We start from the raw sequence: 95,700 nt of genomic DNA, 5'->3' as shown, positions 1-95,700 counted from the left end.
AAGGGCAGTAGGGCAGAGGGCAGTAGGGCAGTAGGGCAGTAGGGCTGTAGGGCAGTAGGGCAGTAGGGCAGTAGGGCAGTAGGGCAGTAGGGCAGTAGGGCAGTAGGGATTGCAGTCGGTGCCGTTTGCCCCCTATTCCCCTACTGCCTTACTGCCCTACTCCGTTCTTGATCAGGTTGCCGCCGGGCCGAACCAGCCGATCACGGCGCCGATGATCAGCAGCACGCCGAGCCAGTGGCCGCCGTCGATGAGGGTCAGATCCCAGCCGAAATTCTCGTAGCGATGGTTGACCGAGAGCGTCGTGGCGACGAAACCCAGCCAGAGCACGAAGCCGAAGACCAGGCCGGCAATCCATGTCGGCTCGCCGCCGGTCATCGCGCCGACGACCAGCGCCAATATGTACGCCATGACCAGTTCGGCGATGAAGCTGATGACGAAGGGCAGCGGCGATTTCTTCATCGTCGCCGGATCGAGCTTGGCGGCTTTCAGCCACGGCTTGCTCAGGCCCATGTACCAAGCGGCGCCGAACAGCCATGCCAGAATTGCGGCGGCGATCACCGCCAGCCAGTTCACTGCTGAAAAATCCATGAGCTTCCCCCTCCAGATGCGAACTTGATGGAACGCCTGTTCGGCGTTGGCGTCAAGCAAACCGCCAGACAGTAGTATGCTTGACGAGCGCATCCTCCAGTGCCCGCGTGACGGCCACCTCATACACAGAAAGCGGCTCCAGCCCTGCCTTCGGCAGATACGACCGTCCGGGATCGCCGACGAGGATCTCGGCGGCGCCGCGGGCCTTCAGCGTTGCGAACCATGGCATCAGCCGGTCCGCGAAAGATTTGTCGTAGAAAACATCACCGGCCAGGACCACGTCCCAACCTGCATCGGTGCCGATGCAATCCGTGCCGAGGAATTCGGTCCCGACACCGTTGATCTCGCTGTTGAGCCGGATCGCGGTGGCACAGAACGGATCGATGTCGGTTGCGATCACCTTGGCGGCACCTGCCTTGGCGGCAGCGATGGCGACGAGGCCGGAGCCGGAAGCGAAGTCGAGCACGCGCTTGCCCCGCACCGTGCCGGGATTGTCCAGGACATAGCGGGCAAGGCCCTGGCCGCCGGCCCAGGCAAAGGCCCAGAAAGGCGGTGGCAGGCCGATCTCGACCAGCTCATCCTCGGTCCGCTGCCACAAATCATGCGCTTCGTCGGCAAGATGAAGCAGGATCTCCGGCACGTGCGGCGGCGCCATCAGCGCCGTGTTGTCGAGAATGAATTGCCTCGCGCTGTTGGGCGTCAGCGCCGTCACGGAGCCGGCGTCAAGCCGCCCATGCGGCAGACTTCCTTCCATTCGGCCGGCGTCACCGGCTGCACGGAAAGCCGGCCGAGCCGCACCAGCGCCATGTCGGCAAGCCTGGGATTGGCCTTGACCTGTTCCAGCGTCGGCGGGTTCGGCACATCCCTTACGGCGCGGATGTCGACGCATTCCCAGCGCGGATCGTCCGAGGTGGTGTCGGGATGGGCAAGCGCGCAGACTTCAGCGATGCCGACGACGTTCAGCCCTTCGTTGGAATGGTAGAAGAAGCCGAGATCGCCGATCCGCATGGCCTTCATGTTGTTGCGCGCGGCGTAGTTGCGCACGCCGTCCCATTGCGTACCGGCCTTGCCCTTGGCCTTCAGCATCTCGAAGGAGAACTTGAATGGCTCGGATTTGAACAGCCAGTAGTTCATGTCTTTCTCCTCCTAGGAGTCGCGCGGCGACCGGGATTAACTAGCCGCCGGCTTGTTGAACGTCCAGTTCCACGGGCGGATTTCGACGCTTTCGAACAGCCCGGCCTTGGCGTAGGGGTCGGCCGCCGACAGAGCCTGCGCACCTGCCAGGTCGGGCGCTTCGACGACCACGAGGCTGCCATTGGGCTTGCCCTCGGCATCAAGGAACGGACCAGCGAAGGCCAGCTTCTTGTCGCCGTTCAACCCTTCGAGAAAGGCAATATGCTCGGGCCGCGTGTCGAGGCGCACCTGCAGGCTTCCGGGCTTGTCCTTGCAAATCACAGCAAACAGCATGGTTCTCTCTCCTGGTCTCGGGTTCAAGGTTGGGGATCAATCGTTGGTTTCGGTCTTCAGCGGCCGGGTCATCAAGGCCGTCACAGCCTGCCGGACGGTGATGGCACCGTCCAGTATGGCGGCGACAGCGGCAATGATCGGCGCGTCGATGTTGCGCTCGGTGGCGATGCGGGCAGCGATCGCCGCCGTCGGCACGCCTTCGGCGAGCGGCAATCCGGCAAGCGGCTTGCCTTGGCCGAGCGCCAGGCCATAGGCGAAATTGCGCGACTGGGTGGACGAGCAGGTCAGCAGCAGGTCGCCAAGGCCGGAAAGCCCCATCAGCGTTTCGGGCCTGGCGCCGAAGGCAGCGCCGATGCGGCGCAGCTCGACAAAGCCGCGCGTCACCATTGCGGCCTGGGCGCTGGCGCCGAGACCCGCGCCAGCGACAGCACCTGCGGCAATGGCGAAGACGTTCTTCAAGGCGCCGCCGATCTCGACGCCGATCAGGTCGTCGTTCGAATAGCAGCGTAGGTTTTCGGCGGAAAAGCGGGCGGCGAGATCGGCGGCCAATGCCTCGTCGCGGGCAGCGACCACAACGGCCGTCGGCAGGCCGCGGGCGACGTCGGTGGCGAAGCTCGGACCCGACAGAGCGGCAACCGGATTTAGCGGCAGGATTTCTTCGACGATCGCCGACAGCAAGGCGCCGGTCTCGCTTTCGATGCCCTTGGCACACAGAACCAGCGGGACACCGGCCGGCATCTGGTCCTTCGCTGCCGCCAGCGTAGTCCGCAGCGACTGGGCCGGCGTCACCGCCAGCACGCAGTCGGCACCGTCGAGCGCGGCCTGGATGTTGCTCGTCGCCACGATGCCGGGCTGGAGCGCAATGCCCGGCAGATAGCGTGGATTTTCGCCGCGGTCGATCGCGGCGACGGTCTCCGGGTCGCGCGCGTAAAGGCGGACGAAATGGCCGGCGCGCAGCATGGCCAAGGCCAAGGCAGTGCCCCAGGCCCCGCCGCCGAGCACGGCAACGCGCCAGCCGGTTGGCGCGGTGTCGTTGCCGCTTGCCAGCTCGTTCATGCCTTGGCTCCGCGCCGGCCGGAGCCGACCATCGGCGCCGAGATGCTGTCCAGCGGCCAGCGCGAGCGCGGCACGAAATCGAAGCCGTTCTCCTGCGCCATGCCGGCGCGCAGCCGCTCGATGCCGGCCCAGGCGATCATCGCCGCATTGTCGGTGCAAAGCTTCAGCGGTGGCGCAATGAAGGTGAAGCCGGTCTCGGCACAGAGCCGCTCCAGCATGATCTTGATCGTGCGGTTGGCGGCGACACCACCGGCAACGACGAGGGCCGGGTTTTTCGTGCCGGGAAATGTCTCGCGAAAGCGCGTCAGCGCGCGGGAGACACGGTCGGCCAGCGCATCGGCCACCGCTGCCTGGAACGAAGCGCAGATGTCGGCGACGTCCTGGTCGCTCAGCGGCGCAATGGCGCTCGCCGCCTGGCGCACGGCGGTCTTGAGGCCGGAGAAGGAGAAGTCGGGCTGGGCCGAGCCCTTCATCGGGCGCGGAAAGGCAAAGCGCGAGGCATTGCCGGCCTGTGCCGCCTTCTCGACATTCGGTCCGCCGGGATAGGCCAGGCCGAGCATCTTGGCCGTCTTGTCGAAGGCTTCGCCGAGCGCGTCGTCGATGGTCGTTGCCCAGCGCTGGTAGTCGCCGACGCCGCGCACGGCGACGATTTGCGTATGGCCGCCGGAGACCAGCAGCAAGAGATAGGGAAAGTCGAGCCCGTCGGTCAGCCTTGCGGTCAGCGCATGGCCTTCGAGGTGGTTGATGGCGATCAGCGGCTTGTTCGCCGCCGCGGCGATTGCCTTGGCGGTCATCAGCCCGACGATCAGCCCGCCGACCAGGCCGGGACCGGCGGTGGCGGCAATCGCGTCGATATCGGCGAGCGCCGTGCCCGAATCGGCAAGCGCTGCCTCGATGATGCCGTCCAGCGCCTCGACATGGGCACGCGCGGCGATTTCCGGCACGACACCGCCGAACGCGGCATGTTCCTCGATCTGGCTGAGCACGATGTTGGACAGGATTTTTGGCGCGGCGTCGCCGTCGATGGCCACCACGCTGGCGGCGGTCTCGTCACAACTCGTCTCTATGCCCAGCACGCGGATCAATTCGTCGCTGTCCCTAAAGATTGTATCATTGGGCTTTCCCCGTTAGGAGAACCCCGGAAAAGCCTCGCTTGCCGGGGGGTTATCACGGACTGCGCGCCATGCAAACAATCTTGAGAATCGGAACACGCGGCAGCCCGCTGGCGCTGGCACAGGCGCATGAAGCACAGGCGCGGCTGATGGCCGCGCATGGCATGCCGGCGGAGGCGTTCGAGGTGGTCGTCATCTCGACCAGCGGCGACCGCATCCAGGACCGGCCGCTGTCGGAAGCCGGCGGCAAGGGCCTGTTCACCAAGGAGATCGAGGAGGCGCTGCTGGCGGGCCGGATCGATATCGCCGTGCATTCGTCGAAGGACATGCCGACGCAACTGCCCGACGGTCTCGAACTCTCGGCCTTCCTGCCGCGCGAGGATGCACGCGACGCCTTTGTCGGCAAGGCGGCGAAGACGATCGCCGAACTGCCGCGCGGGGCGAAAGTCGGCTCGTCGTCGCTGCGGCGGCAAGCGCTGATCCGCCGGATGCGGCCGGATCTCGACGTGGTGATGTTCCGCGGCAATGTGCAGACGCGGCTGCGCAAGCTCGAAGAAGGCGTCGCCGCCGGCACGATCCTGGCCTATGCCGGGCTGAAGCGGCTTGGGCTCGAGCATGTCGTCACCGACCTGATACCGCTCGATGTCTTCCCGCCGGCGCCGGGGCAAGGCGCGATCGGCATCGAAACCCGTATCGGCGACCGCGATGTCGAAAAGATGCTGGCAGCCGTCCATGATGTGCCGACCGGCCAGGCGCTGGCCTGCGAGCGTGCCTTCCTGGCGGCGCTGGATGGCTCCTGCCGCACGCCGATCGCCGGCTATGCGGCGATCGCGGCCGGAAAACTGTCTTTTGCCGGGCTGATCATCTCGCCCGACGGGACGCAGTCGCACACGGTCGAGCTGCAGGGGGCAGCGCAAGACGCCGCCCGCATCGGCGGTGAAGCGGCCCGGAGCGTGCGCGCCAAGGCCGGCGAAAAGTTCTTCGACGGCTGGCTCTGAAATGCTTCGCGTCCTGGTGACCAGGCCGGAACCGGGTGCTTCGCGCACTGCGCGTCGGCTTGAGGAGACGGGCTTTCAGCCGGTTCTTTTGCCCCTGACCGAAACAAAGGCGTTGCCCGCCGCCGGACTGACCCTGGACGATGCCGTCGCGGTGGCCGTCACCAGCGCCAATGCCGTGCGCCATGCGCCGGAAGAAATCATCGCGACGCTCGCCGCCTTACCTTGCCATGCGGTCGGCAAAAGGACGGCGCAAGCGGCGCGTCGAGCGGGGTTTTCGTCGGTCAGTGAAGGCCCGGGCGATGCGGAGGCGTTGGCCGACAGTCTCGCCGCCGATTTTTCTGGAAAGACGATTGTCTATCTCTGCGGGCGCGTGCGTTTTCCGGCGTTCGAACAGAGGCTCGTGACGGCGGGCGTTCGGGTCCACGCCGTCGAGACGTATGACACGCTGACAATGGGCTATCCGGACGAAGTCATCCTCGAACGCCTGTCCGGGCAACCTGCCGACGCGGTGTTGCTTTATTCAGCCAAGGCGGCGGCGGCGATGCAAATCCTGGCAAGACGGCCCGCTCTGCGCGGACTCTTCGAAAAAACATGGGTTTTTGCGCTTTCCACGCGCATCGCGGCAGCCTTCGACGATGTCGCGAGCGAAAGGATCCGCATTGCCGCGCAACCCGACGAGGATGTGCTGCTGGCGCTTTTGCAGGCGCCGCGCTGAGCCGCGTCATCACACCGCCCCTTTTCACCGCTTGGTGATGTGCTAGACCCTTTCTGAACCATCATGCGCCGCAAGGCGTTGAGACGAAGCGAATTGTGCGGAGCCCAGGCATGGTCAAGACGCCGAAGATGCGACACTCGAAAAGCCGCCGCGAGCCGGTGACCATCGATCTCGAACCGGGCGCCGTCTCACGCATCGCCGACGAGGACGCCGCCAGGCAGGGGGCTCAGACAGACGAGGCGAAGGCCGAGGAAGCAGCGAACGCTTCGCAGCCCGAGGTTCCCGAAGAGCCGGTTCATGCCGACCAGACCGATCTCGAGCCCTGGGAGCATACCGACGCCCGGGCCGAACCGGGGCAGCCGCCGGCAGCGGCGACAAAGCCCGCTAGCGAGGCCGAGATCCCTTATCCCGGATCGTCCGACGAGCCCGGATCGTTCGATGCGCCGGCAGGCAAGACCAAAGCCAATGACTACATTTTCGAGGACGCATCGGCGAAGCGCACGCAGACCGACGGCAACAAGGCAAAACCCGAGACACGGGACGAGAAAATGGCGCCAGCCCCTGAAAAGCGCGGCGGCCTCAACGGCGTCGCCGCCGGCATCATCGGCGGCGTCATCGCGCTGGTCGGCGCCGGCGGGCTGCAATTTGCCGGCCTGCTCGGCGCGCCGGGTTCCGGTGCCGGCGTCTCGCTCGATAGCGTCAACGGCGACATCGCCTCGCTGAAGACCGAAATCGCCGGTTTGAAGGACGCCGGCGGCAACGGCGATGGAGCGGCGAAGATGGTCGGGCTGTCCTCGGGCCTTGAACAGGTCAAGGCCGATGTGGCGGCGCTGAAATCGGCTGTCGAGAAAGGTGGAGCAGGCGACGCGGCCGGGGTCGCCGCACTGGGCGACAAGGTCGCGCAGATCGAGACGGCGGTCGCCGCGCTCGGCAAGGCCGGCAGCTCGGCGCCGGTCGATCTCGGTCCGCTCAACGAGAAACTGGCAGGCCTCGACGCGCTGGTGAAGTCGGCCGGCGAGGCGGCGACGGCGCAGGAGGGCCGGCTGACAGCGCTGGAGCAGTCCGTGTCGCAGCTGTCCGGCAAGGTCGAGGCGGCGGCGGGACAGCCGAAGATCGCGCTTGCCATCGCGGCGTCCGCCTTGAAGGCGGCGCTGGAGCGTGGCGGGCCGTTTTCGGCCGAACTCGAAACCCTTGCCGCGATTTCGCCCGATGCGCCGCAGCTTGCGGCCCTGCGCCCCTATGCTGAAAAGGGCGTTCCGACCCGCGCCGAGATCGCATCGCAGGCTGATGCCGCCGCCAATGCCATGGTCACAGCCGCGACGCCCGTCGATGAGAATGCCGGCTTCGTTCAGAGCCTTCTGTCGAGCGCCGAATCGCTGGTCAAGGTCAGGCCGATCGGTGCCGTCGAAGGCGCCGGCGCACCGGAAACCGTCGCGCGCATGGAGGCGGCGGTCAACCAGGGCGATTACGCCAAGGCACTCAGCGAGTATGAAACGCTGCCCGAGGCCGCCAAGGCCGCTGGCGCGGACTTTGCCGGCAAGCTGAAGGCACGCATCGAGGTCGAAACCCAGGTCGATGCGCTGATCTCGGGCGCGATGAAGGCATGAGGGCAACACAATGATCCGCCTGCTCGCCTTCCTCATCGTCGTTTTCGCGCTCGGGCTGGGCTTTGCCTGGCTGGCCGACCGGCCGGGCGACATGGTCGTCACTTTCAACGGCTATCAATACCAGGTCAGCCTGATGGTGGCGGCGGTGGCCGTCGTTGCCGTGGTCGCCGCGGTGATGATCCTGTGGTGGCTGCTCAAGTCGCTGTGGAACAGCCCCTACACCATCTCGCGCTATTTCCGTGTCCGCCGCCGCGACCGTGGCTACCAGGCGCTGTCGACCGGCATGATTGCCGCCGGCGCCGGTGATGGCGCGCTGGCCCGCAAGAAGACCAAGGAAGCCGCCAAGCTGATCCGTTCCGACCAGGAGCCGCTGATCCACCTGCTGGAAGCGCAGGCGTCGCTGCTCGAAGGCGATCATGAAGGCGCGCGGCAGAAATTCGAAAGCATGCTCGACGATCCGGAAATGCGGCTGCTGGGCTTGCGCGGGCTTTATCTGGAAGCCGAACGGCTCGGCGACCGCAACGCCGCCAGGCATTATGCCGGCCGTGCCGCGGTGATGGCGCCGCAACTGGCCTGGGCGGCGGAATCGACGCTGGAAGAGCTGACCGCGCGCGGCGACTGGGACGGCGCCCTGAAACTGGTCGACGCGCAGAAATCGACACGGCAGATCGAACGCGATGCCGCCAACCGCCGCCGCGCCGTGCTGCTGACCGCCAAGGCACAGGCGCTTGCCGACAGCGATCCCGCTGCCGCCAGGACGGCGGCGATCGAGGCCAACAAGCTCAGGCCCGATTTCGCGCCCGCCGCCGTTGCCGCCGCGGCCGCATTGTTCAAGCAGAACGACGTGCGCAAGGGCTCGAAAATCCTCGAGGCGGCGTGGAAGGCGGAGCCGCATCCGGAAGTCGCCGAGCTCTATACCCATGCCAGGCCGGGCGACGCCGTGCTCGACCGCCTCAACCGGGCGAAGAAGCTGCAGGAAATGAAGAAGAACCACGCCGAATCGTCGATGACGGTGGCGCGCGCCGCGCTCGACGCACAGGATTTCTCGACCGCCCGCCGCGAGGCCGAGGCGGCGATCCGGATGGACCGCCGCGAGGGCGCCTACCTGCTGCTCGCAGACATCGAGGAGGCCGAGACCGGCGATCAAGGCAAGGTGCGGCAGCTGCTGTCCAGGGCGGTGCGGGCGCCGCGCGATCCGGCCTGGGTCGCCGACGGCGTGGTGTCGGAACGCTGGGCGCCAGTATCGCCGATCACCGGCCGGCTCGACGCCTTCGAGTGGCGTGCGCCGATGGAGCGTCTCGGCCAGTTGATCGACAGCCATGATGAGATGCCAGCCGGTGCGGCGCCGGTCATCGAAGCATTGGCAAAGCCGACGAGCGAAAAAAAACCGATCGAGGTGATCGATGATGCCGGCCCTGACATGTCGTCGAGCAAGGATGCCGAGGGCCACGAGGATCATGTCAGGCCGATCACCGCGGCGGCCTTTGCTGCGGTGCCAGCCGATGCCGAGGGCGTCGAGCCGGCCGAGGAGCTCGCGCGGCTGCCGGACGATCCCGGCGTCGATCCGGACGAGGAAGCGGAAAAATCGCCGCGCCGGTTTCGGTTGTTTTGAGTTGGGCCGGCCATCGAGCCGTTGGGGAATGGACTTATGTTTGAACGCGTTCTGTCGTTTCTCAGGGATTTGCCGGCCGGTGCCGGCACGCGTGCCAGCACGGACGATCCGCGCATCGCCGCCTCGGCGCTGCTCTACCATGTGATGAATGCCGATGGCGTGCGCCAGGATGTCGAGTGGGAGCGGTTCAAGGCGGTGCTGGCGGAGAGCTATTCGATCAGCGGCGCCGAACTCGAAGCGCTTGCCGCCGCCGGCGAGCGGGCCGACAATGAGGCGATCGATCTCTATGCCTTCACCAGCGTCCTGAAGCGCCATCTCGATGCCGATGCGCGCAAGGCCTTCATCGGCCTGATGTGGGAAATCGTCTATGCCGACGGCGAGTTGCACGAGCTCGAGGACAACACCGTCTGGCGCGTCGCCGAGCTGATCGGCGTCGAACGCCATGATCGCGTCGAGGCGCGCCGCAAGGCGGCGGCGCACGCGCCGGGCGCCACCGGAACATCGAGCGACGAATAGGATCTTCGCTTCCCATGCCGCGCCAAACGAGTTCGAAGCCAAAGATCCTGATCGTGCTGCATCAGGAGAGTTCGAGCCCGGGACGTGTCGGACACATGTTGCTGGAAGAAGGGTTCGATCTCGATATCCGCCGGCCGCCGCTTGGCGACGCCTTGCCCGAAACACTGGACGACCACGCCGGCACGGTGGTGTTCGGCGGCCCGATGAGCGCCAATGACGAGGACGAGTTCGTTCGCCGCGAGACCAACTGGCTGGAAATACCGCTGAGGGAGAACCGGCCATGTCTCGGCATCTGTCTCGGCGCACAGATGCTGGTCAACTACCTCGGCGGCAAGGTCGAAGGACACGGTGAAGGGCTGGTCGAGGTTGGCTGGTATCCCCTGAAGGCGACCGAAGCCGGCAAGCAACTGATGCACTGGCCGGAGATGGTCTACCAGTTCCACCGCGAGGGTTTTTCGCTGCCCAGGGACGCGACGCTGCTGGCGACGGCCGAAACCTATCCCAACCAGGCCTTCCGTTACGGCGACAATGCCTGGGGCATCCAGTTCCATGGCGAACTGACCAGAGTGATGATGCAGCGCTGGGTGGTGCGTGGCGCGCATCGCTTCGAATTGCCCGGTGCCCAGCCCGGTCGCGATCATCTCGGCGGCCGGCTGATCTGGGACATGCATCTCAAGCGCTGGCTGGACGAGTTCCTGCGGATGATTTTCGGCAAGCCGAGCAATGGCTAAAGCGCGTCGCGTTTGAACGGATTCAGGCGCCGCGCTTTAGGTCTTTGTCTTTATGCATGTAGGTCTCCCAAAACCGGGGCCACTTTGCGACATGCATCAAGGTTCGAGCACCGGCCGCAGGAAGCTGCGCTCGTAACTGAGAATGCTGCGATTGCGTTTTTCCATTTCAAACACTTCCTGGCATTCCGGGTCGGCAGCCATCCGTTTGCGATAATCCTCGTAGTCGGCAAGGCTCGGAAAGCTGAACATGGCATAGGCGATATTGCTCGCCCCCTCGCTCGGAAGGAAATAGCCGTGGTGGTTTCCGCCGAGGCGATTGACCAAAGCTATCCAGCGACGGCCATAATCTTCGAACTCGGCAAGCTTGTAGGGGTCAATGACATATTTCAGGTAGCAAGTGATCATGAGAGCTCCTGTGGCATGGGCGAGGCATGTCGGCTGTCAAGCGTAGGAAGATCAGTTGCGTCCGTTGAGGTGGCGCACCTTGCGCAGTTGCGGGAACAGCACCGTCCACAGGCCCGCGACGGCGATTGCGCCGATGCCGCCGATCACCACGGCCGGCACCGTGCCGATCAGTGCGGCCATCGTGCCGGCGCGGAATTCGCCGACCTCGTTGGAGGCGCCGACAAAGACCTGGTTGACGGCGTTGACGCGGCCGCGCACCTCGTCGGGCGTCCACAGCTGGATCAGCGTTTCCCTGATGTAGACGCTGAACATGTCGGTGGCGCCGAGGCCAGCGAGGGCGACGATCGACAGCCAGGTGATGGTCGAAAGGCCGAACAGCACGGTGAAGGCGCCGAAAGCGGCGACGAAGCCGAGCATGATCTTGCCGGCATTGTCCCGCAGCGGATGCCCGGCCAGCCAGATGGCGACGCAAATGGCGCCGATGCTGGGCGCCGATCGCAGCAGGCCGAGACCCCAGGGGCCGAGCTGGAGGATGTCGCGCGCATAGACCGGCAGCAGCGCCGAGGCGCCGGACAGGAGCACGGCAAACAGATCGAGCGAGATGGCGCCGAGCACGATCTTCTCGCTCCAGATGTAGCTGAACCCGCCGAGCAGGTGCTGCATCGTCGGCTTTTCCGACTCGGTGCGCTGCGACGGCTTGGGGATGGTGAAGATCAGCAGCCCGGACACGAGCATCAGGACAGCGGCGGTTCCGTAGGCCGCTTCCGGCGACACGCCGTAGAGCAGGCCGCCGGCCACCGGGCCGACGATGGTCGCCGTCTGCCAGGCCGATGAATTCCAGGCGATGGCGTTGGCGAAATCCTGAGGCGGCACCAGATTGGCGAACAGCGAGGCGGAGGCCGGACCGAAAAAGGCGCGGGCGACGCCGAACATGGCCAGCACGCAGAAGATCGGCAGCGGTCCGCTGATGCCGCGCAGCGTCAGGAACAGCAGCGCCAGCGCGCACATCGCCTCCACCACGACCGCCAGCGCCATGATCAGGCGGCGGCCGAAGCGATCAGCGACGACGCCGGTGACCAGCACCAGAAGCAGCGACGGCAGGAACTGGACGATGCCGACAAGGCCGAGATCGAGCGGGTCGCGGGTCAAATCGTACATCTGCCAGCCGACCGCGACAGACACGATCATGGTGGCGAATGTGGTGAGGAAACGCGCCGCCCAATAGCTCAGGAAGGAGCGATGGCGAAACGCGGCATAGCGCTGGTCCGGCGATATCTGTTCTGCTGTCATGATTTAAGAGGCCCCGTTGCAGTGACGTCAGCTGGCGGGGCACTTCCACGATGGGCGCTGGTCCGGCTGGCGGAACTTTTTAGCTCAGTTCGCAGCGGATATGCGTCAAAATCAGTGCTGGATCAAGGAATTTTCAGCCCGTTTCATCGCCGGCACGTGGTAGTTACTGCCGCAGCGCGGCGGAGATGGCATCAAGGCCGCCGCGCAATTCGGCTTCCGTCGGCCAGCCAAAGCCGACGCGGAAGAAGCGCTTCTCCATCTCGAACCAGTGGCCGGGCCCGACATAGGTGCCATGGTTTTCCAGCAGGTTCACATAGAACCGGTCGAGGTCGAAGCCAGGTTTGACATCGAGGCGCGGGAAGCCGACGACGCCACCTTCGGGCCGCACCCAGTCGACCAGCGGTTCGCGATCGATCCAGGCCTGGACGATGTCGCGGCGCCCCGCCATTTCGGGCAGCAATGTCGCCAGGAAGACGTCCCGGCGTTCGAGCATGCCGCGGGCGATGCCTTCGTCGATGACGCTGCCGCAGATGCCGATCTGCTCCTTGGCGGCGAGGAATTTTTCCTGAAGCTCAGCGTCCCTGGTGATCAGCCAACCGATGCGGATACCGGGAATGCCGAAGGCCTTGGACAATGACGAGACGCTGATCGCCTTCGGGCTCAGCGAGGCAGCCGTCGGCAGCCGCCGGCCGTAGGAAAGGTCGCGATAGGTCTCGTCGACCAGCAGACGGCAGTTGCTGCTTTCGGCAAGCGCCACCAGGGCATCGAGTTCAGCTCGGCTCATCATCGTGCCGGTCGGGTTGTGCGGGCAGGTGACGCTGATCAGCTTCGTGTCCGGCCGCATCGCCGCCTTGACGCGCTCGACATCAATGGCGAAGCCTTCCTCGAAGGCCAGGTCGACAAAGCTGATGGCGCAGCCGATCGCCCTTGGGGTTTCGATGTTGGTGGCGTAGTTGGGCCTGATGACGACGAGATGGTCATTGGCCGACAAAAGCGAGGTCGAGATGATGAACAGCGCACCCGCGGCACCGGCGGTGACCAGGACATCATCCGGCGAAATGCCGGCATCCTGCGCCGATATTAGTGCACGCAACTGCTTGTCGCCGCGATGCTCGCCATAGAAAAGCATGAGATCAGGCAGCGACAGGCCGATGTCGGAGAGCTTCTGGTCGGCGATCGAACTTTCCGAAAGATTGTAGCGGATACGGTCGTAGCCGTATTCTTCCGGCGCTTCTTTCTCGATCACCATCCTGGTGTAGTTCATGGCTCGCTCCCCAAGGCCCCGTCCGTCCATCCAAGCCATAAAAACATCAAGCCTGCCAAGGCGGATTCGCCGGCAGGCTTCTGTTCCAGTCGTCCTAACTGTTGGCTCAGGACTGAACTAGGTCTCTGCTTTAGGCAGGTCGTCGTCCCAAAACCGCTGCGCACTTTTGGGCGACATGCCTCAGGCCGAGGCCTTGGCCTTCCTGCCCTTGGCGGGTGCCTTCACGGGGGCCGCCTTGCGGCCGAGGCCGATCGATTTCGCCAGCAGCGAACGCGAGGCCGCATAGTTGGGAGCGACCATCGGATAGTCCGACGGCAAGCCCCATTTGGCGCGATAGGCGTCCGGCGTCAGGCCGAAATGCACGCCCAGGTGACGCTTCAGCGATTTGAACTTCTTGCCGTCTTCGAGGCAGATGATAAAATCGGGCGTCACCGACTTCTTGGGGTTGACCGCCGGGACCAAGGGGGCAGCCACCGGGACCGCAGGCTTGCCGAGCCCGTTTATCGAGGCGCTGACGCTGGCGATGAGGTCGGCCAGGCCGGAGGCGGGCAAGCGGTTCTTCTCGACGTAAGCGGACACGATGTGAGCGGTCAGCTCGAGCAGATCGATGTCTTTACGGGCACTGTTGCTATCGTCGGTCACTCTATTTCTCCGTCTACAGCGAATGACCTGAAAATCGGATTCGACTTCCGGAAAGGATCATGCGCGAAATCAAAATGCTATGGCGTCCTTCGTGCGTCCACGGGACGAATGGCGTTGGTGTAGCGCGGAATTCCTAGTCGGCAAATCTGCGTATTGCAACGACTTGATGGCATATCACACGTTATTTTGAACAACTATATTAAACAATAACAGTATCAGACTATCAGCGCCTTGTCGCGCCACAAACGAAACCCGCCTTCGAAGGCGCGTGTGTTGTCGCCGCGCCTGGAGTCGGCGGGCAATTCATCGAGCTTGTCGACGTTGCCGCCGCCAATCACGACATAGTCCGGCTGCATGGCGGCACGGAGCCGGTCGACGACGTCGAAGACGTATTTGCGCCATTTCTTCTTGCCGCGCTTTTCCAGGCCGCGTTCGCCGACATAATCCTCGAAACTCCTGCCCTTCTTGTAGGGCAAATGCGCGAGTTCCATCGGTTGGGCGACGTTGTCGGCAATCATCGCCGCACCGAGACCGGTGCCGAGCCCGAGGAACAGCATACGCCCGCCCTCGTAGCTGCCGATGGCCTGCATCAGCGCGTCATTGACCACTTTCACCGGTTTGCCGAACGCGCCCGCAAAGTCGAATCCAGCCCAGCCCGTGCCGAGATTGGCGGGGTCGGCGAGCGGCCTGTTGTGATTGACCGGGCCGGGATAGCCCATCGAGACGACGTCGTAGGACAGGCCTTCGGCGAGCTTGTTGACCGTATCGATCATCTGCCGCGGCGTCAGGCCCGGCCCCGAATCGGCGCGGCGCTCCTCGCCCCCGGCGCTGGTGAGGATCTTGACGTGCGAGCCGCCGATGTCGATCGTGAGCACGATTTTTTCAGTGTCCGGCTTCTCGGTGCCCGATGCTGGTTGCTTCACTTTCTTGGCCATCGTGTGATCCTCTCACTTCACCGGATCGATCCAGCCATTGGGCGGTCCGAACCCGGCCATGACGTCCGCGGGTCCCCATGTGAGCGGCTCGTAGAGGTGCGGCGGCGTGGTGTCGCCAAGCACCGGGCCGACGATGCGCCAGGCCAGTTCGCTGGCGTCCTGGCGGGTGAACAGCTGGCCGTTGCCGTTCATGGCATCACCGATCAGCCGCTCGTAGGGCGGCATGTCGCTTTTGCTGTCGTCGAGCGCCGTCAATTCCACCTGCTCGCCGATCATGTCGTCGCCCGGCGCCTTGCGCTGTGCTCCGATGGCGATCACCACCTGCGGGTCGATGCGGAAGCGGACGTAGTTCTGGTCGGCGGGCTTGATCGGGTCGAAGACATCGAGCGGCGGCCGCTTCAGCCGCACCACCACTTCGGTGACATGCACCGGCATGTTCTTGCCGGCGCGGATGAAAAACGGCACGTCCTGCCAGCGCCAGGTGTCGACGAAGAAACGCACCGCCGCGAAGGTCTCGACGGGCGAGTTCGGCGCTACGCCGGGTTCGGCGAGATAGCCGGTGAACTGGCCACGCACGACATCGTCTTTGGTCAACGTGCGGATGGCGCGCAGCACCTGCACCTTCTCGTCGATCAGGTCATCGGCGGAACGGCCGACAGGCGGCTCCATGGCAAGCAGCAACAGGATGTTGAGCAGATGGTTCTCGATGACGTCCCTGATGCAGCCGACATCGTCATAGAAACGGCCACGTCCCTCGACGCCGAAATCCTCGGCCATGGTGATCTGCACGCTTTCGACGTAGTTGCGGTTCCAGATCGGCTCGAGGAAGGAATTGGCGAAGCGGAAATAGAGCAGGTTCTGGATCGCTTCCTTGCCCAGATAATGGTCGATACGGAAGATCGACTGTTCGTCGAACACCAGATGCAGGACGCGGTTCAGCCAGCGCGCCGATTGCAGATCGTGACCGAAGGGCTTTTCCACCATCAGCCGTGCGCCGTGCGCGGTGCCTGATTGCTCCAGCCCCTGGACGACGGTCTCGAACATGGTCGGCGGCACCGCCATGTAGTGCAGCGGCCGCTGTGCGGTGCCGAGCGCGCTCTTCAGTTTCTCGAACGTCGCTCCATCGCGGTAGTCGCCGCTGACGTAGCGCAGCAGCGAGGCGAATTTGGCGAACGCTTTCTCGTCGATCTTGCCGAGCGCATTGACGATGCCGTCGCGGGCGCGCGCCTGCAACTGCTTGAGATCCCAGGCGTCGAAGGCGACGCCGATCACCGGCTCGGTGAGCGTGCCCTTGGCGACCATCTGGTAAAGGGCTGGAAATATCTTCTTGTGGGCGAGGTCGCCGGTGGCCCCGAAGAGCACCAGCGTGTCGGACCGTTCCTGGCTCATGCGCGTGTCTTTCCCCGTGTCGTCACTTGCCGGCCTTCGGCTTCTCGACATGGCCGCCAAAGGCATACCGCATGGCGGAGAGCAGCTTGTCGGCGAATTCGGATTCGCCCTGCGAGGAGAAGCGGTCGAACAGCGCCGAGGACAGCACCGGAGCCGGCACGCCGGTGTCGATAGCCGCCTTCAGGGTCCAGCGGCCTTCGCCGGAATCCGAGACGCGGCCGCCGAAATTCACCAGGCCCGGATCGCTTTTCAAGGCGCCGGCCGTCAGGTCGAGCAGCCAGGAGCCGATAACGCTGCCATGCCGCCAGACCTCGGCCACCTGGGGAAGGTCGATGTCGAACTGGTAGTATTGCGGGTTTTCCAGCGGACTGGTCTCGGCGTCCGCCGTCCGTTGCCGCTTGCCGGCATTGGCCGACTTCAGGATGTTCATGCCTTCGGCATAGGCGGCCATGACGCCATATTCGATGCCGTTGTGCACCATCTTGACGAAGTGGCCGGCGCCGCTCGGTCCGCAATGCAGATAGCCGAAGGGCGCGGTGCCGGCATCCCCAGGCGGATTGGAGCCGGCATCGGCGCCCGGTGCCAGCGTGGCGAAGATCGAATCGAGGTGCTGCACCGCCACGTCGGGACCGCCGATCATCAGGCAGTAGCCACGCTCCAGGCCCCAGACGCCGCCGCTGGTGCCGACATCGACAAGATGGATACCCTTGCCGGCCAGTTTCGCGGCCTGGTCGACGGCGTCGTGGTAATAGGAATTGCCGCCGTCGATGACGATGTCGCCGGGCTCCATCAGGGCCGCCACCTGGTCGATGATCCTGCCGGTGATCGCCGCCGGCAGCATCAGCCACACACAGCGCGGCTTGGCCAGCTTGCCGACGAATTCTTCCATCGAGGCCGCCCCTGACGCGCCGTCGGTCACCAGGGCGGCGACGCTGGCCGGGTTGATGTCGTAGACGACGCATTCGTGGCCATCGCGCATCAGGCGCCGGACCATGTTGGCGCCCATCCGGCCCAGTCCCATCATTCCGATCTGCATGGTTTCGTCCCTGTTTTCTAGGAGATTTATGGGGTCTATCGAGGGAAGGTCTACTGGCTATGATCTACTGGCCATCTTGGTCGCCCGATATGACGGAGAAGTCGACATTCTCCCAATCGCCGGTCCCGGGCCAGAAAAAAGTGAAGGTCAGCGTGCTTCCCTCGTGGAGGTTTGCCGCGGGCAGCTCGGCAAGATGGATGCCGAAGGCGTTCTCCACCGTCCGGCTGTCATGGGCGGTCGCCCAGTTGTCGGTGCTCCAGTGGACTGTAGCCGGGTCCAACACTTCGACACGCAGTGTCTTGCCCTCCGGCATGGTGCGGATCTTGTTGTTGAACCGCCAGGTTCTGAACGGCGATACGGTCTTGTCCTCGATATAGCGCTGGACGCCTTGCGGCGGCATGTCGAAGACCGCGCCGTCGCGCAGCGAGCGCAACAGCTTGATATGCTCCGAATGCGCCCAGACCAGCGGCATGGCGCTGCCCGAGGGGCGGCCATGCCGCAGTTCGCGTTCCGGCAGATCGGCGCCGTCCCAGACCTGCTCCGGCAACAGGCCGACTGGGCCTGCGGACCTTTCAAGCGTCGCCAGCAGGCTGACCGCGATTTCCTTGCGCCCCGCTGCCAGCTCATAGTGGGCGCGTTCGCCGGCCAACAGCGGCCAGGGGCGACCCTGGCCGGTGCCATCGAAAGCTGCGCCGTCTTCGTGCTCGCCATAGCCATCGCCATTGTAGCGATACCAGAGCGGCCCTTGCGGCAGATCGCAGCGCAATTGCGCGTCGATGACCTTGACCGTGTCTGTCATGCGCGGGTCGTCAGCCGCCCGCAGACCGAAGCGCACCAGCGCCAGCGCATCCGGGCTGACGATCTCCTTGGCGGGCCGATCCGTGTCGCCGGGCGGCCGGTTCTTGATTGGGACATAGCCGTCCTTCGGCGAACCGGCCTCGGCGCTGTCGGGTGATGCTATGCGGACATAGTAGCCTTCGACGCCGACTTGATTGCAGGTCGCCGTGCCGGTGACGTAGGTCCAGCGCTCGACCTGGTCGTTCCAGACGTCTGATGTCTCGCGCAGATAGGTCGCGGCGTCTGTCTTGCCGCAGGCGTCGAGCAGGTCTGCCGCGGCAAGCAGTGCGGCGATTTCGACGGCGAGCGTGAACGGGCTGTAGCCGGCATCCTCTTCCCAGCGGTCTTCGCCGGTGACGGGTCCGTTGCGCACGACATAGCCGGCGGCGCGCTCGATCATCGGCAGGAAGGTCATGAGCCTGGCGCGCGGCAAATGGCCGGTGCGGCGCAAAGCATCGGCCAGCAGCAGCGGAAAGGCGCATTCGTCCATCTGGATGCCGGGCCAATAGGCCGATCCGTCGAGCCAGGCGTTCTGCGGCCAATGGCCGTCCGGCTGCTGGATGGAACTGAGGTAATCGAGGATTTGCAGGGCCGAGGCAGCATCGCCGGCAGCAAGAAAGCCGCCCGCCGTCTCGACCAGATCGCGCGGCCAGACCAGATGGTAGCCGCCGAGGTCGTCGTCACCCTTGTTGAAGCCCCACGGGATCGACAGGCTGGCGACCGCGGCGCCCGATGTCGCGATCGATCGGTGCGTCGCCAGTACCGCCGTCGAGACACGATAGAAGTTGATCCCGGGCACCGCGTGCCGGTCGTCGAGCGGCAGCAAACCCTTTTGCCAATTGCGCCAGTTCTGGAGGTAGGATTTCGCCGCGGGTTCAAAACCCTGCTTCAGGCTGGCGAAAGCATGTTCCGCGGCCTCGTCTGATGTCGCGCCAAACCCAAGCGCCAGCAAGGCCTTGGTCTCTGTAGCGGAAAAGCCGATCTCGCCCGTCAGCGCGACATTGCCGTCCTCGGCCCGCTGGCAAGCCGGATCGAGTTCTCCGGTGTTGTGGAGTTGCTGCCAGCCGTCGGAAAAGCCGACATAGCCGGCCGAACCGGTTTTCCAGGGCAGCGACGAAGCCAGCGCCAGGCAAGAGCCGCGCCCCGAGGCGAACAGCACGGGCTTTCCCTTGTGCTCGCCGACCCATGCGGTGTTGCCCATGCCGGCATTGACCAGATGCGGCGCCAGAAGCGCGTAGACGCGGTAGTCACCGGGCACTCCTTTCAGCGCCGTGTAGGTGATTTCCTGCAGCAGCGCCGGGCGCTCCGGGTCGGCGAGGATGCGCTTTTCGATCCGCCAGGCGCCGTCGCTCGCCGTATTGACCAGCCGGTAGGCGGGCACGCCGTCCTCGAACGGTTCGATCGTATGCACGGCATCGCGTTTCTCTTCCGAAAAATAGCCGCCGGGGCCGGTGACGATCAAGCCGAGGTCGCGGGTGCAGGCGCTGTCGACGCGCGGATAGTAGACTTCGTTGAGGATGCCGTGGCTGATCGTGAACCAGATCCGGCCGGCCGGCGAAAGCGACGTTCCGACGCCACTCTTGGCGCTTGATGTCCAGCGCGCCGGGATTCCCGGGGCGCCCGGAGCAACGTTTTGCGTCACTGGCATTCTGTTTCGGTCTCCTGGCCTCCTCCCTAGACCAGGACGCGAACCCTTTACAATCATTGCACCGCAAGTTGATCGGGCGGGCCAACGGCAGGGCAACGAACTCGGGCTGACGGGTTTCTTCGGAGCCTTCGCCCGCGCGTAGCTGACGAAGCATCAAACGAAAAACCCGCCTGTGCGGCGGGTCACTGGCGCAAATCAGCACCATGGACAAAAATGTACCATAGCTGAGGGCACGCAGTCAAGAAAAAATTCCTATACCGCCACAAGGCTGCCGACACCGCCGAGCTGTCGTCAGCTCTTTTGTCAAGCTGAGTGCGGGGCCCTATCGCCAACGGCGCCGTCGTTGACAGCGGCGGCGGCATGCGTCCACTATTTCGCGGCACGGGAGGATCGTGAAAACAATGGCGGAAGTGTCCCTGGTCCTGATCGACCGGCTGCTGGCGATATCGCGGGCGCTTGCCGGCCATATCGATCCCGGCACGGCGTTCCGCGCGACCGCCATCGAGATCGGCTCGCTCATTCCGCACGACCACATGGATCTGGCGGTGCTGTCGCATGACGGGCGCCGGCACGCCTGTTACGAAGCCGGCTTCCACACCAGCTGGAGCGAGCTTGCCCAGCATCCGCTGCCGACCGAAGTCAGCCCGATCCGCTCGGTGCTGTGGGGCGAAGTCCCCTATCTGCTCGCCGACGACGCGTTGAGCGACGAGCGGTTCCATTTCGCCACCGCTATCGACGGCCCGATCTTCGCCGCCAGGCTGCGCAGCCGCATCGTCGTGCCGCTCAGGGCGCGGGGCGGCATCATCGGCGCGCTCAACATCAGCCGGCACGAGGTCGACTGCTACACGCTTGCCGATGTCGCGGTCGCCCAGCAATGCGCCGACCTGATCGCGCCCTACATCTTCGCGCTGATCCAGACCGAGGAGGCGCGCCGCGCCATGCTGGCCGAGAGCGAGGCGCGCAACCGCGTCGAGCTGCTGCGCGTCGGCGCCTCGCAATTGACCGAAGGCATGGAGCGCGAACGCCGGCGCATGGCCATGGACCTGCATGACCAGACGCTTGCCGATCTCGCCCGCATCGCGCGCCAGCTTTCGGCGCTTCGCGGCCAGGGCGTGGCGCGGGCGGCACAGCTTGCCGATCTCGAAAAGGAGGTCGCCGGCTGCCTGACGGAACTGCGCCACATCGTCGACGACATGCGGCCGAGTGTGCTCGAACTGTTCGGCCTGCGCGACGCGGTCGAGGCGCATCTCAACCGCAGCGTCGCCAGGGCCAAGCCGCCGATCGCCGTGCGCATCGCCGACACCAGCGACGGTGGCGCCGACAGCCTGTCCGAGCCAGTGCGGACCGCGCTCTACCGGATCGTGCAGGAAGCGATCAACAATGCCGTGCGCCATGCCGCGCCGCACCGCATCGACGTGCTGCTGGCGTCGACCGCGAGCGTGCTGCGGGTGATCGTGACGGATGACGGCCAGGGCTGCGGCGCTGTTGATCCGGCCGCGTATGGCGGCATCGGCCATATGCACACGCGGGCAGCCCTTATCGGGGCGCGGCTGCGTATCGGCCAGGCCGGCCGCAAGAACGGCGGCACCCGTGTCGTCGTCGAGATCGACCGCCAGCCGTCGCGAGAATTGGCGGCGGCTGCAGCGGTGCCTGGCGAGTTCGCCGTATCGGAGGCCATGTGATGCTTGTGATGATAGCCGAGAATGACGGGCTGCACCGTAGCTTCGCGCGGCGAACGGTGGAGCAGCTGTGGCCCGGCGACGTCGAGGTGATCGAAGCGAGCGACGGCGAGGACGCCATCAACCTGGCGGCCGAACGCGAGCCGCTGCATGTCGTGCTCGATTTGCAGATGCCCAAGGCGACGGGAATCGAAGTTGCCAAGGCGATCTGGAACCGTCGCGCCGGCACGCACATCCTGTTCTGGTCGAATTTCGCCGACGAAGCCTATGTGCGCGGCGTGGCGCGCATCGTGCCGCCGGGCTCGGTCTATGGCTATGTGCTCAAATCGGCGACGGAGGAGGGCATGCGGTCCGCCCTGCGCGGGGTTTTCCGCGAAGGCCACTGCATCATCGACCGCGAGATCCGCGGCATCCAGCACCGCGTGCAGGACAAGTTCGAGGGCATCACCGACGGCGAATATGAGAGCCTGATCGACATCGCGCTCGGCCTGACCGACCGCGCCATCGCGGCACGCCGCGGCCTGTCGATCCGTGGCGCACAGAGCCGTATCAAGCATGTCTACGACAAGCTCGGCATCCTGCCGGCGGAGGACGGCGCCGGCGATGCTTCCGTGTTCAACTCGCGGACGCGGGCGATCTATCTCGCCATGGCGCGCGGCCTGATCAACATCGACGCACTGCGCCGCGAACAGGACCGGCTCGATGCCTGGCTGGCGGAGCACTGAAACAGCGGCGGCCACGCCCCGGAACATCGGAAGGTCCGGCGCATTGCTAGTGAACGCCAACTCAATGCCTGCGGACTCGAAGTGCGACCCTCAATCACAGATTCATGGCACCTGGTGCGTGAAAGCATAGTCGGCTTCATCAACGACAATGCGCTTAGCCATGGTGCGGCGATGGCCTTTTATGCCGCCACGTCGCTGGCGCCGATCTTGCTGATCGTGGTTGCGATCGCTGGTCTCGTCTTCGGCCACGATGCCGCACAATTGGCCTTGTCCGCGCAGATATCAGGGCTGATGGGACCGGAAAGCGCCGATCTCCTGAAGACTGCCTTGGAAAGTGCATCCGGCAGCCTATACGGCACCTGGGCCGCGATCATAGGGCTGGTCACCTTGCTGGTGGCCGCGTCTGGCGTTTTCGGCGAGATGCAGCAGTCGTTGAACACAATCTGGAAGATCGAACCGCAAGGCAACTCCCTGTCGCGTCTGGTGCGGGCGCGGGCCGCCAGTCTGGGATTGGTGGCCGCACTCGGGTTCCTGTTGCTGGTCTCTCTCATCGCAAGCGCCGCGATCTCGGCACTGGGCGCTTTCATCAACGCCCATCTGCCGTTCGGAACGATCATACTCAGCGGGATCAATGGCGTCGTTTCGTTTGCGCTTATCTCCGTGATGTTTGCCGCCATCTACAAGGTTTTACCCGATCGAACCCTGGAATGGCGCGATGTGGCAATTGGCGCTGTCGGGACCGCGGCCCTGTTCACACTGGGGAAATCGCTTATCGGCTGGTATATCGGCACCAGCGCGATTGCGTCTTCGTATGGCGCCGCCGGCGGACTGCTCGTCATACTGCTCTGGGTTTACTACTCGTCGGAAATTTTCCTTCTCGGTGCCGAGTTCACGCGGGCCTATTCCGTTCGGCACGGCAGCCGGTCCGATCTGAACACCTTGGTTCACAGCCCTCAACCCACGCAGCAAGACCCATTTCGCGCAGGGCAAAAATCCAACGCTGCCGGCGTGGTCGTGCTTGTGGCCGTAGCTTGCGCGAGCGCAACCCTGACCGCGCTTTTGCGGCGTGTTCGCCGGCCCTGATCTGGCGTCGCCCTATTCTATGCTCGATAGGCAGGGCCGACTGTGCAAACGCACACTCGGCCGTGCGCTTTGACCTGTATCGGCTCGTCGGTACCGCGCCTACGCTCTGCCCCAACAAGAAGACTGTATCGGGAAGCGTTCATGCCATTCGTCACCATGCGGAGCAGCACGGCTGTTCGCGCCGGGAGCCGATGATGTCGGTGTCGGCGCGTGCGCGCCATTCCGGCTTCGACGACGTCGTCGGCGATGCGACGATCGAAACGCTCGCGAGCGGCTTCGGCTTCCTCGAAGGGCCGGTCTGGCACCCCTACGAAAAATGGCTGGTCTTCTCCGACATTCCGGAAAGCCGGATGTATCGCCGCAATGCCGAGGGCGAGATCGAGCTGTTCCGCGCGCCGAGCCACAAGGCCAATGGCAACACGCTGGACCGCCAGGGGCGGCTGGTCACCTGCGAGCATGCGACGAGCCGGGTGACCCGCGCCGAGCCCAACGGCAGCGCGACGGTGCTTGCCACGCACCATCAGGGCAAGCAGCTCAACAGCCCGAACGACATCGTCGTCGCCACCGGCGGATCTATCTACTTCACCGATCCGGGCTATGGCCGGAAGGAATTCTATGGCGTGCCACGCCCGCAGGACCTGCCGTTCCAGGGCGTCTACCGCATCGATGGCGACGGCGCCCGGCTGACATTGCTGGCCGACGATTTCGGGCAGCCGAACGGGCTGTGCTTTTCGCTGGACGAGTCGCGGCTGTTCATCAACGACACCGAACGCGGGCACATCAGGGTGTTCGGCGTGGAAGCCAATGGCGACCTCAATGGCGGCGCGGTGTGGGCAGTGACCGAGGGCGAGGGGCCGGGAGCGCCCGACGGCATGAAGATCGACAGCCGCGGCAATCTTTACTGCACCGGTCCCGGCGGCATCCACATTTTCGACGCGTCGGGCGCCATTCTTGGCGTCATCCGGACGCCGGAAGATTGCGCGAATTTCACCTTCGGTGACGACGATTTGCAAAGCCTCTACATCACGGCGTCGACGTCGCTGTACCGGCTCAGGGTGCGCGTGCCGGGATTGAGACTGTTTTGAGCTCGCGACAATCCGTGCTCAAATCAGAGTTGAGGCCGGGGTCAAAGCCGGTGGGAATGCAGCAGTCAACACATCTGGGAGGATAACGACATGAAGAAACTGTTCGTTCTGGGCGCTCTGGCGGCAATGCTCGCCTCGGGCACGGCGCTGGCCGACACCAGTGGCAAGAAAATCGCTTTTTCCAACAATTATGCCGGCAATTCCTGGCGGCAGGCGATGCTCGACAGCTATGGCATCGTCACCAAGAAGGCGGTCGCCGACAAGATCGTCGGCGCGGCCGACATCTTCACCACCGCCGACAAGGAGGTGCCGACGCAGGCAGCACAGGTGCAGAACCTGATCCTGCAGGGCTATGACGCGATCGTCATCAACGCCGCCTCGCCGGATGCGCTCAACGGCGCCATCAAACAGGCTTGCGATGCCGGCATCGTCGTCGTCTCCTTCGACGGCACCGTGACCGAACCTTGCGCCTACCGTGTCGTCGTCGACTTCAAGGACATGGGCAAGCAGGAAATCGAGCAGATGGCCAAGTTCCAGCCCAAGGGCGGCAATCTTCTGGAAATCCGTGGGCTTGCCGGGACCTCGATCGACGATGCCATCCATGCCGGCATCCTCGAAGGCGTCGCCGCCCATCCCGAGTTCAAGATCGTCGGTTCGGTGACCGGCGACTGGGACCAGACGACGGCGCAAAAGGCGGTGGCGACCATCCTGCCGTCGCTGCCCGACATCGTCGGCGTCGTCGACCAGGGCGGTGACGGTTACGGTGCGGCCCAGGCCTTCGCCGCCGCCGGCAAGCCGCGTCCGACCATCATCATGGGCAACCGCCAGGACGAGCTGCAGTGGTGGAAGGAACAGAAGGACAAGGACGGCTACCAGACCTGGTCGGCCTCGATCGCGCCCGGCGTGTCGTCCCTGGCCTTCTGGGTGGCGCAGCAGGTGCTCGACGGCCGCACCGACATTCCGCACGATCTGCTGGTGCCGTACCTGGCCTTCACACAGGACGATTTCGAGGCCGAGCTGCCGAAGATCCCCAAGGGCGGCGTCGCCAGCCACGAATACACGCAGGAAGACGCGATCGCGGCCATCAAAGCCAACATCAAGTGAATGTCACGGCAGCGTTGCCGTCCGTATCGCCGAGCGGATATCGTTGAGCATGCCTGAAGGGAACGCTGACATCATCAGACTGAACGGCGCCGAAAAGCATTTCGGCGCCGTTCGCGCACTGGGCGGCGTCGATTTTCACGTCAGCCCCGGCGAGTGCGTCGGTCTCGTCGGCCATAATGGCGCCGGCAAATCGACGCTGATGCACATGGTGGCGGGCACGCTGGTGCCCGACAGCGGGCAGATCGGCGTGCATGGCGACACCGAGGACAACTACTCGGTGTCGCGCGCGCAGCAGCTCGGCATACGCTGCGTGTTCCAGGAACTGTCGCTGTGCCCCAATCTCAGCGTCGCCGAGAACACGCGCATCAACCACGCTTCGCTGCGCGGATTTGGCTGGCGGCGCAAGGCGGCCGAGTTGATCGCCGCCAAGCTCGACGAGATCTTTCCGGGCCACAGCATTTCGGCGGCGGACATCGTCGGCGACCTGTCGATCGGCCGGCGCCAGATGGTCGAGGTGGCGCGCGCCTTCACCGCCACTCAGGACCGGCTCGACCTCGTCATCCTCGACGAGCCGACCTCGTCGCTCGACGCGCATACGGCGGGCCAATTGCTGGCCTTCGTGCGCCGCTTCGTTGCCGGCGGTAAAAGCTGCATCCTGATCTCGCATGTGCTGGGCGAGGTGCTGCGCAACGCCGACCGCATCGTGGTGATGCGCGACGGCAAGGTGGTTGTCGCCGACGCCGCCAGCGCCTTCGACCGCGACCGGCTGGTGACGGCGATGGGCGGCGCGGAAGCGCGCCAGAAGATTGCGGCGCAAATCGCGGCTGCCAAGCCCGCCGCCAGTCCGCTGCGGGTTCGGGCGCGGCCCGCTGCGCAGAAGGACGGCACCGACCTTGTCGCCTGTGCCGGGGAGATCATCGGCCTTGCCGGGCTGGCTGGCCACGGCCAGACTGACCTGCTGCTGGCGATCTTCGCTGCGGCGTCGCGGGCCCGAACCGGCATCGAGGTGACGGCACCTGTGGCGCTGGTCGCCGGCGACCGTCAGTCGGACGGCATTTTCCCGCAATGGTCGATTGCTGAGAATATCGGCATCCGCTCGCTGGCGCGGCTGCGCAGCGGGCTGTTGATCTCGCCGCAGCGCGAGGCGGAGCTTGCTGCATTCTGGCAAAAGAAGATCGGCATCCGCACGCCGGATATGAACAACAACATCTTTTCACTGTCGGGCGGCAACCAGCAGAAGGCGCTGTTTGCGCGTGCGCTCGGCTCGGACGCGCAGATCGTGCTGATGGACGACCCGATGCGCGGCGTCGACATCGGCACCAAGCTGGAGGTCTACGACCTCGTGCGCGAAGAGGCCGCCCGAGGCCGCACCTTCCTCTGGTACACCACGGAAACCGAAGAGCTCGACAATTGCGACCACATCTATGTCTTCAAGAACGGCCGCATCGTCGCCAATCTGCGCCGCGACGAGTTGACCGAAGAGAAGATCATCCAGTCCTCCTTCGGCGATGCGGCCTGAGATGACGGCCGCCAGCCTCGACACCGCCGCCAGGACATCCGCCGAACGTGGCGCGCTTGCCCGCGCGCGCCTGCTGCGCGGGCTGCTGCCCGCGCTGTCGCTGGCGCTGGTGCTGCTCGCCATCGCCTGGCTCAACCCGCGCGCCATCAGCTATTTCGGCTTCAGCCTGATGCTGAACCTGGCAATCCCGATCGCCCTGGCGACGATCGCGCAGATGTTCGTCATTGCCGGCAACGAGCTCGACCTGTCGATCGGCACCTTCGTCGGCTTCGTCGGCTGCGTCACGGCGACCTGGCTGAAGGACGCGCCGCTCATCGGTGCCGCCATCCTGCTCGGATCGATCGGTGTCTATGCGCTGCTCGGCGCGCTGATCCATCTGCGCAATTTGCCTTCCATCGTGGTGACGCTCGGCATGAGCTTCGTCTGGCAGGGCCTCGCCATTCTCGTTTTGCCCAAACCCGGCGGCAAGGCGCCGGACTGGCTGCTCGGGCTGATGGCGTTCAAGCCGCCTTTCGTGCCGTTCCCGATCATCGCCGCGCTGCTGATCGGCCTCATCGTTCATTTTGGCCTGATGCGCACCTCCTACGGCGTGATCCTGCGCGGGTCCGGCGGCAATCCGGCGGCACTCGGGCGCGCCGGCTGGTCGCTGCTCAAGACCAAGATCGTGCTGTTTGCGCTCGCGGGTCTGTTCGGCGTGCTGTCCGGCATGGCGCTGATCGGCATCACCACCTCGGCCGATGCCAATATCGGCAATGGCTACACGCTGCTGGCGATCGCCGGCGTCATCCTCGGCGGCGGCGAATTCGTCGGCGGCCGGGTATCGCCGATAGGTGCTGTGATCGGCGCGCTGACGCTGGCGCTGGCCGCATCGCCATTGCTCACCTTCATGCACATCCCGCCCGACTGGCAGGTGGCCGCCAACGGCGCCATCCTGATCATCGTGCTGGCGGCGCGGGTGCTGATCAGCCGCAAGGAGAGGTGAGCGATGACATCGGTGAAATCGCTGCTCACCAAACCCTGGATCTGGTCGTTCATTGGCGCGCTTCTGGTGTGGCTGGCGACGATCGCCTTCACCGGCGGTTATGGCGCCGGCGGCATGGTCACTGCGGCCCTGTCGCTTGCGGTGTTCACCGTCATTGTCGGCGTCGGCCAGATGTTCGTCATCACGCTGGGGCCGGGCAATGTCGACCTGTCGCTGCCGGCCAATATCGGCCTTGCCAGCGCCGTCGCGATGAAAGTGATGGACGGCAACGATTCCATGATCGCGGTCGGGCTGCTGGCGGCGCTTGCCTGCGGGGCGGCGATCGGCGCCGCCAACTATCTGCTGATCTGGGCGCTGCGCATCCCGCCGATCATCGCCACTTTGTCGGCCAGCTTCATCATCCAGTCGATCGACATCAGCTACGGACGCGGCTTGCAGATCAAGCCGCCGCCGGGCTTCGCCGATTTCGCCAACCGGCAGGTGCTGGGCATTCCGGTGCTGGCGATCCTCACCGTGCTGTTCACCATCGGTGCGGCCGTCGCCCTGCAGCGTATGATCTATGGCCGCTCGGTGCTGGCGATCGGCCAGAACATTCGGGCGGCGTGGCTCGCCGGCGTCAATGTCGGCCGCATCCGCTTCCTCACCTACACGCTGTCGGGCGCGCTCGGCGGCATCGACGGTGCGCTGCTCGCCGGTTATTTCCGCGGCGCCAATGTCGACATCGGCAATGAATATCTGCTGGCCTCGATCGCCGTCGTCGTCATCGGCGGCACGTCGGTAGCCGGCGGCAAGGCCAATGTGCCTGGCGTGTGGGGCGCGGCGCTGTTCCTGGTGCTGCTTTTGACCATGCTCAACACGTTTGGGGTGAGTGCCGGGGTGCGATTGCTGCTCACGGGGCTGATCATTGTCGGGGTGATCACGGCGGCGGGCGGGCAGAAAGCGCCGCGGTAGCGGGAGCAGGACGCCGACGCTGGCGGGACAGCACCCCCCTCTGGCCTGCCGGCCATCTCCCCCGCAAGGAGGGAGATCGGCAGCTTCGCCGTTTCGTCCGCCTTTCAACGTTGAAAATTGGGAAGGCCGTCGTGACGTCCGATCTCCCCCCTTGCGGGGGAGATGCCCGGCAGGGCAGAGGGGGGTGTGAAGGATCTCTACTTCGGCGATGATGGCAGCCGGGCACCTCGAGCCGCTAATCATTGTGCCAGGCCTCCCTCTGGTTTCCATCCACGTCATAGCGCTGTAAATCCAATCGCGCGGCTGCAGGCCGTTCACCATTGTCCGGAGGTTTGCTTGTCCGATTTTGTGAAGGTCAGCCGAGACGGCGACGTCGCCATCGTCACCATCGACAACCCGCCGGTCAACGCGCTGAGCTTTCATGTCCGCGAACCGCTGATGCAGGCGCTGGTCGAGTTGCGGGATGATCCGTCGGTTGCCGCCATCGTCATTGCATGCGCGGGCCGGACCTTTGTCGCCGGCGCCGACATCACCGAATTCGGCAAGCCGATGGAACAGCCCGAGCTACGCGCCATTGTGGCTGTGCTGGAGACCATCGCCAAGCCGACGGTCGCCGCCATCCATGGCACCGCGCTCGGCGGCGGGCTGGAGCTGGCGCTGGGCTGCCATTTCCGCGTCGCCGATGCCGGCGCCAAGCTCGGCCTGCCGGAGGTGAAGCTCGGCCTGTTGCCGGGGGGCGGCGGCACGGTGCGGCTGCCGCGCCTGGTCGGCGCGGTGAAGGCGCTCAGGATGGTCGTCTCCGGTACGCCGGTCGGTGCGACCGAGGCGCATGCCGCCGGTCTGGTCGATGCCGTCTTCGAAGGCGGTCTGACCACGCATGCCGTGAACTTCGCCAGGGAAATAGCCCGCAAGGGTGGTCCCTTTACGCCGGTGCGTGATCGCAATGAGGGGCTCAAGGAGACCGACCTCGCGGCTTTCGACGCCGAGGCTGCGGATCTTGCCAGGAAAGCGCGCGGGCTCGAGGCGCCGATCGCCTGTGCGCTGTCGGTGCGCAATGCCGTCATGCTGCCCTTCGATGCGGCGCTGGCGGCGGAGCGTGCGCTGTTCGTCAAGCTGGTCGCCAGCGACCAGTCGCGGGCGCAGCGCCATGTGTTCTTCGCCGAACGTGAGGCGGCAAAGCTTCCCGGAAAAGACATCGTCAAGCGCAGGATCGCCCGCGTCGGCGTCATCGGCGCCGGTACGATGGGCGGCGGCATCGCCATGGCCTTCGCCAATGGCGGCTACCCGGTCACCATGCTGGAAACCAGCCATGAGGCGCTGCAGCGCGGGCTGGCGACCATCGACAAGAACTACTCGGTGTCCGTCACGCGCGGCTCGCTGACGGCAGATGCCAAGCGCGAGCGCCTCGCCCTGTTCAAGGGCTCCACCGACTATGCCGATCTCGCCGATTGCGACCTGATCGTCGAGGCGGTGTTCGAGGACATGGCGGTCAAGAAGGAGGTTTTCGGCAAGCTGGAAGCCGTGGCCAAGCCAGGCGCGATCCTCGCCACCAATACCTCCTATCTCGACATCAACGAAATCGCCGCCTCGACCTCGCGGCCGCAGGATGTGCTCGGCCTGCATTTCTTCTCGCCGGCCAATGTCATGAAGCTCTTGGAGATCGTGCGCGCCGACAAGACCTCGCCCGATGCGCTGGCGACCGTCGTCGACTTGGCGCGGCGGATCGGCAAGGTGGCGGTCGTCGTCGGCGTCTGCCACGGCTTCGTCGGCAACCGCATGCTGGCCGCGCGTGGCTCGGAATCGGAAGCGCTTCTTCTGGAGGGTGCGACGCCCAGCCAGATCGACCAGGCCTTTACCGATTTCGGCTGGCCGATGGGGCCTTTCCAGATGGGCGATCTCGCCGGTCTCGACATTGGCTGGCGCAACCGCAAGGCACGCGGCCTGTCGGCCGTGATCGCCGATACGCTGTGCGAACAAGGGCGTTTCGGCCAGAAGACCGGCTGGGGGTTCTATCTCTACGAGAACGGTTCGCGTACCCCGGCCCCGGATCCGGAGGTCGAGGTGCTGATCCGCGACAAGGCCGCCGAGAGGGGCATCGCGCCGCGCGCGATCAGTGCGGAAGAAATCATCGAGCGCACGCTTTACCCCCTGATCAATGAGGGCGCCAAGATCCTGGAGGAAGGCATAGCGGCCCGCGCGTCCGACATCGATGTCGTCTGGGTCAATGGCTACGGCTTTCCCGTGGGCAAGGGCGGACCGCTGTTCTGGGCTGGCCTTGAAGGCCCGGCCAGGCTCATCGAGCGGCTCGAGTACTGGCATCAGCGGACGGGCAAGGACGTGTTCAAGCCCGCGCCGCTGCTGAAGCGGATGGCCGAGACCGGATCGTGGGAAGCCGGCGGTTAGGGGTCCTGCCGGATCCGCGCGTCGATGATCTCGACGAAACGTGCGAACAGGCCAGCCTGCGACTTGATCTTGAGCTTGCGATAGATGTTGCGTCGATGGACCTTCACGGTGCCCGGCACGATGCGCATGGCCCTGGCGATCGATTCCGTCGAATGCCCCTGCAGCACCAGGTCAACGACATGTTTTTCGCGCGGCGTCAGCGACAGGCTTTGCCAGATATGGGCGCGGTCGAACTCGTTGACTGGAGCGGTCGTCTCGTCCTGCTGCGCCTCTGCCGGTTCGTCGGCCGGAAGGGCGGGCCAGCGCAGCCTGGCGAAGCTGATCACCGCCGGCGCCATGTCGCGCAGCAACCTGGCATCGGCGGTGCCGAACGGGCCTGAAGCGCGCAGCCGCATCAGCGACAACACCAGCGCATCCTTGCCCGGCAGCGGCACGAAGAAGCCGACCTCCTCGGCCAGCCTGGTCTGGCTGTAGTAGGAGCGGAAATACTCGCTGGCATAGAAGCGGTCCGGCGCCAGTTCGCGCATGCGCCAGAACCCTTCCTTGCGCTCGACCGCAGCGTGGTGGAACGGGTCGAGCAGATACGGCCCCTCCTGATAGAGCGCGACGAAGACGTGGCTTTCGGCCGGCGAGAAGGTTTCGAACAGCAGCGGCGGGCGCGCCGCGCCGCGATAGCCGAACACCACGCAGTGGTCGAAGCTGACATGGAGCCGCAGCCAATCGACCAGCGCATTGCCGAACAGGTCGCCGCTGGTCTCCCGCGTCCCCGCGACGAGCGTGGCGAGCTGGCTGTATTCGTCGCTGCGGGACAATCCATACCCCCTTAAACGAGAAAATAGATCAGATATACCACCTGAGAGGTATATACTAGCCGCCATTGGCTCTGGTAGCGTCCCGATATTGCCCTGTTGCTGGAGCCATCAGCCTTGACCGCAGTGCCCGACATCGAGTTTCGCGGCGTCACCAAGCGCTATGGCGCGGTGACCGCGGTCAGCGGCATCGATCTCGCTGTCCCGCCCTCCGCCTTTGTCGCCTTGCTTGGACCATCCGGCTGCGGCAAGACGACCTGCCTGCGCATGATCGGCGGTTTCGAACAGCCGAGCGAAGGCCAGGTGTTCATTCGCGGCCAGGACATGGCCGGCACGCCGCCCTACCGGCGGCCGGTCAACATGGTGTTCCAGCAATACGCGCTGTTTCCGCATCTCGATGTCGAGGACAACGTCGCCTACGGGCTGCGTCAGGCGCGGCCAAGGCTGTCGTCGCGCGAGATCGCCTCAAGAGCGGGGGAAGCGCTGGAAATGGTGCGGCTCGCCGGCTATGGCCGCCGCAAGATCCACGAACTGTCGGGCGGCCAGCAGCAGCGTGTGGCGCTTGCCCGCGCCCTGGTCAACAAACCGGCGGTGCTCTTGCTCGACGAGCCGCTGGCGGCGCTCGACAAGAAGCTTCGCACCGACATGCAGATCGAGCTGCAGAACCTGCAGCGCGAGATCGGCATCACCTTCGTGCTGGTCACGCACGACCAGGAGGAAGCGCTGTCGATGAGCGATTTCGTCTGCGTCATGAATGGCGGCCGCATCGTCCAGCTCGGACAGCCAAGCGAGATCTATGACGAACCGGCCGATTTGTTCGTCGCCGATTTCGTCGGCAAGACCAATCTCTTGAGCGGTACCGTCGCCGGACATTCGGGCGATCTGGTGGAGGTGGCGCTCGCGAATGGCACCGTCATTGCAGCGCGCAAACGAACCGCCCTGCAGCAAGGCGAGGCCGTTTCGGTCAGCCTGCGTCCTGAATCGCTCAGTCTCGGCGCTCAGACAGGCGGCCCATTCAAGGGCGTCGTCCGCAACCGGATCTTCCTGGGCTCGACGGCGGAATACGCGATCGAGGTCCAGGGCATCGGAACGCTGCTGGCCAAGGCCGATCACCTGATCGGCCACGGCAATCTCTTCAAGCCGGGTGAACCCGTCGCCATCGGCTTTGCCTCCGGAACGCCGCTGGCGTTTGCGGAGACCAAGAACAACGGGGCCAACCAGAGGGTAGATAAACATGTCGAAATCATATCGTGACGGACTGCCGATAAGCCCCAAGAATTTTGTCGATCAGCTGATGCGTTTGAAGCGCGGCTCGATCGGCCGACGCGACTTTCTTGGCCTCACCGGCCTTGGCATTGCCACGGCGGTGATGGCGCGCGAGATCGGCATCATGCCGACACCGGCCTTTGCCGCCGAAAGCCTTGGCGACCGCATGTCGATCGCCACCTGGCCGAACTACCATGACCCGGCGACGTTCGAGAATTTCAAGAAGGACACCGGCGTCGCCGTCGAGGTCAACGTGTTCGGCTCCAACGAGGAGATGCTGGCCAAATTGCAGGCCGGCGCCTCGGGCTGGAGCCTGTTCGTACCGACCAACTACACGATCTCGACTTACAAGAAACTCGGCATCATCGAGCCGCTGGAGATGGCGAAGCTGCCGAATTTCGATGGCTCGCAGGAGGATCCGCGCTTCACCGGGGAAGGCACGATCGAAGGGGTGACCTACGCGGTGCCGAAGAACTGGGGCACCACCGGCTTTGCCGTCAACACCAAGAAGCTGACCAAGCCGATGACGAGCTGGAAGGAGTTCTGGGACACCGCCATGGCCGAAGGCGACAGCCGCACCATGGTGCACGACTACCAGCTGACCACGATCGGCAATGCGCTGAAATATTACGGCTACTCGTTCAACTCGCTCAAGCAGGACGAACTGGCCAAGGCGGAGGAACTGCTGCTGAAGGTCAAGCCGCATCTGTTCGCGGTCTCCTCCGACTACCAGCCGGGCATGCGCGCCGGCGACGCCTGGATGACGATGTGCTGGACGAATGACGGCGCGCAGCTGCATCGCGACATTCCCGAGATCGCCTATGTGCTGGGCAAGGAAGGCGGCGAGATCTGGACCGACTTCTACGCCATTCCGAAGGATGCGCCGAACAAGCCGGCCGGCTATGCCCTGCTCAACTATCGGATGAATCCGCAGGTGGCGGTGAAGGAGCACCTGGCCAATGGCGCGCCGTCGACCGATGCGCGGGTCAACAAGCTGCTGCCCAAGGAAGTGCTCGACAATCCGATCCTCTATCCGGCGGCCGACCTGTTGACGCCGCTGGAATTCGGCGCGGCGGCAACGCTGACGGATCCCGGCCGCGCCGAATTGATGGCGCGCTTCAAGTCGGCCTGAGCGACGGCCTCAAATTCTTTTCGGATAAGTTGACCGGCGGGTTCATACCCGCCGGCACGGGGCAAATCTCTCCATGCACGGCAGCCGTCTTCGCAGGAATTTTCTGACCGCCATGCTGCTCGGTCCGGCGACCGCGTGGCTGGTGGTGTTTCTGGTGCTGCCATTCATCGCCATCGCGGTGTTCAGCGTCGGTGAGCGGGCGCCGGAAGGCGGCTATCAGGCGGCTTTCACGTTCGCGCAATATGCCAACCTTCCGGCGCGGGCGACCGCCTTCTGGAACACGATGGTGCTGGCGCCGGTGGGAGCGCTCGCCTGCCTGCTCGTCGCATACCCGGTTGCCTACTACCTCGCTCTGCGCGCACCGCAGCGCTGGCGGCTGATCCTGCTGGCGCTGGTCGTCATCCCGTTCTGGACCAGCCTCCTGATGCGGACCTATGCCTGGATGTATGTGCTGGGCGGGCGCGGCATCCCGGCTCTGCTGTCCTATATCGGTTTCGAGGATATCAGGCTGATCAACACGCCGGGCGCGGTGCTGCTCGGCATCGTCTATGGCTACCTGCCGCTGATGATCCTGCCGATCTATGTCAGCCTTGAGCGGCTCGACCGCAGGCTGCTGGAAGCCTCCGCCGATCTCGGCGCGACGCCGCTCTCGACCTTCCTCGGCGTGACCCTGAAACTGTCGCTGCCGGGCGTGATGACCGGCTTCTCGCTGGTCATGATCCTGCTGCTCGGCGAATATCTGATCCCGACGCTGCTTGGCGGCGGCAAGGTGTTCTTCATCGGCAACGCACTGGTCGACCTGTTCCTGCAATCGCGCAACTGGCCGTTCGGATCGGCCATCGCGATCACGCTGGTGCTGGTCTCGGTGGTGGTGCTGATTGCCGCCAACCGCATCTCGACCCGGGTTTCGGGCGCTCGCCGGGTGGATCTGATCTGATGCGCACCTTCGTCATTGCCGTCTTCGCTTTCCTCTATCTGCCGATCGCCCTGGTCGTGCTGTTCTCCTTCAATGCCGGCCGCCATGCCAGCGAGTTCACCGGCTTTTCGGTGCAATGGTACGGCAAGGCGCTGGCGAACCCGTTCCTGGTCGAAGCGCTGAAGAACAGCCTGTTCATCGCCACCACCAGCGCCTTGCTGGCGGCGTTCTGCGGCACGGCGGCGGCACTCGGCCTGGCGCGTGTCGGCATCAGAACACGCGCGGTATTCGATGCGCTTCTGGGCGCCGCGATCGTCGTTCCGGGCGTCGTCATCGGCATTTCGACGCTGGTCGCGCTCGTCCAGCTGTTCACGGTCGTCAATCCGTTCCTCGCCTCGATCTGGCCCGACGACCAGCCGCCGCGCCTGGCGCTCGGTTACGGCTCGATCATCGCAGCGCACGGCCTGTTCTCCATGGCGCTGGTGACGATGATCGTCGGCACGCGGCTCGGCAGCCTCGACCGCAATCTGGTCGAGGCGTCGAGCGATCTCTACGCCACGCCGTTGACGACGTTCCGCTCGATCGTGCTGCCGCAGATCATGCCGGCCATCGTTGCCGGCTTCCTGCTCGCTTTCACCTTTTCCTTCGACGATTTCATCATCGCCTTCTTCGTCGCCGGGGCGCAGACGACGCTGCCGATCTATGTCTTCGCGTCGATCCGGCGCGGCGTGACGCCGGAGATCAATGCTATCGCGACGATCGTGCTCGTCGCCTCCGTGCTGCTCGTGGTGCTTGCCCAATGGCAATTGCGCCGGCGCAAGCCGTCGAACTGAAAGTCGCATCATGATCCTCAAAGACCGCATCGCCGTGGTGACAGGCGCCGGCTCCGGCATCGGGCGCGCCGGCGCCATGATCATGGGCAGGGAAGGCGCGGTGGTCGTCATCGCCGACAGGGATCAGGCCGCTGGCGAAGCAACGGCTTCGGAGATGCGGGCAATGGGCGGGCAGGCCGAGGCGATCGCGACCGATGTCGCGGACGATGGGGCGCTGGAAAAGCTCATTGCCGGCACGATCGAGAGGCACGGGCGCATCGACATCCTGCACAATCACGCCGGCATCCAGGTCGGGGGAACGCTGACCGAGGTCGAGGTCGGCGGCATGGACGCGTCATGGCGGGTCAATGTGCGGGCGCAGTTCCTGGCGGCCAGGATGGTCATGCCGTCGATGATCGCACGAGGCAACGGCGTCATCCTGAACACCGCCTCCAATTCGGGTGTGTTCTACGACCGCGAGATGATCGCCTACGCCACCTCCAAACACGCGGTGGTGGCAATGACGCGGCAGATGTCGCTCGACTATGCCCGGCACAATGTCCGCGTCAACGCGCTCTGCCCGGGCTGGGTCGACACGCCGTTCAACGACCCGTTCATCGCCCAGATGGGCGGACGCGAGGCGATCGAAACCTATGTCCGCACCAAGATTCCGATGGGACGCTGGGCCAGCGCCGATGAGATCGCCGAAGCCATCCTGTTCCTCGTCTCCGACCGTTCATCTTTCATGACCGGCCAGGCGTTGGTGATCGACGGCGGTGAAAGTATCGGCTGAGACTTGTGCTTTCGTCACCAACCTCCTTTAGTTCAGCGCCTTTCCAATACACTGCTCTACGACCTTCCTGGTGCCGCTGGTCGGCTGATAGGACTATGGTCCGGCCGGCATGGGACTTCAGTGCCATGGCCGATCAAGAGCGTTGATTTGTGTTTAATATCAAATGGTTATGGTGCCGGCGGGTTGTCAGATCGCGTATTGAGACAACATTTGTCTAAAGTTTACTCTGTACAATTAGTAATTCCTCATACGACGGTCGCCTAGCGGTTGGGCGAAGGGCGGCGATTCCCCGAGGAGATTACCATGACAAACCGAAAAACTCTGTTCGCGGCGCTTGCCGCATTGGCGCTTCTGGCATCTCCGGCGATAGCCGGCGGCAACGGCCACGGCGGCGGCAATGGCGGTGGCAATGCCGGCGGCAACGGCAACGGCGGGGGAAATGCCGGCGGTAACGGCGGCAATAGCAATGGCAAGAGCGGCGCTTCGCACGGCAAGTCTTCCTCGGCTCGGGGGCAGGTGGCAAAGGCCAAAACGGATGACACCACGGTCGACAAGACCACAAAGGTCTCGTCGGTTCCCAAGGAGAAGAACATCCACGCCAAGCTCGGCCGGCTGAACTCGCTTCAGCGCAACATCAACGCCTATATGAACTCGAAGAGCAAGAAGTTCGCTGCCATCCAGGCCTTCGTGACGCAGTCCGCCAAAGCCAAGGTCGCCGAGGCCGCCGCTGAAGCGGCCCAGGAGAAGCTGGATGCGCTGAATTCGCAGTTGAACGCGCTGACATCGCTGACGCCCGAGCAGATTGCGGCCATGACGCCCGAAGATCAGGCGGCCTTGCCTGGGAAGATAACGGATCTGGAGGCCGAAATCACTGCCCAGGAGGCAGAGGTCACCGCCGCCAATGAGGCGGCTGCCGCGGCAGAGGTCGGCACCGATGATGCATCGCTCGACGCGGCGCTGACGGACATGGCCAACAAGCCGGTCGACGCTGCGGTCACGTCCTGGGCTCAGGGCGTCCTTGCCGACAAGATCGACCAGACGGCTGCCGCGATGGAAGCAGAAACGACGCCGTAACGACTTGCCGTTGAAACGGCAGTAGCCAATCGAAGAAAGATGCCGCCGGACTTCGCCCGGCGGCATCTTTCTTTTTCCCGGCCATGGACTGGCATCCGGAGCTGGCGAGGTTCGAAACACTCAGACGTGCTTGCGGCCGCCGGTCGCGCGGAACCAGCTGTCGGGATAGGGATACCACCATTCCTGGATTGTCGGTTTGTGGTCGATGATCACCATTTTGGAGCGGCGGAAGGCATCCAGCCCCTGGCGGCCAAGCTCGCGGCCGAGGCCCGAGGCCTTCCAGCCGCCGAAGGGCAGGGCATCATTGTCGATCAGCGGGTTGTTGACCCAGACCATTCCGGCTTCGAGCCGTTCAGCCGCCTCGTGGGCTTCGGCCAGATCGGTGGTGAAGACAGAGGCGCCGAGCCCGAACGGGCTGTCATTGGCAAGCCGGATCGCCTCATCGAAATCCCTGACCCGGCAGATGGCGGCGACCGGTCCAAAGCATTCCTCGCGCACGATGGCCATGTCCGGGGTGACGCCGGTCAGGATCGTCGGCTCGTAGAACCAGCCGGTGTTGTGCGCAGGCGGGATGCGTCCGCCGGTGATCGCCTCGGCGCCGTGGGCAATGGCATCGTCGACAAGACGCATAACCTTGGCCCGCGCGGCTTCGCTGACCATCGGGCCGATCTCGGTCTTGTCCATGCCATTGCCGACACGCAGGGCACGCGTCTTTTCGGCGAACAGCGCGACGAAACGATCATGAACGGCATCGACCACGAAGAAGCGCTCGGCCGAGGTGCAGACCTGGCCGGTAAGGTGGAAGGCCGCGGTGACACTGCCGGCCGCCGCTACATCGAGCGGCGCGTGTTGGCTGATGATAAGCGGATCGCTGCCGCCGGCCTCGATGACGCAAGGCTTCATGCGTTCGGCGCAGGCCACCGCCACCGCCTTCCCGGCGGCGACCGAGCCGGTGAAGGCAACCGCGTGGGTGCGTTCGGAGGCGATCAGCGCTTGCGCCGTGGTCGCTCCACCAGGCAGGCAGGAGACCAGCCCCTCCGGCAGCGAGCGGAACACGGTCATGTAGTCCAGCGTCGACAGCGTCGTCGCCTCGGCCGGCTTGATGATGCAGGCATTGCCGGCGGCGAGTGATGCGGCGACCGTCCAGCACATCAGCAGGATCGGAAAATTGTAGGGCATGATGTGGACGGAGACACCATAGGGCTCGTAGCGCGCATACTGGAACGAACCGGCCTGTGTCGTGCCGGCGATCTTGCCGGCATCGTCGCGCGCCATCTCGGCGTAGTAGCGGAAGATCGGCGCGCAGTTGGCGATCTCGCCGATCGCTTCGGGGTAAGGCTTGCCCATCTCGCGCACCATCAGCTCGGCGCAGCGGGTGAAGTCCGCCTCCTCGATGGCGTTGGCGACGGCATGCAGGTGCTTGGCGCGGCTCTTGGCGTCGAACTTTTTCCAGGCGGCCTGCGCCCTGGTCGCCGCCGTGAGCGCGGCATCGATCTCGCCGTCGGTGGCCGCAGCGATCGCCCCGACGGTTTCCAGCGTCGCCGGATCGATCACCGGTTTGCTCGCGCCGGCCATCGGCTGGTAATCCGGATTGACGAAGAAGGTCGGCCGGTCAGGGGAGAAATCCATGGACATCCTCTCGGATCCGCTCAGCGGATCATGTAGACCTTCTTGATCGTCTCATGGACGGTGCAGACGCCCTTCCAGTCCTGCGGGAAGAAGGCCGCCGTGTCCGGTTCGATCTCGATGACTTCGCCGGATTCATGCACATAGGTGCAGCGCCCTTCGAGGAAGTGGCAGAACTCGTCGCGGGTGACATGGCAATGCCATTTGCCTGGTGTGCAGACCCAAAGCCCGCATTCGGAGCGGCCCTCCGGCCCCTTGTGCAGCAGCTTGCCCGATGTGTGGGACTGGCCCTCGATCATGGTCGGGATGACACCCCAGTCGACGAGGTCGGTAATAGTGAGCGGGGATTTCATGATGGGTGTGGTCATATCGATTTCCTTGAAAAGGGGGCTCACCGGCACATGAAGGCCTTGGTCAGCGTTTGCGTGATGATGGAGATGCCGGTCCAGCCGGCGGGAAAGAACACAAGCGTGCCGGCCTCGACCGGGATCTCTTCGCCGTCGTCATGGATATAGCTGCCACGGCCTGAAAGGAAATGGCAGAACTCGTCGGCGCCAAACGTGACCTTGCGCGTGCCCGGCGTACACGACCACAGGCCGCATTCGCTCGATCCGTCCGGGTTCTGGGACAGGATCCTGCCCGAGGCGCGCGGCGAACCGGAGAGCGTGTTGCTGCCCGCGCCCCAGTCCTCCAGTTCCACGCTCGAGGCCTTCGGCCAGTGCGGTGTCGGCATGTCGTTAAGCTCCGTGGTCAGGCCAGCATGTAGACGTTGCGCATGGTCTCATGCACGGTGCATTCGCCTGTCCAGCCAGCCGGGAACATGACCACAGTCCCGGCGGAGATTTCTATCAGCTCACCGACATCTGACCGGTAGGTCGCGCGGCCGGTGACGAAATGGCACAATTCGTCGCGCGGGATATTGAGGCGCCAGCGCCCCGGCGTGCACACCCAAATGCCGGATTCCGGCTGGTTGTTCGGGCCCTTGTGCACGAGCCTGCCGGTCGAGTGCGAAGTGCCTGACAATGCGTCGGGTTGGGCGCCCCAGTCGACGAGATCGGTTCGGGTGGAGGCGTGGTGGAGGTGTGGTGCGGAGGAGGTCATGCGGAGGCTTCTGCGCGATGGTTGCTATTCATATGCTGCGCCAGGGCACCCCCCTCTGGCCTGCCGGCCATCTCCCCCGCAGGGGTGGAGATCGGATGTCGTCTCGACTTTCGCCAATCACCGGGATTGCAGAGTGAGACCCTGTGGCGAAGCTGCCAATCTCCCCCCTTGCGGGGGAGATGGCCGGCAGGCCAGAGGGGGGTGCTCAGGCTCGGCGTATCAACGACTTCAATCACAGCAGCGCCTCCAACAAACCCGCCGCCTTTTCCGGCCCATTCTGCCCCTGCATCTGTGCCGATGTCTTGGCCAGCTTTGCCTTCATCTTCGGGTCGGTCAGACAGGCCTCGATCATGGCAACCAGCTCGGCATCGGTCCAGTCGTAGCGCGGCATGCCGAAGCCGTGGCCGGTCTCCTCGACGCGGGTGGCGTTATCGTGACCGTCCCAGACATAGGGCATGATGATCGCCGACTTGCCGAAATAGAGGCACTCTGTGAACGAGTTGTTGCCGCCGTGGTGAATAACAGCGTCGACCTGCGGGATGACCGAAGGCTGCGGGAACCAGCTCTCGACGATGACATTGCCGGGCACGTCCGTGTACTGGTCTTTGTAGCCGCCGACATTGACCAGCGCCCGGTAGCGCGTCATGCCCAGCGTCGCGATGATGCGCTTCAGCAGCTCGACATCGCCGGCGCCGAGACTGCCGAAGGAGACATAGAGCAGCGGCCCGTCGTTATTTTCAGCGAAGGTCGGCACCGTGTAAGGCTTCTCCTGCCGCACGCAGCCTTCCAGGTACTGAAACTTGGCCGGGTCGAGTGGATGGCGGCGCTTGAACTTTGCCGCTTCGGGATAGAGCAGCAGGTTCAGATGGGGCGAGGCCTCAAAGAACTGGCCGATCGGATAGGACGCCTCGTTGTTGGCAGTCAGGAAGGCGTTGAAGTCCTCATGGATCGGCTCGATCACCGCGTTGAAATGGTCGCGGTAGCGCTGATGCCCGGCATGGTCGTTTTCGCCGCAGCCGGAGAGATGCGGCGGGATGTCCTCGTCCTCGATTTCGTTTTCCGAGCAGGAAATGACCCGCACCCACGGCTTGCCGTACTGCTTGATAGCCGGGAACAGGATGACGTTGTCGACGCAGATCACATCCGGCTTGATGGCTGAGAGAACGTGCGGCAGATCCTTCTGCGCCCATTTGGCGCTGTCGACGATCGCCGTCCAGCAATCCTTGACGTAATTGTCGACCTGGTCGTAGGGCGATTTGCGGAAGTTGGGGATGTGGCCGTTGATGAAATCCTCCCAGAATTTGGCCATCTGCTCTGGCGGCATCGGCTCGGACAGGTTCACCGGATGGGCCTCGAAGCCGTAGCCCTTGTAGACGTCGACGAAGCCGGGATCTGACAGGAACACCGCTTTGTGGCCGCGTGCCTCGACCGCCTGGGCGATGCCGACGGAATTGAGCGCCGGGCCATAAGCTGCTTCTGGAAAAAACGCGATCGTCTTCTGCGCCATCAGGCCTCTCCTTTATTCTGCGAAAACTCTGACATCGGCGGCGTCCCAGCCGAGTTCGACCTGATCGCCCGATGCGACCGGCCGGCGGTCTGCGGCATCAGCGGTGACGCGCACCAGGAACGGCTTTGGCGACAGGCCCGTGCGGACATGCAACTGCAGGTCGAGCCCCTGATAGGCCAGCGCCTCGACCGTGCCGGTGGTGCGGTTGGCGGTTTCACCCGACGGGAACAGCCGGATGCGTTCGGGCCGCACCGACGCGACAGCGGATGCGCCGATGGAGAGCGCGGCAGGAACCTTGCCGGATATCCGCGTGCCATTCGCGGCGACAACCCCATCGGTGGCGGCCTTGCCCGGCACAAAATTCATCACGCCGATGAAGTCGGCGACGAAACGGTCGGCCGGATGCTCATAGATCGCGTGCGGCGTGTCGCATTGCAGCAGCTTGCCGTCCTTGAGCACCGCCATGCGGTCGGCCATGACGAGCGATTCTTCCTGGTCGTGGGTGACGATGACGAAGGTGATGCCGACCTCGTGCTGCAGGCGCTTCAATTCCAGCTGCATGGCGCCGCGCAGTTTCTTGTCGAGCGCGCCAAGCGGCTCGTCGAGCAGCAGCAGACGGGGCCGTTTGACCAGCGCGCGGGCGAGCGCGACGCGCTGCTTCTGGCCGCCCGACAGCTGCTCCGGCTTGCGGTCGGCGAAGGGGACCAGCTCGGTTGTCGCCAGGATGGCGTCGACGCGGGAGTGGATTTCTGGCGCCGGCAAGCGCTCCATCTCCAGGCCGTAGGAGACATTGGCGCGGACGCTCATATGCGGAAACAGCGCGTAAGACTGGAACATCAGATTGACCGGCCGCTTGTTGGGCGGGGTTTTCGCAATGTCGTGACCGTCGAGCAGGATGCGCCCGCCACTAGGCGTCTCGAAGCCGGCCAGCATGCGCAGCAGCGTGGTCTTGCCGCAGCCCGACGGGCCGAGCAGTGCGAAGAACTCATTCTCGCGGATGTCGAGCGAGATGCCGTCGACAGCCGTCACCCGGCCGAAATTCTTCGACACCTTGTCGATGGCCAGCAGCGTGCGCGGTTCGCTCATTGGCCTATGATCCCACGGTTGAGCCGCTGCGACAGGGTCAGCGCGGTGATCGAGACCGCCATGACGATGGTCGCCAGTGCGTTGATCTCCGGCGTGATGCCGAAGCGGATCATCGCGTAGATCTGCATCGGCAGCGTCGTCGAGGAGCGGCCGGCGCCGGCGGTGAAGAAAGCGATGATGAACTCGTCGACCGAGAGCGTGAAGGCGAGCAGCGCGCCTGCGATCACCGCCGGCGCGATGACCGGCAATGTCACCCGCCTGAAGGTGGTGAGCGCGGAGGCGCCGAGATCGGCGGAAGCCTCGACGATCGACCAATCAAAACTCTTCAGCCTGGCGCGCACCACCGAGCAGACAAAGGCAAGGTTGAAGACGACATGGGCGAGGATGATGGTGTGCAGGCCCATGGTCAGGTTGAGCATGGAGAAGAACGAAAGCAGCGCGATCGCCAGGACGATGTCGGGAATGATCATCGGTGCGAAGATCAGCGCTTCGAGTCCCCTGCCATATTGCCGGCGCATCTCGATGCCGATCGCCAGCAGCGTGCCGAGCAGAGTGGCGATCGCGGTCGAGACCAGCGCCACGATCAGCGTGTTGAGCGCAGCGGAGAGGATCGCCGAATTGCCGGCCAGCGAGGCATACCATTTCAGCGAAAAGCCCGACCATGCCGTCGGCAGCCCGCCTTCGTTGAAGGACAGCGCCACCAGCACGGCGATCGGGATGTAGAGGAAAGCGAAGACGAGGCTGAGCACGAGCCAGAGCGTGCGCCGCGTGGCGGGAGAGCGCTCAGCCATCGGTGTCTCCGCCGGCTCGCGCGGCGTGGCCCGAGGCGCGATTGGCGGCCAGCGCCTGCGCCATCAGCACCAGAAGCATGATGGCGATCAGCGCCATCGCGAGCGCGGCGCCGAACGGCCAGTCGTTGGCGGTCAGGAACTGGTCGTAGACGAGGTTGCCGATCATCTGGAAGCGGCCGCCGCCGAGCAGCGCGGGCGTGACGAAATTGCCGATCGACAGCACGAAGACGAACACCGCGCCGGCAGCAATGCCGGGCACGGTCAGCGGCAGGATGACACGGCGGAATGTGGTCATGGCGGAGGCGCCGAGGTCGCGCGAGGCCTCGGCGAGTTCCGGGTTGAGGCGAGACAGTGGCGCGTAGCAGGCGAGGATGACAAAGGGCAAATAGTTGTAGATCAGGCCGGCGATAACGGCGCCTTCGGTGTAGAGCATCGACGGTGGCTCGCCGGTGTAGCCGAACCAGCGCAGCAACTGGGTGATCAATCCTTCGCGGTTGAGCAGCACGATCCAGGCATAGGTGCGGATCAGGTAGTTGGACCAGAAGGGCAGCACGGCGAAGAACAGGAACACCGGCTGCAGCCGGCGGGGTGCCGCTGATATCGCATAGGCGGCGGCGTAGCCGATCACCACCGCGATCAGCGTCGCGGTGCCGGCGATGCGCGCCGAGTTGAGGAAGATGCCGGCATAGAGCGGGTCGAAGACCAGCCCGAAATTCTCCAGCGTAAAGGTGTATTCGATGCCGCCATAGATACCGCGCCGGAAGAAGGCGAGCGCCAGCACCAGCGCGCACGGCACCACCATCAGTGCGGTCAGCCAGACCAGCGCCGGGGCCATCAGCAAGGAGGAGCGAGAGGGTAGGTGCTTCACGAAGTGCCCCCCTCTGCCCTGCCGGACCTGGCCTTTCGCTTTCGCTTCGGGCGTTCGTCGTTCGGAAAGCCAAGCAATTGGCTTTCCGTCCGTTGCGCGGACCACTTCTCACCCCCTTCAAGGGAGGAGATCGGCAGTTCCAACCTTTCGCTTACTTTGAAAAATCGAAGATTGGCGAAAGCAATGCCACAGCCAATCTCCCCCCTTGAGGGGGAGATGGCCGGCAGGCCAGAGGGGGGCGACACGGGACGCAAGCTTGATTCCAAGATGCTGCTGGAACAGTCCCTACTGCGCCGCCTTGATCTCGCTGACGATCTTCGAATAGTCGCGCTGGGCGTCGCCGACGTCACGCAATTGCTCGAACTTGACGAGGTCGGCCACCGGCATCGCCATGTTGGGGAATTTGGCCAGGAAATCGGCAGGCAGGCTTTCCATGGCCGGCTTGTTCGGCACCTTGTAGTCGATGTTCTGCGCTGCCCAGGCGTGGTTCTTGGCGTCGAGCATGAAGTTGATGAACTGGAAGGCGGCGTCCTTGTTGGCGGAGGCCTTCATCACCACCATCGTGTCGACCCAGAGGTCCGAACCTTCCTTGGGAATGACGTATTTGATCTCGGGTTTTTCGGCGATGCCGTAATTGCACCAGCCGTCCCAGGCCTGCACCATCAGCGCCTCGCCGGACACCAGCTTGGAATAGAAGGTGGTGTCGTCATAGGCGAGCAGGGTCTTCTTGGCCGAGATCAGCAGATCCTTGACCTCAGCCATCTTGGCCGGGTCGGTTTCGTTGACCGAATAGCCCTTGTCGAGCTGGCCGGCGGCCAGCAGCCAACGGTCGGTCGCCAGCATGGTGGTCTTGCCCTTCAATTCGTCGGAGGGCGCGAGCAGGTCGCTCCAACTGGTTGGTGCGACCTTCATCAGGTCCGAGCGATAGCAGAGGCCGGTGGTGCCCCAGGTGTAGGGCACCGAGAATGCATTGCCGGCATCGTGAGGCAGCTTGGTTGCTTCCGGATAGAGGTTGGCGAGGTTCGGTATCTTGGTGTGGTCGATCGGTTCGGTCAGGCCGAGCTTGTTCAGCACCTCGGCGAAGGGCGAGGAGACAAAGACCACGTCATAGCCCTTGCCGCCGGCGGCGATCAGCTTGCCCATGATCTCTTCATTGGTGGCGTGCACCACCACTTCACCCGAAACGCCGGTCGCGGTCTTGAAGGCGGCCATCGCGTCGGGCGCCATGTAGCCATCCCAGTTGGAAATGACGAGATCAGCAGCCATCGCCGGCGCGGACAGCGCCAAGGCCAGGCCAAGTGCGAGCGAAGATGTTTTCAGCGCACGGCGCCGCAGGCTGGTAGCGGTCATGACAGACTCCCATTCCGGTTGATCGTCGAATTTCATTCGCCGGACCAACGCCTGCGACCTTGCCGCTGCCTCGATCCTGTTCCCTCGGTCTTTTTCTCGCCGATTGTCCTGACAGTACTATTGCAGAAAAAAGTACGTCAATCCATAATTTGTCAAGCGATCGAGGAATCTGGCCGATTGCGTCCGTGCGGGCGATCGGTCAAATCAATGCGGTCATGTCGTTTTCCACTGGACCAGTCATGCAAGCCGTAGCCAGACGACCTCGCACCAACCATCTCGATCTGGCGCAGCGCATCCTGGATGTGGCGCGGCAGCGCGGCTTTGGGCCCGGCGCACGCTTGCCGGAGCAGCAGATCGCCTCGCTGTGCAATGTTTCCCGCACACCGGTGCGGGCAGCGCTCGGCCTGCTTGCGGAGCGAGGCGTCGTACGCTGGGAGGCGGATTCCGGGTATCATCTGGCCATCGACCTCACCGCGCAGGCTTCGGTCGCCACGGAATTGCCCGCTGCCGAGGAGGACGAGCTGGCCGAGGCGATCCTGCGCGACCGGTCGGCGCGGCGGCTGGACCAGACAGTGACCGTTGCGGGGTTGATGCGGCGCTACAGTGCCGAGCGCAAGACGGTACTAAAAGCGCTCAACAAACTGACCGAAGAGAATCTGCTGGACCGTGCGCCCGGCCAGTCCTGGCTGTTTCGACGCACGCCAGACGATCCGGAGGCGCAAGGCGACAGTTATGAATTCCGTCTGCTGCTGGAGCCCGCGGCCATCCTGACGCCGGGTTTCCGGCTGGATGGCGCGCGGGCGGCGACGTTGCGCCAGGGCATGGAAGCGCTGGTGGCGCTGCCGGACGCCGCCTTCGACACACGCGAGTTCCAGCGGCTGGACATCGATTTTCATGGCATGCTCGCCGAAGGCTGCGCCAACCGCTTCGTGGCCGACGCACTCGCCGATCACCTCAGGCTGCGCCGGCTGCCGGGCATCTATGCCGGCGTCAACGTCTTCCGCCTGCGGCAATCGCTGCGCGAACACCTTGTTATACTCGACCATCTTGAAAGCCTGCAGTATGAGGTGGCTGCCGATCTGCTGCGCATCCACCTGCGGCTCTCCCGCAACCAGCGACCGCAAGCGGCCAGTCGCGGGGCGCCTGCCCTGTTCGGCATGATCAGCCGGCCGGATTGACGAGGATTAATTGACGCGTAAAGCCAGCCCGACCATCGCGCTGTTCCCCGAAGCAAGCTTCGGCGCGGCGTTGAATTGCGTCGGCATCGCGCAGGCGCTGCGCGCGAGAGGCGCCCGGCCCGTCTTCATCTGCCATGCCGGCTTTTCCGGCGTCTTTGCCGACTATGGTTTCCAGGAATACCAGCTGCCGACCGACGAGCCGCTGAGCGACAGCGAACGCCAGAGCTACTGGCAGGCCTTCGTGCGCAGGCACCTGCCGCATTTCAGGCTGAGCCCGATCGACCAGCTGGAAACCTATGTCGCGCCGACCTGGCAGGCCATCGTCGACACCGCGGTCAATGCCGAGGCGCCGCTGCGCCAGTTGCTGGCGCGGCTGAAGCCGGACGCGGCGGTTCTCGACAATGTCATCATGTTCCCGGCGATCGCCGCCGCCGGCTGTCCCTGGGTGCGTGTCGTCTCCTGCGCCGAGACCGAGCTGCCGGATGCACAGGTACCGCCCTATCTGTCGGGGCTTGGCGTCGACGACCCGCAACGCGCCGCGTTCGAGGCCAGGTATCTGGCGGCTTGCACGCCCGCACATGATCGCTTCAACCGCTTCCGGATGGATGCCGGCCTGGCGCCGCTGCCGAAGGGCCTGTTCCTGGAGACGTCGCCCGACCTCAATTTGCTGCTGACGCCTTCGATCGTGCGCCGCGAGCGCGCCGAGCCGCTCGACCCGGAGCGCTTCGTCTATCTCGAAGGCTGCGTGCGTTCGGAAGGGCCATTCGAGGTGCCGGTATTTCCGCGCAATGGCGGGCCGCTGGTCTATGTCAGCTTCGGTAGCCTCGGCGCCATGGATGTCGGGCTGATCGAGCGCATGCTGGCGGTGTTCGACAGGCTGCCGGCCCGCTTCATCGTCAATGCCGGCGGCCTGCGCGACGCCTATCGCGCAGTGCCCGACAATGTCTATCTCGACGCCTGGTTTCCGCAGCCCTCGGTCGTGGCGAAGTCGGATCTGTTCATTCATCATGGCGGCAACAACAGCTTTTGTGAGGCGCTGCGCTTCGGCGTGCCGTCACTGATCATGCCCTATTGCTGGGACGGACACGACAATGCGCGCCGCGCCGGAGAAGCCGGCGTCGGTGACCATATCGGCCGCGACGCCTGGACCGAAGGAGTGTTGGAGAGAGCCATTCTCGGCCTGCTGGCCGACGATGCCATGCGCACCCGCCTCAAGGACAATGCAGCCCAAATGGCGCTGAAACCTGGAACGGATGTGGCCGCGCAAACCATACTCTCTCTGATACGGACGTGAACGAAATGCCTGACAACAACACGAACATCTCGCTCTCCAGCGGTACCGATGCCAAAGCCTGGCTGGTCCGGCACGGCATCAACGAAGTCGAGTGCCTGGTGCCCGACATGAATGGCGTCCTGCGCGGCAAAGCGCTGCCTACGGCCAAATTCCTCCAGGCGCTTGAAGACCGCGCGCTCTATCTGCCGAGCAGCGCTTTCCTGGTCAGCATCGACGGCCGCTACTCCGGCTCGATCGACGAGGGTTTTGCCTATTCGGATCCGGACATGCGCATGGTGCCTGATGTATCGACGCTCTGCCTGGCGCCGGGTGCCGCTCCCGGCAAGGCCTATGTCTTTGCCGATGCCTTCCATATGGACGACCGGCCTTGGATGGCCTCGCCGCGCCATGTGCTGCGCGCCGTGCTCGATCTCTACGCCAAGCGTGGCTGGCGGGCGGTGGTGGCGCCCGAGCTGGAATTCTATCTCACCGCGCCCAATCCCGATCCGGACCGTCCGCTGACCGCGCCAGTCGGTGGCAACGGCCGAGCCGAGACAGTGCAGCATCCCTATGACATGGCCGCGCTCGAGGAGTTCGAGCCGGTGATCCGCCGCATCTATGACTACGCTGCGGCGGCCGGACTGCCGCTCGACACGCTGATCCACGAATCAGGTACGGCGCAGCTTGAGATCAACTTCCTGCATGGCGATGCGCTGCCGCTGGCCGACAAGGTGCTGCTGTTCAAGCGGCTGACGCGACAGGCCGCGCAGCAAAGCGGCATGCACGCCACCTTCATGGCCAAGCCGATCGCCGCACAGGCCGGCAGCTCGATGCATCTGCACATGTCGGTCATCGACGAGGCCGGCAGGACGTTGTTTGCCGGCGGCGACGATGCCGACACCGCAATGTTCGGCCATTTCATCGGCGGCCTGCAGAAATATGTCCCGGAAATCATGCCGCTGTTTGCGCCCAACGTGAACTCTTTCCGCCGCATCAGGCCGAACCACAGCGCGCCGGCCAACATCGAGTGGTCGCATGACAACCGTTCCTGCGGCCTGCGCGTGCCGGCCGGCGGCCGCTCCGCGCGGCGGGTCGAGAACCGGCTGCCGGGCGCGGATTCCAATCCTTACCTGGCGATAGCCGGCTCGCTGCTTGCCGGCTATCTCGGCGTCGAACAGAGACTGGCGCGGTCGGCCGAAGCGTCGGGCAATGCCTACAAGATCAAGAGCACGCTGCCGAAAACCATGGAGGAGGCGCTCGATCGTTTCGAGGCTTGCGGCCCGGTGCGTGAACTGCTGGGCGAGGATTTCTTCCAGACCTATCTGCGCGTCAAGAGCGTCGAGCTCGACCTTTTCCAGGGCGTGGTGACCAGCTGGGAACGCGACCACCTTCTGCTGAAGGTGTGACTATGGCTTGCAGTTCAACGGGCTTCAATTCGGGCCTCGATATCGCCAAATCCTATTATGTCGCCACCGCCAATCCAGCGCCGGACCATCCGGCGCTCGCCGGCGATGTCGATGCCGACCTGGTGGTGGTCGGCGGCGGGTGCACAGGGTTGTCCGCCGCCCTTCACGCCGCCGAGCGTGGGTTGAAGGTGGTGCTGCTCGAAGGCGGCAAGATCGGCTGGGGGGCGTCGGGGCGCAATGGCGGCCAAATGATCCCCGGCCTGCGCAAGGGCGCCAAGGGACTGGTCAAACTCTACGGGCCGGAGCGGGCAAAGGTGCTGTTCGATCTTGCCTTCGAGGCGCGCGGGCTGGTGCTCGATATTATCGAGCGGCATGCCATCGACTGCGATCTCAGGCTGACCGGCCATCTGGTCGGCGCGGTCAACGGCTCCGACCTTAGGGATCTCGAGGAAGAGGCCGAGTGCCTGGCCACGGTGATGAAGTTCCCGCATGCGGAAATCCTATCGGCGGCTAAAGCCCGAGCCAAGGTCGATACACCCTACCATGGCGCGATGTATGAGCCGCTCGGCGGCCACATGCATCCGCTGAACTATACGCTCGGCCTTGCCCGCGCAGCGGTTGCTGCCGGCGTCACCATCCACGAGAATTCGGTCGCCGTGCGGCTGGAGCGTGAGCCTTCGATCCGGGTCTCGACCGCAAAGGGATCGGTTCGGGCCAGACATGTCGTGCTGGCGGGTGACGCTCTGCTCAACGGGCTGGAGCCGCGCGTCAACAGCCGCATCATGCCGGTCGGCAACTACATCGTCGCCACCGAGCCGCTTGAGGGCAAGCGCAACGTCATCCCGGCCAATGTCGCGGTCTCCGATACCCGCTTCGTCGTCAACTACTACCGGATGTCGGCGGATGGACGCCTGCTGTTCGGCGGCGGCGAGCGCTACACGCCTTCACCGCCGGCCGATATTGCCGGCTTCGTGCGGCCGCACATGGAAGCCACCTTTCCGCAACTCAAGGGCTGCCGCATCGATCACGCCTGGGGCGGGCTTGTGTCGGTGACGACGTCGCGACTGCCGCATGTCGGGCACTATGGTGAGGTCTATTTCGCGCATGGTTATTCCGGCAAGGGCGTCATCCTGTCGACGCTGTCCGGCAAGCTGCTGGCCGAAGCGATCACCGGCGATGTCTCGCGGCTCGATCTGTTCTCGACGCTGACCCCGATGCCGTTCCCGGGCGGCACGGCGCTGCGCGGTCCGCTCTATGTGCTGGGCATGCTTTGGTACGCGATGCGGGATCGCATCAAGCATTGAGGGGGCGTTGCTGCAACGGCACAAATAGTACCGTAGCGATCCTTCACACCCCCCTCTGTCCTGCCGGACATCTCCCCCGCAAGGGGGGAGATTGGCAGGTTCAGCGCTGCGATCACCCGACAGCGGTGGAGATTGGCGAAAGCCGAGATGAGAGCTGATCTCCCTCCTTGCGGGGGAGATGGCCGGCAGGCCGGAGGGGGGTGCTGTCCCGCCGACGTCGAAGGTTGGATGAAGCTTCTTAAACCACAAAGAAATCCTCGATGCGCTGCTTGGCCTCCAGTAGTGCCGGCAATATCTCCCGCTCCATCTCCGCGACGGAGAAGCGTGCCGACTGGGTCGAGACGTTGATGGCCGCGACCGTGCGCTCCGCTCGGTCGCGGATCGGTACGGCGACCGAGCGCAGGCCGAGTTCTAGTTCCTCATCGACGATGGCAAAGCCGTCAGCCTTCGCCTTGGCGATGGCGTTGGCTAACAAACGCCTGTTGGTGATCGTCTTCGGCGTCCGTCTCTCGATGGTCGCCTGGCCGAGGAATGCGTCCAATTCCCCTGATGTCAGCCCGGCCAGCAGGATGCGCCCCATCGAGGTGCAATAGGCCGGCAGCCTGGTGCCGACATCGAGCGACACGCTGAGGATGCGGCGGCCGGGAATGCGGGCGACATAGACGACATCCTCACCCGACAGGATGGCTGCCGAGCAGGCCTCGTTCAGCTGAGCGGCGACCGCGCGCATGATGGGGGCGGCGAAGGCCCATAGCGAGGCGCCGCCGAGCCAGGTGCGGGCAACCGTCAGCAGGCGCGGCGACAGCGAGAACACGCGGCCGGCCTGTGTTGCATAGCCGGTGGCGGTGAGTGTCAGCAGGAAGCGGCGGGCGCCGGCGCGGGTCAGGCCCGCTTCCACGGCCATTTCAGTCAACGTCATGCCCGAGGGATGGCGGGCCAGGATCTCCATGACGGCAAGGCCGCGTTCAAGCGAGCCGACATGATCACGGGAAACAGCCTCTTCGTCCATCTTGTCTCCGCAGAACGACATCGGCGTCAGGATTGACTCCACGCCTCTGCTCAGCATAGAAAGTATCGCATATAAAACATATGTTCACAATACGAACTTTCTCAGCCTGGAGCCGATGCGATGGTCAAGTTCCTGCCGCTCAAACAGGCCGTGGCCGAGAATTTGAAAGATGGTGACACGGCTGCCTTCGAGGGCTTCACCCATCTGATCCCGACGGCAGCGGCGCATGAGGCGATCCGCCAGGGTTTTCGCGACCTGACCTTGATCCGCATGACGCCGGACCTGATCTACGACCAGATGATCGGCATGGGCATGGCGAAGAAGATCGTCTTCTCCTATGTCGGCAATCCCGGCGTCGGCCTGCTGCGCCGCGCCCGCGATGCCATCGAGAACGGTTTCCCGCGCTCACTTGAAATCGAGGAGCACAGCCATGCCGGCATGGCCAACGCCTATGAAGCGGGTGCTGCCGGCCTGCCCTGCGCGGTGTTTCGCGGCTATCGCGGTGCTGGCCTCGCGGCGGTCAACCCGAACATCAAGTCTGTCACCTGTCCGTTCACCGGCGAGGTGCTGGCCGCTGTTCCTTCGATCCGGCCTGACGTCACCTTCATCCATGCGCAGAAGGCCGACAAGAAAGGCAATGTGCTGGTCGAAGGCATCATCGGCATCCAGAAGGAAGCGGTGCTGGCGGCCAAACGCGCGGTGGTGACGGTCGAGGAAGTGGTCGACAATTTCGACGATCTGCACCCCAATCTGACCGTGCTGCCGCGCTGGACGATTGCCGCGATATCGGTCGTGCCCGGAGGCTCGCATCCGTCCTACGCGCATGGCTATTATGCGCGCGACAATGCCGCCTATCTCGAATGGGACGAAATCGCCGCCGACCGCGAGAAATTCCAGGCGTGGATGCGGGCCAACGTCATCGAGAAGAGTGCCGGCGATTTCGAGGCCCGGGTCGAGCATCTGAGGAAAGCGGCATGAGCGACAATCAGGGCTTCACCCCCAACGAGATGATGATGATCGCCGCCAGCCGCGCGCTGCGCAATGACGATGTCTGTTTCGTCGGCATCGGCGCGCCATCCGCCGCTTGCAATGTGGCGCGGCTGACGCATGCGCCCGACATCACCTTGATTTACGAGAGCGGCACGATCGGCACCGCGCCCGACGTGCTGCCACTGTCAATCGGCGATGGCGAATTGTGCGAAACCGCCGTCACCACCGTCGCGGTGCCGGAGATGTTCCGCTACTGGCTGCAGGGTGGGCGCATCTCGATCGGCTTCCTCGGTGCGGCGCAGCTCGACAAGTTTGGCAACATCAACACCACGGTCATCGGCGATTATTTTCACCCAAAGACCAGGCTGCCCGGCGGCGGCGGCGCGCCAGAGATCGCGACGTCGTCGAAGGAGATCTACATCACCATGGCGCAGACCAAGCGCGGCATGGTCGAGAAGATCGATTTCTTCACCTCCTTCGGCCATGGCGAGGGCGGCGATCATCGAAAGCGTCTGGGCATCGACACCGCCGGCCCGACCTTGCTGATCACTGATCTCGCCATCTGGAAGCCGGATCCGGTGAGCAAGGAATTCACCGTCGTGTCGCTGCATCCAGGCGTCACGCGCCAGCAGGTGCAGGAGAGCTGTGGCTGGGTGGTTAAGTTCGGCGAGGCGCTTGACGAAACGCCGGCGCCAAGCGAACTCGAACTCAAGACATTGCGCGACCTGCAAGCCCGCACCAAGGCGGCGCATGAGCGAACCGGAAAAACAAAGGCTGCATGACATGGCCGAGGCCTATATCTGCGACTACATCCGCACGCCGATCGGCCGCTTCGGCGGCTCGCTGTCTTCCGTGCGTGCCGACGATCTCGGCGCGATACCCCTAAGAGCATTGGTCGAGCGCAATCCCGGCATCGACTGGCTGGCGGTCGACGACGTCGTCTATGGCTGCGCCAACCAGGCTGGCGAGGACAACCGCAACGTGGCGCGCATGGCGCTGCTGCTGGCCGGCTTGCCGAAGGAGGTACCGGGCTCCACCGTCAACCGCCTGTGCGGCTCCGGCATGGATGCGCTGACCATCGCAGCCAGAGCTGTCAAGGCTGGCGAAGCGGAGTTGATGATCGCGGGCGGCGTCGAATCGATGAGCCGGGCACCCTTCGTCATGCCCAAGGCCGACACGGCGTTTTCGCGCAATGCCGAGATTTACGACACCACCATCGGCTGGAGGTTCGTCAACCCGCTGATGAAGAAGCAGTATGGCGTCGATTCGATGCCGGAAACTGGCGAGAACGTCGCGGAAGAGTTCGCCATCTCCCGCGCGGACCAGGATGCCTTTGCCGTGCGCAGCCAGGACAAGGCGGTCGCCGCGCAAGCCAATGGCCGGCTGGCCAAGGAGATCACGCCAGTGACGATCCCGCAGCGCAAGGGCGATGCGGTTGTCGTCTCGAAGGATGAACATCCCCGTGCTGGCACGACGGTCGATGCGCTGGCCAGGCTGCCGACACCGTTCCGCCAGGGCGGCACGGTGACGGCCGGCAATGCCTCCGGCGTCAATGACGGGGCGGCGGCCCTGATCGTTGCCTCCGAGGCAGCCGTGAAAAAGTATGGCCTGACGCCGATCGCCCGCATCCTCGGCGGCGCTGCCGCCGGTATTGCGCCACGCATCATGGGCATCGGCCCGGTGCCGGCGACGCAAAAACTCTGCGCGCGGCTTGGCCTGACACCAAAACAGTTCGATGTCATCGAGCTCAACGAAGCCTTTGCCTCGCAAGGCATCGCCGTGCTGCGCCAGCTCGGCATTGCCGAGGATGCACCGCACGTCAACCCGAATGGCGGCGCCATCGCGCTCGGCCATCCCCTGGGCATGTCGGGCGCCCGCATCTCCGGCACGGCGGCGCTGGAGCTTCGTGAGCGCGGCGGCCGCTATGCGCTTGCCACGATGTGCATCGGTGTCGGCCAGGGCATCGCGATCGCGCTGGAACGGGTTTGATCGGCGGCCCTTGCTTGGCCGGCTAAGATCAAGAATCCGGTGCGCGGTTCAAATTTGACCACGTGGACAAAAGTCTGGCGTCGTTCCATACTTCCCCGTCTGACATTTTCACGAACAGCCGGCTCGACACGGCTGTCGAACAGAGGGGAATGCAATGGAAAACCGGAACAATAAATCGCAGATAAAACGCGAAGGGCTTTCGCGACGCAATGTGCTGGAGCTGGGCGCGCTTAGTTTGGCGGCAACGATGCTGCCGGGCGCCGCCTTCGCGGCGGACAAGAAGCTGAAGGTGGCGGCGATCTTCGCCACGCCGATCGAGGAGCCATGGGACAACCAGATCCATGTCGCCCTGCAGAAGGCCGAGAAGGAACTCGGCATCGAATACAAATGGTCGGAGAAGGTGCAGACCGCCGATTTCAGCCGCGTCATGCGCGAATATGCGCAAGGCGGCTACCAACTGGTGCTGGGCGACGCCTTCGCCGCCGAGCGCGAATCGCGCCGCACCGCCAAGCAGTTCCCGAAGACCGCCTGGCTGTTCGGCTCCGGCGCCGGCCCGGCGGAACCCAATTTCGGGGTGTTCGACAACTGGATCCACGAGCCCGCCTATCTCTCGGGCATGATCGCTGGCAAGATGTCGAAGTCGGGTACGATCGGCGCCGTCGCGGCGATGGGCATTCCGGAGGTGAACCGGCTGGTCAACGCCTTCTTCGCCGGCGCCAGGGAGGTCAATCCCAACATCAAGAAGAAGGTCGCCTTCATCGGCTCGTTCTTCGATCCGCCCAAGGCCAAGGAAGCGGCGGTCGCGCAGATCGACGCCGGCGTCGACGTCATCTACGCCGAGCGCTTCGGTGTCATCGAAGCCGCGGTGGACAAGAAGATCCTCGCCATCTCCAACATGTCCGACCAGTCGAGTCTCGGCCCCGACACGGTCATCACCGGTCCGGTCTGGGACATGTATCCGACGGTCGAGCAGGCGATCAAACTGGTCAGGGCCGGCGTCTTCACCGCGCAGGACTATGGCGATTTCTCGCGCATGGCCAAGGGCGGCTCGCATTTGGCGCCCTACCACAAGTTCGACAAGACGCTGCCGGCGGACGTCAAGGAGCTGGTCGAAAAGAAGAAGGCGGAGATTCTGGAAGGCAATTTCCGGGTGGATGTGGACGAGAATACGCCGGTTTCGGATTGATTTCTTTACCCTCCCCCTTGTGGGGAGGGTCGATCCGCGAAGCGGAGCGGGGTGGGGGTCCTCGTAGGGCGCATCCCCCCCCCCTCTCGCCAAATACGCTTGGCGGCGCCGGCGGGGCGGTGCGACCCCCGCGGGGGGGGGGGGGGGGGGTCCTCGTAGGGCGCATCCCCACCCCGTCTCGCAATCTCCGCTTCGCTCCGACTGCGAGCCGACCCTCCCCACAAGGGGGAGGGTGAAGCAGAGCCTCTCTCCGCAGGAGCATCCTTGTCCGCCCCACTCATCGAAATGCGCGGCATCACCAAGAGCTTTGGCGCCGTCAAGGCGAACGAGGCCGTCGATCTCAGCGTCGCGCCCGGCGAGATCCTCGGGCTACTGGGCGAAAACGGCGCCGGCAAGACGACGCTGATGAATGTGCTGTTCGGCGCATATGCGCCCGACGCCGGCGAGATTCTCATCCAGGGCCAGACGGTGCGGATCACCAGTTCCGCCGATGCGCTGGCCGCCGGCATCGGCATGGTGCACCAGCATTTTCACCTCGCGCCGCGGCTGACGGTGCTGGAAAACCTGCTCATCGGCATTCCCGGCAAGACAGGACGGATCGACCGCGCCGGCGGGCTGGCGCGGCTGGCCGAGATCGGCCGCCAGCATGGGCTGGTGCTTGACCCGGACCTGCCGGTCTCGGCGCTGTCGGTCGGCGAGCAGCAGCGGCTCGAAATCGTCAAGGCGCTGTTTCGTGGCGCCAGGCTGCTGATCCTCGACGAGCCGACGGCGGTGCTGGCGCCAAGCGAGGTCGACGGGCTGTTTTCGGCGTTGCGTTCTATGGCGGCGCAAGGTCTCGGCATCATCTTCATCTCGCACAAGCTCAACGAGGTGCGGGCGCTGACGCATCGCTGCACGGTGCTGCGGCATGGCCGCGTTGCCGGCCGCGTCGATGACCCGGCCAACACGACATCCTCGGAGATGGCAACACTGATGTGCGGCCATGAGATCGTGCCGCCGGCGCGGGGACCATCGGCGCCGGGTGCTGATGTGCTGACGCTCGACGGTATCTCAACCTCGCATCATTCGGGCACGGCGCTGCGCGACGTATCGCTTGCCGTCCGTGCCGGCGAAATCCTCGGCATTGCCGGGGTGTCGGGCAATGGCCAGCGGGCGCTGGCGGAGGTGATCTCCGGCGTGCGGGCGCCCGATGCCGGCCGGATGACGATTGCCGGCCAAAAGGTCTCGCGGTTCTCGCCGCGCGAGGTGCAGGCGCTCGGACTTGGCCGTATCCCGGAAGACCGCATGACGACCGGACTGGTGACCAATCTGCCGCTGGCCGATTCGATGGTGCTGCCGCGCATCGGCACCACAGCGTTCAGCAGCAGGGGCCTGCTCAAGCCCGATGCGATCCGCGCCTTCACTGAGGCGCAGATCAAGGCCTATGATATCAGGTGCCCCGGGCCGATGACCCGCGCCGGGGCGCTGTCCGGCGGCAATCTGCAGAAGGCGTTGTTGGCACGCGAGCTTGCCTTCGATCCGAAGGTGCTTGTTGTCTCGCAGCCGACGCGCGGCCTCGACATCGGAGCCGCCCGCTTCATCCACGAAAAATTCCTCGACATGCGCGCCAAGGGCTGCGGCATCGTCGTCATTGGCGAGGATCTCGAAGAACTGCTGGTGCTCTGCGACCGCATCGCGGTGATGTATGAGGGCCGCATCGTCAGCACGCTCGACAGCGCCGATGCAACGATCGCACGGCTCGGCCTGATGATGACCGGGGCGGAGGGCCACAGCTGATGTTTCGCCTGGAGGTCCGCAGCTCGACGCCGACCTGGTTCAACCTCGCTCTGCCATTGCTCGCGATCGGAGCAACGCTCATCTTGTGCAGCGGCCTTATTGCGCTGGCCGGCGCCGGCGTGCTCGAAGCTTATGGCGTGATGTTCACGGCGTCGCTGGGCGACAGCTATGCGATCACCGAAACGATGGTGCGTGCAACACCCATGATCTTCACCGGACTGGCGGTCGCGGTCGCCTTCCGAGCAAAATTCTGGAACATCGGCGCCGAAGGGCAATTGCTTGCCGGCGCGGTGGCCAGCTGCTTTGTCGGCGCCATTCCAATGCCGGGGCCGCTCGCCATGGTCTTGATGGCGGTGGCGGGCGCCGCAGCGGGAGCCGCAGTCGCGTTGGTGCCGGCGACGCTCAGAGCAAAATTCAAGGTCGATGATGTCGTCAGTTCGCTGTTGCTCAACTCGGTCATCTATTACGCCTTGATGGCGCTGATCGAGGGGCCGTGGAAGGACAGTTTCAGCGGCTATCCGATCTCGCCGCCGATCGAGGATTCGGCCAATTTCCCGGTGCTGCTCGAAGGCACGCGGCTGCATCTCGGCGTCGTCGCGGCACTGATCGCGGCGCCGCTGATCTGGTTCCTGATCGTGCGCACGACGCTCGGCTTCAGGATCAGGGTCACCGGCGAAAACCCGGAAGCCGCCAGATATGGCGGCATCCACGTCGAGCGGGTGCTGATCTCGACGGCGCTGCTGTCCGGCGCGCTGGCCGGATTGGCCGGCGTCGGCGAGGTCGGCGGCGTGCATTTCCAGGTGATGAGCGACATCTCGCCGGGCTACGGTTATTCCGGCATCGTCGTTGCGATGCTGGCGCGGCTCAATCCGCTCGGCGTCGTGCCGGCGGCGATCTTCCTTGCCGCCGTGATGACCGGCGCCGAGGCGATGTCGCGGGCGACCGGCGTGCCGGCCTTCCTCAGCGACGTCATCCAGGGCACCGCATTGCTTGCCATGCTTGTGGCGCTGCTGTTCACCGCCTATCGCATCCGCCGCGTCGGAGTTGCCCGATGAGCGCGGTGTTCGAACAGATATTCCAGGTCGGCTTCCTGGCCGCGATCATCCGCATTGCCACGCCGCTGGCTTTCGCGACGCTCGGCGAAATGTTTTCCGAGCGGGCCGGCGTGCTCAATCTCGGCATCGAAGGCATCATGCTGTTGTCGGCGATGACGGGCTTCACCGCCGCCAGCCTCACCGGCAGCCTGTGGCTTGGCGTGCTGGCGGCGGTGCTCACCGGCATGCTGATGGGCGCGCTGCATGCGCTGTTCACCGTGGCGCTCGGCCTCAGCCAGCACGTCTGCGGCATCGGCGTGACGCTGTTCTCGTCGGGCCTCGCCTATTTCCTCTACCGGCTGATCTTCGGCCAGCAATCAGTGCCGCCCAGCATCAAGGGTTTTCAGACGCTGCCGATCCCTCTCCTGTCTGACATCCCGGTGCTCGGGACGGCGGTGTTCAACCAGTTCGCGCTGGTCTACATGGCGATCCTCGCCATTCCGCTCGCCGCCTTCGTGCTCTACCGCACGCCATGGGGCCTGTCGGTGCGCATGGTCGGCGAAAACCCGCGCGCCGCGGATTCGGCGGGGGTCAGTGTCACCGCCACGCGCTTCCAGGCAGTCATCCTCGGCGGGGCGCTGATGGGGCTGGCCGGCGCCTTCCTGTCGATGGCGCAGTTCAACGCTTTCACCTTCGGCGTGGTGTCGGGGCGCGGCTGGGTGGCGATCGCGCTGGTCGTGTTCGGCCGCTGGGATCCGTGGCGCTCGGCGGGTGCGGCACTGCTGTTCGCCTTCGTCGATGCGCTGCAGCTGCGCATGCAGGCCAGCGGGCTCGGACACATCCCCTACGAGGCGTTCCTGATGCTGCCGTTCATCTTCACCATCGTCGCCATGGCGGTGATGTCGCGCAACGCGGTGGCACCGTCGGCGCTGCTCAAGCCGTTTCGGCGGGAAGAGCGGTAGCAAAGCTTGGGTTCCTCGCCCCGCAAAGCGGGGAGAGGTGGCCGCGAAGCGGTCGGAGAGAGGCCTGCGACGCTGGCGAGTTGTCGCCGAAGCAAGGCAAGGTCGAGCCATTCCCCCTCTCCGTCTCGGCTTCGCCGAGCCACCTCTCCCCCCATTCGTGGGGGCGAGGAACCCGCATCCTGCCAAGTTCGCGCCTTCTTTGAGCGTCTCACATCGCGGTAAAGCCGTTATCCACAAACAGATGCGTGCCGTTGACGAAGCTCGACTCGTCGCTGGCCAGGTAGAGCGCTGCCCTCGCCACCTCTTCCGGTTCGCCGATGCGGCCCTGCTGCGCGGCCAGCGCCGCGTCGGAGACGTCGACGCCGAGCCTGCCGAGGTCGGCGACCTCGCGCAGGCCGTGCGGCGTGCGGATGAAGCCGGGGCAGACCGCATTGCAGCGGATGTTGCGGTCGCGGAACTCGACGGCGATGGCGCGGGCGAACATGTGGCAAGCGCCCTTGGTGGTGTCATAGAGCACTTCGTTGGGAGTCGCCGCCACCGCCGAGATCGACGAAGTACAGACGATCGAGCCGCCGCCGGCCGCAATCATGCCGGGCAAAACGGCGCGCGTCATCAGGAACATCGAGCGCACATTGACGGCATGCAGCCAGTCCCATTCCTGGACCGTCGTCTTCAGGAAGGGTTTGATGACGATGGTGCCGGCGTGGTTGAACAGCACGGTGACCGGTCCGAGTTTTTCGATAGCACCCTTCACCGCCGTTTCGACCTGGGCTTCGTCGGAGACGTCGGCGATGAAATGCTCGGCTATCTGTCCCCGCGCGCGTATCGCCGCTGCGGTTGCGGCGGCCGCCTCGCCGTTGCGGTCGATGATCGCCACCTTGGCGCCTTCGGCGGCGAACAGCTCCGAAGCCGCTCCGCCCATTCCCGTCGCTCCTCCCGAAATGATGGCGACCTTGCCGGCCAGTCTTGTGCCCATTTTTCTGCCCCTGTGTGACGATTTCGCTTTGCTGGTTGGGCGATGCTACCGCGCCCGTGCCGGGCGGCCAATCCACGAATTGAGCGCAGCGAGGGCAAGGCCATAGGTCCATTCGGACGCAGAAGCAAAAAACGGACGCGCCATATGGATCGGCCGTCCGAGCGCTCCCTCTAAGCAAGTGCCTACCAACTTCCGGCATCATAGGAGAAAATTATTCTGTCTTTAGCCCAAAAATAGCAATCGACAAAGTCTACCAATTTTATAGATTAATCGCCGAGACGGAGGTCGATATGTCCTACATCCAGAACGCCCAGACGGATCGCAGCGCTCAGCGGTCGGCCAATGCCCAGGCCTTTCGCCCGGCCTATGCCGGGGCTTTCGCCTATCTCGTCTTTGCCCTTGCGTTCGTGTTCACCGGGGCAGTTGTTCTGGGCCTTATTCCCTGAGTCGTCAGATCGACCGGGGTTAGCTGCCCACCGCTTTCAGGCAATCGGAGTTGAATGAACCGAATCCTCGGCGTGCTTTCGCGCGCCCGACACAACGGAGGACATGGCAATGCCGATCGAGTTCACGCATATTCCGGGTAAGACCGCCGATGCCGCGGTTCCCTTTTTCTACGACTTTGCCGAGACCGCGACCAAGCTCGGGCTGATCGAGGATGGCGGCTTCCGCAAGATCGTCGTCGACGATTCGGCCGGGCTGCTGACCAACATGGATCTTGCGGCCCAAGTGCTCGATCGCACCTCGTCGCTGGAAGTCGTGCTCACCCATTGGGCGGGCGTGGTCGAACCGACCGTGGCAGCCCGCCAACTGGCGTCGATCGACAGGAAAAGCGGCGGACGCCTGGCGCTGAGGATGATCAGCGAGCCGCTGAGCGACGCCGACGCCGAAACACGGCCGGTCGGGCACACCGTCATCTGGCAGCGCATAGACGAATATCTGGTGCTGCTGAAGCGGCTGTGGTCGAACGACCGGCCCTTCGACCACGAAGGAACGTTCTACAGCATCAAGGGCGGCTACGTGCCGCGCAAGGGACCGCACGGCGCCGACCTGGTCATCCGCATGGGCGGGCAGTCCGGAACGGCACTCAAAGTTGCCGGCCGGCATGCCGATGTCTTTGAATTGGCGCCGGGCTCGATCGATGAGATCCGGCAATTGATGGAGCGGGTGCGCCGCTCCGCCGCCGAACATGGCCGGGCCGGCAAGCTGCGCTTCGCGCTTCCGGTCGGGATTCACCAAGGTGCTTCCGCCTCCGGCCACAAGGCAGTCGATGTTGCCGGGCCGCCAGCCCAGGCCGCCCTGTCGCTGCTTGCCTATGCAGCCCTCGGGATCGATGAATTCATGATTGTCGGCGTCGACACGCCGCGTGAGATCGCAACGGTCGGCCGGGAAACCATCGCCCTGCTGCGCAATTCGCTGGCGCGTCGCGAACACGAGGCATTCCAGCCTGGGGCATATGCGTCTCGTGCAGGATTGGAGACGCGCGCAACGGGCTGAGTTCTGGCCTACGGAATGAAAGCTATTCCGGTAACGCCGAGATCCTTCACACCCCCCTCTGTCCTGCCGGACATCTCCCCCGCAAGGGGGGAGATCGACAGCTTCACCCGCAGCGCTCGTCTTGCCACGTTGGCGATTAGTGAAAGCCGAGATGACAGCCAATCTCCCTCCTTGCGGGGGAGATGGCCGGCAGGCCAGAGGGGGGTGCTGTCCCGCCGGCATTGATCTTGGCGCCCTAACTCGCCATGCCCGACAATCGCGACAGGCCTTCAATGACAGCGCTGGAATCAGCGAGCGCGCCAAAGACGCCATCCTCAACCGTCACCATGTGAAGCGCTGCTTCGTGCGCTTGTCTGTCGCCGCTGGCGCAAGCGTCCGAGATCGTCAGGCATTGGAAATTCCGGTCGCAGGCTTCGCGCAGCGTGGTGTGGACGCAGACATCCGTCGTGCATCCGGAAAACATGAGATGCGTGATGCCTTGCGCGCGCAGGACAAGCTCGAAATCCGTATAAATGAAGGCGCTGTTGCAGGTCTTGTCGACAATGATGTCCTGCGGGGCCACATTGATCTCCGGAACGATCTGGAACCCCGTGCCCGAGCGCAGCAGGATATCGGTGCCGTCGAGACCGGCGCGCTTGCGGCGCCATTTTTCGTAAGGCGTCATATCGGCCATATCGGCCCGATAGCCCTGCCTCGTGTGGATGACCCTGACGCCGGCCTTGCGCGCGGCCGCGATCAACCGGCTCACCGTCGGCAGGATCGCCCTTAGAGGCGACGGGTCATAGCCCTGCCTGGCGAAGTAGCCTGATGTCGAAAGGAAATCCTGCTGCAGGTCGATGACGATCAGCGCGGTGTTTTCGGCCACCAGCCTGCCGTCATAGGGGAAATCGAAGGGCGTTGCCTTGATCATCCGGGGCTCCCTGCTTTGGGCCGCCACCATAGTGGATCAGCGCGACGACACCAGATGCTGGGCGTCGTGCAGGCGCCGATAGATACCGCCGGCGCGGAGCAGTTCGCTGTGCGAACCCTGTTCGACGACGCCGGACTCCGAGACGACGACGATGCGGTCGGCGCCGCGGATCGTGGCCAGCCGGTGTGCGATGACCAGCGTGGTCCGGCCCTCGGCAAGTTCGGCCAACGACTTCTGGATTTCGCGCTCGGTCTCGGTGTCGAGCGCCGACGTCGCCTCGTCGAGGATGAGGATCGGCGGGTTCTTCAGGAACATGCGGGCGATCGCCAGCCGCTGCTTCTGGCCGCCCGACAATTTTACGCCGCGCTCGCCGATGATCGTGTCATAGCCGGCCGGCAGGCCCGATATCATGCCGTCGAGCTGCGCCCGCCGCGCGGCATCGGTGATGGCCTCGTCGGAGGCGCCGAGACGGCCATAGGCGATGTTTTCGCGGATCGAGCCGCCGAACAGGAAGACATCCTGCTGGACGATGCCGATCTGGCCGCGCAGCGAAGCGAGCGTCATGTCCCTGATATCGATGCCGTCGATGCTGATCCCGCCGGCGCTGACCTCATAGAAACGCGGCAGCAGCGAGCAGATGGTAGTCTTGCCGGCGCCCGACGGTCCGACGAAGGCGATGGTTTCGCCGGCGTGAATGGTGAGATCGATATCCCTGAGCACCGGCTTGCCGTCGCCATAGCCGAAGCTCACACCGCGATATTCGATGTCGCCCTTGAGGCCGCTTACGGTCACGGCACCTGGCCGGTCGGCGATGTCGGGTTCGGTGTCGAGCAACTCGGTGTAGCGGCGGAAGCCGGCAATGCCTTTTGGATAGGTCTCGATCACCGAATTGATCTTCTCGATCGGCCGCACGAAGACGCCGACCAGAAGCAGGAAGCCGACGAAGCCGCCATTGCTCAGGCCTCCCGTAATGACGAGGTAGCTGCCGGCGATCATGACCACGAGCTGGATCAGCCTTATGCCCATATAGTTCAGCGAATTGCTGGCCGACATGATGCGGTAGGCGTCGAGCTTGGTCTGGCGGTAGCGCTGGTTGTCATGCGCGAACAGCGTGCGCTCATGCTCCTCGTTGGCGAAGGCCTGGACGACGCGCATGCCGCCGACATTCTCCTCGATGCGGACGTTGAAATCGCCGACACGCCGGTAGAGCGCCTGCCAGTTGCGCTCCATGCGGTCGCCATAGCGCATCGTCACCCAGGCGATCAGCGGCACGATCACCGCCGTGATCAGCGCCAGATGCATGTTGACGGTGAACATCAGCACGAAGGCGCCGGCGAAGGTCATGATGGCGATGAACAGGTCCTCGGGACCGTGATGGGCGATCTCGCCGATTTCCTCGAGGTCCTTGGTGACACGGCCGACGAGATGGCCGGTCTTGTGGTTGTCGTAGAAGCGGAACGACAGCTTCTGCAGATGGTCGAAACTCTTGCGCCGCATCTCGGTCTCGATGTTGATGCCGAGCATGTGACCCCAATAGGTGACAACCGCCATCAGCACCGTGTTGAGCAGATAGATCACCAGCAGCCCGGCCGACGCGATGATGATCAGCGTCCAGTCCTGCTGCGGCAGCAGCTGGTCGACGAAGGTGCGGACCGCCATGGGAAAGCCGAGTTCGAGCAGACCGGCCAGCACCGCGCAGGAGAAGTCGAGCGCGAACAGCCCCTTCCAGGGCGCGTAATAGGAAAGGAAACGTCTGATCATCGAGGTGAACCGCAAGCTGTTTTGATGGACGCGGCGAGGGCGCCGGCCGCCATCGATGGGCGCTGCTTACAATCGGCAGGGCAGGGCCGGCAATATGCCAGGGCCGACTTCATTGCCTGCCTTTCCACATCAGCGCCATGAAATAGGGGCCGCCGACGAAGGCGGCGATGAGGCCGGCCGGCACTTGCCAGGGAAAGATCAGCGTCCGGCCTGCCCAGTCGGCGGCAACGAGGATCAGCCCGCCTGTCATGGCGGAGGCCAGAAGCTGCGGCACGGCGCGGCGGAAGCCGAGCATGCGTGCGAGGTGCGGCGCCATCAAGCCGACGAAGCTCAGCGGGCCGATGACCAATGTCGCGGTTGCGGTGGCCAATGCGGTGAGCGCAAGCAATGTGGCGCGAACACGTCCCAGTCGCAGGCCAAGGCCACGCGCGGCGGTTTCGCCGAGCGGCATGATGTCGAGCCAGCGCGCGGTCAGCGGCGCCAGCGCGAGGACGGCGACCGCGATCGTTGCTGCGGTGAGGGCATCATTGGGTGTTGCGCGATAGGTCGATCCCGACAGCCAGGTGAGCAGGAAGTCCATGCGCGGATCGCCGCTGGCCAGAAGCAGCGCGGCGAAGGCGGACGCGACCGTCGCAACGGCGACGCCGGCAAGCAGCAGCCGTTCCGGCGACAGGGCATTGCGCCGCCCGGCCAAAACAACGATCGTCAGCGCCAGCATGGCGCCGGCGAGGGCGGCGCCGAGCATTGCCGCGCGGTCGAAGCCGTCGCTGAGCAGCAGCAGCGCCAGCACGCCGAAAGAGGCGCCGCCGGAAATGCCCAGGACCTCGGGCGCGGCCATCGGGTTGCCGGTCATGCGCTGCATCAGCGTGCCGGCGACGGCGAGCAGGACGCCCGCCGACAGGGCGACGACGACGCGAGGCGCGCGCAGGGCAAGCAGCTCGGTCAAATCCGCGGATGCGATCCAGTGCCAACCGCCTGCGGCACGGCCAAAGCCGATGGCGAGGACAACCGCGAGGATAAGCGCCAGCAGGCCCGCGATCAAAGGCAGGCCGTTTGTCGGCAGGCGTACCGACGACATCATGTCGGCTTGCCTTTCGGGAGTGGTTCGCATTCGCGGCAACAGGAACAGCAGCAGCGGTGCGCCGAGCAAAGCGGTCGCGGTGCCGGCGGGGATTTCGCCGGCGAACGGCAGATGCTGCACCAGCCGGTCGGTGAGCCAGAGCAGGGCGCCGCCGACCAGCGGCGACCAGACCAGGCGGCGGCCAAGCGTGCGCGCTCCGGCCAGCCGCGCCAGCGCCGGGGCGGCGAGCGCCACGAAACCGATGACGCCCACCTCGGCGACGACCAGCGCGCTGAGCGAGACGGCGACAGCCATGCCGGCAAGGCGGATGACGGCCGGCCGGGTGCCGAGCGATGCCGCACCGTCGTCGCTGAGATCGAGCAGGCGGAGCGGTCGCCAGAGCAGGAACGCGGCGCAGATGCCGGCCAGCAGCCACGGCGCCAGAACAACGACCGCCGCGTCGCCATTCTGCACCAGCGAGCCGCTCTGCCAGATGAACAGCTCCTCGGTGTATTCGCGGTTGAGCGCCATCAGCAGCGCGCCGGCCGAGCCGAAAGTGAGGCTGACGACGAGGCCGGCGATGATGATCGACACTGGCGAAAAGCTGCGCCCGCGCGCCAGTGCGAAGACGGCTGAGGTGGCGAGCGCGCCGCCGGCCAGCGCCACACCTTCGCGGCCGCCCTCCAGCAGCCATGGTGCATAGAGGGTGGCTGCTGCCAAAGCGAGGCTCGCTCCCGCATTGGTGCCGATCGTGGTCGGCTCGGCCAGCGGATTGCGCAGCACATGCTGCATGATGGCACCGGCGAGACCAAGTGCAGCGCCGGCCAGCATGCTGACGGCGACACGCGGCAGGAAGGCATAGCGATACAGCAACTGCGCTGGATCGGATGTGTCGGGGGCGGTGAGCGCCTGCCACCACAGGTGCGTAGGCAGAAGGTGGATGAGATCGAAAACGGTCAGCATCAGCGCCAGGCCTGCGGGCACGGCCGCCAGCAGGATAAGCGCACCGATGCCGTCGCGCTGTCGCGGCAGGGACATTGCCTGGGAGATCATGCCGCTGCCATGAATTCGGCGAAACGCCCGGCGGCGGCAAGACCACCGAACGGCCAGACCGGCGGAATGGTCCGCACCCGGCCGCTCCTGACGCAAGGCAGATTGGCCCAGAGCGAGCTGCGGGCAATCCTGATCCTGACGTGCGGCGGGATCGGATCGAGCGAGATCAGTTGCGCCTCGCCGACGGCGACCAGTTCCTCGATGCCGACCGTGGAGAAGCCCCATTCATTGGTGGCGGTGGTCCAGGCGTTGACGAGGCCGAGCCGGTCGAGGACATCCTGCAGCAGGCTGCCGGCGCCGTAGACGCGGACATGCCGATCGTCGAACATGCTGACGACGCAGACCGGTTTCTGCACCGCCCGCTCCAGCTTGGCACGCGCTTGGGCGATCGAGGCTTCGATGCGCCCGACAAGGTTTCCTGCTTCCGTCCTGCGGCCAAGCATGTCGCCAAGCTGCAGCGTCACCTGTTGCGCCTGCGCGTAAGGTGGAGCCTTGCCGCTGTAGAACGGCACGTTGAAGGTCGGCGCCAATCTGGTGAAGCTGTTCTCGTCCAAGCCATAGCCATAGGCGCCGACGATCAGGTCGGGCCGCAATTCCCGGAGCAGTTCGAGATTGGGTTCGCTGCGCGATCCCAGGTCGACGGTGGCCTGCGGCAGTGCCGGGCCCTGGACCCAGTCGCCATAACCCCTGATGTCGCCGACGGCGAGCGGCGACAGGCCGAGCGAGACCACGATTTCGGCCGACGTCCATTCCAGGCAGACGACGCGGGCAGGTGCCGCGCGTGCCATGCCGCCCGGCAAAGCGAGGCCGGTCGCGGCGAGGCCGGCAAGATACTGGCGCCGTGTCAGCGCCGCCATTTTGGGTCGGCCCGCCACCTTGCTTCTACCATGTGTATTTCACCGAACCGTTGATCCTGCGGCCCTCGCCGTAGAAGCAGCCGAAGCCCGAGGAGAAGCAGGAGGCGACGTAGCGTTTGTCGAACAGATTGCTGGCATTGAGGCTGAGCGTGGCGTTCTGCCAGGCGTAATGCACCGCCGCGTCGGCGAGCACGACCGATGGAACCTTGAAGCTGTTGGCGTCGTCGCCATAGGTCGAGCCGACATAGCGGACGCCGGCACCCAGGCCGAGACCTTCGAGCTTGCCGCTCATGAAGGTGTAATTGGCCCAAAGCGATGCGGAATGGGCCGGCACGCCGAAGGGCATGTTGCCTTCGTTGCTGACCCAGACGCCGTTGACGTCTTCGACAGCGGTCGCCTTGGTGATCTTGGTGTCGAGGTAGGTGTAGGCCGCTCTCAGATCGAGGCCCGCATCCAGGCTCGCCACGGCTTCCAGTTCCACGCCGCGCGAACGGATCTCCCCGGTCTGGAACAGATCGTTGGGTGAGCCCTCATTGCCGGAACGCACGACATTCTGCCGGGTCAAGTCGAAAACTGAGGCCGTGATGAAGGAATTCCAGCCGGTCGGCTGGTACTTCAGCCCGATCTCGTATTGTCTGCCGGTCTCGGGCACGAACAGATTGCCGTCGCTGTCGGCGCCCGCCACCGGCTGGAACGATTCGGAATAGCTGACATAGGGCGCAAGCCCGTTGTCGGCGAGGTAGACGAGCCCCGCCCGGCTGGTGAAGGCGTTGTCCTTCTGCTCGGGAATGTAGCCACCGGCCAGATTGTCGTAGACCTTGGCGTCCGACCGATCCTGGCGGCCGCCAAGGGTCAGCCGCCAGTTGCCGAGCTTGATCTGATCCTGCGCATAGAGGCCAACTTGCTGCTGGGTGGTGTCGGTATCGGTGTAGGGCGTCAGATCACCGATCTTGTAGCCGTAGACCGGATCGAAGACGTTGAAACCGTCCTCGACGGTCCCTTCCGAGGCATAGTCGCGGTAAGTATAGCGTTTGTAGTCGAGGCCGACGAGCAGCGTGTGGGCAAGCGGCCCGGTGTCGAAATCGGCTTGTGCCTGGTTATCGATGGTGACGCCGCTGAGCTTGGTGCCACCGGCATCTGCATAACGGTAGTAGTCGCCGCTTGAAGGTTCCAGGCCGTTCGAGTCCGTCAGTCCGCCACCAAAGACGCCTTCCTCGGTGTGGGTAAGGTGGACGTAGCGGGCATGCTGTCGAACCTGCCAGGTTTCGTTGAAACGGTGATCGAATTCGTAGCCGATCGAGGCCTGGTCGTTGTTGTAGGAGTCGAAGCCGGGTTCGCCGACGAACATGCTGTTCGGCAGGTACTTGCCGTCCTTGCCCGGTATGACCGTGCCGTAGGCAGGCAGATACTGCATCGCCCATCCCGAGCGATCGCGCTGATAGTTGGCGAGGATGGTCAGGCTGGTGTCGGCATCTGGCTGCCAGGTGATCGCCGGCGCGATGAAGATGCGGTCGTCCTTGACGAAATCGGTCTGCGTGTCGCCCATGTGAGCGGCACCGGTGAGGCGAAACAGCAGCGACTTGTCGGCGTTCACGGCACCGCTGAAGTCGAACTTGCCTTCATACCGGTTGAAGCTGCCACCACCGAATTCGACCTCGCGCAGGTTTTCCTGGGTTGGCCGTTTGCTGACATAGTTGATGATGCCGCCGGGGCTTGCCTGGCCATAAAGCACCGACGCCGGTCCGCGCAGCACCTCGTAGCGTTCCGCGCCATAGGAATCGAGTGCGGTGAACAGGGTGAAATTGCTCTCCTTGAGCTGCAGCCCGTCCCTGTAGAAGACGCCGCTGGCGTTCGAAATGCCGCGCAACTGCAGGCCGAGGCCGCGATTGTCGGTGCCGTAGAGATTGCCGGTGGCGCCGGGTGTGTAGCGCAACGCGCTGTTCAGGCTGTCGACGGCTTGCGCTTCCATCTGGTCCCTGGTGATGACCGATATCGATTGCGGCGTCTCGATCAGCGGCGTGTCGGTCTTGGTGCCGGTGGAGCCCTTGGTGGCAACGTAGCCCTTGACCGGCCCGAAAGCGCTTTCGACACGTTCCTGGACGTTGATCGGGTCCAGGGTGGTGGTGACCGTCTCCTGGGCCAGTGCATGGCCGCAGCCAAGCAGGGCCGGCAGCGACACCGTTGCGATCAGCAGGCGCTTGCGCGCCATCCGGTTCTGCCAAATCGGTCCATGTCCTGAAATCATCCGGTGCGCCTCCTGTTTCCCAATTCCGTGCCGATATCGCCGGTCGCGACGATTTGTTGATCGTTGCAGTCATCTTCAATGTTGACTAGTAAGGTCATGTTTCATAGTCAACCGGGCATGACCTGTCGAAAGCCGGAATCTGGAAATGCGGGCGGCCGCACTGGAGAAAAGCCATGAGCATGGCTGGAATTGATGCCCAGACTGCCTTCCATATCGATGCCGTACGCTTTGCCGTCGGCGAGCGGACGCTGCTCGGTCCGGTTTCGCTCGAACTGGAGCGCTCGCGCGTCTATGGGCTGATCGGCCACAATGGTTCGGGCAAGTCGACGCTTATCAAGCTCATGGCGCGCCAGCAGCCGGCGAGTTCAGGCGCCATCACTTTCGCCAGGCGTCCGTTGCCGCAATGGGGTGCCCGCGAATTTGCCCGCGCGCTTGCCTATCTGCCGCAGACGACGCCTGCGGCGACCGGCCTGACCGTGCGCGAACTGGCGACGCTCGGGCGCTATCCCTGGCATGGCGCGCTTGGCCGTTTCCGCGCCGAGGACAGGCAGCATGTCGAGGAGGCGCTGGCCCTGACCGATATGGAGGGTTTTGCCGACCGGCTGGTGGACGAATTGTCGGGCGGCGAGCGCCAGCGCGCCTGGCTCGCCATGCTGGTGGCGCAGAACGCCGGCGTCATGCTGCTCGACGAGCCGATCTCGGCACTCGACATCGCCCATCAGGTCGAGGTGCTCGGGCTGGTCAAGGAGCTCAGCCGCAAACGCGACCTATGTGTCGTCGTCGTGCTGCACGATCCCAACATGGCGGCGCGCTACTGCGACGAACTGATCGCGCTGAAGGACGGCAAGCTGCTGACGCGCGGCACGCCCGGCGAAATCATGCGCAGCGATGTGCTGAAAGGCATTTTTGGTGTGGAGATGGGCGTGTTCGCGCACCCCGTCACCGGCCAGCCTGTCGGCTATGTGCAGTGACAATATCTGATGCGGCGGCGGGAAATAAAAGGCGGCAGGCCGCTGTGAGAACAAGGAAGAAGCTGTTGTCGAGAACTGGTTTGTTGGCGGCGTTGGTCGCATCCGTCATCCTGTCGGCCGGCAGCGCGATGGCCCAGGAGCAACCCGCCGGTGCCGCGCCGGCGATCGAAACCCCCGCCGTGCCCGCAGCCCCAGCGCCGATTGCACCCGCACCCGCCGCACCGGCGGTCGCTCCGCCGGCCACGATGGCGCCTTCGCAGCCAGGCACGCAGCCGAATACGGCCGCGCCGGCCGAGACCGGACCTTCGACGGCGATGGAGATGACCTTGCCGCATGACCTGTCGCCATGGGGCATGTTCATGGCGGCCGATATCGTCGTCAAGGCAGTGATGATCGGGCTGGCCTTTGCCTCCCTCGTCACCTGGACGATATGGTTGGCCAAGTCGCTGGAGCTTTTCGGCGGCAAACTGCGCATCCGTCGCGCCGTGCGGGCGATCAGCGAGGCCGCCACGCTGAAGCAGGCCAGCCGTACCCTCGACCGCAGCGGCGGCCCCGGCGCGCTGCTGGTGCGGGCGGCCGAGGAGGAGACCGCACTCTCGGCCGGCGCGCTCGATCATGTCTCGGGCGACGGCCTCAAGGAACGGGTCACGTCGCGCCTGTCGCGCATCGAGGCGGCGGCGGCGCGGCGCATGTCGCGCGGCACTGGCGTGCTGGCGACGATCGGCTCGACAGCGCCCTTCGTCGGCCTGTTCGGTACGGTCTGGGGCATCATGAACGCCTTCATTGGCATCTCGCAGGCGCAGACCACCAATCTCGCCGTGGTCGCGCCGGGTATCGCCGAGGCGCTGCTGGCCACCGCGATGGGCCTGGTCGCGGCCATACCGGCCGTTGTCATCTACAACGTCTTTGCCCGCTCGATAGCCGGCTATCGGCAGATCCTCGCCGATGCCGCCGCCGGGGTCGAACGGCTGGTCAGCCGCGACCTGGACTTCCGCACCGTTGCGCCGGCAACGCCACTGGCGGCGGAGTAGGCGCCATGGGAAGCAGAATCCGACAGGCCATGGATGATGATCTCGAGGAAAGCCACGAGATCAACGTCACCCCGTTCATCGATGTCATCCTGGTGCTCTTGATCATCTTCATGGTCGCGGCACCGCTGGCCACGGTGGATGTCAATGTCGACCTGCCTGGTTCGACGGCAACGCCCGCACCGAGGCCCGAGACACCGCTGTTCCTGACGCTGAAGGACGATCTGACGCTGGCGATCGGCAATGACAGCGTGCCGCGCCCGGCTTTCGCCACGACGCTGGACGCCAAGACCAAGGGCGACAAGCAGACGCGCATCTTCCTGCGCGCCGACAAGGCGGTCGCCTATGGCGACCTGATGGAGGCGATGAACCTATTGCGCGGTGCCGGCTATCTGAAGATCGCGCTGGTCGGCCTGGAGACGGCTCCCGCGTCCAATTCTCCGGCGCCCGCAGCCACGGGTGCGCCGACGCCATGACGCAGGCGGTCGCTGTGCCCTCGGTCCAGTTGTCGCGCTTCGGTTGGCGCGACCTTGGCTTGTGGGCCGGTGCTGCCGCGCTGGTCCTTGGAGCCCATGTCGCGGTCGCCTATGCAGTGCAGAACCTCACAATGGTCACCGAAGCGGATGGCGGTCCCCCCCCCGCGCAGATGATCGAGATGGCACCGATGGTGGTGATGCCGGCCGTGGAAGAACAGGTCGCCGCGCTGGATGCGGTGACGCCAGATCAGACCGAACCGACACCGACGACCGAGCCGACACCTGAAGAACCGGTCGAAAAGGCGGAGCCGGTTGTCGAGCCGCCGGAAGCGGTCGCGCCAGACGAGACCCAACCCACCCAGACCGAAACGGCTGAAGAGGTCGATCAGCCGCCGCCGGACGAGGTCGTCCCGGATGTTGTCGAGGCTGTCACGCCAGACGTCGTCATTCCCTTGCCGCAGCCGAAACCGGTCGAAGCTGTCAAAGACAAGAAACCGGTCGCGGCCAAGGCGAAAAAGCCTGTCGAGAAGCCCAAGCCGCGGCCTAAGAAGGAGAAGGCGCCCCCGCCGAAGACGGCAACCGCCGCCAGCGCCGACGCACGGCCTGCGGCCAGGACCGCCGCGCCGAAGTCGGCGGAATCGACGTCTCGCTCCGGCGACTCCAGCAAATGGGACTCCCGTCTGGGCGCCTGGATCAAGCGGCACACGCGCTATCCCAGCTCTGCCAAGGCCCGACGCGTCGAAGGCAGGCCGTATGTCGCCTTCACGGTCGACTCGTCCGGCCGGGTCCTGTCCGCCAGGCTCTCTCGTTCCTCGGGGGATGCGGATCTGGACCGTGCGGCGCTCGCCGTGCTGCAAGGCGCCACGGTGCCGGCACCGCCACCGGAACTTGGTTCGCGTCTGAGCCGTACAGCGCCGTTCGTGTTCAGCCTGCGCAACTAGAGCATTCACCGTTTCACGGAAACGGCGAGCTGCTCTAACTCTTTGTTTTGACGCAATTCTCTAGGGAAAGCGCTACGCGCTTTTCCCGGGAAAACCGCTTCACACTTTTCCTAGAATTGCTCTAGAGCCGAACTTGATCGGGCCGGCCTGTCAATAGGCCAGTGACAGGCTCAGGGCCTCGACCTGTTCGAGATAGAATCGGCATTTCGTGCGCAAGGGCCCGAGGCCCGGGTCATCGGCGCCGTTGATCTCGACGGTCTGCATCATGAAGTCGAAATGGGCGTGGAAAGCGTCCACTGTACCCCAGAGACTGTCGGCCTGGCAGCTGTCGGCAATCGCCATCGAGACGAGTTGGCGGGCCTCGACCCGCGCGGCGTCAGGCGACGGCGGCCGCCTGGCGATCAAGACGTCGAGCCGGCTGAAAATGCTTTCCCTGGCATCGACGCTTCTGATGTTGGCTATCATGTTCATGTGCAGGTCCCCCTTGGCATTCCAGACGCGCAATAGGTTCCGGTCCGAAATTGAAAAACTGGTGATCAGAGCATTTTCAGCGGCGCCAATGAACGCGTCGCGTTTGGGCGGGCGACATGCATCAAGCTTGAGCGACCGACCGCCGGTCCTGCGGGCAGGATGCAATCAGGGCCGGGATGGCGGTTGCATCGGAGGGGTGGCCCCTGATGATGTTGGCGACCTCGGCATCGGCCTGCTCGAACCAGTAGACCATGTCGGCGCGGCGCAGGTCCGTCGCGGCCTTCTTCAGCAAGGGCAGCAGGCTTTGCAACGCGCACAGTGTCTCCCACCGGTTTGGGGAGGTCGAGCCGGCCACCGCGCATGCGGCTGACGATTGCATGTCGCTACGCTCTCCGTGGCTGGACGGCCCGAGTGTCTTTTGCCTGCGCCTTGGGGTGCAGCGGGTTGCCGCTGAGCTGCGCATGCCTGGCCGGCCGTGCGCCGCGAAGAACGTCGAAGGCCTCTGCATAGGCCATGCCGAGCAGATAGGAGATCATCGGAAAACGGCTGGCTTCGGCCATTTGCACGAGCTCATTGGTCATCGACGAAATATATTGAAGACTATCGATTTCCGACTGGCGTAAGGATTGATTTGGCACGTGCTGCTCCTGTCTCTGGTTATACCTAGGGAACGCGTTACTGGCCGCGATGCACATAGTTGGTCGACTAATTGATGGATTGGCCCGCCGTCGAGGGATCTCTTTCCGGGGTCGAGAGGGTCAAGGCATAGATCGGTGCGTCGGTGAAACTGTCGAGACCAAGCAGCCGCTTGATCGCGGAATGACTGAGCGCGGCTGTCGGACACGCCGACAGGCCATGGTTGGTCGCCGCCAGCATGATGTTCTGGCCGATATGGCCGGCCTCGATCAGCACGACACGATAGGCGTTGGCGTCCTCATATTTCCACATCGTGCGATCGAGCCTGGCGCAAAGCAGGACCAGGCACGGCATGGCGTCGGCCCACTCCTGTCCGCCGACCAGTTCGGAGATCTTCGGCAGATGGTTTGCAGAAATCCTGCCAAGGTCGTGATCCGCGGCGGAATAGTGATAGACACCGGGTTCGAGGCCATCGACGCCGAGCGCGACCACATAGGCCTCATAGGGATTTCGCGCGCCGCCTGAAGGGGTCATGCCGAGCGGCAGGGTGCCAACGCAATTGGCGGTCTCGCCGATGATGCCGAGCCCTGCGAACAGGCAATCGGAAAGCTGTTTGGCCGTGATGGTGGGCTGAGCCGCCGTGCGGTTGGTGCGGCGCCGCGCCATCAAGCTGAGAAGTTCATTGTCTTCCAGTGCATTCGGCAGCTGGATGGCGCCCGCGGAATTCTTGAGCATGAGGTTCGGCTGCGGCGTATGGCCGGCGCGTTCTATCTGCCGCTCTTCCGCTTGCTCGATGGTCATGTATTCGCTGTCCTGGACGCAGAAATGCATCAGCGCCGTCGGAAGCCCCCAACTCCATTGTCCTGAAAACTGTTCCTCCTGCTCGGCGAGAGGCGATCCGGCTGTGACCAGCGCGGAGAAATCGAGCAACTGGGGAACGACAGCCTTCAACTCGGACTTCGACCATCCATGGGCGCGGGCAATGTCCGCCGTCGATGCCCATTTGTCCCACGATGCGAGAAGGCCGACCATCTCGGGGCTGCATTCAAACACGCTTCTGGTCAGGAAGTTGCATGCCGTGACCTTGTTCGGTCCGGGGTAGAAAACAAGCGTTTTCGAAGAGCGCATTTTCATGAAGCTGGTTGCCATCTGCGGAGCCGAGGCGCCGACAAGCAAGACGCTCGTCGGCGCAGAACGGCTTCAGCGCTTGTTGTAGTGCATGCCCTGCGAAAAGAAGACGGTCTGCGTGCCGGCGGCAATCGTCAGCTTCGGAGCATTGGTCACTTTCTTGGCCATTTTCATCCCTTTCCTGACCCCGATTGGGATCCGTTGAAAGACCCCCAGAACGGGATCCGCGTGAAGAAAGGTAAGGTCGGAAGAGTTAATGGTTTGTTAAAATTATAGTAAAACCACGAGCCTAAGACGGACCCGTGGATTATCTTTCCTGGCATTAAAGTGTAAAATATCGATTTTATTCAGATACAGAGTAGACAATCGTTGGCATACGCTTTATCGGCGTACGCTTATTCTTATTCGGCGTAAGACACGGCGATCCGAGGGGTTAGCCCAACCCATCCCGGGTGAGGCTGACAACCAGTTGATCGACGCCCGGATCGTCGAGATTGATGACATGCGCCATGCTGATGGCATCCCTTGGGTGGATGTTGGCGATGTCGCGCCGCATGATGACGGACACGAATGCCGGGCCGGCCTCCGTCAGTAGCATGGCCTTGCCCATCAGCACCGGTTCGGAGATGGGAGCCCATTGCACGGAGATCAGCGACGGCTCTCCGGTCTGGCGGCGATTGATGCCGCTGAAATAAATCCAGTTCAGCCGCGAGATCGCCACGCCATAGTGATTGCCGCGCGCCCGTGCCCAGGTCGATCCCCGGCGCTCCGACCATCCGGTGACCCTTCGGAAGGTGACCAGTTCGGCTTCGCGCCTCACGAAGGTCACCGAGCGCATCAGGAGGTCGAGGCGGCCTGGGATCGAGAAATAGGTGAAATAGGTGCCGCCCGCGATCGAAGGACTGGGAGGGCGGATCATCTGGTTGAACAGGCTCTCGGAAACCGGCGGCAGGCCACGCATCGCTGGCTCGGGTGCGCCGGGATCCTGGTACAGTTCGGCCTCGTCGATCCGAAAGTAATCGCATATCAGCTTGGCGGTGGCCTTGTTGGGAACGGTCTGCCCTTGCAGGTAGCGTTCGAACTGCGTGCGGTTGATGTGCAGCTCACGGCACACCGCACTTACGGAGGCATGTTCCTTGCATAGCCGTCTAAGGTTTACAGCGAGATTCTCGCGAATTGACACGTCTTTGCTTCCGCAGGCGGATTTTTCATTTCGACTCGAAATCGATATAGCGCCTCCGGTCGCCCCCGCCGAAACGCCCTGGTCACAACGCACAGAAAAACTGATTTGGTAACGTCAATTTAGTGGGGTGGTTTCCAAAAAAAACGGAAACAATCGGTGAGCGCTTCCGCCATAAGTCCAATTGACAAAAATTTTGCCGGATATTGCGAAATAGGCGATGTAGCGCGGCCTTTTAAGGTGCGCTGGGCATAGCAATGCTAACGCGGGGCAAGCCGGGACGAGCGTCGCGGACCGCATCTGGCGCGGAGAGTGGAGAATTATTCCACTGGTGGAGCTGAGGAGGATCGAACTCCTGACCTCGTCATTGCGAACGACGCGCTCTCCCAGCTGAGCTACAGCCCCGTCCAGCGGATGGGCGCATTTATCGGGCGCCGCGGTTTCCTGTCAAGGCGGAGGTTTGCCGAAATCCAGTGCCGTCAAGCGTCGAGCTGGCGCCGGCGGAAAGCGGCCCTTGCCGGTTTTGTGTAGTCGTGCCTTCGTTGGGGTGTCGCGACATGCAGCCCTACAGGTCCGACCGAGCCGGCATTGGCGCCCCACAGAAAGGCGGCCCTTGCCGGTTTCGCGTGCAATGGCTACATGTCGGCAACAATTGGAGACCGGCATGCTCGCCCTCATTCAAACAATCGTCATGGCGCTTGACCTCTACTGGTGGATCATCATCGCCTCGGCGATCTTTTCCTGGCTCTACGCCTTCAACGTCGTCAATTCGAAGAACCAGTTCGTCGGCAGCATCGGGAACATGCTCTACCGGCTGACCGAGCCGGCGTTGCGGCCGATCCGCCGCTTCATGCCGGACCTTGGCGGCATCGACATCTCGCCGATCATCCTGCTTCTGATCCTGTTCTTCCTGCGGCAGTTTCTGCTCACCACGGTGGCGCCTCTGATCCTGTGAGCAGGATGACCTTATGAGCACGCCGTTTCGCCTGCGCGAAAACGGCGCCGAGCTGTTTGTCCGGCTGACGCCAAAAGCTGCGCTGGACAGGCTCGAAGGCTTCGAGGCCACGGCGGACGGGCGAAGCCATCTGAAAGCGCGCGTCCGCGCCGTACCGGAAAACGGCAACGCCAATCATGCGCTCGAAAAGCTGCTGGCCAAGGCTCTGGGCGTGCCCGGGTCCGCTGTCTCGGTTGTCGCTGGCGGCACCGCGCGGCTGAAGACCGTGCGCATTGAAGGCGATCCGGCGACGTTGGCGAATAGCATCGAGGCGCTCGGCCATCAGTCCTGATGTCCTTGTCGGAGGGTTCAATCGCCCAATGGCAAACGCGGATCGTCGACTTTCAACGTGTTCACGCTCTGCTTGATGCGGCGCAGATTCTCCAGAACCCTTGGTCCGCGCGTCTCGGCGACCGAGGTGACGATCATGTCGACGATCGACAGCAGCGCATAGCGCGACGATGTCGGCTTGTAGATATTGCCGTCCTCGAGCGACTGGAAATGGATGACCGTGTCGGCGACCTTGGCGAGTGCGGAGTCCGGCGGGGTGATGGCGATCGTGGTGGCGCCATATTGCTGGGCGACCTGCACCGCATCGATGACCGATCGCGCATAGCCGGAGACAGAGAAGGCGATCAGCGTGGTGTCAGGGGTGGCGACGGCGGCGTACATGCGTTGCAACTGTCCGTCGATCTGCGCCAGCACCGACACGCCAAGCCTGAACAGCCGGTTCTGCATTTCGGTCGCCATCATGGACGAAATGCCACCGGAGCCGATGCACAGCACATTACCGGAAACAGCGATGCGTGCGGCGACGGCGACCAGCGTCGTCATGTCGAGGTTTTCGCTGGCGCGCTGGATGGCCGATATCGCCGCTTCGGTGATGGCGGAAGCGATGCGCTGTTCGCGGGCATCGCGGCTCAACGGTTCCGGCGACAGATACTGGCCGCCGATGGCGATGGCCTGCGCCAGATAGAACTTGAAGTCGCGCAGGCCCTCGCAGCCGAGATTGCGGCAGAACCGCGTCACCGTTGGCTCACTGACGCCGACGCGGGCGGCAATTTCCGAGATCGCTGCCTTGGAGACGAAATCGAGGTCTGCCAAGACGAAGCCGGCCAGCTTGCGATCCGACTTCGTTCCGTCCTGCGACATCAGCTGCAGGCGCGTGATGATGTCGGCCGGCGTCTTCATGCTGCTATTTTCATAGAGGCAGCCCCGTCGCCTTGTCGAACAGATGGATGTTGCCGGGATCGACCGAGACCGGGAGCAGGTCTCCCGGCCTGACCGGCACCCTGTCACGGAACACGGCACGTACCGTATCAGCACCGATAGCGCCGTAGACATGGGTTTCGGAGCCGGTGGGCTCGACGACATCCACCCTGATCGCCATCGCGTCGACAGCCTCGCCGATGACAAAATGCTCGGGCCGGATGCCAGCCTCCACCGCGCTGTCCGCCGGCACCTGTTTGCCGGCAAGCGCAAGCCGCCCGCCACCGGCCGATTCGAACCAGGTTTTCTGAGCTGCCGCCTTGAGCGAACCGGACACAAAGCTCATCGACGGGGAGCCGAGGAAACTAGCCACGAACTTGTTGGCCGGCCTGTCATAGAGCTCCAGCGGCGCCCCCACCTGCTGGATCCTGCCGCGGTCCATCACGACGATGCGGTCGGCCATCGTCATGGCCTCGATCTGGTCGTGGGTGACGTAGACGATCGTCGATTTCAGCCGCTGGTGCAGCGCCTTGATCTCGACGCGCATCTGCACGCGCAATTGTGCGTCGAGGTTGGACAGCGGCTCGTCGAACAGGAACACAGACGGTTCGCGTACGATGGCGCGGCCCATGGCGACGCGCTGGCGCTGGCCGCCCGACAGCTGGCGGGGATAGCGGTCGAGATAGGAGAAGAGATTAAGGACGCCGGACGCCTTCTTGACCTTCTCGTCGACCACCGTGCGCGTCTCACCGCGTATCTTCGGGCCAAAGCCGATATTGTCAGATGCCTTCAGATGCGGAAACAGTGCATAGGACTGGAACACCATGGCGATGTTGCGCTGCTGCGGCGGCAGCGCGTTGGCGCGCACGCCGCCGATCAACAGGTCGCCGGAGGTGATCGTCTCTAGGCCGGCCAGCATGCGCAGCAAGGTCGACTTGCCGCAGCCGGACGGGCCGACCAGCACGACGAACTCGCCGCTCTTGATATCGAGGCTGATGTTCTCGAGGATATTGTGCTGCCCGAAGGATTTCGACAGGTCGCGAAATTCGACGTCGGTCATGGTCACGCTCCCAGAATGTCGTCGATGAATGGCAGGCAACCGGCGGTCAGCCCCGCGTCCACGGGCATCACCACGCCTGTTATTCCAGATGCACGATCGGACGCAAGGAAAGCGACGGCTTCCGCGACTTCCGAAGCGTTGACGATGCGGCCGAGCGGATAGAGCCGCTGCAGCTTGCCGAGGATTTCGGGATCCTTGGCAAGGCGGTGGTCCCAGGCGGCGGTGCGGATCGATCCGGGGCAGACGACATTGGCGCGCAGGCCGCTGCGGCCGAGTTCGACGGCGATCGCCTTGGCGTAAGCGTTGATGCCGGCCTTGGCCGCGGCATAGGCGGGATTGCCGAAATGCGCGATGGCATTGACCGACGAGATGAAGACGACACTGCCGGAGCCGCGGCCGGCCATCGCCTTGACCAGCGGGTCGGCGAAGTTCATCACGCCGGTCAGGTTGAGGTCGAGTTCCTGCTCTATTCTGTCGGGATCGAGCGCCGAAATCGTCTCTGCGCGTGTCCAGCCGGCATTGTTGACGAGAATGTCGGGCACGCCATCGCGGTCGAGGATCGCAGCGATCGCCGTGGTTATCGACGCCTTGTCGAGAAGATCGAAGACGTGGCGGGAGGCAAAATGCGGGCTCTTCAACGCCTCGCTCGACTGGTCGCAGCCTATGACCCTGGCGCCCCTTTGCGCCATCAGCGCCACGATCGCCGTGCCGAGGCCGCCGCCAGCACCCGTCACCACGACAGTCTTGCCCTCGAACTCGGTCCTGCCTTCGAACTTGGCCCTGCCTTCGAACTCGGCCCTGCCTTCGAACTCGGATTGCGAAACCACCGTGCGTCATCCTCCGGGAGTTCTGACAGATCGTGCAAGGCCTAGGCCCGTAAATGTAATTAAGCAACAAAATAATCCGCTTGCAAGCCTTCAAATCATCGATAATGTAGGAAAGTCACATAATCTTCTGCTCCGGCAACGAAGAGGCGCGCAGGCGCAAAATCAAAATGGGAGAGATCAAATGAGCCTTGCAAAATGGACTGTCGGCCTGATGGCCGGAATGAGCACGCTGGCAATTGCGGCGCAGGCGGATGCGGGCGAGGTGCGGGTCACCGTGGCCGAGTACAGCGCCAAGACTGCTCCCTATTTCGCCGACGTCAAGAAGGAATTCGAGGCGGCGAACCCCGGCATCACCGTCAAGTTCGAAGTGGTGCCGTGGGATGTGCTGCTGCAGAAGCTGACCACCGACATCACCGCCGGCACCAATGCCGATCTGTCGATCATCGGCACGCGCTGGCTGATCGACTTCGTCCAGCAGGATGTCGCCGAGCCGCTCGACGGCTACATCAAACCCGACTTCAAGGACCGCTTCATCGATACCTTCCTGTCGCCCTCGATCATGGACGGCAAGACCTACGGCCTGCCGATCGCGGCCTCGGCGCGCGCCATGTACTACAACAAGGAGCTGTTCGAGAAAGCCGACATCGCCAAGCCGCCGGCAACCTGGACCGAGCTGCAGGACGATGCGCGCAAGATCAAGGCGTTGGGGTCCGGCACGTTCGGCTTCGGCCTGCAGGGCAAGGAGATCGAGACCGACGTCTATTACTATTATGCGATGTGGTCGCAGGGTACCGAAATCCTCAACAAGGACGGCACTTCGGGCCTGAGCACGCCAGGTGCGCTTGAGGCCGCCAAGCTCTATAAGTCGATGATCGACGAAGGCCTGACCGAACCCGGCGTCACCTCCAACAACCGCGAGGATGTGCAGAACCTGTTCAAGCAGGGCAAGGTCGGCATGATGATCACCGCACCCTTCCTGTCCAACCAGATCAAGGACGAGGCGCCCAACCTGAAATACGGCGTGGCGGCCATTCCGGCTGGTCCGACCGGCGCGCGCGGTACCTATGGCGTCACCGATTCCATCATCATGTTCAAGAACTCCAAGAACAAGGACGAGGCCTGGAAGCTGCTCGACTTCCTGTTCACCACGGAGCAGCGCGCCAAGTTCACACAGGGCGAAGGCTTCCTGCCGGTGAACAAGGAAGAAGCCAAGATGGACTATTACGTCAACAATGCCGATCTGGCGGCGTTCACCGCGCTCTTGCCCGACGCCCGCTTCGCGCCGGTCATTCCGGGCTGGGAAGAAGTCGCCCAGATCACGTCGGACGCCATGCAGAAGATCTATCTCGGCGGCGACCCCGAGGCAGGATTGAAAGACGCAGCAGCCAAGGCCAATGCAGTGCTGAAGAAGTAGGGCGTATCTCCCTGCGCCCGTGGCGCGCTCCACTCAGGCGGGGCGCGCCACCCCTTGGTTCCCGGCCCGGTGCGGCGGATCCGAAATTCGCATAAGCAGACCTTCTGATCCAGCGCACCGAGGTTGCAGGCCAGCAGATGCAAAATCGTTTCTTGCCCTATCTCCTGACCTTGCCCAGCCTGTTTCTGGCGGCGGTGGTCATCTTCTGGCCGGTCTGGGACCTGATCCAGATCTCGACGCATGAGGTCAGCCGCTTCGGCCAGCTTCGCGACTTCAACGACTTCGCCAATTTCGCGGCACTCGCTGCCGATCCCGATTTCACGGCCGCGCTCTGGCGCACCGGCCAATGGACGGTGATGGTGGTCGGCGGTGCGCTTCTCTTGTCGATCCCGGTGGCGATGATCCTCAACACCGATTTCTATGGCCGCGGCATCGCCCGCGTCATCATCATGCTGCCCTGGGCGGTGTCGCTGACCATGACCGCGGTGGTCTGGCGCTGGGCGCTGAGCGGCGAAAGCGGCATGCTCAATTCGGCGCTGATCGGCCTCGGGCTCATCGATCACAACATCCAATGGCTGGCGAGCGCCGAGACCGCTTTCCCGATGCAGGTGCTGATCGGTATCCTGGTGACGGTGCCGTTCACGACCACGATCTTTCTCGGCGGGCTGTCGTCGATTCCGGACGATCTCTACGAGGCGGCGGCGCTCGAAGGGGCGACGCCGCTGCAGCAGTTCCGCGAAATCACCTTTCCGCTCCTGAAACCGTTCATCAACATCGCCATCGTGCTCAACACCATCTACGTCTTCAATTCCTTCCCGATCATCTGGGTGATGACGCAGGGCGGCCCGGCCAACTCGACCGATATCCTGGTCACCCATCTCTACAAGCTGGCCTTCCGCATCGGCAAGCTGGGCGAAGCGTCGGCGGTGTCGCTGGTGATGTTCGCCATATTGCTGGTCTTCACCATGATCTATGTGCGGCTGGCGATGCGGGAGCAACGCACATGACGAGCAAGCTGAAGCGCTCCATCATCGCCTGGCTGCTGCTGGCGCCGCTGATCGTGGTGACGCTCTTTCCCTTCGCGGTGATGTTCCTGACCGCGGTCAAGCCGAGGCAGGAAGTGCTGTCGCCGACCTGGTGGCCGAGCGAATTCCGCTGGTCGAATTTTTCCGACATGTGGGTGGCGACCGGCTTCGGCCAGGCGCTGCTCAATTCGCTCTACGTGTCTGTGATCGCCACAGTCGGCGCCATCCTGATCTCGGTTCCGGCGGCCTATGCGATGTCGCGCTTCCGCTTTGCCGGCTACGGCGCCTTGCGCCAGTTCCTGCTGATTTCGCAGATGATCTCGCCGATCGTGCTGGTGCTTGGCCTGTTCCGGCTGATGGCGGCCTGGGGCCTGGTCGAGAGCACGACGGCGCTCGGCTTCATCTACATGGCCTTCAACGTCGCCTTCACGGTGTGGATGCTGCAGAGCTATTTCGACACCATTCCGCGCGATCTCGAGGAGGCGGCCTGGATGGAAGGCGCCGGCCGCTGGCTGACCTTGCGCAAGGTGTTCCTGCCGCTCTGCCTGCCGGCGATCGCGGTGACGGCGATCTTCACCTTCATCAATGCCTGGAACGAATTCGTCGTGGCGCTCACCATGTTGCGCAGCCAGGAAAGCTACACGCTGCCGATCCAGGTGTTCTCGCTGGTCGCCGGCCGCTACACCATCGAATGGCATCACGTCATGGCCGCCACGCTGCTGGCGACCTTGCCGGTGGCCATCCTGTTCATCTGGCTACAGCGTTATCTCGTTCGCGGGCTGGCGCTCGGAGCGGTCAAGTAGCCGCTATCTTTCTACGGAGCTTTCATGCGCATCTTCACCGCCTCGCTGGCGACGGAAACCAACACCTTCTCGCCGGTGCCGACCGATAGGGCCTCGTTCGAGATGGCCTTCTATGCCGGGCCCGGCAAACATCCGGACACGCCGACGCTGTGCTCCTCGCCGATGGTGGCGCTGCGCCGGCGGGCAGCGGCCGAAGGCCTCGATGTCATCGAGGGCACCGCAACCTGGGCGGAGCCGGGCGGCCTGGTGCAGCGGCAGACCTATGAGGTTCTGCGCGACGAGATCCTTGGCCAGCTCGAGGCCGCGCTGCCGGTCGATGCTGTCATCCTCGGCCTGCATGGCGCCATGGTGGCGCAAGGCTATGACGACTGCGAAGGCGACCTGCTCGAACGGGTTCGCGCAATGGTCGGGCCGGAGGTGGTGATCGCAGTGGAACTCGATCCGCACAGCCATCTGACACCGAAGCGCGTGGCGGCCTCCGACATCCTCGCCTACTTCCTCGAATTTCCGCACACCGATTTCTACGAGCGCGGCGAACACGTCGTCGAGCTTGGGCTTGCGGCGGCGAGGGGCGAGATCAAGCCGGTCATTTCGACCTTCGATTGCCGCATGATCCAGGTCCTGCCGACCAGCCGCGAGCCGATGCGCTCTTTCGTCGACCGGATCAAGGCGCTGCACGGCAAGGACGGCGTGCTGTCGGTCTCCGTCATCCACGGCTTCATGGCGGCCGACGTGGCCGAGATGGGCACGCGCATCCTGGTCGTCACCGACAATGACAAGGCCAAGGGCGACGCGCTGGCGGAACGGCTCGGGCGGGAACTCTACGCGCTGCGCGAAAAGACGGCGATGACGATGCTGAGCGCCGCCGACGGCATCGATCGGGCGCTGGCCGTGCGCGCCGAGAATCCGGGCAAGCCGGTGGTCATCGCCGATATCTGGGACAATCCCGGCGGCGGTGTGCCCGGCGACGGCACCTTCGTGCTGCGCCAGATGCTGGCGCGTAGCCTGGACAAATTCGCCGTGGCGACGATCTGGGATCCGATCGCCGTCACCTTCTGCCTGGCGGCCGGCGAGGGCGCGGTCATCAACCTGCGCTTCGGCGGCAAGGCCGGGCCGCAGGCCGGCGAGCCGATCGATGCGCGCGTGCGCGTGCTGAAGGCGGTTCCGGAGGGTTGGCAGAGTTTCGGGCCAAGCCGGGTGACGCTCGGGCCGACGGCGCTGGTCCGCCTCGAAGGCACCGAGGTAGACATCATCCTCAACACCAATCGCACGCAGACCTTCGAGCCGGATATCTTTTCCAACATCGGCGTCGATCCGCTGGCCAAGGACGTGCTGCTGATCAAGTCGACCAACCATTTCTACGCCGGCTTCGAGCCGATCGCCGCCGAGATCATCTATGTCTCGGCGCCAAGTTCATATCCCAGCAATCCGGCGGTGACCGATTACAAGAAGCTGACGCGGCCGGTGTGGCCAAGGATTGCGGATCCGTGGAAGGTGGCTGGGTAATCTCCCCCCTTGCGGGGGAGATGTCGCCGAAGGCGACAGAGGGGGTCGTCGCGCGTGAAGCGCCAACCTTCTTCTGCCGCAGCAGGTCGAGTCCGGTCGAACCGACCCCCAGCGCTACACCAGCCCGCGCTTCACCATCATTGCTTCCGGCGACGGCATCTTGCCGCGAAATGCCGTATAGAGCTCTTCCGGGTCCTTCGAGCCGCCAGCGGCATAGATGTGCTTCCTCAGCCGTTCGGCCAGCGCCGGGTTGAAGGGGTCGCCGGTCTCCTCGAAGGCGGCGAAGGCGTCGGCATCGAGCACCTCCGACCACATGTAGGAGTAATAGCCGGCCGAATAGCCGTCACCGGAAAACACATGGCCGAAATGCGGGGTGCGGTGGCGCATGGCGATGGTGTCAGGCATGTGCAGCTTCGCAAGCGTTTCGGCCTCGAAACGAAGTGGCTCCTGCGGGGCATCAGGCCGTGCATGGTAGGCCATGTCCATCAAGGCGGAGGCGGTGAATTCTACCGTTGCGAAGCCGGCGCCAAACGTGCGCGCGGCCAGCATCTTGTCGAGCAGCGCCTTGGGCATCGGCTTGCCGGTCTTCACATGCAGCGCGTGCTTTTCCAGCACCGCCGGCACGGTCAGCCAATGTTCGTAGAGCTGCGAGGGCAGTTCGACGAAATCGCGGCTGACGGAGGTGCCCGAAACCGAGGGCCAGGTGACGTCGGTCAGCATGCCGTGCAGAGCATGACCGAATTCGTGGAACAGCGTTTTCGCCTCGTCCACCGACAGCAGCGCCGGCTCGCCGGCCGGCGGCTTGGCGAAGTTCATGATGTTGTAGATGACCGGGCTCGCACCGTGGCCGAGCCTGTAGCCGGATTGCAACGCGCTCATCCAGGCGCCAGAGCGCTTTGACGGCCGGGCGAAATAGTCGGCCAGGAACAGGCCGTGCTCGCTGCCATCGGCATTCTTCACCACGAAGACGCGGGCATCCGGATGCCAGGCCGCGATGCCCTTTTTCTCTTCGAAGGTGATGCCGAACAACCGTGTCGCCACATCGAAGCAAGCGTCGATGATGCGGTCGAGCTGCAAATAGGGCTTCAGTTCCGCCTCGTCGAAGGCGAATTTTTCCGCGCGCAGTTTCTCCTGGTAGAAACGCCAGTCCCAGGCAGCGAATTTTTCGTTGCTGCCGGCCTCCGTCGCCAACCGTTGCAATTCGATCTGGTCGCTTGCTGCCTTCTCCAGCGCCTTCTCCCACACCGGATCGAGCAGCGCGTGTACCGCCTTCGGCGTCTTGGCCATGGTGTCATCGAGCTTCAGCGCGGCGAAGGAGGCATAGCCGAGCAGCTTTGCCTTTTCGGCCCGCAGGCGCAGCGTGTCGCGCACCACGTTCGTGTTGTCGGTGGTGTCGCCATTCTGCCCGCGCATGGTGAAGGCGCGGAAGGCGATCTCGCGCAGGTCGCGGCGTTCGGAGAAGGTCGAGAACGGCTCATAAATCGAGCGCGACAGAGTGACGGCATAGCGGCCCTTCTGGCCACGCATTTCGGCGGCCTCGGCCATGGAGCTTTTCACGAAATCCGGCAGGCCGGCAAGGTCGGCGTCATCGAGGAACAGCGCCCAGTCGCGCTCGTCGGCCAGCACATTCTGGCCGAAAGCCGTGCCGAGCGAGGACAATTCCTCGCTGATGCGTGCCAGCCGTTTCTTGCCGTCGGCGTCGAGCTTGGCGCCGGAACGGACGAAGCCCTTCCAGGTCTTTTCCAGCACCCGCAGGGTCTCTGCGTCGAGCTTCAGGCTCTCGCGGCGCTGGTAGAGATCGTCGATGCGGGCAAACAGCCGCTCATTCATCGAAATCGCCGAGAAATGCCTGGACATTTTCGGCGAGATGTCGCGCTCCAGCGCCTGGATCGTCTCGTTGGTGTAGGCGCCGGCGCGGCACCAGAAGATCGACGAGACGCGGTCGAGCGCTTCGCCGCCGAGTTCCAGCGCGGCAAGCGTGTTCTCGATGGTCGGCGCATCCTTGCAGCCGGCGATCGCCTCGATCTCGGCCTCGTGCGCCTTCAGCGCCGCGTCGAAGACCGGGGAGAAGTCGCCGTCACCAATGCGCGTGAAATCGGGCAGGCCGAGCGGCCCTTGCCACGCGGTCAGCGGATGGGCGGCGAGGTCGACGGCTTTCGTGGAAGGCATGGACAGTCTTTCGCTGGTGAGGGCAGGCAGGTGGATGGTACCCGATGTAGGGCGCGGCTGGCGGACCCGCAATATGCGGATTTGGCCGATATCGGCCTCAGAAGCCGTCGCAGTTCTCGGCGATCGTGGCTTGCGAACTGGCGGTGATGCGGTTGTCGCTTACCGCGAAGGTTTCGTGCATCAGCATGTCGTTGTTGGGGAAATCGTAGCAGGCGACCACCGTGGTGACGCCGCCTTCGCTTTTCTCGACCCTGTGCCGGATTGCCGCACCGGCAACCGCACCTTTCCACTCGTCGATCGAAGCGATGAATTCCTGCTTGCTTTGCACGATGCCGAGGTCGTCCAGCTTGATGCGGACATCGTCGGCGAGCAGGTCGGACAGTTCGGTGCGGTCGGCGACCAGCAGCGCCGAATACCAGCGGCTGATGAGGGCACGATCATCGGCGCGGGCGGCAATAATCGCTACCAGCAGCGCGGCCGCCGTCAAAACGATCGACCTGATGTTCACCACCTTGCGCGCCGCTGTGTTCATCCCAGCTCCGGCCGTTCGAAATCGCCGGTCTCCTTGTTCATCGTCCAGAGTTCGCCGGTCGAGATGTCGAACCAGGCCCCATGCAGCGACAGTCGCCCCTTGCCCTCGAGAATCGAGACGCAGGGAAAGGTTCTGAGGTTGGCGATGGAATAGCGGATCGAGATGCGCTCCAGCGCGGTCTGGCGCTCCGACGCGGTCATGAAGGTGCTGGAGGAGACGGTTTCGGCCGCCGGCGCGATCAGGCTCATCCACTTGCCGATGAAGTCGCCCGGCGACAGCGGCGCGGAGTTGGTGTCGAGCGCTGCACGGATGCCGCCGCAGCGGCCATGGCCCATGACGACGATGTTCTTGACCTTGAGGCTCTGCACGGCGAATTCAAGCGCCGCCGAGGTCGAATGGAACTCGCCGTCGGGAGCATAGGGCGGCACCAGATTGCCGACATTGCGCAGCACGAAGAGTTCGCCGGGCCCGGCGTCGAAGATCGCCTCGGGCGCCGAACGCGAATCGCAGCACGCGACGATCATCGTCTCCGGCGCCTGGCCTTCCCGAGCGAGATCGCGATAGCGCCCGCTCTCTGTGAGATAGCGGCCATTCATGAAATTGCGGTAGCCGGCGAGAAGATGTTCAGGGAGATGGGACATGGGCGGCGTCTGGAGCCTTTCCGGGTTGGATGCGGCAGCTCGTTGCGGTCTAGAGAGGCTCTAGCGGCAAAAGCCGGTCGCGAGCAATGCAGAATTATGAGGGCTGGCTAGAAATGCCATGCATCGAGCGCAACCTTGGCCAACAGCGTTACGCCCAGATGGCGACAGGAATGCCAAAGCTGTCGCGGCCCGGCGGGTCGGGCAGCGGCCGTGCCTCACCGCTGGCGATGCGACCGGCGATCAGCATCATTGCGGCCGCGTCGAGGAAATCATCGGCTGCTGCGCCGCGCGGTGGCGGCTGGTCGAGAAAGCCCGTCTCATAGCCATGCCGGCAAAGCAGAGCCTTGCGTTCCGCCATGCCGGCCGGATTGATGCTGCCCTTGATCTTCTTCGGCAGTTGCATGGCCTGATCGCCGTTCAAGCGGCAGAAAGCGACTTCCGGATGCGATTCGTAGACGCGGCCGCGCAGATCGGGTCGCGCGATCAGCAGGGCGTCGATCTCGCGAATCTTGGCAAAAATGCCGAAGGCCTGGATCGAGACGCCACGCGGCGGGTCGGATGTGGTCATGGCCACTTCGCTTGCGCGGATGTGAGCGGCATACCAGGCTTCAATGGTGGTGAAGTCGCCGGTATCGGCATAGAGCGCGGCGCGGGAGGGGATCGAGAAGACGCTGGATTGGCGTGCCCCGAGCAGCGGCCGCACCAGCGCTTCGGGGCCGCGACCGCCCTTGCCCGACAACTCGGGCAGGCCGATCGGCATGTCGACAGCGATGACAGTATCTGTGGGAAGCGATGCGAGCAGGGCAGTGAAGGTTGCAAAGACACCGACCGACGGTGCCATGCCAGAAGCGCGCCGGACGGCGATCCAGCCGGCCTTGCAGCCGTCGACGCCGACAAGCACGGCCTCAGTCGACGTCACGCCCGGCGGCCCCGCCCCGGATGCGTGAGGTGGCGAAGCTGGACCATCGCCATCGGATGCGACAGGCTCTGCGCATCGGTTTCGAGCTGCAGTTCGTCGCCGCCGCGCTTGGCGGTGCGCGCCAGGATCTCGTAGACCGCCGCCGTCGTCGATTGCAGCGCCTTGATCGGCGGCTGGCCGGACAGGATGCGTGCCAGATAGACGGCCGCCGTCAGGTCGCCCAGGCCATTCGGCGGCTTGTCGATCAGGCGATGTTCGGCGAGCAGCGCCTGGCTGCTATCGAGCAGCAGATTGCCGGTGCCGCCCATCATCATCGACGGCGCCGAGGTGACCAGCATGGTCGATGGTCCGGCGTGGAGCGCTGCCGCGATCGCCGATTTCAGGTCGGGCAACGCGGCGCCGGCCATCCATTCCAGTTCGTAGCGGTTGGGGGTGGCTATGTCGGCGATCGGCATCAGCCGGTCGCGCATGGCGATGGCGGTGGGCTCGGGCACGTAGAGGCCGCCCGAATCACCCATCACCGGATCGCAGATATAGACGGCGCCGGGCGTCCTTGCTTTCACCGCGGCGACCAGCGAGGCGACGGCCTCGGCCTGGCCGGCCTCGCCGAGATAGCCGGACAACACGGCGCCGACCTCACCCAGCCATGGTGCCCGCTCGAGATCGGCCATCAGCGCCTTGAACTGGTCGAGCGGCGGCACGATGCGCGTTGCCCGTCCATGGCCGGGATGCCAGGGCAGGATGACGGTCGGCACCGCCCAGACAGGGAAACCCAGGGTCTCCAGCGCAAAGACGGCGGCACGGTTGCCGACCGAGCCGCGCGCGACATGGCTGGAAATGACGATGACCGCACGCGGCGCGTCGGTTTGTTCGGCGCTCATTGTCGTTTGATTCCTAACTGCCCCGGATGACGTAAAGCACGAGCCAGACCATCAGGCCCAGCGCCAGCAGCAGGCCGAGCGTGCGGCCAAAGCGGGTGCCCCAGACCTCGATCGGATCGGCACGATCGGCATCGGCCGCCGTGACGTGATCGTGCATGCCTTTCGCGGCCCGCGATACAAACGAGTTGCCGGCCGGATCCGTCTCGTGCGCAATGCGCTCGAGGATACGGCGCGATTCCTTCTCGCTGTCCTGGCGCTCCGCCATGATGATGTCCCGTTTTGCAGGACCTTATCGCGTTCGTACGGCCAATCACAGAGCCTTGCAGCGGCATTGGGCATGCCAGGCGAGGGCTGCCGGCCCGGGCGGTTTTCTTGCGCGCTGATTGTGGTAATGCTTCGCGTGCAACTTCTACCGAGGGACCCCATCATGTTTGCCCAGCGCCTTGCCTCGCCGTCCACGTTCCGCACGCTGCCCGCCTTCCTGATGATGGCGATCGTGCTGCCGCTGCTTGCCGGCTGCGGCTACAACACCATCCCCACAGCGGAAGAAAACGCCAGGGCGGCATGGAGCGAGGTGCTGAACCAGTATCAGCGCCGCGCCGACCTCATCCCCAACCTGGTCGAGACGGTGAAGGGTTATGCCTCGCACGAAAAGGATACGCTCGACGCGGTGGTCGAGGCACGCGCCAAGGCAACGCAGATCACGGTAACACCGGAAACGCTGAAGGATCCCGAAGCCCTCAAGAAGTTTCAGGATGCCCAGGCGGGGCTGACCAGCGCGCTGTCGCGGCTGATCGCGGTCTCGGAGGCCTATCCCGACCTCAAGGCCAATCAGAATTTCCTGGCGCTGCAAGCCCAGCTCGAAGGCACCGAGAACCGCATCGCGGTGTCGCGGCGCGACTACATCCAGGCGGTCAGGGACTACAATCTGACGCTGAGGACCTTTCCCTCGGTGCTGTGGGCGACCTTCTGGTTCCGCGGCAACGAGCCCTTTGCCAATTTCACCGTCGCCGAAGACAAGATGCAGCCGCCGAAGGTCGATTTCGGCACGAAGCAGGGCGGGTGAAGGACGCATGGTGAGCTTGGTCATTGTCGACCTTGTGTTCCTTCACACCCCCCTCTGTCCTGCCGGACATCTCCCCCGCAAGGGGGGAGATCGGCTGCTTTGGCGGATTGGCCAATTTTCAACATCACAGGAAAAGAGCCGTCAGTGAAGACAGCCAATCTCCCCCCTTGCGGGGGAGATGTCCGGCAGGACAGAGGGGGGTGCCAAGAAACGCCAGCCTGACATTCTTGGCTGTCATTCTCAGCTTCCTCTTCCTGCCACTCGCCATCGCCGCCGATCTCCCCGTCCTGACCGGCCGTGTCGTCGACAATGCCGGCATCCTCGATGCCGCGACCAAGGCGGCGCTGACGCGGAAGCTCGCCGACTTCGAGACAAAAGGCTCCGACCAGATCGTCGTCGCGACGATCCCGAGCCTCGACGGCGAGGAGATCGAGCCTTACGCCAACCGGCTGTTCCGCTTCTGGAAGCTCGGCCAGGCGAAGGAAAACAACGGCGTGCTGCTGCTGGTGGCCCCGAACGACCGCAAGATGCGCATCGAAGTCGGTTATGGGCTGGAAGGTACGCTGACCGACCTGCATACCAAGCTGATCATCGAAAACGACATGGTGCCGGCCTTCCGCGCCGGCGATTTCTCCGGCGGTATCAGCAAGGCCGTCGATGATATGGTTATGGTGCTGGAAGGCAATCCGGAGGAGTTGGAGGCGCGCGGCGAACGCAACCAGCAGGCGCCTTTCGAGTCCGACGACCTGTTCTTCGCCGTCTTCATCAGCATCTGGGCGATCATCTTCTTCGGCAGCATCGCGGTTTCCGTGCTGCCGCCGATCTTCGGCCAGAAGCTCGGTCCCGGCCGCTACCGCTGGCTCGGCATGACCTTCGAGCCAAGCCGGCGATCCTCCCGTGGTGGCTGGTCGTCGGGAAGTTCCAGCGGCGGCTGGTCTTCGGGGTCAAGCAGCGGTGGAGGCTTTTCCGGCGGCGGCGGTTCGTCCGGCGGCGGCGGCTCGTCGGGAAGCTGGTGATGGCATGACGATACCCAGCATCGGCCTGTCGAAACGCGACCGCCTCGCCTCGGCCGTCCTGATTGCCGCGGTCGTGCTGTTCTCCTGTGTCATGGCCCACGCGGCCGACCTGCCGGCGCTGACCGGCCGTGTCGTCGACAATGCCGGCATCATCGATGCCGCGACCAAGGCGGCGCTGACGCGGAAGCTTGCCGACTTCGAGACAAAAGGTTCCGATCAGATCGTCGTCGCGACGATCCCCAGCCTCGATGGCGAGGAGATCGAGCCCTACGCCAACCGCCTGTTCCGCTTCTGGAAACTTGGCCAGGCGGGCGAGAACAATGGCGTGCTCCTGCTGGTTGCCCCGAACGACCGCAAGATGCGCATCGAGGTCGGTTATGGGCTGGAAGGTACGCTGACCGACCTGCACACCAAGCTGATCATCGAAAACGACATGGTGCCGGCCTTCCGCGCCGGGGACTTCTCCGGCGGCATCAGCAAAGCCGTCGATGACATGGTCATGGTACTGGAGGGCAATCCCGAAGAACTGGAAGCGCGAGGCAAGCGCAATCCCGCCGATGGCGGCACGCCCATCGATCCGATCGTTGCCGTGTTCCTGATCCTGTGGGCAACGATGTTTTTCGGCGGGTTGGCGATGGCGTTCCTGCCGCCGATGTTCGGCACGAAGCTGTCGCCGGGCGTGTACAGATGGCTGGGCATGACGTTTCGTTACGGCCGTGGGCCGAGCGGGTACTCGGGCAGCAGCGGCTGGACAACGGGTTCGTCTTCGGGCGGCTGGTCGTCGGGCAGCTCCGGTGGTGGTTGGTCTTCGGGATCAAGCGGCGGTGGCGGGTTTTCCGGTGGCGGCGGCTCATCGGGTGGTGGCGGTTCTTCAGGAAGCTGGTGAGACATATCATGGCAACACGACCAATCAGCCCGCAGGATCATGAGCGCATCGCAACCGCGATCCGCGGCGCCGAGGAGGAAACCGACGGCGAGATCTACTGCGTCGTGGCCCATGCCAGCGACGGCTATTTCTTCCCGGCCGCCTTCATGGCGACCGTGTGCATGCCGATCGTCAGCCTGGCGGTCGGCTACGGTCTGGAGGCCTGGTGGCTGTCGATCCGGCTGCCGCATTTCGTCCTCGCCCAGCTCCTGGCGCTTGCCTGCGTGCTGGCCTTGTTGTGGGCGCTGCCCGGCCTGCGCATCCATCTGGTGCCGAGGCGGCTGCGCTACCAGGCGGCGCACGCCAACGCGGTCAAGCAGTTCCTTGCCCGCAACGTCCACCGCACCACGGCGCGCACCGGCGTGCTGGTCTTCGTCTCGATCGCCGAGCGCTATGCCGAAGTGGTCGCCGATTCGGGCATCGACGCCAAGGTCGGCCAGCATGTCTGGGACGGTGTCGTGCGCGACTTGACCGCGCATGCCGGCGACGACCGGCTTGCCGACGGCTTCGTCAAGGCGATCGAGCAGGTGGGTGCGGTACTGGCCGAGCATTTCCCGGTCACAGTGGGCGACAGCAACGAACTCGACGACCATTTGGTCGAAATCTGAGTCCTTCCAGTGAAGCTTCGAGGGCCCTGTCTTAGGTGGTGACCGCCTGTGAGAAAGCAGCCGGCGGGCCGCCGGGACTCTTGCAATCGGGCGATGCGGGTTTATGGTTAACAAATCATGAATACGCTGACGATCGACATCCGGAAAGCCGACCCGCGCGATGCCAGTGCCATCGCCGAGGTGCATCTGGAGGCCTGGCGCGGCGCCTATTCCGGCATCATTCCGCACCGTACCCTGACATCGATGATCAACCGCCGCGGCACCGACTGGTGGGCGAATGCGATTCGCCGCGCCGCCA

94 protein-coding genes and 1 tRNA gene (1 of these 95 cut by a window edge) are annotated in these 95,700 nt (G+C 64.3%); 49 read left to right on the top strand and 46 right to left on the bottom strand.

Annotated features, from left to right (window positions below; translation table 11 throughout):
• Positions 1-171: 171 nt before the first annotated feature.
• Genes NKI69_RS23270 through tsaD form a run of 6 tightly spaced genes read right to left on the bottom strand, consistent with a single transcriptional unit; the run spans position 172 to position 4,193 of the window.
• Positions 172-588, bottom strand: coding sequence for a DUF1761 domain-containing protein (locus tag NKI69_RS23270; RefSeq protein ID WP_352722590.1), 417 nt, complete (start codon positions 586-588; stop codon positions 172-174).
• 52 nt (positions 589-640) lie between these two features.
• Positions 641-1,342 carry a class I SAM-dependent methyltransferase gene (locus NKI69_RS23265; RefSeq protein ID WP_352722589.1) on the bottom strand — a complete coding sequence of 234 codons (702 nt, stop codon included), beginning with the start codon at positions 1,340-1,342 and terminating at the stop codon, positions 641-643.
• Entirely contained in the window at positions 1,297-1,722 is a 426-nt protein-coding gene (locus tag NKI69_RS23260) for an EVE domain-containing protein (protein WP_352722588.1), read from the bottom strand. The genes NKI69_RS23265 and NKI69_RS23260 overlap by 46 nt, the downstream gene beginning before the upstream one ends.
• A gap of 36 nt (positions 1,723-1,758) precedes the next feature.
• Entirely contained in the window at positions 1,759-2,055 is a 297-nt protein-coding gene (locus NKI69_RS23255; protein ID WP_127296565.1) for a YciI-like protein, read from the bottom strand.
• A 36-nt stretch (positions 2,056-2,091) separates the two neighbouring features.
• Positions 2,092-3,111 carry an NAD(P)H-dependent glycerol-3-phosphate dehydrogenase gene (locus NKI69_RS23250; protein ID WP_352555151.1) on the bottom strand — a complete coding sequence of 340 codons (1,020 nt, stop codon included), beginning with the start codon at positions 3,109-3,111 and terminating at the stop codon, positions 2,092-2,094.
• Positions 3,108-4,193, bottom strand: coding sequence for a tRNA (adenosine(37)-N6)-threonylcarbamoyltransferase complex transferase subunit TsaD (gene tsaD, locus NKI69_RS23245; protein WP_196815327.1), 1,086 nt, complete (start codon positions 4,191-4,193; stop codon positions 3,108-3,110). Before tsaD ends, NKI69_RS23250 begins: the two co-directional genes overlap by 4 nt.
• A gap of 101 nt (positions 4,194-4,294) precedes the next feature.
• Between tsaD and hemC the strand changes: the two genes are divergently transcribed.
• From hemC to NKI69_RS23215, 6 genes are all read left to right on the top strand, one after another.
• On the top strand, positions 4,295-5,221 hold the full coding sequence (gene hemC, locus NKI69_RS23240; RefSeq protein ID WP_128304142.1) for a hydroxymethylbilane synthase: 927 nt from the start codon (positions 4,295-4,297) through the stop codon (positions 5,219-5,221).
• A 1-nt stretch (position 5,222) separates the two neighbouring features.
• Positions 5,223-5,936 carry a uroporphyrinogen-III synthase gene (locus tag NKI69_RS23235; protein WP_352442092.1) on the top strand — a complete coding sequence of 238 codons (714 nt, stop codon included), beginning with the start codon at positions 5,223-5,225 and terminating at the stop codon, positions 5,934-5,936.
• A gap of 110 nt (positions 5,937-6,046) precedes the next feature.
• The gene (locus NKI69_RS23230; protein WP_352722587.1) at positions 6,047-7,543 is read left to right on the top strand and encodes a COG4223 family protein; all 1,497 of its coding nucleotides are present in this window, start codon (positions 6,047-6,049) and stop codon (positions 7,541-7,543) included.
• Between the two features lie 10 nt (positions 7,544-7,553).
• Positions 7,554-9,155 carry a heme biosynthesis protein HemY gene (locus NKI69_RS23225; protein ID WP_352722586.1) on the top strand — a complete coding sequence of 534 codons (1,602 nt, stop codon included), beginning with the start codon at positions 7,554-7,556 and terminating at the stop codon, positions 9,153-9,155.
• Positions 9,156-9,191: 36 nt separating this feature from the next.
• Complete coding sequence (locus NKI69_RS23220) at positions 9,192-9,671, top strand: tellurite resistance TerB family protein (RefSeq protein ID WP_023811225.1); 480 nt, start codon at positions 9,192-9,194, stop codon at positions 9,669-9,671.
• Positions 9,672-9,685: 14 nt separating this feature from the next.
• Positions 9,686-10,402 (top strand): glutamine amidotransferase, encoded by a 717-nt coding sequence (locus NKI69_RS23215; protein WP_128304138.1) that lies wholly within the window; start codon positions 9,686-9,688, stop codon positions 10,400-10,402.
• Positions 10,403-10,498: 96 nt separating this feature from the next.
• Here the strand turns inward: NKI69_RS23215 and NKI69_RS23210 are convergent, their stop codons facing one another.
• From NKI69_RS23210 to NKI69_RS23175, 8 genes are all read right to left on the bottom strand, one after another.
• Positions 10,499-10,807: an NIPSNAP family protein gene (locus tag NKI69_RS23210; protein ID WP_024503037.1), complete on the bottom strand. Its 309-nt coding sequence runs from the start codon at positions 10,805-10,807 to the stop codon at positions 10,499-10,501.
• Between the two features lie 51 nt (positions 10,808-10,858).
• A complete protein-coding gene (locus NKI69_RS23205; RefSeq protein ID WP_128304137.1) occupies positions 10,859-12,097 on the bottom strand; it encodes an MFS transporter in 1,239 nt (412 codons plus the stop codon).
• Positions 12,098-12,260: 163 nt separating this feature from the next.
• Positions 12,261-13,361, bottom strand: coding sequence for an aminotransferase class I/II-fold pyridoxal phosphate-dependent enzyme (locus tag NKI69_RS23200; RefSeq protein WP_352722585.1), 1,101 nt, complete (start codon positions 13,359-13,361; stop codon positions 12,261-12,263).
• Between the two features lie 180 nt (positions 13,362-13,541).
• A complete protein-coding gene (locus tag NKI69_RS23195) occupies positions 13,542-14,003 on the bottom strand; it encodes a Ros/MucR family transcriptional regulator (protein WP_023811220.1) in 462 nt (153 codons plus the stop codon).
• A 215-nt stretch (positions 14,004-14,218) separates the two neighbouring features.
• A complete protein-coding gene (locus tag NKI69_RS23190; RefSeq protein ID WP_352612972.1) occupies positions 14,219-14,938 on the bottom strand; it encodes an ROK family protein in 720 nt (239 codons plus the stop codon).
• Positions 14,939-14,950: 12 nt separating this feature from the next.
• Positions 14,951-16,327, bottom strand: coding sequence for a glucose-6-phosphate dehydrogenase (gene zwf, locus NKI69_RS23185; protein ID WP_023811218.1), 1,377 nt, complete (start codon positions 16,325-16,327; stop codon positions 14,951-14,953).
• A 22-nt stretch (positions 16,328-16,349) separates the two neighbouring features.
• Positions 16,350-17,363 (bottom strand): phosphogluconate dehydrogenase (NAD(+)-dependent, decarboxylating), encoded by a 1,014-nt coding sequence (gene gnd / locus NKI69_RS23180; RefSeq protein ID WP_127808739.1) that lies wholly within the window; start codon positions 17,361-17,363, stop codon positions 16,350-16,352.
• A gap of 64 nt (positions 17,364-17,427) precedes the next feature.
• Positions 17,428-19,848, bottom strand: coding sequence for a glucan 1,4-alpha-glucosidase (locus NKI69_RS23175; protein WP_352722584.1), 2,421 nt, complete (start codon positions 19,846-19,848; stop codon positions 17,428-17,430).
• 401 nt (positions 19,849-20,249) lie between these two features.
• Between NKI69_RS23175 and NKI69_RS23170 the strand changes: the two genes are divergently transcribed.
• The 9 genes from NKI69_RS23170 (at position 20,250) to NKI69_RS23130 (ending at position 31,379) form a co-directional block, all read left to right on the top strand.
• Entirely contained in the window at positions 20,250-21,530 is a 1,281-nt protein-coding gene (locus NKI69_RS23170; RefSeq protein WP_023811215.1) for a sensor histidine kinase, read from the top strand.
• Positions 21,530-22,252, top strand: a complete 723-nt coding sequence (locus NKI69_RS23165) for a response regulator transcription factor (protein WP_023811214.1) — start codon at positions 21,530-21,532, stop codon at positions 22,250-22,252. Before NKI69_RS23170 ends, NKI69_RS23165 begins: the two co-directional genes overlap by 1 nt.
• A gap of 171 nt (positions 22,253-22,423) precedes the next feature.
• Positions 22,424-23,335: a YihY/virulence factor BrkB family protein gene (locus tag NKI69_RS23160; RefSeq protein WP_245273214.1), complete on the top strand. Its 912-nt coding sequence runs from the start codon at positions 22,424-22,426 to the stop codon at positions 23,333-23,335.
• A 62-nt stretch (positions 23,336-23,397) separates the two neighbouring features.
• Positions 23,398-24,420: an SMP-30/gluconolactonase/LRE family protein gene (locus NKI69_RS23155; protein ID WP_245273213.1), complete on the top strand. Its 1,023-nt coding sequence runs from the start codon at positions 23,398-23,400 to the stop codon at positions 24,418-24,420.
• A 90-nt stretch (positions 24,421-24,510) separates the two neighbouring features.
• Complete coding sequence (locus NKI69_RS23150) at positions 24,511-25,524, top strand: ABC transporter substrate-binding protein (protein WP_023811211.1); 1,014 nt, start codon at positions 24,511-24,513, stop codon at positions 25,522-25,524.
• A 49-nt stretch (positions 25,525-25,573) separates the two neighbouring features.
• Positions 25,574-27,043 carry a sugar ABC transporter ATP-binding protein gene (locus tag NKI69_RS23145; RefSeq protein WP_023811210.1) on the top strand — a complete coding sequence of 490 codons (1,470 nt, stop codon included), beginning with the start codon at positions 25,574-25,576 and terminating at the stop codon, positions 27,041-27,043.
• A 1-nt stretch (position 27,044) separates the two neighbouring features.
• Positions 27,045-28,025, top strand: coding sequence for an ABC transporter permease (locus NKI69_RS23140; protein WP_023811209.1), 981 nt, complete (start codon positions 27,045-27,047; stop codon positions 28,023-28,025).
• Between the two features lie 3 nt (positions 28,026-28,028).
• On the top strand, positions 28,029-28,976 hold the full coding sequence (locus NKI69_RS23135; RefSeq protein ID WP_023811208.1) for an ABC transporter permease: 948 nt from the start codon (positions 28,029-28,031) through the stop codon (positions 28,974-28,976).
• A 336-nt stretch (positions 28,977-29,312) separates the two neighbouring features.
• Positions 29,313-31,379 (top strand): 3-hydroxyacyl-CoA dehydrogenase NAD-binding domain-containing protein, encoded by a 2,067-nt coding sequence (locus NKI69_RS23130; RefSeq protein WP_352722583.1) that lies wholly within the window; start codon positions 29,313-29,315, stop codon positions 31,377-31,379.
• Here NKI69_RS23130 and NKI69_RS23125 read toward each other — a convergent pair.
• The gene (locus NKI69_RS23125; protein WP_352722582.1) at positions 31,376-32,191 is read right to left on the bottom strand and encodes a helix-turn-helix transcriptional regulator; all 816 of its coding nucleotides are present in this window, start codon (positions 32,189-32,191) and stop codon (positions 31,376-31,378) included. The two genes, NKI69_RS23130 and NKI69_RS23125, sit on opposite strands and share 4 nt — an antisense overlap.
• 114 nt (positions 32,192-32,305) lie before the next feature.
• Between NKI69_RS23125 and NKI69_RS23120 the strand changes: the two genes are divergently transcribed.
• The 6 genes from NKI69_RS23120 (at position 32,306) to NKI69_RS23095 (ending at position 38,181) form a co-directional block, all read left to right on the top strand.
• Entirely contained in the window at positions 32,306-33,442 is a 1,137-nt protein-coding gene (locus NKI69_RS23120) for an ABC transporter ATP-binding protein (RefSeq protein ID WP_127296589.1), read from the top strand.
• Positions 33,423-34,586, top strand: a complete 1,164-nt coding sequence (locus tag NKI69_RS23115; protein WP_352722581.1) for an ABC transporter substrate-binding protein — start codon at positions 33,423-33,425, stop codon at positions 34,584-34,586. Before NKI69_RS23120 ends, NKI69_RS23115 begins: the two co-directional genes overlap by 20 nt.
• Before the next feature lie 73 nt (positions 34,587-34,659).
• Positions 34,660-35,523 (top strand): ABC transporter permease, encoded by an 864-nt coding sequence (locus NKI69_RS23110; protein ID WP_128304129.1) that lies wholly within the window; start codon positions 34,660-34,662, stop codon positions 35,521-35,523.
• On the top strand, positions 35,523-36,335 hold the full coding sequence (locus NKI69_RS23105) for an ABC transporter permease (protein WP_352442110.1): 813 nt from the start codon (positions 35,523-35,525) through the stop codon (positions 36,333-36,335). Before NKI69_RS23110 ends, NKI69_RS23105 begins: the two co-directional genes overlap by 1 nt.
• A gap of 10 nt (positions 36,336-36,345) precedes the next feature.
• Complete coding sequence (locus tag NKI69_RS23100) at positions 36,346-37,107, top strand: SDR family NAD(P)-dependent oxidoreductase (RefSeq protein WP_352442111.1); 762 nt, start codon at positions 36,346-36,348, stop codon at positions 37,105-37,107.
• Positions 37,108-37,410: 303 nt separating this feature from the next.
• On the top strand, positions 37,411-38,181 hold the full coding sequence (locus NKI69_RS23095) for a hypothetical protein (protein ID WP_352442112.1): 771 nt from the start codon (positions 37,411-37,413) through the stop codon (positions 38,179-38,181).
• Positions 38,182-38,301: 120 nt separating this feature from the next.
• On the opposite strand, the gene NKI69_RS23090 is transcribed toward NKI69_RS23095, so the two are convergent.
• The 9 genes from NKI69_RS23090 to NKI69_RS23050 all read right to left on the bottom strand — a co-directional run bounded on the left by NKI69_RS23090 (position 38,302) and on the right by NKI69_RS23050 (position 46,510).
• On the bottom strand, positions 38,302-39,810 hold the full coding sequence (locus tag NKI69_RS23090) for an aldehyde dehydrogenase family protein (protein ID WP_352722580.1): 1,509 nt from the start codon (positions 39,808-39,810) through the stop codon (positions 38,302-38,304).
• Positions 39,811-39,830: 20 nt separating this feature from the next.
• Positions 39,831-40,175, bottom strand: coding sequence for a cupin domain-containing protein (locus NKI69_RS23085; protein ID WP_136618026.1), 345 nt, complete (start codon positions 40,173-40,175; stop codon positions 39,831-39,833).
• A 23-nt stretch (positions 40,176-40,198) separates the two neighbouring features.
• Positions 40,199-40,540, bottom strand: a complete 342-nt coding sequence (locus tag NKI69_RS23080; protein WP_352442114.1) for a cupin domain-containing protein — start codon at positions 40,538-40,540, stop codon at positions 40,199-40,201.
• Between the two features lie 17 nt (positions 40,541-40,557).
• Positions 40,558-40,908 carry a cupin domain-containing protein gene (locus NKI69_RS23075; protein ID WP_352442115.1) on the bottom strand — a complete coding sequence of 117 codons (351 nt, stop codon included), beginning with the start codon at positions 40,906-40,908 and terminating at the stop codon, positions 40,558-40,560.
• Positions 40,909-41,140: 232 nt separating this feature from the next.
• Positions 41,141-42,415, bottom strand: coding sequence for a glycosyltransferase (locus tag NKI69_RS23070; protein ID WP_352442116.1), 1,275 nt, complete (start codon positions 42,413-42,415; stop codon positions 41,141-41,143).
• Positions 42,416-42,427: 12 nt separating this feature from the next.
• On the bottom strand, positions 42,428-43,501 hold the full coding sequence (locus NKI69_RS23065; protein ID WP_352442117.1) for an ABC transporter ATP-binding protein: 1,074 nt from the start codon (positions 43,499-43,501) through the stop codon (positions 42,428-42,430).
• Positions 43,498-44,292 (bottom strand): ABC transporter permease, encoded by a 795-nt coding sequence (locus tag NKI69_RS23060; RefSeq protein ID WP_023811194.1) that lies wholly within the window; start codon positions 44,290-44,292, stop codon positions 43,498-43,500. Before NKI69_RS23060 ends, NKI69_RS23065 begins: the two co-directional genes overlap by 4 nt.
• Positions 44,285-45,127 (bottom strand): ABC transporter permease, encoded by an 843-nt coding sequence (locus tag NKI69_RS23055; protein WP_031213256.1) that lies wholly within the window; start codon positions 45,125-45,127, stop codon positions 44,285-44,287. The genes NKI69_RS23060 and NKI69_RS23055 overlap by 8 nt, the downstream gene beginning before the upstream one ends.
• A gap of 318 nt (positions 45,128-45,445) precedes the next feature.
• On the bottom strand, positions 45,446-46,510 hold the full coding sequence (locus NKI69_RS23050; RefSeq protein WP_023811192.1) for a polyamine ABC transporter substrate-binding protein: 1,065 nt from the start codon (positions 46,508-46,510) through the stop codon (positions 45,446-45,448).
• 239 nt (positions 46,511-46,749) lie between these two features.
• On the opposite strand from NKI69_RS23050, the gene NKI69_RS23045 reads away from it, so the two are divergent.
• The 4 genes from NKI69_RS23045 to NKI69_RS23030 are packed head-to-tail and all read left to right on the top strand — an operon-like array spanning position 46,750 to position 51,671.
• On the top strand, positions 46,750-47,688 hold the full coding sequence (locus tag NKI69_RS23045; RefSeq protein ID WP_352722579.1) for a GntR family transcriptional regulator: 939 nt from the start codon (positions 46,750-46,752) through the stop codon (positions 47,686-47,688).
• A gap of 10 nt (positions 47,689-47,698) precedes the next feature.
• Positions 47,699-48,982, top strand: coding sequence for a nucleotide disphospho-sugar-binding domain-containing protein (locus NKI69_RS23040; protein ID WP_352722578.1), 1,284 nt, complete (start codon positions 47,699-47,701; stop codon positions 48,980-48,982).
• A 5-nt stretch (positions 48,983-48,987) separates the two neighbouring features.
• A complete protein-coding gene (locus NKI69_RS23035; protein ID WP_352722577.1) occupies positions 48,988-50,367 on the top strand; it encodes a glutamine synthetase family protein in 1,380 nt (459 codons plus the stop codon).
• A 2-nt stretch (positions 50,368-50,369) separates the two neighbouring features.
• Positions 50,370-51,671, top strand: a complete 1,302-nt coding sequence (locus NKI69_RS23030; protein ID WP_352632455.1) for an NAD(P)/FAD-dependent oxidoreductase — start codon at positions 50,370-50,372, stop codon at positions 51,669-51,671.
• 238 nt (positions 51,672-51,909) lie between these two features.
• Here NKI69_RS23030 and NKI69_RS23025 read toward each other — a convergent pair whose 3' ends face one another.
• Positions 51,910-52,680, bottom strand: coding sequence for an IclR family transcriptional regulator domain-containing protein (locus NKI69_RS23025; RefSeq protein WP_352722576.1), 771 nt, complete (start codon positions 52,678-52,680; stop codon positions 51,910-51,912).
• Between the two features lie 120 nt (positions 52,681-52,800).
• Here NKI69_RS23025 and NKI69_RS23020 point away from each other — a divergent pair, with 120 nt between their 5' ends.
• From NKI69_RS23020 to NKI69_RS22990, 7 genes are all read left to right on the top strand, one after another.
• A complete protein-coding gene (locus NKI69_RS23020) occupies positions 52,801-53,658 on the top strand; it encodes a CoA transferase subunit A (RefSeq protein WP_023811186.1) in 858 nt (285 codons plus the stop codon).
• Positions 53,655-54,452 carry a CoA-transferase subunit beta gene (locus tag NKI69_RS23015; RefSeq protein WP_352722575.1) on the top strand — a complete coding sequence of 266 codons (798 nt, stop codon included), beginning with the start codon at positions 53,655-53,657 and terminating at the stop codon, positions 54,450-54,452. Before NKI69_RS23020 ends, NKI69_RS23015 begins: the two co-directional genes overlap by 4 nt.
• Position 54,453: 1 nt before the next feature.
• Positions 54,454-55,659: a 3-oxoadipyl-CoA thiolase gene (gene pcaF, locus NKI69_RS23010; protein ID WP_352678986.1), complete on the top strand. Its 1,206-nt coding sequence runs from the start codon at positions 54,454-54,456 to the stop codon at positions 55,657-55,659.
• A gap of 154 nt (positions 55,660-55,813) precedes the next feature.
• A complete protein-coding gene (locus NKI69_RS23005; protein WP_023811183.1) occupies positions 55,814-56,845 on the top strand; it encodes a BMP family protein in 1,032 nt (343 codons plus the stop codon).
• 264 nt (positions 56,846-57,109) lie between these two features.
• Positions 57,110-58,621 carry an ABC transporter ATP-binding protein gene (locus tag NKI69_RS23000; protein ID WP_502900189.1) on the top strand — a complete coding sequence of 504 codons (1,512 nt, stop codon included), beginning with the start codon at positions 57,110-57,112 and terminating at the stop codon, positions 58,619-58,621.
• Positions 58,621-59,676 (top strand): ABC transporter permease, encoded by a 1,056-nt coding sequence (locus tag NKI69_RS22995; RefSeq protein ID WP_352722574.1) that lies wholly within the window; start codon positions 58,621-58,623, stop codon positions 59,674-59,676. The genes NKI69_RS23000 and NKI69_RS22995 overlap by 1 nt, the downstream gene beginning before the upstream one ends.
• The gene (locus NKI69_RS22990; RefSeq protein WP_128304109.1) at positions 59,673-60,617 is read left to right on the top strand and encodes an ABC transporter permease; all 945 of its coding nucleotides are present in this window, start codon (positions 59,673-59,675) and stop codon (positions 60,615-60,617) included. The genes NKI69_RS22995 and NKI69_RS22990 overlap by 4 nt, the downstream gene beginning before the upstream one ends.
• 208 nt (positions 60,618-60,825) lie before the next feature.
• Here NKI69_RS22990 and NKI69_RS22985 read toward each other — a convergent pair whose 3' ends face one another.
• Positions 60,826-61,593 carry an SDR family NAD(P)-dependent oxidoreductase gene (locus NKI69_RS22985; RefSeq protein WP_352722573.1) on the bottom strand — a complete coding sequence of 256 codons (768 nt, stop codon included), beginning with the start codon at positions 61,591-61,593 and terminating at the stop codon, positions 60,826-60,828.
• 290 nt (positions 61,594-61,883) lie between these two features.
• Here NKI69_RS22985 and NKI69_RS22980 point away from each other — a divergent pair, with 290 nt between their 5' ends.
• Together NKI69_RS22980 and NKI69_RS22975 are read left to right on the top strand one after the other, a co-directional pair.
• Complete coding sequence (locus NKI69_RS22980; protein ID WP_023811179.1) at positions 61,884-62,039, top strand: hypothetical protein; 156 nt, start codon at positions 61,884-61,886, stop codon at positions 62,037-62,039.
• A 109-nt stretch (positions 62,040-62,148) separates the two neighbouring features.
• Entirely contained in the window at positions 62,149-63,090 is a 942-nt protein-coding gene (locus NKI69_RS22975) for an LLM class flavin-dependent oxidoreductase (RefSeq protein ID WP_352613059.1), read from the top strand.
• A 235-nt stretch (positions 63,091-63,325) separates the two neighbouring features.
• Here NKI69_RS22975 and NKI69_RS22970 read toward each other — a convergent pair whose 3' ends face one another.
• From NKI69_RS22970 to NKI69_RS22950, 5 genes are all read right to left on the bottom strand, one after another.
• A complete protein-coding gene (locus NKI69_RS22970; RefSeq protein WP_352613057.1) occupies positions 63,326-64,000 on the bottom strand; it encodes a cysteine hydrolase family protein in 675 nt (224 codons plus the stop codon).
• 36 nt (positions 64,001-64,036) lie between these two features.
• Positions 64,037-65,761, bottom strand: a complete 1,725-nt coding sequence (locus tag NKI69_RS22965; RefSeq protein WP_352613055.1) for an ABC transporter ATP-binding protein — start codon at positions 65,759-65,761, stop codon at positions 64,037-64,039.
• Between the two features lie 109 nt (positions 65,762-65,870).
• Positions 65,871-67,874, bottom strand: coding sequence for a Fe(3+)-hydroxamate ABC transporter permease FhuB (gene fhuB, locus NKI69_RS22960; RefSeq protein WP_352722572.1), 2,004 nt, complete (start codon positions 67,872-67,874; stop codon positions 65,871-65,873).
• Complete coding sequence (locus tag NKI69_RS22955) at positions 67,871-68,731, bottom strand: ABC transporter substrate-binding protein (protein ID WP_352722571.1); 861 nt, start codon at positions 68,729-68,731, stop codon at positions 67,871-67,873. The genes fhuB and NKI69_RS22955 overlap by 4 nt, the downstream gene beginning before the upstream one ends.
• A gap of 25 nt (positions 68,732-68,756) precedes the next feature.
• A complete protein-coding gene (locus NKI69_RS22950) occupies positions 68,757-70,940 on the bottom strand; it encodes a TonB-dependent siderophore receptor (protein ID WP_352722570.1) in 2,184 nt (727 codons plus the stop codon).
• 215 nt (positions 70,941-71,155) lie between these two features.
• Between NKI69_RS22950 and NKI69_RS22945 the strand changes: the two genes are divergently transcribed.
• The 4 genes from NKI69_RS22945 to NKI69_RS22930 all read left to right on the top strand — a co-directional run bounded on the left by NKI69_RS22945 (position 71,156) and on the right by NKI69_RS22930 (position 74,392).
• Positions 71,156-71,947 (top strand): ATP-binding cassette domain-containing protein, encoded by a 792-nt coding sequence (locus NKI69_RS22945; RefSeq protein ID WP_164762277.1) that lies wholly within the window; start codon positions 71,156-71,158, stop codon positions 71,945-71,947.
• A gap of 65 nt (positions 71,948-72,012) precedes the next feature.
• Positions 72,013-72,978 (top strand): tonB-system energizer ExbB, encoded by a 966-nt coding sequence (gene exbB, locus NKI69_RS22940; RefSeq protein ID WP_352722569.1) that lies wholly within the window; start codon positions 72,013-72,015, stop codon positions 72,976-72,978.
• A gap of 5 nt (positions 72,979-72,983) precedes the next feature.
• Positions 72,984-73,451, top strand: a complete 468-nt coding sequence (gene exbD / locus NKI69_RS22935) for a TonB system transport protein ExbD (protein ID WP_352442129.1) — start codon at positions 72,984-72,986, stop codon at positions 73,449-73,451.
• Complete coding sequence (locus NKI69_RS22930) at positions 73,448-74,392, top strand: energy transducer TonB family protein (RefSeq protein ID WP_023811696.1); 945 nt, start codon at positions 73,448-73,450, stop codon at positions 74,390-74,392. The genes exbD and NKI69_RS22930 overlap by 4 nt, the downstream gene beginning before the upstream one ends.
• Before the next feature lie 150 nt (positions 74,393-74,542).
• Here the strand turns inward: NKI69_RS22930 and NKI69_RS22925 are convergent, their stop codons facing one another.
• The 6 genes from NKI69_RS22925 to NKI69_RS22900 form a co-directional block, all read right to left on the bottom strand.
• Positions 74,543-74,863, bottom strand: coding sequence for a hypothetical protein (locus NKI69_RS22925; protein WP_031213427.1), 321 nt, complete (start codon positions 74,861-74,863; stop codon positions 74,543-74,545).
• A 121-nt stretch (positions 74,864-74,984) separates the two neighbouring features.
• Entirely contained in the window at positions 74,985-75,242 is a 258-nt protein-coding gene (locus NKI69_RS22920) for a hypothetical protein (protein WP_081734866.1), read from the bottom strand.
• A gap of 4 nt (positions 75,243-75,246) precedes the next feature.
• Positions 75,247-75,501, bottom strand: coding sequence for a hypothetical protein (locus NKI69_RS22915; protein WP_023811699.1), 255 nt, complete (start codon positions 75,499-75,501; stop codon positions 75,247-75,249).
• Positions 75,502-75,568: 67 nt separating this feature from the next.
• Positions 75,569-76,633 carry a SagB/ThcOx family dehydrogenase gene (locus NKI69_RS22910; RefSeq protein WP_023811700.1) on the bottom strand — a complete coding sequence of 355 codons (1,065 nt, stop codon included), beginning with the start codon at positions 76,631-76,633 and terminating at the stop codon, positions 75,569-75,571.
• Positions 76,634-77,060: 427 nt separating this feature from the next.
• Entirely contained in the window at positions 77,061-77,810 is a 750-nt protein-coding gene (locus tag NKI69_RS22905) for a helix-turn-helix domain-containing protein (RefSeq protein ID WP_023811702.1), read from the bottom strand.
• Between the two features lie 326 nt (positions 77,811-78,136).
• Positions 78,137-78,212: transfer RNA gene (locus NKI69_RS22900), tRNA-Ala, on the bottom strand.
• A gap of 259 nt (positions 78,213-78,471) precedes the next feature.
• Here NKI69_RS22900 and NKI69_RS22895 point away from each other — a divergent pair.
• On the top strand, positions 78,472-78,762 hold the full coding sequence (locus NKI69_RS22895; RefSeq protein WP_023811703.1) for a YggT family protein: 291 nt from the start codon (positions 78,472-78,474) through the stop codon (positions 78,760-78,762).
• Between the two features lie 13 nt (positions 78,763-78,775).
• Positions 78,776-79,093, top strand: coding sequence for a DUF167 family protein (locus NKI69_RS22890; protein WP_023811704.1), 318 nt, complete (start codon positions 78,776-78,778; stop codon positions 79,091-79,093).
• Between the two features lie 17 nt (positions 79,094-79,110).
• On the opposite strand, the gene NKI69_RS22885 is transcribed toward NKI69_RS22890, so the two are convergent.
• Genes NKI69_RS22885 through NKI69_RS22875 form a run of 3 tightly spaced genes read right to left on the bottom strand, consistent with a single transcriptional unit; the run spans position 79,111 to position 81,807 of the window.
• Positions 79,111-79,992 (bottom strand): MurR/RpiR family transcriptional regulator, encoded by an 882-nt coding sequence (locus tag NKI69_RS22885; protein WP_013528979.1) that lies wholly within the window; start codon positions 79,990-79,992, stop codon positions 79,111-79,113.
• A 10-nt stretch (positions 79,993-80,002) separates the two neighbouring features.
• Entirely contained in the window at positions 80,003-81,070 is a 1,068-nt protein-coding gene (locus tag NKI69_RS22880) for an ABC transporter ATP-binding protein (RefSeq protein ID WP_023811705.1), read from the bottom strand.
• 2 nt (positions 81,071-81,072) lie between these two features.
• Positions 81,073-81,807: an SDR family oxidoreductase gene (locus NKI69_RS22875; protein ID WP_032909304.1), complete on the bottom strand. Its 735-nt coding sequence runs from the start codon at positions 81,805-81,807 to the stop codon at positions 81,073-81,075.
• 271 nt (positions 81,808-82,078) lie between these two features.
• Here NKI69_RS22875 and NKI69_RS22870 point away from each other — a divergent pair, with 271 nt between their 5' ends.
• The 4 genes from NKI69_RS22870 (at position 82,079) to NKI69_RS22855 (ending at position 86,645) form a co-directional block, all read left to right on the top strand.
• Positions 82,079-83,311: an ABC transporter substrate-binding protein gene (locus NKI69_RS22870; protein ID WP_023811707.1), complete on the top strand. Its 1,233-nt coding sequence runs from the start codon at positions 82,079-82,081 to the stop codon at positions 83,309-83,311.
• 137 nt (positions 83,312-83,448) lie between these two features.
• On the top strand, positions 83,449-84,318 hold the full coding sequence (locus NKI69_RS22865; protein WP_023811708.1) for a carbohydrate ABC transporter permease: 870 nt from the start codon (positions 83,449-83,451) through the stop codon (positions 84,316-84,318).
• Positions 84,315-85,139: a carbohydrate ABC transporter permease gene (locus NKI69_RS22860; protein ID WP_013528984.1), complete on the top strand. Its 825-nt coding sequence runs from the start codon at positions 84,315-84,317 to the stop codon at positions 85,137-85,139. The genes NKI69_RS22865 and NKI69_RS22860 overlap by 4 nt, the downstream gene beginning before the upstream one ends.
• 24 nt (positions 85,140-85,163) lie before the next feature.
• Positions 85,164-86,645 (top strand): M81 family metallopeptidase, encoded by a 1,482-nt coding sequence (locus NKI69_RS22855; RefSeq protein ID WP_352722568.1) that lies wholly within the window; start codon positions 85,164-85,166, stop codon positions 86,643-86,645.
• 114 nt (positions 86,646-86,759) lie between these two features.
• Here NKI69_RS22855 and NKI69_RS22850 read toward each other — a convergent pair whose 3' ends face one another.
• The 6 genes from NKI69_RS22850 to NKI69_RS22825 form a co-directional block, all read right to left on the bottom strand.
• Positions 86,760-88,814 carry a M3 family metallopeptidase gene (locus NKI69_RS22850; RefSeq protein WP_352722567.1) on the bottom strand — a complete coding sequence of 685 codons (2,055 nt, stop codon included), beginning with the start codon at positions 88,812-88,814 and terminating at the stop codon, positions 86,760-86,762.
• A 97-nt stretch (positions 88,815-88,911) separates the two neighbouring features.
• On the bottom strand, positions 88,912-89,346 hold the full coding sequence (locus NKI69_RS22845; protein WP_023811711.1) for a hypothetical protein: 435 nt from the start codon (positions 89,344-89,346) through the stop codon (positions 88,912-88,914).
• The gene (locus NKI69_RS22840; RefSeq protein ID WP_023811712.1) at positions 89,343-89,987 is read right to left on the bottom strand and encodes a carbonic anhydrase; all 645 of its coding nucleotides are present in this window, start codon (positions 89,985-89,987) and stop codon (positions 89,343-89,345) included. Before NKI69_RS22840 ends, NKI69_RS22845 begins: the two co-directional genes overlap by 4 nt.
• Before the next feature lie 148 nt (positions 89,988-90,135).
• The gene (locus NKI69_RS22835; protein WP_023811713.1) at positions 90,136-90,906 is read right to left on the bottom strand and encodes a DUF429 domain-containing protein; all 771 of its coding nucleotides are present in this window, start codon (positions 90,904-90,906) and stop codon (positions 90,136-90,138) included.
• Positions 90,903-91,787, bottom strand: coding sequence for a pyridoxal kinase PdxY (pdxY, locus tag NKI69_RS22830; protein ID WP_023811714.1), 885 nt, complete (start codon positions 91,785-91,787; stop codon positions 90,903-90,905). Before pdxY ends, NKI69_RS22835 begins: the two co-directional genes overlap by 4 nt.
• A gap of 13 nt (positions 91,788-91,800) precedes the next feature.
• On the bottom strand, positions 91,801-92,052 hold the full coding sequence (locus tag NKI69_RS22825; protein ID WP_023811715.1) for a hypothetical protein: 252 nt from the start codon (positions 92,050-92,052) through the stop codon (positions 91,801-91,803).
• Between the two features lie 162 nt (positions 92,053-92,214).
• Between NKI69_RS22825 and NKI69_RS22820 the strand changes: the two genes are divergently transcribed.
• The 5 genes from NKI69_RS22820 to NKI69_RS22800 all read left to right on the top strand — a co-directional run.
• The gene (locus NKI69_RS22820) at positions 92,215-92,853 is read left to right on the top strand and encodes a LemA family protein (RefSeq protein ID WP_023811716.1); all 639 of its coding nucleotides are present in this window, start codon (positions 92,215-92,217) and stop codon (positions 92,851-92,853) included.
• Between the two features lie 200 nt (positions 92,854-93,053).
• Positions 93,054-93,869, top strand: a complete 816-nt coding sequence (locus NKI69_RS22815; RefSeq protein ID WP_031213429.1) for a TPM domain-containing protein — start codon at positions 93,054-93,056, stop codon at positions 93,867-93,869.
• 4 nt (positions 93,870-93,873) lie between these two features.
• On the top strand, positions 93,874-94,755 hold the full coding sequence (locus NKI69_RS22810; protein ID WP_023811718.1) for a TPM domain-containing protein: 882 nt from the start codon (positions 93,874-93,876) through the stop codon (positions 94,753-94,755).
• Positions 94,756-94,763: 8 nt separating this feature from the next.
• A complete protein-coding gene (locus NKI69_RS22805) occupies positions 94,764-95,402 on the top strand; it encodes a TPM domain-containing protein (RefSeq protein ID WP_352722566.1) in 639 nt (212 codons plus the stop codon).
• A 117-nt stretch (positions 95,403-95,519) separates the two neighbouring features.
• Positions 95,520-95,700, top strand: partial view of a GNAT family N-acetyltransferase gene (locus NKI69_RS22800; RefSeq protein ID WP_023811720.1) — the beginning only. 326 nt of this gene lie beyond the right edge of the window; only the first 181 of its 507 coding nucleotides appear in the window; the start codon lies at positions 95,520-95,522; the stop codon falls past the right edge of the window.

This window comes from Mesorhizobium sp. M0491, assembly GCF_040321265.1.
Classification (GTDB): Bacteria; Pseudomonadota; Alphaproteobacteria; order Rhizobiales; family Rhizobiaceae; genus Mesorhizobium.
The sequence above is the reverse complement of the archived record's forward strand: the minus strand, read 5'-3'. Positions and strand labels throughout refer to the sequence as shown.

Coding starts and splice junctions, on each gene's coding strand:
- NKI69_RS23270 (WP_352722590.1), bottom strand. CDS start 588: ATGGATTTTTCAGCAGTGAACTGGCTGGCGGTGATCGCCGCCGCAATT.
- NKI69_RS23265 (WP_352722589.1), bottom strand. CDS start 1,342: ATGGAAGGAAGTCTGCCGCATGGGCGGCTTGACGCCGGCTCCGTGACG.
- NKI69_RS23260 (WP_352722588.1), bottom strand. CDS start 1,722: ATGAACTACTGGCTGTTCAAATCCGAGCCATTCAAGTTCTCCTTCGAG.
- NKI69_RS23255 (WP_127296565.1), bottom strand. CDS start 2,055: ATGCTGTTTGCTGTGATTTGCAAGGACAAGCCCGGAAGCCTGCAGGTG.
- NKI69_RS23250 (WP_352555151.1), bottom strand. CDS start 3,111: ATGAACGAGCTGGCAAGCGGCAACGACACCGCGCCAACCGGCTGGCGC.
- hemC (WP_128304142.1), top strand. CDS start 4,295: ATGCAAACAATCTTGAGAATCGGAACACGCGGCAGCCCGCTGGCGCTG.
- NKI69_RS23235 (WP_352442092.1), top strand. CDS start 5,223: ATGCTTCGCGTCCTGGTGACCAGGCCGGAACCGGGTGCTTCGCGCACT.
- NKI69_RS23230 (WP_352722587.1), top strand. CDS start 6,047: ATGGTCAAGACGCCGAAGATGCGACACTCGAAAAGCCGCCGCGAGCCG.
- NKI69_RS23225 (WP_352722586.1), top strand. CDS start 7,554: ATGATCCGCCTGCTCGCCTTCCTCATCGTCGTTTTCGCGCTCGGGCTG.
- NKI69_RS23220 (WP_023811225.1), top strand. CDS start 9,192: ATGTTTGAACGCGTTCTGTCGTTTCTCAGGGATTTGCCGGCCGGTGCC.
- NKI69_RS23215 (WP_128304138.1), top strand. CDS start 9,686: ATGCCGCGCCAAACGAGTTCGAAGCCAAAGATCCTGATCGTGCTGCAT.
- NKI69_RS23210 (WP_024503037.1), bottom strand. CDS start 10,807: ATGATCACTTGCTACCTGAAATATGTCATTGACCCCTACAAGCTTGCC.
- NKI69_RS23205 (WP_128304137.1), bottom strand. CDS start 12,097: ATGACAGCAGAACAGATATCGCCGGACCAGCGCTATGCCGCGTTTCGC.
- NKI69_RS23200 (WP_352722585.1), bottom strand. CDS start 13,361: ATGAACTACACCAGGATGGTGATCGAGAAAGAAGCGCCGGAAGAATAC.
- NKI69_RS23190 (WP_352612972.1), bottom strand. CDS start 14,938: ATGGCCAAGAAAGTGAAGCAACCAGCATCGGGCACCGAGAAGCCGGAC.
- zwf (WP_023811218.1), bottom strand. CDS start 16,327: ATGAGCCAGGAACGGTCCGACACGCTGGTGCTCTTCGGGGCCACCGGC.
- gnd (WP_127808739.1), bottom strand. CDS start 17,363: ATGCAGATCGGAATGATGGGACTGGGCCGGATGGGCGCCAACATGGTC.
- NKI69_RS23175 (WP_352722584.1), bottom strand. CDS start 19,848: ATGCCAGTGACGCAAAACGTTGCTCCGGGCGCCCCGGGAATCCCGGCG.
- NKI69_RS23170 (WP_023811215.1), top strand. CDS start 20,250: ATGGCGGAAGTGTCCCTGGTCCTGATCGACCGGCTGCTGGCGATATCG.
- NKI69_RS23165 (WP_023811214.1), top strand. CDS start 21,530: ATGCTTGTGATGATAGCCGAGAATGACGGGCTGCACCGTAGCTTCGCG.
- NKI69_RS23160 (WP_245273214.1), top strand. CDS start 22,424: ATGGCCTTTTATGCCGCCACGTCGCTGGCGCCGATCTTGCTGATCGTG.
- NKI69_RS23150 (WP_023811211.1), top strand. CDS start 24,511: ATGAAGAAACTGTTCGTTCTGGGCGCTCTGGCGGCAATGCTCGCCTCG.
- NKI69_RS23145 (WP_023811210.1), top strand. CDS start 25,574: ATGCCTGAAGGGAACGCTGACATCATCAGACTGAACGGCGCCGAAAAG.
- NKI69_RS23140 (WP_023811209.1), top strand. CDS start 27,045: ATGACGGCCGCCAGCCTCGACACCGCCGCCAGGACATCCGCCGAACGT.
- NKI69_RS23135 (WP_023811208.1), top strand. CDS start 28,029: ATGACATCGGTGAAATCGCTGCTCACCAAACCCTGGATCTGGTCGTTC.
- NKI69_RS23115 (WP_352722581.1), top strand. CDS start 33,423: ATGTCGAAATCATATCGTGACGGACTGCCGATAAGCCCCAAGAATTTT.
- NKI69_RS23110 (WP_128304129.1), top strand. CDS start 34,660: ATGCACGGCAGCCGTCTTCGCAGGAATTTTCTGACCGCCATGCTGCTC.
- NKI69_RS23105 (WP_352442110.1), top strand. CDS start 35,523: ATGCGCACCTTCGTCATTGCCGTCTTCGCTTTCCTCTATCTGCCGATC.
- NKI69_RS23100 (WP_352442111.1), top strand. CDS start 36,346: ATGATCCTCAAAGACCGCATCGCCGTGGTGACAGGCGCCGGCTCCGGC.
- NKI69_RS23095 (WP_352442112.1), top strand. CDS start 37,411: ATGACAAACCGAAAAACTCTGTTCGCGGCGCTTGCCGCATTGGCGCTT.
- NKI69_RS23090 (WP_352722580.1), bottom strand. CDS start 39,810: ATGGATTTCTCCCCTGACCGGCCGACCTTCTTCGTCAATCCGGATTAC.
- NKI69_RS23085 (WP_136618026.1), bottom strand. CDS start 40,175: ATGACCACACCCATCATGAAATCCCCGCTCACTATTACCGACCTCGTC.
- NKI69_RS23080 (WP_352442114.1), bottom strand. CDS start 40,540: ATGCCGACACCGCACTGGCCGAAGGCCTCGAGCGTGGAACTGGAGGAC.
- NKI69_RS23075 (WP_352442115.1), bottom strand. CDS start 40,908: ATGACCTCCTCCGCACCACACCTCCACCACGCCTCCACCCGAACCGAT.
- NKI69_RS23070 (WP_352442116.1), bottom strand. CDS start 42,415: ATGGCGCAGAAGACGATCGCGTTTTTTCCAGAAGCAGCTTATGGCCCG.
- NKI69_RS23065 (WP_352442117.1), bottom strand. CDS start 43,501: ATGAGCGAACCGCGCACGCTGCTGGCCATCGACAAGGTGTCGAAGAAT.
- NKI69_RS23060 (WP_023811194.1), bottom strand. CDS start 44,292: ATGGCTGAGCGCTCTCCCGCCACGCGGCGCACGCTCTGGCTCGTGCTC.
- NKI69_RS23055 (WP_031213256.1), bottom strand. CDS start 45,127: ATGGCCCCGGCGCTGGTCTGGCTGACCGCACTGATGGTGGTGCCGTGC.
- NKI69_RS23050 (WP_023811192.1), bottom strand. CDS start 46,510: ATGACCGCTACCAGCCTGCGGCGCCGTGCGCTGAAAACATCTTCGCTC.
- NKI69_RS23045 (WP_352722579.1), top strand. CDS start 46,750: ATGCAAGCCGTAGCCAGACGACCTCGCACCAACCATCTCGATCTGGCG.
- NKI69_RS23035 (WP_352722577.1), top strand. CDS start 48,988: ATGCCTGACAACAACACGAACATCTCGCTCTCCAGCGGTACCGATGCC.
- NKI69_RS23030 (WP_352632455.1), top strand. CDS start 50,370: ATGGCTTGCAGTTCAACGGGCTTCAATTCGGGCCTCGATATCGCCAAA.
- NKI69_RS23025 (WP_352722576.1), bottom strand. CDS start 52,680: ATGGACGAAGAGGCTGTTTCCCGTGATCATGTCGGCTCGCTTGAACGC.
- NKI69_RS23020 (WP_023811186.1), top strand. CDS start 52,801: ATGGTCAAGTTCCTGCCGCTCAAACAGGCCGTGGCCGAGAATTTGAAA.
- NKI69_RS23015 (WP_352722575.1), top strand. CDS start 53,655: ATGAGCGACAATCAGGGCTTCACCCCCAACGAGATGATGATGATCGCC.
- pcaF (WP_352678986.1), top strand. CDS start 54,454: ATGGCCGAGGCCTATATCTGCGACTACATCCGCACGCCGATCGGCCGC.
- NKI69_RS23005 (WP_023811183.1), top strand. CDS start 55,814: ATGGAAAACCGGAACAATAAATCGCAGATAAAACGCGAAGGGCTTTCG.
- NKI69_RS22995 (WP_352722574.1), top strand. CDS start 58,621: ATGTTTCGCCTGGAGGTCCGCAGCTCGACGCCGACCTGGTTCAACCTC.
- NKI69_RS22990 (WP_128304109.1), top strand. CDS start 59,673: ATGAGCGCGGTGTTCGAACAGATATTCCAGGTCGGCTTCCTGGCCGCG.
- NKI69_RS22985 (WP_352722573.1), bottom strand. CDS start 61,593: ATGGGCACAAGACTGGCCGGCAAGGTCGCCATCATTTCGGGAGGAGCG.
- NKI69_RS22980 (WP_023811179.1), top strand. CDS start 61,884: ATGTCCTACATCCAGAACGCCCAGACGGATCGCAGCGCTCAGCGGTCG.
- NKI69_RS22975 (WP_352613059.1), top strand. CDS start 62,149: ATGCCGATCGAGTTCACGCATATTCCGGGTAAGACCGCCGATGCCGCG.
- NKI69_RS22970 (WP_352613057.1), bottom strand. CDS start 64,000: ATGATCAAGGCAACGCCCTTCGATTTCCCCTATGACGGCAGGCTGGTG.
- NKI69_RS22965 (WP_352613055.1), bottom strand. CDS start 65,761: ATGATCAGACGTTTCCTTTCCTATTACGCGCCCTGGAAGGGGCTGTTC.
- fhuB (WP_352722572.1), bottom strand. CDS start 67,874: ATGATCTCCCAGGCAATGTCCCTGCCGCGACAGCGCGACGGCATCGGT.
- NKI69_RS22955 (WP_352722571.1), bottom strand. CDS start 68,731: ATGGCGGCGCTGACACGGCGCCAGTATCTTGCCGGCCTCGCCGCGACC.
- NKI69_RS22950 (WP_352722570.1), bottom strand. CDS start 70,940: ATGGCGCGCAAGCGCCTGCTGATCGCAACGGTGTCGCTGCCGGCCCTG.
- NKI69_RS22945 (WP_164762277.1), top strand. CDS start 71,156: ATGGCTGGAATTGATGCCCAGACTGCCTTCCATATCGATGCCGTACGC.
- exbD (WP_352442129.1), top strand. CDS start 72,984: ATGGGAAGCAGAATCCGACAGGCCATGGATGATGATCTCGAGGAAAGC.
- NKI69_RS22930 (WP_023811696.1), top strand. CDS start 73,448: ATGACGCAGGCGGTCGCTGTGCCCTCGGTCCAGTTGTCGCGCTTCGGT.
- NKI69_RS22925 (WP_031213427.1), bottom strand. CDS start 74,863: ATGAACATGATAGCCAACATCAGAAGCGTCGATGCCAGGGAAAGCATT.
- NKI69_RS22920 (WP_081734866.1), bottom strand. CDS start 75,242: ATGCAATCGTCAGCCGCATGCGCGGTGGCCGGCTCGACCTCCCCAAAC.
- NKI69_RS22910 (WP_023811700.1), bottom strand. CDS start 76,633: ATGAAAATGCGCTCTTCGAAAACGCTTGTTTTCTACCCCGGACCGAAC.
- NKI69_RS22895 (WP_023811703.1), top strand. CDS start 78,472: ATGCTCGCCCTCATTCAAACAATCGTCATGGCGCTTGACCTCTACTGG.
- NKI69_RS22890 (WP_023811704.1), top strand. CDS start 78,776: ATGAGCACGCCGTTTCGCCTGCGCGAAAACGGCGCCGAGCTGTTTGTC.
- NKI69_RS22885 (WP_013528979.1), bottom strand. CDS start 79,992: ATGAAGACGCCGGCCGACATCATCACGCGCCTGCAGCTGATGTCGCAG.
- NKI69_RS22880 (WP_023811705.1), bottom strand. CDS start 81,070: ATGACCGACGTCGAATTTCGCGACCTGTCGAAATCCTTCGGGCAGCAC.
- NKI69_RS22870 (WP_023811707.1), top strand. CDS start 82,079: ATGAGCCTTGCAAAATGGACTGTCGGCCTGATGGCCGGAATGAGCACG.
- NKI69_RS22865 (WP_023811708.1), top strand. CDS start 83,449: ATGCAAAATCGTTTCTTGCCCTATCTCCTGACCTTGCCCAGCCTGTTT.
- NKI69_RS22860 (WP_013528984.1), top strand. CDS start 84,315: ATGACGAGCAAGCTGAAGCGCTCCATCATCGCCTGGCTGCTGCTGGCG.
- NKI69_RS22855 (WP_352722568.1), top strand. CDS start 85,164: ATGCGCATCTTCACCGCCTCGCTGGCGACGGAAACCAACACCTTCTCG.
- NKI69_RS22850 (WP_352722567.1), bottom strand. CDS start 88,814: ATGCCTTCCACGAAAGCCGTCGACCTCGCCGCCCATCCGCTGACCGCG.
- NKI69_RS22845 (WP_023811711.1), bottom strand. CDS start 89,346: ATGAACACAGCGGCGCGCAAGGTGGTGAACATCAGGTCGATCGTTTTG.
- NKI69_RS22840 (WP_023811712.1), bottom strand. CDS start 89,987: ATGTCCCATCTCCCTGAACATCTTCTCGCCGGCTACCGCAATTTCATG.
- pdxY (WP_023811714.1), bottom strand. CDS start 91,787: ATGAGCGCCGAACAAACCGACGCGCCGCGTGCGGTCATCGTCATTTCC.
- NKI69_RS22825 (WP_023811715.1), bottom strand. CDS start 92,052: ATGGCGGAGCGCCAGGACAGCGAGAAGGAATCGCGCCGTATCCTCGAG.
- NKI69_RS22820 (WP_023811716.1), top strand. CDS start 92,215: ATGTTTGCCCAGCGCCTTGCCTCGCCGTCCACGTTCCGCACGCTGCCC.
- NKI69_RS22810 (WP_023811718.1), top strand. CDS start 93,874: ATGACGATACCCAGCATCGGCCTGTCGAAACGCGACCGCCTCGCCTCG.
- NKI69_RS22805 (WP_352722566.1), top strand. CDS start 94,764: ATGGCAACACGACCAATCAGCCCGCAGGATCATGAGCGCATCGCAACC.